The organism is Streptomyces brevispora, from assembly GCF_007829885.1.
GTDB lineage: Bacteria > Actinomycetota > Actinomycetes > Streptomycetales > Streptomycetaceae > Streptomyces > Streptomyces brevispora.
Map to the genome: position 1 here is coordinate 566162 of NZ_VIWW01000001.1, position 114702 is coordinate 680863.

General features: G+C 70.5%; 97 protein-coding genes, 3 rRNA genes and 9 pseudogenes (1 of these 109 running past the window's edge). 32 read left to right on the forward strand and 77 right to left on the reverse strand.

Features of this window, described 5'->3' with window-relative positions; all coding sequences use genetic code 11:
- Together FHX80_RS02655 and FHX80_RS02660 are read left to right on the forward strand one after the other, a co-directional pair.
- A protein-coding gene (locus FHX80_RS02655) for an ATP-binding cassette domain-containing protein (RefSeq protein ID WP_145762626.1) crosses the window boundary here: on the forward strand, positions 1-730 show its 3' portion. 248 nt of this gene lie to the left of the window's left edge; the window shows 730 of its 978 coding nt (coding positions 249-978); its start codon lies beyond the left edge, outside the window; the stop codon is at positions 728-730.
- Positions 727-1563, forward strand: coding sequence for an ABC transporter permease (locus FHX80_RS02660; protein WP_145762627.1), 837 nt, complete (start codon positions 727-729; stop codon positions 1561-1563). Before FHX80_RS02655 ends, FHX80_RS02660 begins: the two co-directional genes overlap by 4 nt.
- 15 nt (positions 1564-1578) lie before the next feature.
- Here FHX80_RS02660 and FHX80_RS02665 read toward each other — a convergent pair whose 3' ends face one another.
- From FHX80_RS02665 to FHX80_RS02675, 3 genes are all read right to left on the reverse strand, one after another.
- Positions 1579-2187: a TetR/AcrR family transcriptional regulator gene (locus tag FHX80_RS02665; protein ID WP_167523351.1), complete on the reverse strand. Its 609-nt coding sequence runs from the start codon at positions 2185-2187 to the stop codon at positions 1579-1581.
- Between the two features lie 176 nt (positions 2188-2363).
- Positions 2364-2627 (reverse strand): hypothetical protein, encoded by a 264-nt coding sequence (locus FHX80_RS02670; protein ID WP_145762628.1) that lies wholly within the window; start codon positions 2625-2627, stop codon positions 2364-2366.
- Between the two features lie 281 nt (positions 2628-2908).
- Entirely contained in the window at positions 2909-3718 is an 810-nt protein-coding gene (locus tag FHX80_RS02675; RefSeq protein WP_145762629.1) for an SGNH/GDSL hydrolase family protein, read from the reverse strand.
- A gap of 219 nt (positions 3719-3937) precedes the next feature.
- Between FHX80_RS02675 and FHX80_RS02680 the strand changes: the two genes are divergently transcribed.
- Positions 3938-5053 carry a DUF5925 domain-containing protein gene (locus tag FHX80_RS02680; RefSeq protein WP_145767035.1) on the forward strand — a complete coding sequence of 372 codons (1116 nt, stop codon included), beginning with the start codon at positions 3938-3940 and terminating at the stop codon, positions 5051-5053.
- Between the two features lie 92 nt (positions 5054-5145).
- Here FHX80_RS02680 and FHX80_RS02685 read toward each other — a convergent pair whose 3' ends face one another.
- Positions 5146-5520: a GntR family transcriptional regulator gene (locus tag FHX80_RS02685; protein ID WP_145762630.1), complete on the reverse strand. Its 375-nt coding sequence runs from the start codon at positions 5518-5520 to the stop codon at positions 5146-5148.
- Between the two features lie 69 nt (positions 5521-5589).
- On the opposite strand from FHX80_RS02685, the gene FHX80_RS02690 reads away from it, so the two are divergent.
- Positions 5590-6510 (forward strand): GNAT family N-acetyltransferase, encoded by a 921-nt coding sequence (locus FHX80_RS02690; RefSeq protein ID WP_145762631.1) that lies wholly within the window; start codon positions 5590-5592, stop codon positions 6508-6510.
- On the forward strand, positions 6491-6988 hold the full coding sequence (locus FHX80_RS02695; protein ID WP_145762632.1) for a ribonuclease FAU-1 family protein: 498 nt from the start codon (positions 6491-6493) through the stop codon (positions 6986-6988). Before FHX80_RS02690 ends, FHX80_RS02695 begins: the two co-directional genes overlap by 20 nt.
- 33 nt (positions 6989-7021) lie before the next feature.
- On the opposite strand, the gene FHX80_RS02700 is transcribed toward FHX80_RS02695, so the two are convergent.
- The 4 genes from FHX80_RS02700 to FHX80_RS02715 form a co-directional block, all read right to left on the reverse strand.
- On the reverse strand, positions 7022-8500 hold the full coding sequence (locus tag FHX80_RS02700; protein WP_145762633.1) for a trifunctional class I SAM-dependent methyltransferase/NUDIX hydrolase/VOC family protein: 1479 nt from the start codon (positions 8498-8500) through the stop codon (positions 7022-7024).
- Between the two features lie 87 nt (positions 8501-8587).
- Positions 8588-9481, reverse strand: coding sequence for an esterase/lipase family protein (locus FHX80_RS02705; protein ID WP_145762634.1), 894 nt, complete (start codon positions 9479-9481; stop codon positions 8588-8590).
- 188 nt (positions 9482-9669) lie between these two features.
- A complete protein-coding gene (locus tag FHX80_RS02710) occupies positions 9670-10668 on the reverse strand; it encodes a DNA polymerase Y family protein (RefSeq protein ID WP_145762635.1) in 999 nt (332 codons plus the stop codon).
- A gap of 185 nt (positions 10669-10853) precedes the next feature.
- On the reverse strand, positions 10854-14336 hold the full coding sequence (locus FHX80_RS02715) for a DNA polymerase III subunit alpha (RefSeq protein ID WP_145762636.1): 3483 nt from the start codon (positions 14334-14336) through the stop codon (positions 10854-10856).
- 199 nt (positions 14337-14535) lie between these two features.
- Here FHX80_RS02715 and FHX80_RS02720 point away from each other — a divergent pair, with 199 nt between their 5' ends.
- Positions 14536-15585, forward strand: a complete 1050-nt coding sequence (locus FHX80_RS02720; RefSeq protein ID WP_145762637.1) for a DUF3533 domain-containing protein — start codon at positions 14536-14538, stop codon at positions 15583-15585.
- A gap of 29 nt (positions 15586-15614) precedes the next feature.
- Here FHX80_RS02720 and FHX80_RS35390 read toward each other — a convergent pair whose 3' ends face one another.
- The 3 genes from FHX80_RS35390 to FHX80_RS02740 are packed head-to-tail and all read right to left on the reverse strand — an operon-like array spanning position 15615 to position 18167.
- Complete coding sequence (locus tag FHX80_RS35390; RefSeq protein WP_280118739.1) at positions 15615-16286, reverse strand: transposase family protein; 672 nt, start codon at positions 16284-16286, stop codon at positions 15615-15617.
- A 52-nt stretch (positions 16287-16338) separates the two neighbouring features.
- Complete coding sequence (locus FHX80_RS02735; RefSeq protein ID WP_145762638.1) at positions 16339-16989, reverse strand: response regulator transcription factor; 651 nt, start codon at positions 16987-16989, stop codon at positions 16339-16341.
- The gene (locus tag FHX80_RS02740; RefSeq protein WP_167523352.1) at positions 16986-18167 is read right to left on the reverse strand and encodes a sensor histidine kinase; all 1182 of its coding nucleotides are present in this window, start codon (positions 18165-18167) and stop codon (positions 16986-16988) included. Before FHX80_RS02740 ends, FHX80_RS02735 begins: the two co-directional genes overlap by 4 nt.
- A gap of 157 nt (positions 18168-18324) precedes the next feature.
- Between FHX80_RS02740 and FHX80_RS02745 the strand changes: the two genes are divergently transcribed.
- From FHX80_RS02745 to FHX80_RS02755, 3 genes and pseudogenes are all read left to right on the forward strand, one after another.
- The gene (locus FHX80_RS02745) at positions 18325-18960 is read left to right on the forward strand and encodes a VanZ family protein (protein WP_145762640.1); all 636 of its coding nucleotides are present in this window, start codon (positions 18325-18327) and stop codon (positions 18958-18960) included.
- 54 nt (positions 18961-19014) lie between these two features.
- Positions 19015-19320 (forward strand): hypothetical protein, encoded by a 306-nt coding sequence (locus FHX80_RS02750; protein ID WP_145762641.1) that lies wholly within the window; start codon positions 19015-19017, stop codon positions 19318-19320.
- Between the two features lie 275 nt (positions 19321-19595).
- Positions 19596-19994, forward strand: a pseudogene (locus FHX80_RS02755) (alpha/beta fold hydrolase); the annotation flags it as partial.
- A gap of 62 nt (positions 19995-20056) precedes the next feature.
- Here the strand turns inward: FHX80_RS02755 and fxsT are convergent.
- The 3 pseudogenes from fxsT to FHX80_RS35400 all read right to left on the reverse strand — a co-directional run.
- Positions 20057-22977: pseudogene (gene fxsT / locus FHX80_RS02760) on the reverse strand (FxSxx-COOH system tetratricopeptide repeat protein); the annotation flags it as partial.
- Between the two features lie 3 nt (positions 22978-22980).
- Positions 22981-23160 (reverse strand): annotated as a pseudogene (gene fsxC, locus FHX80_RS35395) (FxsC protein); the annotation flags it as partial.
- A gap of 263 nt (positions 23161-23423) precedes the next feature.
- Positions 23424-23933 (reverse strand): annotated as a pseudogene (locus tag FHX80_RS35400) (TIR-like protein FxsC); the annotation flags it as partial.
- Between the two features lie 98 nt (positions 23934-24031).
- On the opposite strand from FHX80_RS35400, the gene FHX80_RS02770 reads away from it, so the two are divergent.
- Positions 24032-24604 (forward strand): DUF4231 domain-containing protein, encoded by a 573-nt coding sequence (locus tag FHX80_RS02770; RefSeq protein ID WP_145762642.1) that lies wholly within the window; start codon positions 24032-24034, stop codon positions 24602-24604.
- A gap of 75 nt (positions 24605-24679) precedes the next feature.
- Here FHX80_RS02770 and FHX80_RS02775 read toward each other — a convergent pair whose 3' ends face one another.
- The 6 genes and pseudogenes from FHX80_RS02775 to FHX80_RS35405 form a co-directional block, all read right to left on the reverse strand.
- A complete protein-coding gene (locus FHX80_RS02775; RefSeq protein ID WP_145762643.1) occupies positions 24680-25579 on the reverse strand; it encodes a S1 family peptidase in 900 nt (299 codons plus the stop codon).
- A gap of 290 nt (positions 25580-25869) precedes the next feature.
- Positions 25870-26670, reverse strand: coding sequence for a DUF1684 domain-containing protein (locus tag FHX80_RS02780; protein ID WP_145762644.1), 801 nt, complete (start codon positions 26668-26670; stop codon positions 25870-25872).
- A 4-nt stretch (positions 26671-26674) separates the two neighbouring features.
- On the reverse strand, positions 26675-27955 hold the full coding sequence (locus FHX80_RS02785) for an NtaA/DmoA family FMN-dependent monooxygenase (RefSeq protein ID WP_375881936.1): 1281 nt from the start codon (positions 27953-27955) through the stop codon (positions 26675-26677).
- 17 nt (positions 27956-27972) lie between these two features.
- Positions 27973-29052, reverse strand: a complete 1080-nt coding sequence (locus tag FHX80_RS02790) for an LLM class flavin-dependent oxidoreductase (RefSeq protein WP_145762646.1) — start codon at positions 29050-29052, stop codon at positions 27973-27975.
- A 302-nt stretch (positions 29053-29354) separates the two neighbouring features.
- Positions 29355-30261, reverse strand: a pseudogene (locus tag FHX80_RS02800) (FAD/NAD(P)-binding protein); the annotation flags it as partial.
- Positions 30257-30637 (reverse strand): annotated as a pseudogene (locus tag FHX80_RS35405) (amino acid ABC transporter permease); the annotation flags it as partial. The pseudogenes FHX80_RS02800 and FHX80_RS35405, both read right to left, overlap by 5 nt.
- A gap of 532 nt (positions 30638-31169) precedes the next feature.
- Between FHX80_RS35405 and FHX80_RS02810 the strand changes: the two are divergent.
- Positions 31170-32110 (forward strand): annotated as a pseudogene (locus FHX80_RS02810) (ABC transporter substrate-binding protein).
- A gap of 7 nt (positions 32111-32117) precedes the next feature.
- On the opposite strand, the gene FHX80_RS02815 reads toward FHX80_RS02810, so the two are convergent.
- The gene (locus FHX80_RS02815; RefSeq protein WP_208764763.1) at positions 32118-33371 is read right to left on the reverse strand and encodes a DUF5685 family protein; all 1254 of its coding nucleotides are present in this window, start codon (positions 33369-33371) and stop codon (positions 32118-32120) included.
- Positions 33372-33678: 307 nt separating this feature from the next.
- Here FHX80_RS02815 and FHX80_RS02820 point away from each other — a divergent pair, with 307 nt between their 5' ends.
- The gene (locus tag FHX80_RS02820; RefSeq protein ID WP_145762647.1) at positions 33679-34122 is read left to right on the forward strand and encodes a cell division protein SepF; all 444 of its coding nucleotides are present in this window, start codon (positions 33679-33681) and stop codon (positions 34120-34122) included.
- A gap of 36 nt (positions 34123-34158) precedes the next feature.
- Here FHX80_RS02820 and FHX80_RS02825 read toward each other — a convergent pair whose 3' ends face one another.
- A complete protein-coding gene (locus FHX80_RS02825) occupies positions 34159-35370 on the reverse strand; it encodes an acyl-CoA dehydrogenase family protein (protein ID WP_145762648.1) in 1212 nt (403 codons plus the stop codon).
- 96 nt (positions 35371-35466) lie between these two features.
- Entirely contained in the window at positions 35467-37194 is a 1728-nt protein-coding gene (locus FHX80_RS02830) for an MFS transporter (RefSeq protein WP_145762649.1), read from the reverse strand.
- A gap of 581 nt (positions 37195-37775) precedes the next feature.
- Between FHX80_RS02830 and FHX80_RS02835 the strand changes: the two genes are divergently transcribed.
- On the forward strand, positions 37776-38813 hold the full coding sequence (locus FHX80_RS02835) for a phosphatase PAP2 family protein (RefSeq protein ID WP_145762650.1): 1038 nt from the start codon (positions 37776-37778) through the stop codon (positions 38811-38813).
- Between the two features lie 235 nt (positions 38814-39048).
- Here the strand turns inward: FHX80_RS02835 and FHX80_RS02840 are convergent, their stop codons facing one another.
- Positions 39049-39264, reverse strand: coding sequence for an I78 family peptidase inhibitor (locus FHX80_RS02840; protein WP_145762651.1), 216 nt, complete (start codon positions 39262-39264; stop codon positions 39049-39051).
- A 679-nt stretch (positions 39265-39943) separates the two neighbouring features.
- On the opposite strand from FHX80_RS02840, the gene FHX80_RS02845 reads away from it, so the two are divergent.
- Both FHX80_RS02845 and FHX80_RS02850 read left to right on the forward strand, forming a co-directional pair.
- The gene (locus FHX80_RS02845; RefSeq protein ID WP_145762652.1) at positions 39944-40726 is read left to right on the forward strand and encodes a hypothetical protein; all 783 of its coding nucleotides are present in this window, start codon (positions 39944-39946) and stop codon (positions 40724-40726) included.
- Between the two features lie 137 nt (positions 40727-40863).
- Positions 40864-41208, forward strand: a complete 345-nt coding sequence (locus FHX80_RS02850; RefSeq protein ID WP_145762653.1) for a hypothetical protein — start codon at positions 40864-40866, stop codon at positions 41206-41208.
- 123 nt (positions 41209-41331) lie between these two features.
- On the opposite strand, the gene der is transcribed toward FHX80_RS02850, so the two are convergent.
- The 7 genes from der to FHX80_RS02885 all read right to left on the reverse strand — a co-directional run bounded on the left by der (position 41332) and on the right by FHX80_RS02885 (position 46895).
- On the reverse strand, positions 41332-42801 hold the full coding sequence (gene der / locus FHX80_RS02855) for a ribosome biogenesis GTPase Der (RefSeq protein WP_145762654.1): 1470 nt from the start codon (positions 42799-42801) through the stop codon (positions 41332-41334).
- 64 nt (positions 42802-42865) lie between these two features.
- A complete protein-coding gene (locus FHX80_RS02860; RefSeq protein WP_145762655.1) occupies positions 42866-43528 on the reverse strand; it encodes a lysophospholipid acyltransferase family protein in 663 nt (220 codons plus the stop codon).
- Positions 43525-44241: a (d)CMP kinase gene (gene cmk, locus FHX80_RS02865; protein ID WP_145762656.1), complete on the reverse strand. Its 717-nt coding sequence runs from the start codon at positions 44239-44241 to the stop codon at positions 43525-43527. Before cmk ends, FHX80_RS02860 begins: the two co-directional genes overlap by 4 nt.
- Before the next feature lie 123 nt (positions 44242-44364).
- On the reverse strand, positions 44365-45450 hold the full coding sequence (locus FHX80_RS02870; protein ID WP_145762657.1) for a prephenate dehydrogenase: 1086 nt from the start codon (positions 45448-45450) through the stop codon (positions 44365-44367).
- A complete protein-coding gene (aroH, locus tag FHX80_RS02875) occupies positions 45447-45809 on the reverse strand; it encodes a chorismate mutase (RefSeq protein ID WP_145762658.1) in 363 nt (120 codons plus the stop codon). The genes FHX80_RS02870 and aroH overlap by 4 nt, the downstream gene beginning before the upstream one ends.
- A gap of 86 nt (positions 45810-45895) precedes the next feature.
- Positions 45896-46516, reverse strand: coding sequence for a TetR/AcrR family transcriptional regulator (locus FHX80_RS02880; protein WP_244318121.1), 621 nt, complete (start codon positions 46514-46516; stop codon positions 45896-45898).
- Positions 46517-46532: 16 nt separating this feature from the next.
- Positions 46533-46895 carry a DUF1304 domain-containing protein gene (locus FHX80_RS02885; RefSeq protein ID WP_145762660.1) on the reverse strand — a complete coding sequence of 121 codons (363 nt, stop codon included), beginning with the start codon at positions 46893-46895 and terminating at the stop codon, positions 46533-46535.
- A 102-nt stretch (positions 46896-46997) separates the two neighbouring features.
- Here FHX80_RS02885 and FHX80_RS02890 point away from each other — a divergent pair, with 102 nt between their 5' ends.
- A complete protein-coding gene (locus tag FHX80_RS02890; protein WP_145762661.1) occupies positions 46998-47720 on the forward strand; it encodes a nucleotidyltransferase domain-containing protein in 723 nt (240 codons plus the stop codon).
- Here the strand turns inward: FHX80_RS02890 and FHX80_RS02895 are convergent.
- The 14 genes from FHX80_RS02895 to FHX80_RS02960 form a co-directional block, all read right to left on the reverse strand.
- Positions 47709-48500: a nucleotidyltransferase domain-containing protein gene (locus FHX80_RS02895; protein WP_145762662.1), complete on the reverse strand. Its 792-nt coding sequence runs from the start codon at positions 48498-48500 to the stop codon at positions 47709-47711. The two genes, FHX80_RS02890 and FHX80_RS02895, sit on opposite strands and share 12 nt — an antisense overlap.
- A gap of 3 nt (positions 48501-48503) precedes the next feature.
- Complete coding sequence (locus tag FHX80_RS02900; RefSeq protein WP_145762663.1) at positions 48504-49526, reverse strand: ADP-ribosylglycohydrolase family protein; 1023 nt, start codon at positions 49524-49526, stop codon at positions 48504-48506.
- Complete coding sequence (locus tag FHX80_RS02905) at positions 49523-50257, reverse strand: NUDIX hydrolase (protein ID WP_145762664.1); 735 nt, start codon at positions 50255-50257, stop codon at positions 49523-49525. The genes FHX80_RS02900 and FHX80_RS02905 overlap by 4 nt, the downstream gene beginning before the upstream one ends.
- A complete protein-coding gene (locus FHX80_RS02910) occupies positions 50254-51333 on the reverse strand; it encodes an AAA family ATPase (RefSeq protein WP_145762665.1) in 1080 nt (359 codons plus the stop codon). The genes FHX80_RS02905 and FHX80_RS02910 overlap by 4 nt, the downstream gene beginning before the upstream one ends.
- Positions 51330-51983 carry a nicotinamide riboside transporter PnuC gene (gene pnuC / locus FHX80_RS02915; protein ID WP_145762666.1) on the reverse strand — a complete coding sequence of 218 codons (654 nt, stop codon included), beginning with the start codon at positions 51981-51983 and terminating at the stop codon, positions 51330-51332. The genes FHX80_RS02910 and pnuC overlap by 4 nt, the downstream gene beginning before the upstream one ends.
- 130 nt (positions 51984-52113) lie before the next feature.
- The gene (locus FHX80_RS02920) at positions 52114-53334 is read right to left on the reverse strand and encodes a pseudouridine synthase (RefSeq protein WP_145762667.1); all 1221 of its coding nucleotides are present in this window, start codon (positions 53332-53334) and stop codon (positions 52114-52116) included.
- Entirely contained in the window at positions 53334-53981 is a 648-nt protein-coding gene (gene scpB / locus FHX80_RS02925; RefSeq protein WP_145762668.1) for an SMC-Scp complex subunit ScpB, read from the reverse strand. The genes FHX80_RS02920 and scpB overlap by 1 nt, the downstream gene beginning before the upstream one ends.
- Complete coding sequence (locus FHX80_RS02930) at positions 53978-55021, reverse strand: segregation and condensation protein A (RefSeq protein ID WP_145762669.1); 1044 nt, start codon at positions 55019-55021, stop codon at positions 53978-53980. Before FHX80_RS02930 ends, scpB begins: the two co-directional genes overlap by 4 nt.
- Positions 55022-55098: 77 nt before the next feature.
- Positions 55099-55695: a hypothetical protein gene (locus tag FHX80_RS02935; RefSeq protein WP_145767037.1), complete on the reverse strand. Its 597-nt coding sequence runs from the start codon at positions 55693-55695 to the stop codon at positions 55099-55101.
- Complete coding sequence (locus FHX80_RS02940) at positions 55692-56810, reverse strand: ParA family protein (RefSeq protein ID WP_145762670.1); 1119 nt, start codon at positions 56808-56810, stop codon at positions 55692-55694. The genes FHX80_RS02935 and FHX80_RS02940 overlap by 4 nt, the downstream gene beginning before the upstream one ends.
- Positions 56811-57176: 366 nt before the next feature.
- Positions 57177-58292, reverse strand: a complete 1116-nt coding sequence (ald, locus tag FHX80_RS02945; RefSeq protein ID WP_145767038.1) for an alanine dehydrogenase — start codon at positions 58290-58292, stop codon at positions 57177-57179.
- A gap of 142 nt (positions 58293-58434) precedes the next feature.
- The gene (locus FHX80_RS02950; RefSeq protein ID WP_145762671.1) at positions 58435-60498 is read right to left on the reverse strand and encodes a tetratricopeptide repeat protein; all 2064 of its coding nucleotides are present in this window, start codon (positions 60496-60498) and stop codon (positions 58435-58437) included.
- 206 nt (positions 60499-60704) lie between these two features.
- The gene (locus FHX80_RS02955) at positions 60705-61331 is read right to left on the reverse strand and encodes an NUDIX domain-containing protein (RefSeq protein ID WP_124286460.1); all 627 of its coding nucleotides are present in this window, start codon (positions 61329-61331) and stop codon (positions 60705-60707) included.
- 89 nt (positions 61332-61420) lie between these two features.
- Positions 61421-63094: a CTP synthase gene (locus FHX80_RS02960; RefSeq protein WP_145762672.1), complete on the reverse strand. Its 1674-nt coding sequence runs from the start codon at positions 63092-63094 to the stop codon at positions 61421-61423.
- 419 nt (positions 63095-63513) lie between these two features.
- Between FHX80_RS02960 and FHX80_RS02965 the strand changes: the two genes are divergently transcribed.
- Positions 63514-65316, forward strand: coding sequence for a glycoside hydrolase family 15 protein (locus tag FHX80_RS02965; protein WP_145767039.1), 1803 nt, complete (start codon positions 63514-63516; stop codon positions 65314-65316).
- Between the two features lie 169 nt (positions 65317-65485).
- On the opposite strand, the gene FHX80_RS02970 is transcribed toward FHX80_RS02965, so the two are convergent.
- On the reverse strand, positions 65486-66331 hold the full coding sequence (locus FHX80_RS02970) for a sulfurtransferase (protein WP_145767040.1): 846 nt from the start codon (positions 66329-66331) through the stop codon (positions 65486-65488).
- Positions 66332-66631: 300 nt separating this feature from the next.
- Between FHX80_RS02970 and FHX80_RS02975 the strand changes: the two genes are divergently transcribed.
- Positions 66632-68257 carry a PucR family transcriptional regulator gene (locus FHX80_RS02975; RefSeq protein WP_145762673.1) on the forward strand — a complete coding sequence of 542 codons (1626 nt, stop codon included), beginning with the start codon at positions 66632-66634 and terminating at the stop codon, positions 68255-68257.
- 28 nt (positions 68258-68285) lie between these two features.
- Here the strand turns inward: FHX80_RS02975 and FHX80_RS02980 are convergent, their stop codons facing one another.
- From FHX80_RS02980 to FHX80_RS03000, 5 genes are all read right to left on the reverse strand, one after another.
- Positions 68286-69383 carry a glycosyltransferase family 4 protein gene (locus tag FHX80_RS02980; protein WP_145762674.1) on the reverse strand — a complete coding sequence of 366 codons (1098 nt, stop codon included), beginning with the start codon at positions 69381-69383 and terminating at the stop codon, positions 68286-68288.
- A 284-nt stretch (positions 69384-69667) separates the two neighbouring features.
- Positions 69668-71425, reverse strand: coding sequence for a DNA repair protein RecN (gene recN, locus FHX80_RS02985; protein WP_208764567.1), 1758 nt, complete (start codon positions 71423-71425; stop codon positions 69668-69670).
- 94 nt (positions 71426-71519) lie between these two features.
- On the reverse strand, positions 71520-72425 hold the full coding sequence (locus FHX80_RS02990; protein WP_145762676.1) for an NAD kinase: 906 nt from the start codon (positions 72423-72425) through the stop codon (positions 71520-71522).
- Positions 72422-73237 (reverse strand): TlyA family RNA methyltransferase, encoded by an 816-nt coding sequence (locus FHX80_RS02995; protein ID WP_145762677.1) that lies wholly within the window; start codon positions 73235-73237, stop codon positions 72422-72424. Before FHX80_RS02995 ends, FHX80_RS02990 begins: the two co-directional genes overlap by 4 nt.
- Positions 73238-73244: 7 nt before the next feature.
- Positions 73245-73574 carry a hypothetical protein gene (locus tag FHX80_RS03000; RefSeq protein ID WP_244318122.1) on the reverse strand — a complete coding sequence of 110 codons (330 nt, stop codon included), beginning with the start codon at positions 73572-73574 and terminating at the stop codon, positions 73245-73247.
- A gap of 43 nt (positions 73575-73617) precedes the next feature.
- Between FHX80_RS03000 and FHX80_RS03005 the strand changes: the two genes are divergently transcribed.
- Positions 73618-73965, forward strand: coding sequence for an SCP2 sterol-binding domain-containing protein (locus tag FHX80_RS03005; RefSeq protein ID WP_145762678.1), 348 nt, complete (start codon positions 73618-73620; stop codon positions 73963-73965).
- A gap of 112 nt (positions 73966-74077) precedes the next feature.
- Here FHX80_RS03005 and FHX80_RS03010 read toward each other — a convergent pair whose 3' ends face one another.
- From FHX80_RS03010 to FHX80_RS03025, 4 genes are all read right to left on the reverse strand, one after another.
- Positions 74078-74908 (reverse strand): ABC transporter ATP-binding protein, encoded by an 831-nt coding sequence (locus FHX80_RS03010; RefSeq protein WP_145762679.1) that lies wholly within the window; start codon positions 74906-74908, stop codon positions 74078-74080.
- A gap of 112 nt (positions 74909-75020) precedes the next feature.
- Positions 75021-76010 carry a FecCD family ABC transporter permease gene (locus FHX80_RS03015; protein WP_244318517.1) on the reverse strand — a complete coding sequence of 330 codons (990 nt, stop codon included), beginning with the start codon at positions 76008-76010 and terminating at the stop codon, positions 75021-75023.
- Between the two features lie 92 nt (positions 76011-76102).
- On the reverse strand, positions 76103-77164 hold the full coding sequence (locus FHX80_RS03020) for a FecCD family ABC transporter permease (RefSeq protein ID WP_145762680.1): 1062 nt from the start codon (positions 77162-77164) through the stop codon (positions 76103-76105).
- A gap of 120 nt (positions 77165-77284) precedes the next feature.
- Entirely contained in the window at positions 77285-78313 is a 1029-nt protein-coding gene (locus FHX80_RS03025; protein WP_145762681.1) for an HAD-IIA family hydrolase, read from the reverse strand.
- 71 nt (positions 78314-78384) lie between these two features.
- Between FHX80_RS03025 and FHX80_RS03030 the strand changes: the two genes are divergently transcribed.
- Positions 78385-79662: a DUF1015 family protein gene (locus FHX80_RS03030; RefSeq protein ID WP_145762682.1), complete on the forward strand. Its 1278-nt coding sequence runs from the start codon at positions 78385-78387 to the stop codon at positions 79660-79662.
- A 58-nt stretch (positions 79663-79720) separates the two neighbouring features.
- On the opposite strand, the gene FHX80_RS35065 is transcribed toward FHX80_RS03030, so the two are convergent.
- Entirely contained in the window at positions 79721-80476 is a 756-nt protein-coding gene (locus FHX80_RS35065) for a tetratricopeptide repeat protein (RefSeq protein ID WP_208764568.1), read from the reverse strand.
- 30 nt (positions 80477-80506) lie between these two features.
- Between FHX80_RS35065 and FHX80_RS36680 the strand changes: the two genes are divergently transcribed.
- Complete coding sequence (locus FHX80_RS36680) at positions 80507-82045, forward strand: hypothetical protein (RefSeq protein WP_208764569.1); 1539 nt, start codon at positions 80507-80509, stop codon at positions 82043-82045.
- 230 nt (positions 82046-82275) lie between these two features.
- Here the strand turns inward: FHX80_RS36680 and rrf are convergent.
- From rrf to FHX80_RS03060, 4 genes are all read right to left on the reverse strand, one after another.
- A 5S ribosomal RNA gene (gene rrf, locus FHX80_RS03040) occupies positions 82276-82392 on the reverse strand.
- 109 nt (positions 82393-82501) lie between these two features.
- Positions 82502-85626 (reverse strand): 23S ribosomal RNA (locus FHX80_RS03045).
- A gap of 308 nt (positions 85627-85934) precedes the next feature.
- A 16S ribosomal RNA gene (locus tag FHX80_RS03050) occupies positions 85935-87460 on the reverse strand.
- The 16S, 23S and 5S rRNA genes sit together here, the layout of an rRNA operon.
- Before the next feature lie 582 nt (positions 87461-88042).
- Positions 88043-88684 (reverse strand): DNA-3-methyladenine glycosylase, encoded by a 642-nt coding sequence (locus FHX80_RS03060; protein WP_145762684.1) that lies wholly within the window; start codon positions 88682-88684, stop codon positions 88043-88045.
- Positions 88685-88757: 73 nt separating this feature from the next.
- Here FHX80_RS03060 and FHX80_RS03065 point away from each other — a divergent pair.
- The 3 genes and pseudogenes from FHX80_RS03065 to FHX80_RS03075 all read left to right on the forward strand — a co-directional run bounded on the left by FHX80_RS03065 (position 88758) and on the right by FHX80_RS03075 (position 90784).
- Positions 88758-89539: pseudogene (locus tag FHX80_RS03065) on the forward strand (sporulation protein).
- 52 nt (positions 89540-89591) lie between these two features.
- Positions 89592-90140 (forward strand): YbhB/YbcL family Raf kinase inhibitor-like protein, encoded by a 549-nt coding sequence (locus FHX80_RS03070; RefSeq protein ID WP_145762685.1) that lies wholly within the window; start codon positions 89592-89594, stop codon positions 90138-90140.
- 137 nt (positions 90141-90277) lie between these two features.
- On the forward strand, positions 90278-90784 hold the full coding sequence (locus tag FHX80_RS03075) for an HNH endonuclease (RefSeq protein ID WP_145762686.1): 507 nt from the start codon (positions 90278-90280) through the stop codon (positions 90782-90784).
- A gap of 61 nt (positions 90785-90845) precedes the next feature.
- Here the strand turns inward: FHX80_RS03075 and FHX80_RS03080 are convergent, their stop codons facing one another.
- The 4 genes from FHX80_RS03080 to FHX80_RS03095 all read right to left on the reverse strand — a co-directional run bounded on the left by FHX80_RS03080 (position 90846) and on the right by FHX80_RS03095 (position 94075).
- Positions 90846-91613: a sulfite exporter TauE/SafE family protein gene (locus FHX80_RS03080; RefSeq protein ID WP_145762687.1), complete on the reverse strand. Its 768-nt coding sequence runs from the start codon at positions 91611-91613 to the stop codon at positions 90846-90848.
- Between the two features lie 63 nt (positions 91614-91676).
- On the reverse strand, positions 91677-92609 hold the full coding sequence (locus FHX80_RS03085) for an SPFH domain-containing protein (protein ID WP_145762688.1): 933 nt from the start codon (positions 92607-92609) through the stop codon (positions 91677-91679).
- A gap of 157 nt (positions 92610-92766) precedes the next feature.
- Entirely contained in the window at positions 92767-93198 is a 432-nt protein-coding gene (locus FHX80_RS03090) for an NfeD family protein (protein ID WP_145762689.1), read from the reverse strand.
- 79 nt (positions 93199-93277) lie between these two features.
- Entirely contained in the window at positions 93278-94075 is a 798-nt protein-coding gene (locus FHX80_RS03095; RefSeq protein ID WP_145762690.1) for an ABC transporter ATP-binding protein, read from the reverse strand.
- 200 nt (positions 94076-94275) lie between these two features.
- On the opposite strand from FHX80_RS03095, the gene FHX80_RS03100 reads away from it, so the two are divergent.
- On the forward strand, positions 94276-95055 hold the full coding sequence (locus tag FHX80_RS03100) for a hypothetical protein (protein WP_145762691.1): 780 nt from the start codon (positions 94276-94278) through the stop codon (positions 95053-95055).
- A 145-nt stretch (positions 95056-95200) separates the two neighbouring features.
- On the opposite strand, the gene FHX80_RS03105 is transcribed toward FHX80_RS03100, so the two are convergent.
- The 3 genes from FHX80_RS03105 to FHX80_RS03115 form a co-directional block, all read right to left on the reverse strand.
- The gene (locus FHX80_RS03105) at positions 95201-95452 is read right to left on the reverse strand and encodes a chaplin family protein (protein ID WP_145762692.1); all 252 of its coding nucleotides are present in this window, start codon (positions 95450-95452) and stop codon (positions 95201-95203) included.
- A gap of 141 nt (positions 95453-95593) precedes the next feature.
- The gene (locus FHX80_RS03110; RefSeq protein WP_123469011.1) at positions 95594-96238 is read right to left on the reverse strand and encodes a response regulator; all 645 of its coding nucleotides are present in this window, start codon (positions 96236-96238) and stop codon (positions 95594-95596) included.
- A complete protein-coding gene (locus FHX80_RS03115; RefSeq protein ID WP_145762693.1) occupies positions 96231-97379 on the reverse strand; it encodes a GAF domain-containing sensor histidine kinase in 1149 nt (382 codons plus the stop codon). Before FHX80_RS03115 ends, FHX80_RS03110 begins: the two co-directional genes overlap by 8 nt.
- A 514-nt stretch (positions 97380-97893) precedes the next feature.
- Here FHX80_RS03115 and FHX80_RS03120 point away from each other — a divergent pair.
- Positions 97894-98622 carry a transglycosylase SLT domain-containing protein gene (locus tag FHX80_RS03120; RefSeq protein ID WP_145762694.1) on the forward strand — a complete coding sequence of 243 codons (729 nt, stop codon included), beginning with the start codon at positions 97894-97896 and terminating at the stop codon, positions 98620-98622.
- Between the two features lie 95 nt (positions 98623-98717).
- Here FHX80_RS03120 and FHX80_RS03125 read toward each other — a convergent pair whose 3' ends face one another.
- Complete coding sequence (locus FHX80_RS03125; RefSeq protein ID WP_145767043.1) at positions 98718-101294, reverse strand: ABC transporter ATP-binding protein/permease; 2577 nt, start codon at positions 101292-101294, stop codon at positions 98718-98720.
- 288 nt (positions 101295-101582) lie between these two features.
- Here FHX80_RS03125 and serB point away from each other — a divergent pair, with 288 nt between their 5' ends.
- Entirely contained in the window at positions 101583-102839 is a 1257-nt protein-coding gene (gene serB / locus FHX80_RS03130) for a phosphoserine phosphatase SerB (RefSeq protein WP_145762695.1), read from the forward strand.
- 154 nt (positions 102840-102993) lie between these two features.
- On the opposite strand, the gene FHX80_RS03135 is transcribed toward serB, so the two are convergent.
- The 4 genes from FHX80_RS03135 to FHX80_RS03145 form a co-directional block, all read right to left on the reverse strand.
- Entirely contained in the window at positions 102994-103512 is a 519-nt protein-coding gene (locus tag FHX80_RS03135; RefSeq protein WP_145762696.1) for a SixA phosphatase family protein, read from the reverse strand.
- 74 nt (positions 103513-103586) lie between these two features.
- The gene (locus FHX80_RS03140) at positions 103587-103793 is read right to left on the reverse strand and encodes a hypothetical protein (RefSeq protein WP_145762697.1); all 207 of its coding nucleotides are present in this window, start codon (positions 103791-103793) and stop codon (positions 103587-103589) included.
- A 172-nt stretch (positions 103794-103965) separates the two neighbouring features.
- Positions 103966-104109: an SGM_5486 family transporter-associated protein gene (locus FHX80_RS36320; RefSeq protein ID WP_280118740.1), complete on the reverse strand. Its 144-nt coding sequence runs from the start codon at positions 104107-104109 to the stop codon at positions 103966-103968.
- Positions 104103-105389: a CynX/NimT family MFS transporter gene (locus tag FHX80_RS03145; RefSeq protein ID WP_145762698.1), complete on the reverse strand. Its 1287-nt coding sequence runs from the start codon at positions 105387-105389 to the stop codon at positions 104103-104105. Before FHX80_RS03145 ends, FHX80_RS36320 begins: the two co-directional genes overlap by 7 nt.
- Positions 105390-105527: 138 nt before the next feature.
- On the opposite strand from FHX80_RS03145, the gene FHX80_RS03150 reads away from it, so the two are divergent.
- Positions 105528-106202 (forward strand): FadR/GntR family transcriptional regulator, encoded by a 675-nt coding sequence (locus FHX80_RS03150; RefSeq protein WP_145762699.1) that lies wholly within the window; start codon positions 105528-105530, stop codon positions 106200-106202.
- 132 nt (positions 106203-106334) lie between these two features.
- Here the strand turns inward: FHX80_RS03150 and FHX80_RS03155 are convergent.
- The 4 genes and pseudogenes from FHX80_RS03155 to FHX80_RS03170 form a co-directional block, all read right to left on the reverse strand.
- Positions 106335-106697 (reverse strand): annotated as a pseudogene (locus FHX80_RS03155) (hypothetical protein); the annotation flags it as partial.
- 248 nt (positions 106698-106945) lie between these two features.
- On the reverse strand, positions 106946-107713 hold the full coding sequence (gene fabI, locus FHX80_RS03160; protein WP_145762701.1) for an enoyl-ACP reductase FabI: 768 nt from the start codon (positions 107711-107713) through the stop codon (positions 106946-106948).
- A gap of 5 nt (positions 107714-107718) precedes the next feature.
- Positions 107719-108438, reverse strand: a complete 720-nt coding sequence (gene fabG / locus FHX80_RS03165; RefSeq protein WP_145762702.1) for a 3-oxoacyl-[acyl-carrier-protein] reductase — start codon at positions 108436-108438, stop codon at positions 107719-107721.
- 186 nt (positions 108439-108624) lie between these two features.
- Positions 108625-108921, reverse strand: a complete 297-nt coding sequence (locus FHX80_RS03170; RefSeq protein WP_145762703.1) for a helix-turn-helix transcriptional regulator — start codon at positions 108919-108921, stop codon at positions 108625-108627.
- Between the two features lie 394 nt (positions 108922-109315).
- Between FHX80_RS03170 and FHX80_RS03175 the strand changes: the two genes are divergently transcribed.
- From FHX80_RS03175 to tyrS, 3 genes are all read left to right on the forward strand, one after another.
- Positions 109316-110839 (forward strand): TldD/PmbA family protein, encoded by a 1524-nt coding sequence (locus FHX80_RS03175; RefSeq protein WP_145762705.1) that lies wholly within the window; start codon positions 109316-109318, stop codon positions 110837-110839.
- Between the two features lie 82 nt (positions 110840-110921).
- Positions 110922-112316: a metallopeptidase TldD-related protein gene (locus FHX80_RS03180; RefSeq protein WP_145762709.1), complete on the forward strand. Its 1395-nt coding sequence runs from the start codon at positions 110922-110924 to the stop codon at positions 112314-112316.
- A 65-nt stretch (positions 112317-112381) separates the two neighbouring features.
- Positions 112382-113650, forward strand: coding sequence for a tyrosine--tRNA ligase (gene tyrS, locus FHX80_RS03185; RefSeq protein WP_145762710.1), 1269 nt, complete (start codon positions 112382-112384; stop codon positions 113648-113650).
- Between the two features lie 140 nt (positions 113651-113790).
- Here tyrS and FHX80_RS03190 read toward each other — a convergent pair whose 3' ends face one another.
- On the reverse strand, positions 113791-114069 hold the full coding sequence (locus FHX80_RS03190; protein ID WP_145762711.1) for a GlsB/YeaQ/YmgE family stress response membrane protein: 279 nt from the start codon (positions 114067-114069) through the stop codon (positions 113791-113793).
- Positions 114070-114307: 238 nt separating this feature from the next.
- On the opposite strand from FHX80_RS03190, the gene FHX80_RS03195 reads away from it, so the two are divergent.
- Entirely contained in the window at positions 114308-114682 is a 375-nt protein-coding gene (locus tag FHX80_RS03195; protein WP_145762712.1) for a DUF3099 domain-containing protein, read from the forward strand.
- Positions 114683-114702: the final 20 nt, after the last annotated feature.

Here is a 114702-nt window from a genome sequence, read left to right on the forward strand (position 1 = left end):
CACGGGACAGAGCGCCTCGGTCGACGGCGAGCTGTCCGGCCGGCAGAACCTGCGGCTCTTCGCGAAGCTGCTCGGATTCCGGGGCGCGGCCGTGCGCAGCCGGGCCGACGAGCTCCTCGAACGCTTCGAGCTGACCGACGCGGCCGACCGCCCGGCCCGCACCTACTCCGGCGGGATGCGGCGCCGGCTGGACCTCTCCGCAAGCCTGCTGGCCCGGCCGCGGGTGCTGTTCCTCGACGAGCCGACCACCGGGCTCGACCCGCACAGCCGCAATCAGATCTGGGCAGTGGTACGGGAGCTGACGGACGGCGGCACCACGGTCCTGCTCACCACGCAGTATCTGGAGGAGGCCGATCAGCTGGCCGACGACATCGTGCTCGTCGACAGGGGGCGGGCGGCCCACCACGGCACCCCCGCCGAGCTGAAGGCGGCGATCGGCAGCTACGCCGAGGTGGTCGTCGGCCATCCGTCCGCACTCGTGCCGGCCGCCGCCGTGCTGGACCGGCTGACAGGCACCGAACCGGTTCTCGACCACGAGCGCCGCACGGTGAGTGCCGTCGCCTCCGACCCCGCACTCACGCTGCTCCGGATCGTCCGCGAGCTGGACGCGGCGGGCGCGGCGGTGGTCGACGCGAGTCTGCGGCCGCCCACCCTCGACGAGGTCTTCCTCCGGCTGACCGGCCGCGACACCGGCCGTACCGTCCCACCGACGAAGGAGATGGCGGCATGAGCGGCGGCACACGCGTGGCGGAGCGGCCCGTCACGGGCGCCGGGAAGGCCGCGAGCACACCGGTCGCGGACGCGCTGGCCGTCCTGGGCCGTCATCTGCAAAGGGCCAAGGCGGCCCCGGGCGTTCTGATCATGACCCAGACCATGCCGATCACGATGCTGCTGTTCTTCGGGTACGTCTTCGGCAGCGCCCTGGCCGTGCCCGGTCAGGAGTACCGCGCCTTCCTGGTGCCGGGACTGCTGGCGGCGACCGCGGCGAACGGCATCATGACCGGGATGTTCCAGTCCGCGCAGGACTGCCACCGGGGCGTGATGGACAGGTTCCGCACGCTGCCGATGAGCCGGTCCGCCGTTCCGTTCGGGCAGACCGCGGCCGACCTGCTGACCACGACCGTCGGCATGATCCCGCTGATCCTGGTCGGGCTCGCGGCGGGCTGGCGGATCGAGGGCGGCCCGGCGGCCGCGCTGGGGGCGTTCGGACTGCTGCTGCTGTTCCGGTTCGCCACCGCGTGGGTGGGCTGCTGGCTGGGGCTGCTGATCCGGAACGAGGAGGCGGCCGGCCAGCTGGGCGCAGCCACGTTCATCCTGCCGCTGCTCTCCAGCGCGTACATCCCGACCGGCAATCTGCCGGACCGGCTGCGCCTCCTCACGGAGTGGAACCCGATCAGCGCCGCCGCCGCGATGGCTCGCGACCTCTTCGGCAACGCCGCGCCGGCCGCCGACGCCGCCTGGCCGGTCGCGCACCCGGTGGCCGGGACGCTGCTCTGGTCGGCGGTGCTGCTCGCGGTCGCCGTACCGCTGTCCGTACGCCGGTACGCGCGCGGCGGCGAGTGACGGGCCAAAAGACCCTCAGCCGGGCAGCACGGCCGGCCGGTCCAGCGCGCCGAGCAGACGGATGAAGCTCGACTCCAGAAAGGCGCCGAGTTCCGCGGGGGCGTCCGGTCCGTCGGGCGGCCAGTTGATGACGGCCTCCTCGGCGAAGGCCATCCAGGCCCGGGCGGCGGCGAGCAACCGGGGCGAATCCGGCATCCCGAGCCGCCGCTGGCCCTCCTCGGCCCGCCGGGCCAGGGTGGCGCGGGTGGACTCGACGATGTCCTCCACGGCGGGATGGCTGCCGGAGGCGCCGCGGACCAGGGCGAGATAGACCTTGCGGTGCTCCGTGACGTAGGCCGCGAATCCGGCGATGAACGCCCGCAGCCAGGGGACGGGCTCCAGCGAGGGGTCCGGTTCCGTGGCTGCGGCGAAGTCGTCGCATTCCTGCCGCACCACACAGCGGTAGAAGTCGCGCTTGGAGTCGAAGTAGTGGAAGAGCAGCCCCCGGGAGATACCCGCGCGGCGCGCCACATCATCGGTGGAGAGCTCGTCCAGCGAGCAATCGGCAAGCATGTCCACGCCAATCGCTACCAGTTGTGCCCTTCGCTCGTCGGGGCTCAGGCGCACTGGTCGCTTCTCGGGCATGCGGCCAGTCTAGAAGTGCTTCGACACCGAATTACCTCGGTACCCACTTCACCACGAATCGGCATGCGGTCGCAGCCACCACCGGGCCTCACGCGGACATGGCGACGCGCCACTGCCGACTCCGGGGATGACGGAAGAGCGGGCAGCAGCGCGATACCTGGACCGGGGCCGTCGGGTCAGCGGCGGCTGCCGAAGAGCGAGCGTCGCAGTCGTCGCAGCGGCGCGAAGAGCGAGACCCGCGCGCTCTTGCTCCGGTGCACGTGCGCGGCGTCGCGCGAGGTCAGCTCACGCATCAGCAGCGTCGCTTCCGCGGACTCGCGCTGCGGGACGACGGGGCCGCCCAGCACCGCGAGATGCCGGTCGAGGCGCGAACTCGTCGCACCGCTTCCGCAGGTGATAGCAGGCACTCGCGGCCTGCTGCGCACCGTTATCTGTTCCATGTCACTCCCCACCCGTACGAGGGCACCCGGTCCGGGCAGGTTAACCCTATCCTCCCGCGGCGACACTCACGCATCGCGGGCGCAGGATTGAGCACACACATACGGAGGTTGACCACCGTTCCGCGAATTCATCGCATTCCAGGGCGTGTTGGAAGGGTCGTGCGCAACCGGACACCCCGGACCCGGTCCGCGGACGACACCTGGAAGGAGGCCCCGGCCTGCGGGACCTCCTCCCCGGCGGACAGCCGAAGCGGACGACGGAAGGGCGTTGGGGCGGGAGGTCAGGCGACCGAGTTGAGGACGGGCAGGTAGCCACCGGACTGTCCGGCGGCGAAGGGGTGGTACGACTCGCCGATGTTGAGCCAGTTGAGGCTGTGCAGCCAGGCGCTTCCCGAGCAGATCTCGTGTCCGGTGAACTTCCCCGCGACATCGCCGAAGGTGAAGCCGTGGTCGGCCGCACGCTTGGCGGTGGCCGCGTTCAGGTAGTCGGACGCGCCGTTGATGGCGGCGCGCACCTTGTCACTCAGACCGACGACGCAGCTGCCGCCGACCTTGTAGAAGCGCGGGTAGCCGAGGACCACGACGTGGGCGGACGGAGCCTTGGCGCGGATCGCCGAGTACACCGAGTTGAGGTTGCCGGGCAGCGTGGAGTCCACATAGCTGCGGGCGGTGGCGATCCGGTTGAGGCAGGTGGCCTCCGACTGGAGGACACAGGTCGTCATGACATCGGAGAATCCGGCGTCGTTGCCGCCGATGGAGATGGAGACGAGGTCGGTCGAGGAGTTGAGCGGTCCGAGCTGATTGGCGGTCACATCGCCGGTACGGGCTCCCGAGCAGGCGGTGAAGGCGAACGAGGCGGGCGAGTGGGCGGCCGCCCAGAGCGAGGGGTACGCGAGGGTGCTGCGCTTGCAGTCCCCGCTGGAGCTGATGTAGCTGCCCGAACCGACACCCGAGGAGTACGAGTCACCGAGGGCGACATAGTCGACGCCCTGCACGGACGGAGCGGCGTTCGCGGTGGCCGCCCCGGTCAGGGCGATGACGGCACCGAGCAGAAGCGAGGACGAGAACGCCACGAGTCTGGACATTTTCATGGAATCTCCCTTGGACCGGCCGGCAGGATCTCTGCCACATACGTGGTAGCAGCAGGGATGGCCATTCCGGAAGTGTTCATGCCAAGTCCATCGCATGACGTTTTCCGGAAACCTCCTGAGGCCGCGTCACCACGACGTCCCGGCAGGCCGCGCCGGCGCCCGGCCGGAGCGGAGGAAGGTGACGAAACCTGGGTGCGCCGGGTACCCCTGTGCCGGATCATGGGCGCCATGTCCGCCAACCCCGAGTCAGTCCTGCCGATCCGGCTCAACATCGACGACAGCGACTCCCCGTCCGACGTCGTCGACGCACTGTTCCTCGGCCGCTTCGCGACGGGCGAGCAGCCGTACTCGCACAGCTCCTCCCTCGACCGGGTCAGAACCGGGGCGACGCTGCTGCCCCCGGCCGCGAAGGTGCTGCGCGCCACCCGTGACGACGACCGCAGCGCCGTGCTCGCCGAGGGCGAGGGCTGGACGCTGCTCGTGTCGCGGTGGAACCGCGGCGCCGACGTCACGGTCACCGCGACCACCCCGGAACTGGCCCTAAAGGTGCTCGGCGAGGCCACGGACGGCGCCCAGGACAAGCCCGATCCGCAGCCCGGGAACGTGACCATGGGCTTCTGGCACATGTCGCCGCGCCGCGGTCCGTCCCGCACCACCCGGCAGATCACGGCCGGCACCTGGGACGAGGTCGGCCCCAACTACACCGCGCCGGTGGCCGATGCCATGGGCCGGCTGATGAAGGTCACCCCGGACGACATCGCGGGCCGGCTGCTCCTGCTGCACGGCCCGCCGGGCACCGGCAAGACCTCCGCGCTGCGCACGTTGGCGCGGTCCTGGCGGGACTGGTGCCAGGTCGACTGCGTACTCGATCCCGAACGGCTCTTCAACGACGTCGGCTACCTGATGGACATCGCGATCGGCGAGGACGACGGTACGGAGAAGGGCCGTTGGCGGCTGCTGCTCCTGGAGGACTGCGACGAGCTGATCCGCGGCGAGGCCAAGCACACGGCCGGACAGGCGCTGTCCCGGCTGCTGAACCTCACGGACGGACTGCTGGGCCAGGGCCGCAACGTCCTCGTCGGGGTGACCACCAACGAGGACCTGGAGCGTCTGCACCCGGCGGTCGTCAGGCCCGGCCGCTGCCTGGCCCGGATCGAGGTGGGCCCGCTGACCCGCAAGGAGTCGGTGGCCTGGCTGGGCACGGACGAGGGCCTGGGCCGCGACGTGTCCCACGAGGGGACGACCCTGGCGGAGCTGTACGCACTGCGCCGCGGCACACGCCCCGCATCGGTGCCCAAACAGGACTCGGGCGCGGACGCGGGCCTGTACCTCTGAAACCCGTCCGGGCCGTCCGGGCGCGATCCGGGTCCGGACGGCGATCGAGGACGAAGCGGCCCGCCGGACGCCCCCGCACCCGGCACCCGTAGCTACCCCGCGTACACCGCCCGCACCGCGTCCTGGGCCAGCGCGAGCGCCCGCGCACGGGACACGCCCAACCGCCGGGCCTGCTCCGCGTACACCTGCGCCGCGGACGCCGCGTTGCGCTCGGCCGCGTCCCCCGCGGCGGCGACGAACGTGCCGTTGCGCCCACGCGTCTCGATCACCCCGTCCGCCTCCAGCGCCCGGTACGCCTTGGCGACCGTGTTGGCGGCGAGGCCCAGTTCCTCGGCGAAGCCGCGTACGGTCGGGAGTCTGTAGCCGACCGGCAGCGCGCCGGAGCGGGCCAGTTCGGAGATCTGCGTACGCAACTGCTCGTACGGGGCGGTGCCGGAATCCGGGTCAACGGAGATCTTCAGGGTCACGGCCCGATTCTCCCTCACCGCCGGAAAATTCAGGAGCGCCCGGACCGGCCTGCGGATAGCGTCCGGCCCATGACTGTCATCGTGCGCGACTTCCGGCCCGCAGACGCCGAGGACTGGGTACGGGTGCGCCGCGCGGCACTCCCGTTCATGGTGACCACACCGGAGGCGGTCGTCTTCGGCCTGGCGACCGCCCATCCCGACAAGCGGTACCGCCTGCTGGTCGCGGAGGAGGACGGCGAGATCATCGGAACGGCCGAGGCCGGTCTGGCCCATGAGAGCCCCAGGCCCGGTCAGGCGTCCTGCAATCCGCACGTCCATCCGGAGCGGACCGGCCGGGGTGCGGGCTCACTGCTGCTGCGCACGGCCGAGGAACACCTGGCCCTGGCCGGTGCGACCGAGATCTACTCCTGGGTGCTGGACACCCCCGGCGACCGGGCGTTCGCCGAGCGGCGCGGCTACGCCCCGAGCCGGCCGGCGCACTTCATGCATCTGGATCTGGCCGGCGGCACGCTGCCACCCCGTCAGGAACTCCCGGCCGGCGTCGAGCTGCGGACCGGCTCCGATTTCGACGACGACCCGCGACCGCTCTTCGAGGCGGACGCCGAGACCACCGCGGACGAGCCCAGTGACACGCCGGGCGGGCCGTCGGACTACGAGAAGTGGCTCGCCGAGACCTGGCGCAGCCCCGCGCTCGACCACCACCTCACCTCGGTGGCGGTGGTCGACGGCGAGGTCGCGGCGTTCAGCGCGGCGGAGTGCGACGGCGCGGGCCGCTACTGGTCGGGGATGACCGGCACCCGGCGGGCGTACCGCGGCCGCGGGCTGGCGAAGCTCGCCAAGAACGACTCGCTGCACCGGGCGCGCGCCGCCGGGTACACCGACGCTTACACCGGCAACGACGCCGAGAACGGACCGATGCTGGCGATCAACCGCTGGTTCGGCTACGAGATCTGTGCCACGGAGGTACGCCATGTCCGCAGGATCGGCTGAGGCCGGACTGACCGTCGTCCTGGTCAAGGCCGGAAGGACCAAGATCCGCTACCCGGCCGCCCTGCTCGCCGACAACGGCACCCGGGTGACGGTAAGGGCGCCCTGGGCCTCCCCGCGGGTGCGTGACTTCGGCTTCGTCCGGTTCGAGCCGGGTGATGTGCTGACCGAGCACTACTGGCGCGACACCTGGTTCGCGGTGAAGGAGGTCCGCACGGGCTCGGGCGAGCTCAAGGGCTGGTACTGCGATGTGACCCGCCCGGCCGTGCTGCGGGACGGTGAGCTGGTCGTCGAGGACCTGGACCTCGATCTGTGGGTGTCGGCGGACCGCTCCCTCGTACTGCGCCTGGACGAGGACGAGTTCGAGGAGAGCGGGCTGGCCGGACGCGATCCGGAGGCGGCGGGTGCCGCCGTCGGGGCACTGGACGAGCTGGAGCGCCTCGCCGGTACGCCGGAGGGTTTCGCCGGCCTGCTGGGCTGAGAGGGCCGGCCACGCCCGGCCGGCCGGGCCCCCTCAGCCGGCCACCAGCTCCACCTCGTACCCCGCCGCGTCCTCCAGGTACGCGGCCACGTGTTCGTCACCGCCCGCATGCGGATGACGGTCCGCGAAGAGCAGCCGCCAGCCGTGGTCCGGGGCGCGCGCCACCAGTGCGTCGAGGGCCGCCCGGTCCGTCAGGTGGAACGCCAGGTGGTTGAGGCCCGGACGGCACCGCTCGTGCGGTCCGGGTACCAGGTCGGGCGACTGCTCGATCACCACGTAGCTGTCGCCCCGCCGCCAGCTGCGCCCGTGCACCCACCGCTGGTACGGGACATGGCCCAGCTCGCCGAGGAGCCAGCCCCACGCCGCCTCGGCCGCCGCCAGATCGGGCACCCACAGCTCGATGTGGTGGACCTGCCCGGTGCGGACCCCGCCCGTCGGCAGCGGGACCGCACGGCGGGGTCCCTGCGGTTCGTACGCGACGGTGTCGCCGTCCTCGTGCCAGTGGATCAGGAAGCGCTCGCCCGCCAGGTAACCGTCGAGTCCGGCGCGGCAGTACGCGACCATGTCGTCCGGAAGGGCGTCCAGCGGGAACCACTCCAGCTCCGAGCACTTGTCCGGTTCGCGGTTGTACGGCGGCCGGGCCGGGTCGTACTCCGTCTCGAAGAACCAGCCGGTCCTGGGGCTGCCGCCGGGCCCGCGGTGCTGCATGACGAGGGCCACCCGCAACTCCTCCGGTTCGAGGGCGATCCCGATCTCCTCGGCCGCCTCGCGGATCATGCCCTCGCGGACGTCCTCGCCGTCCTCGACATGTCCCGACGGGGCGTGCAGCAGCCCGTCCGCGTACCCCGTGCCGGTGCGCCGGGCGAGCAGGACGTCGGAGCCGCGCCGGAGGATCAGATGCACGTCCACGACCTCGGTGTGCCGGCGCGGTGGTTCGGCACGCGCCACCAGGGCGTAGCGCTCGTCGTCGACGTCCTTGCCCCAGAGGGCACGGTCGCCGGAGAGCCGCTCGTGGTGGATGCGCTCGGTGAACGGGGCGAGCAGCGCGGTGAGCTGACGGGCGGACAGCCCGACCCCGTTCCACACGCCCTCGATCAGCACCAGTCTTCCGCCGGGCCGCAGCAGGCCGAACCAGTGCCGCAGGGCCGCCGCCGGGTCGGGCAGCAGCCACACCACGTGCCGGGCCAGGATCACGTCGAAGCGCTGCTTGCCGACCGGGGGCCGGTCCGCGTCCCCGACGAGCACTTCGGTCCCCGTACCGGCCAGCTTGGCGCGCGCCTGCTCCACCATGCGCGACGACCGGTCGACGCCGGTGACCCGGTGGCCCTGCCCGGCGACGAGCAGCGCCAGGCTTCCGGTGCCGCACCCCAGGTCGAGGATCTCGGAACGCTCCCGGGGCAGCCAGCTCTCCAGCCGCTGCGCCCAGGCGTGCCGGACCACGGGATCGAGCAGACCGTGGTCCGGCTCCTCGTCGAAGGAATCGGCGGCGGAGTCCCAGTCGATCGTCGTCATGGACCGATCTTGCCATCTGCCCTCCGCCGCTGAAAGCGGCAAAGGACGGTCCGGGACGGTGATCCGGCCAGGTCCGTACGACGGGCCCTACCCGACGACCGAGGCGCAGGTGGTCGGGGTGGCGTGCGCCGGGTCCAGGGCGTTCGCCACCTCGTGGTAGGCGACCCGGTCGATGGTCCCGATCGCCACGTGCTCGGACAGATCGACCGGGCACAGGTCCTGGAGCAGAACGTTGCGCACGTCGGGCCCGTTCAGGAACTGCGTCCGGTACGGGGTCACGACCTCGTCGTACTTGGTGGAGATGACGGTGTAGTGCACGCCCGGCACGGTGTCGCCGCCCGCGTTGAGCTTGGTGATGAAGGGCGATCCGGCCACCTGGTCGGCGAGTCCGGGCGTGCCGGCGTTGAGCAGGTACTCAGCACCGGGGAAGTACGGCAGCAGCTTCGTCAGGCCGAGGAGGGTGGTGCCGTGGTTGTCGGGCGCGAGCCCGATCATGGCGTTGACCTTGGCTCCCCCGCCGAGGAACTTCAGGTAGTAGTTCGGCATCATGCCGCCCTGGGAGTGCCCGACGATGTCCGCCTTGGACGCCCCCGTGGAGGCGAGCACCTTGTCGACGAAGACCGCGAGCTGCCCGGCCGACTTGTCGATCGGACCCAGGCCGTTGAAGAGCGGCACACCGGGGAGCTGCCCGTAGTCGAGCGAGTAGACGCAGTAGCCCCGGTTCACCAGGTAGGGGGCGAGGACGAGCCAGTTGTCGACCGAGTTCCCGAAGGTTCCGTGGACCAGGACGACGGGCCGGGGGTGGGCTGCGGAGGGTTTGCAGGAGTAGTCGTTCCAGCCACGTGAGGTGGCCGTGGCGGCGGTGGGGGTGGCTGCAGCGGCAGTGGCCGTGGGGGTGGCGACTGCGGCGACGGCGAGGAGTAGTGCGGCGAGGGTTCTGCGCGCTCGTGGGGTGCGCGGCGCACGGGTCCAGGGCAGCATCGTGTGTTCTCCTTGCGGCTCAAGGGAGTTGCGATGTCTGTGCACCCTGCGGCCCGGACCACAAGTTCCGACAAAGTTCTACGTGCTCATGCCAACTTACGCACGAGTAAGGTTGTCTGGGAAGTTACGCGTCGGTAAAAACTGACGCGGTGGCAACGTTGGCTCCAGGACAGCCCGCGGCCGGCAGATCAGGCCGCGAGTCGCCCCGGCATCACGGCCTGCGGTCCGAATCTGGCCCGCAGCCGGTCCGCCACCGCCTCGATCCGCCGCGCCCGTTCGTCCACCGGATCGAAGGTCAGCTGATGCGCGGCCCGCCCGGCGTCACCGAGCCCCTCGGCACGCAGGGCGATCCCCCGCACCCGGGCCCGCTGCAGGGCGAACGAGTCATGGATCCGGTACGCGAGCGCGGTGAGCTCCGCGGAGTGCGCAGTAGGCTCGCGGAGCGTACGGCTTCGGGTCAGCGTCGAGTAACCGGTCCGGTCGGCGTAGCGCACGGAGACCGCGAGTGAGCGGCACACCCGCCCCTCACCGCGCATCCTCGCTCCCAGCTCCTCGGTGAGCGACATGAGCGCGCGCCGCTGCCGCTCCCGGTCCAACTCGTCGCGCGGGAAGGTCCGTTCGGCTGCGACCGACCGGGCTGCGGCGTTCGGCACCACCGCCGTACGGTCGATGCCCTGCGCCCGCTCCCACAGTTCGCGCCCGGTCCGCACCCCGGTGATCCGCTGCAGGGTGCCGAGCGGGGCGGCCGCGATCCGGCCGACGGAGTCGAGCCCGTATCCGCACAGGGCGCGGGCCGTCGCCGCCCCGACGCCGTCCAGCGTGGCGGCCGGCCGATCCGCGAGGAAGGCGGCGGCCCCGCCGACGGGCACCACGAAGGTCGTCCCGGGCGCGGCCCGCCGCGCCGCCATGCGTGCCAGCATCGGGTTCTCGGCGGCCCCGATCGCGCAGTCCACGCCGTGCAGGGCCAGCGCGCGGACCCGGATCATCGCGGCCAGGCCGGCCGCGTCCCGCCCGAAGTAGCGCAGCGCGCCCCGCACATCGGCGAGCGCCCCGTCGGGCGGCGCCGCCTCCACGGCCGGGGTGAACGAACCGAGCAGGGCCAGCAGCCCCGCGTAGCCGGCGCCGTCCGGGGGGCCGCCGCCGATCCGGCGGAACCGCAGACAGAGGATTCCGGGCTGCTCGCCCATCCCACGGACTCCGGACTGATCGCCCGTCCCGCAGACTTCGGACTGCTCGCTCGTCCCGCAGGCTTCGGACTGCTCGCTCGTCCCACGGACTCCAGGCTGCCCGCCCAACCCACGGGCTACGGGCTGCTCGCTCGTCCCACGGACTCCGGGCTGCTCGCTCGTCCCACAGATCTCAGGCTGCTCGCTCATCCCGCGCTCCCCGGGCTCTGGTGCCACAGCTTCCTTCCGGTGGGCGTCCCCTCACCGGGCGGCCGGAGGTCCGCCCAGGGGTTCATCTCGTAACCCGTGGGCATCCGGATCCGGCGGCCGTCACCGTCGGCGGGCGCCTCCCCCGCCTCCGGGCCCGGCGCCTCCGGCGCAGGCTCCTGCGCCAGCCGGGCCGCGACCGCGTCGAGTCCGCCGGTGCGCCGCAGTTCGGCCAGCTCGGCCAGATTCCAGGCGGCGGCGCCGACCACGCTCAGGCTCCGCGGCCCGCGCCGCTGCACCACCCCGCGCACCAGCAGCAGCCAGGAGTGGAAGACGGTGTACGCGCAGGCGGCGTGGCTGTCGTCGAAGAACGCCAGGTCGACCAGGCCCGTACCGTCGTCCAGGGTGGTGAAGACGACCCGGCGCCCGGAACGGACCGGCGGGGTCTGGGTGGCCGCCTTGGCGCCCGCGACCAGCACGGTCTCCCCGTGCCGGGCCTCGCGCAGCCGTTTGGCGGAGACCGCTCCGAGCTCCGCCAGGAAGGCGTGGTGATCGCTCATCAGATGGCGTGAGACATCCATGCTCAGCACGCCCAGCTCGGCACTGAGCCGTTCCGCCTCGTTGAGGTCGGGCAGGCCGATGGAACCGGTCCGGTGCCCGCCGCCGAGCGGGAGCTGCGCGCCGCCGCCACCGGATCCCGCGCCCCGCCGGGCCCGGTGGAGCTCGGACAGATGCAGCAGCAGATCACGGCGGTTGGCGCCGAACTCGTCCAGCGCACCGACCTGGGACAGCCGTTCGGCGGCCGGCTTGCCCGGACGGGCCCGCTGCCAGAAGTCCAGCAGCGAGGTGTAGGGCTGTCCGGCCTCGATCCGGGCGACCTCGGCCGCGCTGATCCCGTGGACGTCCGAGAGCGCCAGCCGCAGACCCCACACTTCCTCTCCCTCTCCCGCATCGGACACCAGTTCAATCCGGTGGGCGGCCGCCGACCGGTTCACGTCCAGCGGCAGCACCGGCACCCCGCGCCGCCGCGCGTCGGCGAGCAGCAGCCGCTTCGGGTACATCCCGGGGTCATGGGTGAGCAGCCCGGCGTAGAAGGCCGCCGGGTGGTGCGCCTTCAGCCATGCCGACTGGTACGTCGGCACCGCGAAGGCGACCGCGTGCGCCTTGCAGAAGCCGTAGCTGCCGAACGCCTCGATGATCTCCCAGGTGCGGGCGATCACTTCGGCGTCGTACTTCCTCGCCGCGGCGTGCCGGGCGAACCAGATCCTGATCCGGCCCTGCGACTCGGGGTCGGAGAGCCCGCGCCGGACCCGGTCGGCCTCGTCCCGGCCGCAGCCGGTCATGATGTCGACGATCTCGGTGATCTGCTCGTGGAAGACCACCACTCCGTAGGTCTCGCGCAGCGGTCCCTCCAGGTCGGGGTGCGGATAGCGGACGGGCGCACGGCCGTGCCGGGCCTCGATGAACGGCCGCACCATGTCGGCGGCGACCGGACCGGGCCGGAAGAGCGATATGTCGACCACCAGATCGTGGAAGCCGGCCGGCTGGAGACGGCCGATCAGATCGCGCTGTCCGGGTGACTCGATCTGGAAACAGCCCAGCGTCTCGGCGGTCCTGATCAGCCGGTACGTCTCCGGGTCGCCCGGCGGTACGGCGTCCAGGTCCACCTCCCGCCCCGAGGCACGCTTCACCTCCGTGACCGCGTGCGCCATCGCCGACTGCATCCGTACGCCCAGCACGTCGAGCTTGAGCAGCCCGAGGTCCTCCACGTCCTCCTTGTCGAACTGCGCCATCGGGAAGCTCTCGCCGCTGGTGGGCATGACGGGGGTGCGGCGCAGCAGCGAGGCGTCCGAGAGGAGGACTCCGCACGGGTGCATGGCGATACCGCGCGGCAGCGCGTCCAGCGCCTCCACCAGTTCCCACAGTCGCCCGTACTTCTCCTTCGTCCTGGCCACTTCGCGCAGTTCGGGCAGTTCCTCCATGGCCGCGCGGGCGTCGCGGGCCCGGATGTGCGGGAAGGCCTTGGCGAGCCGGTCGGTCTCGGCCGGGTTCATCGAGAGCGCGGCTCCGACGTCCCGGATGGCATGGCGCACCCGGTAGGTCTCGGGCATGGCGACGGTGGCGACCCGTTCGGCGCCGAAGCGGCCGATGATCGTGCGGTAGACGTCGAGGCGGCGGGCCGACTCGACGTCGATGTCGATGTCGGGCAGCACGAAGCGTCGCTTGGACAGGAAGCGCTCCATCAGCAGCCCGTGCTCGACCGGGTCGGCGTGGGCGATGCCGAGGAGGTGGTTGACCAGGGAGCCCGCCCCGGAGCCGCGGGCGGCCACCCGTACCTTCATCTCCCTCACGTCGTCGACCACTTGGGCGACCGTCAGGAAGTACGAGGCGAAGCCGTGGTGGGCGATGATGTCCAGCTCGTGGTGCATCCGGTCCCAGTAACCGGGCCTGCGGTCGTAGCCGCGCAGCACCATGCCCGCGGCGGCGCGGGAGGTCAGCACCCGCTGGGCGGTGCGGTGGCCGGCGCCGACGAGGTGCGGTTCGGGGAAGTGGACGGAGCCGAGGCCGATATCGCCCTCGGGGTCGACGGCGCAGGCTTCGGCGGTGCGCCGGGTCTCCGCGAGCAGCCGGGCTCCGGCGCCGGGGCCGAGTCCGGCGGCGGAGGCGATCCGCTCGGCGGCCGCGGCCATCGCTTCGGCGTCCTTGAGCCAGCGCTCACCGCTGTCGAGCGGGGTGCGGCGCGGGTCGACGGGGACGAGCCTGCGGGCCGAGTCGAGCACATCGGCGACCGGCCCCTGCCCCGCGTCGGCGTACCGGACGGCGTTGGTCAGCACGGCCCGTATCCCCTGTTCGGCGGCGAAGCCGACGGTACGGGCGGCGAGCCGCAGCGAACCGGGTCCGGTGCCGTCCCGTCCGTGGTGGACGGCTTCGAGCCGCAGGTCGTCGCCGTGGATCTCCCGCCAGGGGGCGAGCAGGGCGGCGGCCCGGTCGGGACGGCCGGCGGCCAGCGCCCTGCCCACCTCGGAGGCGGGGCCGAGCAGCACGGTGAGCCCTTCGGCGGGCAGCGCGGACCGGTCGATCAGGGGCCGGCCTCCGTCGGGGACGGCGGCATGGGAGGCGGTGACGAGGCGGCACAGTTCCGCCCAGCCCCGCGCTCCGTCGCGTGCGAGGAAGGTGACCCGGGGGGCGGACTCATCGACAAAGGCGCCACCGCGGACCGGGGTGCGCAGCCGGGGCGTACGCCCGTCGCCCGCCGTACGTCCGGCGGGGGCGACCGCGAGCTCCACCCCGAAGAGCGGCCGTACACCGGCCCGCGCGCAGGCCTTGGCGAACCGGACCGTACCCGCGAGGGTGTCGCGGTCGGTCAGCGCGAGGGCATCCATCCCCCGCTCGGCGGCGCGCTCCGCCAGCCGTTCCGGGTGCGAGGCCCCGTACCGCAGGGAGAACCCGGAAACGGTATGCAGATGCGTGAACCCTGACACCCGCACCTCCTGGACCGATCCGTAACCACCCCCTCGCTCTCCACCATAGACCACGTTCGAACATCCGTGCGATATTCGAGACGCGGGCCACTCCGCCGCCCCTCCCCTCGCCCACCCCCTCCACCATCACCCGGCCCTCACTCAGCCATTCGGCCCGGCCCCGACTGCGTGGACGACGGGCACCCCGGACGGTGGGGGCATGACTTTCGCTGACGAGGTGAAGAACGCCGTCACTCCGCGGGCGGCGCTGCTCGTCATCGGCGTGCTGGCGCTGCAACTGCTGTTCATCGCGTCCTATATCGGAGCGCTGCACAAGCCGAAGCCGACGGACGTGCCCTTCGGGATCGTCGCGCCGCAGCAGATGTCCGCCCGGCTCCTCACCGAGCTGAAGGATCTCCCGGGCGGTCCGCTGGACCCCCGCACGGTCTCCGACGCGGCCACCGCCCGCCGGCAGATGCTCGACCGCGACATCGACGGCGCCCTGATCGTCAGCCCCCGGGGCACCACCGACACCGTGCTGGTCGCCTCCGGCGGGGGCACCGTGCTGGCCGACTCACTGACGAAGATCATCACGAAGGTCAACCTCACCCATCAGCGCACGGTCCACTCCGTGGACGTGGCCCCGGCCTCGGACGAGGACTTCGACGGACTCTCGTCCTTCTACCTGGTCGTGGGCTGGTGCGTCGGCGGATACCTCTGCGCCTCGATCCTGGCGATCAGCGCCGGCAGCCGCCCCGCCAACCGCCAGCGCGCCACGATCCGGACCGGAGTCATGGCGCTGTACTCGATCGCGGGCGGAATCGGCGGCGCGGTGATCATCGGGCCGATCCTCGGAGCGCTCCCCGGAAGCTCCTGGGGGCTGTCGGGCCTGGGCGCGCTCACCGTCTTCGCGGTCGGCATGATCACGCTCGCCCTGCAGGCGCTCACCGGCATCGTCGGCATCGGCCTGGCCGTCCTGCTCGTGGTGATCGCGGGCAACCCGAGCGCGGGCGGCGCCTTCCCCCTCCCGATGCTGCCGGACTTCTGGCGGGCGATCGGCCCCGCACTGCCGCCGGGGGCCGGGACCTGGGTGGCACGCTCGATCGCGTACTTCAACGGCAACGCGGTGACCGGACCGCTGCTGGTGCTGTCCGCGTGGGCGGTGGTGGGCACGGTCGTCACCCTGCTGCTGGCCATGCGCAGAAAGCCGGACGCGACGGACGGCGCCCCGCTCGCGGGGACGGCGGGCGGGGGCTCGACACTCGGTTAGGGGCTTGGCAGCCGCCCCCACCGTCCCACTCAGGTTTCCAGGCGCTGGAGCACCCCCCGACGCTGAAGTTCCACGATGTGCTCGGCAGCCCGCTGCGGAGCGTCTCCGCCGCGTATCAGGACGCCCGCCTCGATATTGCGCCGTGCGGCGGACTCCGTGAGATTCGCACTGCCCAGGAAGAGGACCTGCCGGTCGGCGACGGCGAGTTTGGCATGCTGACGGGCATAGGAATCGGTGGCCGGGTCGCGTACCCAGTGCCAGAGACGCAACTCGGGCACGGATGCGAAAGCACCGGCCGGCTCGCGCCCCGAGAGGAGACCACGCGCACCCGCCAGCGTCTCCACCACCACATGAGTGCGCACGCCTCGCGCCGCGGCAGCTCCACTTGCGGTTGTTCCGGAACCTCCCGAAGGACTGGCGTCCGTGTCGACTCTGGCCAGCAGTCGCCGGATCGTGGATTCCGCGGGCCAGGACCGTTTCGGGTACAGCGGATCTACGACGGTGCCGAGCCGTTCGAGCAGGGCCGGCGGCGCGTCGGCCACCCATTCACCTACCGCCAGCAGGGATCGCGCTCCGGCGAGGACCGCGCGGGCCGTCAGCGCGAGGACCGTCACGAGAGGGTGCCGCACTCCCCGCGGATCCCGCGGGTCCGGGACCTGCGCAAGGCGTTCCAACAACCCCGGAACCTCGCGCGCGGACACTTCAGGATGAGGTCTGAGCTGGTCAAAGACAGGGGGAGAGCAGAGAGTCCGGTCAGCGGGCGAGACCCGACTCCCAGGCCCAGGCCGCTATCTCGACACGGTTGCGGACACCAAGTTTGCTCTGGATGTTGGTGAGATGGGTCTTCACCGTGCCCGCGCTGATGTGCAGGGCGGCGGCGATCTCCATGTTGGTGTGCCCGCGGGAGAGGACGGCGGCGACCTCGGTCTCGCGCTGGGACAGGGGTGAGGGACGGGTCGGGGCGGCAGCGGCGGCGGGGCGGGCGAACTGCTGGAGCAGGCGGACGGTGATGGAGGGGCTGATGAGGGCCTCGCCGGAGGCGGCGGAACGGACGGCCTCGGCCAGCAGGCGAGGACCCGCATCCTTGAGGAGGAAGCCGCAGGCACCGTGGTGCAGGGCCTGGTGGACGTACTCGTCGTCGTCGAAGGTCGTCACCATGACGACCTTCGGGGTGTGCGCGGCCCCGGGGCGGTGCAGGTGCCGCAGCGCCTCGATGCCGTTCAGCCGCGGCATGCGGATGTCCATGAGGACGACGTCGGGGCGGTGCCGGTCGGCCTGCTGGATCGCGGCAACCCCGTCGGCGGCCTGAGCGACGACCTCGATGTCGTCCTCGACCGCCAGGATCATGGCCATGCCGGTGCGGACGATCGTCTGGTCGTCCGCGAGAAGGACACGGATGGTCATCGAAGCACCTGCCGTCGAGGGAGAGGGAGTTCGAGTTCGACGTGCCAGTCGGCCTCGGGGCCGGGTCCCGCGCTCAGTGTGCCCCCGGCGGCGTCGGTGACCTCGCGCAGGCCACGCAGTCCGTAGCCGGTGCCGCCGGAAGGGCGGTGGTGTCCGTCGTTGGTGATCCGCGCCGTCACCCGACGGCGGGAGACGTCCAGGTGCACCTGCGCGGTGGTGCAGTCGCGGGCGTGCTTGCGGATGTTCGTCAGTGCCTCCATGACCACGCGTTCCACGAGGTGGGCGGCGTCCGCGGGAAGGCTCCCGGCCGAGCCGGTCTCGGTGAAGTCGACCCGGGCCCCGGGCAGCCGGCAGTCGGCGACGATAGCGCGGACGGCGTCCGTTCCCGGTGCCCGTGTGCCCGGGACGGTGTCCTCGCGCAGGGCGCCGACCATCTTGCGCATGGCGGTCAGCGCCTCCGCTCCGGTGGTCTCGATCAGTTCGAGGGCGTCGCCCACTGCCTGGGGTTTCCTGACCACGACGGCACGGGCCCCCTGCGCCTGGACCACGATGCCCGATATGTGATGGGCGACGAAATCGTGCAGGTCGCGGGCGAAGCTGAGGCGCTGTTCGAGTCTGATCTGGTCCTCGCGCTGCCGGCGGGAGGCGACGACCAGACGGACCGTGAGGCCGGAAGCCAGGGCACCGCTGGCCACCAGCGTCAGGACGAGCGCGACGATGCTGCTGACCTCGTCCACCTCGATCACCAGCGGGCGCAGGATGAGGGCGGTCATGAGCAGCGGCAGGGCGACGGCGGTGCCGGCCGGAGAACCCCGCCGCGCCGTCACGTGCAGCAGCACCATCAGGGCGGTCGGCTCGAACAGAGTGTAGGTGTCGGAAGCCTGGTCCAGGCTCGAGCCGCTGCCCGCCGCCACGCGCAGCCCGACCGAGCAGGCCAGCGACACCAGGGCCACGCCGCACGCCGCCCACGCCAGCACCGCGGGGAGCAGCCTGATCCCCACAGCCGGAAAGGTGAGGGCCGCCGCCGCGGCCGTCGACAGGAACAGCAGGATCCCGATGCCCTGGCGCTCGAGGGCGCCGGTGTCGACGTCGATCAGCAGGGCCGCCCCGAGGAAGCAGAACAGCAGGGCGCCGCCGACGAGCCGGCCGACAGCCGCAGTGCGCGGTGATCTGAGCATGGTGAGCACCCTAGCCGCGCTCGCCGCCGGGTCCTCTCTGCCGAAAGTCGTAGCCATCCGCCGAGGAATGGATCTTTCGGGAGATCCGCCGGACCTGGTCCCGGAAGGAAGCTGAATGACGTCAGCGCCGCTCACCCCGACCGAAGGATCACCCCTCATGAACATCCAATTCCAGGTGGACTCCGCACCCGTTCTCGGCCCCCTGCTCGTCCTGTTCGCGACCGGCACCGTCGTCCAGGTGCGGCGCGGTGCGTGGGACAGGCGCCGCGCCCTGCTGCAGCTGGCCGCCGCCGTCTACGTCGCCGCCGTGCTGTCCCTGACGATCTTCCCGCTGAACATGGTGTGGGGAGATTACGCCAACCAGGCCTCCTGGATCAGCCAGATCAACTTCATCCCGCTGCTCACCGCGGACATCACCATGGTCCCCAACGTCATCATGATGGTGCCGGCCGGCTTCCTGCTGCCCCTGGTGTTCCGGCACGCCACCTCAGCGTCGCGGGCGACCCTGATGACGGCGGCGGCCAGCCTGGCCGTGGAAGCCGCCCAACTGCTGTCGTACCTCGTCCTGAACAACGGCCGTGCCGTGGACGTCAACGACCTTCTCGCCAACACGCTCGGTGGACTCATCGGCTACGCCCTGGTGGTCCTCGCCCTGCGCGCGCCGGCTCTGCGCCGGCCTCTCCTCGCGGCCTCGCTGCCCCGCTCCGCGGCGCGGCAGGACGACCGCCGACGGACCGTGACCGTCGACGGGCCCCGGCCGGCCCCGATCGCGGCCCCTGTCGTCCGTCCCTGACCCCGCCTGCTGCCGAACACCCGTAACCATCGATCGAGTAGGAAACCGCTCACGATGAACCGCCGTCTGCGCAACGCTCTCGTCGTCACCGCCGCCGTCACCGCCGGCTTCCTGACGACCGCCTGTGAGGAGGACACGACCGGAGCCTTTCCCTCGCCCAGCGGAGTCCAGGACAAGACCTCCACCGACAGCGGCGACGGCGGTTCGAAGCCGAACGTGAACTCGGACTCGGCCTCGGGCTCCGGCGCGGACTCCGGCTCCAGCCGAGCCACCGGCACCGACTCCGTTTCAGGCTCCTCCACGGAGGCCGGGGACAAGTCCGGCTACGGCCAGTCCTGCGGCACCAACGATCTGCTCTGAAACGCCAAGGAGATGACCCAGGCCGGCGGCCACTACCGGATCAGCGTCAAGGCCAAGCCGGGCATCACCTGCGTCCTGCCCGGCGGCCTGCCCGTCATCGCCTTCGGCTCGGGCGGCACGCAGGCCGGTCCCGCCGAGCAGTCGCCGGCGACGAGATCACCCTCTCCGGCGGCAAGACGGTGTACACCGGTGTCAGCCCGAAGAGCACCAGCGACGACGGCGGCACCGAGTACAGCACAGCGAGCGCCACCTGCTTGTACGGGGCTTGTACGGGCGTTGTACGGTCCGCGGTCATCAGGAAGAACCCGGTCCGGCTCATCGACGATCTGCGAAAGGAGCTGACCGACTCCGACCGGATGGTGGTCAACGACGTCGGTGTCCGCACCATGCTTCTTCGCAACTACCGTGAAGGGCTGCGCACTTCGGCATGGGGATGGATCGATGACGCGATCGCTTTCAGCAATCCGTGGGGATTCGAACCCGCGGAGATCACCGGTCCGGTCATGCTCTGGCACGGAGAGAAGGACGTCTTCTCCCCGGTGGGCCATTCACGCTGGCTGGCCGGCCGTATCCCGAACTCCACCGTTGTGGTGGACCCGGCCGCCGCGCACTTCGACGCGCTGCATGCCTTGCCTCGAGTTCTCAACTGGCTGCTCGAGTCGGCCTCCGGGTAGGACCGGGTGAGAGGTGATGAGAGGTGAGGGGGCGCCCGGCGACCGCTGGGCGCCCCCTCGTCTCATACCTGCATCGGCTCCAGTTCGCGCTCGAACCGAAGCTCGTCGCGGGCGATGCGCGTCATCGGGTGGCTGTCCCCCAGTTGCCGGGACAGCTCTTCCACCGTCTCCACCCGCAGCCGCATCGCCTCGTTCTTGCGGCCCATCGCGTCGAGCGTGACCGCGATGTTCGCCATCATGGCCAGGGTCTCGGGGTGCTGCGGCCCCAGCACCCGCCTCAGCTGCCCGGACACCTTCCGCTCGGTCTCCAGCACAATATCGAGATCACCCTGCTCCGCTGTCGCGTTGGCCAGGTTCATCACGCAGAAGAGGGTGTTGGGGTGCTCGGGCCCGTACACCTCCCGCATCAGCGCGACCACCCGCGTCAGCACCCGCACCGACTCCTCCGACGCACCGGCTCCCAACTGGTAGACGCCGAGGTTGTTCAGCGCTGCCAGGGTGTACGGGTGCTTCTCCCCCGGCACCTTCACATACTGGTCGACGACATCCTGGGCGGTGTCCCTGGTAGCGGCCGGCTCACCGGCCGCGTACAGGTCCGCCGCCAGGTTGAGATCACACGCCAGCGACTCCGGGTTGGCGGAGGTGTACTTCGCCCGGTAGCGGGCCCGGGTCGCCACCGTGAGCCTGCGGGCGTCCTCCAGTCTGCCCGCCCGGCGCAGCGAGACCGCCAGACTCTTCGCCGCGCTGAGCGTGCCGGGGAAGGTCCGACCGAGTGTGGCCTTGTAGCTGTCGTAGGTGCGGCTGAGAATGCCGACCGAGTCCTCGTACCGCCCGACGTCACGCAGGTCGCGGGCCAGGTTCATGGCCGAGGAGAGGCTGTACGGGTGTTCCTCGCCGAGCACCTCCCGGCGCCGGTCGAAGACGTCCTGGTCGATCTCGCGGGCCTTGGCGTACTGCCCGATGGACCGCAGGGTGAACGCCAGGTTGTTGGCCGCGGCCAGGGCCCTGGGGTGCGAGTCGTGGAAGATCTGGTTGAACCCGTCGGTGGCCTCGGTCGCCAGCTCGATCGCCCTGGTGTACTCGCCGAGCGTACCGAGGTCGGTCGCCAGGCTGCTGGTGCTCATGTACGTGTGCGGGTGCTCCGGGCCCAGCACTTCGCGCTGGGTCGCCAGGGTGATCTCGTCGAGTTCCATGGCCTCCACGTAACGGCCGCGCGAACGGTAGATGTTGGAGAGGTGGAAGCAGAGGTAGAGGTACTGGATGTCCCGCTCCCCCAGCGTCTCGCGCCAGATCTCGCGCAGCTCCTCGCAGAGCGTGGTGGCGGTCCTGAAGTCACCGCGCTTCCAGAGGTAGCGGACCCGGTCGATCAGCAGCCTGCGGGCCTCGGGCTCCTTGCAGTTACGCGCGTCGGACGGGCCGAGGTGCGGCCATATCGTCGCGAACTGGGGCCAGTTGGCCGGGTTGTCGATGGGCTCGTCGTCATCGGGCCTGGCGCCCGCCAGGATGCGGTGGACGGCGTGCCTGGCGTCCTTCTTCTCCTCCTCGCTGAGCTGTGCGCGGATGACGGCCTGGACGAGCCGGTGCACCTGGATGGAGTTGGAGACCTGGTCGACCTTGGCGAGGGCGTACCGGCCGATCTCCCGGATGACCCGGCCCAGCACCAGCTTCTCCTGGAGCGAGGCGTCGTACGGCTTCAGCGCCTCGATCATCTCCTTGCTGTACAGCAGGCTCCCCGAGATCGGCTCGGGGGCGAAGAAGGCGCAGAGCTGGAGCAGCCGCACCGCGGCGGGCGAGCGCTCCTTGAGGCGTTCGATGGAGATGTTCCAGGTCGCGGCGACCGGTTCGGGGTATCCGACCGGCTGGTTGAGCGCCAGGACATCCGGGGCCTGCTGGGCCAGCTGTTCCAGATAGGTGTCGATCGGGGTGGCGGTCTCCGCGATCCAGGCCGCGGCCTGCTCGACGGCGAGCGGCAGGTCCCCCACCGCGGTGGCCACCTGGGCGGCGTCCTCGTCGCTCAGCCCCGGCGCCCGGCGCTGGAGGTGTTCGATGGACTCCTCCCGCAGGAAGACGTCGACGGGCAGTGCGTCGCCGTGCTGGGACCAGGCCTGGTTGCGGGAGGTGACCAGGATGTGCCCGGAGCCGCCCTGCGGGAAGTAGCGCCGGAGCCGTTCCGGGTCGTCGGCGTTGTCGAAGACCAGCAGCCAGCGGTCCGACGGCACCCCGCGCCGCAGCAGGTCGACCGCCTCCTGTGAGGCGGCCGCCATGTCGTCGCCGCACTGGGCACCGAGCCGGACGGCGAGTTCGGCGAGACCGGCGACCACGTCGTCGGTCTGCTCGGACGATATCCACCACACCAGGTCGTAGTCGGCCATGAACCGGTGCACGTACTCCAGGGCGACCTGGGTCTTGCCGACGCCGCCGAGCCCGTACAGCGTCTGCGGCTGCGGCAGTACGACGGCCATGCCGCCGCCGAGCTGGTCACGCATCCGTTCCAGGACCAGCGAGCGGCCGGTGAATCCGGGGTTGCGCGGCGGTGCGTTCCAGATCCGCGGGACGGTTCCGGGGAAGCGCGGTCCGGGCGAGACCCCGTCGGTGATCTGTACGGGCCGGTCCAGCGCCCGTAACAGGGCGGCGGTGGCGTGCACCTCGTCGAGCCGGAAGAGGTCGACGGGGTTGCGGTCGATGTAGGCCGCCGACAGCCGTACGTCACCGACTCTGAGCGGCAGCAGATGGCGCCGCCCACCGCCCGGGTCCTCGGCGACGGCCCGGTCCCAGAGGCTCACCGCGCGCTGCGACTTGAGGTAGGCGCTGGAGAGCAGCACCACGGTCCGGGCCGCGTTCTCGGCGGTGACGGCCTCGGGTTCCTGGGGCCCCCGCTCGGCGGACACATCGCGCGGCACGACCCGGAAGCCGGCCCGGGTGAGCGCGGACTCGAGCGGTTCCACGGGACGACCATCGTCACCCAGGGGCGGTTCTCCGCGTCGAAGGCGGCGAGCCGGCGGCACCGCTCCTCGTCCTGGAGCGCCCAGCGGTCGACGAGCAGGATCTCGGGTGTGGTCGGGGGCTGTTTGCCTCCCGGATGGCCGGATTCCTCGTCGAAGGAGGCGACGGTGGCCTGGTAGTTGAGGGAGCGCACCAGGTCCTCGGCGATGTAGGCCAGGGGGCGTGCCGCCGCCGGGTGGTAGGGGTTCCAGTCCTGCGGCGTATCGCCGTAGTAGCCGACGTCCGCCCCTGAGGCAGGTCGTGGCGGGTGGGGGCCGCGATGGTGACCCGCATCGGGCGGGGGCCGCCCGTTCTACTGCCCGGCGTGCCGAAGGCGCTGGGCGCCAACCGGGAGTCGACAGCGCGGCCGGCGCCGATCCCGGCCGTGTCGGCGACGCTGACAATGCGTTTGGCGAGCTCGTACACCGCGCGTTCGTAGTCCTCGGCGAAGAGCCTGAGCTTGATCAGCCCGTAGAGCCCGTCGCTGACGTAGCGGTCCCCGAAGTCGCGGTGGTCGAACTGCAACCGCTCGGCCGGTCCGGGCAGCTGGCCGGGCGGGACCGGCACCCAGAGCGCCGGGACGATCGCCTCGCCCTGCTGTCCGGAACGGGCGCGTTGATGGATGGCCCGCTGGGCGAACGCGTACCACTCCTTGCCGCACGTCTCGTTGGCGAAGTAGCGCGGGGAGAACAGCGGGACGAACACGCGGCAGGTGGCGAGCGCCTCGCCCAGCCGCTCCGACCAGCCCTCGCCGGACCGTATCTCCCGGTCGATGGCCCCTGCGGGAGCGCCCGCCGGGAGGTCGGTCATCGCCATCACATGGCCGCACAGGTCCCGGAACAGCGGCTCGACCCACATGTCGGGGTCCGCGCCGCCACCGCCGTATGCCGGAGTGCGGGCATAGCTCAGGAAGAAGTACGGCCGACGGTCCGCTGCCCGCTGCCGCGTCGCGTACACACGCCCCCGTCCTGTGTGAGCTCCCGCACCCGAGAGGTAAAGAGTATGGCCCCCAACGAGGTTGACCGGGGCGGGGCTTCACCGATGTACTCCCCTGCATGCCGAGCACGCATGCCCATGAGTCGACCGATTCGCACCCTTTCCCGGCCAGCCCCGTGACCACGGTCCAGGACTACCTGGACGGCAGGCTGTCGCAGTATCAGACGTGGTACGACCGGAAGGCGGTCAAGACCAAGGCCATGCATCTGCGGATGCGGACACTGTCCGTCGTCGGAGGCGCCCTGGTCCCCGTTTTAGTCAATATCGATCTGCCGGCCTCGAAACTCATCGCCACGGTCCTGAGCCTGATCGTGGTCGGCTCCGTCTCGCTGGAGAGCGTGTACCGCTATCGCGAGCAGTGGAAGAACTACCGGTCCACCGAGCAGCTCCTCGGGCACGAGCGGATCTACTTCCAGACCAAGGTGGGGCCGTACTCCGGACTCCCGAAGGGTGAGGCGTTCACCATGCTGGTCGCCCGGGTCGAGCGCGCGATCGCCAACGAGAACTCGGCGACCCTGAATGTGATGACCCTGGGCGGTCAGGTGAACGCCGACGTCCAGACCCCGCAAATGCCGGAGTCGCGCCAGGAGTTGCGTACGGGGACCGCCGGAGAGACCTCGGCACCCGAGTGACCGTTCGCCCCGCACGACGACGCCGGCCCCCGGGACCTTGTTATCGGTCCCGGGGGCCGGCCTGGCACCTGTCGGTCAGTACACGCTGACGCCGTACGCGCTGAGCGCTTCGGTGACCGGCTGGAAGAACGTCGTACCACCGGAGGTGCAGTTGCCACTGCCGCCCGAGGTGAGACCGATCGCCTTGGAGCCCGAGTAGAGCGGACCACCGGAGTCACCGGGCTCCGCACACACGTTGGTCTGGATCATCCCGTACACGATCTCGCCGTTGCCGTAGTTGACCGTGGCGTTGAGCGCGGAGACCTTGCCGCTGTGGATGCCGGTGGTGGAGCCCCGGCGGGTGACGGACATCCCGACCGTGGCATTGGCCGCGCCGGTGATGTCGACACTGCCCACGGTGCCCTCGTGGGAGACCGCGGCGTTGTCGTAGCGCACCAGGCCGTAGTCGTTGGTCGGGAAGCTGGAACCGACCGTCCGGCCGATGCTCGTGGTGCCCGAGGAGTTGGTGTACCAGGGAGGGTTGCCGTCGGTGCAGTGACCGGCGGTCAGGAAGTAGTACGTACTGCCGCTGCGGACGTTGAATCCGAGGGAGCAGCGCCAGCCGGGTGCGTAGATGGCGTCACCGCCGGAGAGCAGCTTGCTGAACTTTCCGGGGGTGCGCTTGATTTGAAGGGCTCCCGCGTTGGCGCCCGCGGAGTCCTTGATCTGCTGGATCTCCGCCGCGGAGACCGAACTGTCGGCCGTGACCACGACCTTCTTGGTCGCGGGGTCGACGGTCCAGGCCGTGCCGGCCACGTCGGCGCCGAGAACGGCGTCGCTGGCGGCGGAGAGCTGGTTCGCGCTGTACGTTCCGGCGGAACTGGCCTGTGCGCTGGGGACGGCGAGCGCGGCGACCGCTACGAGACCTGCGGCAATGGCAACAGCCCTGCTTCGTCTCGCGGTACCGCTGAGGGGGGTGGTGCGCTTGATCCTCACTTGTCATTCCTCCGGAGGGGGGTTGGGGGTCCGCCCGTGGGGTGGCCGGACCCGTGAGGCGCAGTCAGTCGCACGGCAGCAAGCTGTCCGCATTGCGAACATGCCGTGCTCCTGACAAGCGCTGCTCGGGAGTATTCAAGGCGTCAACTTCTCGCGCAAGAGGGCCTTCACCCCTGAACTTCTCGCGCAGGGGGGTCTTCACCCCCTGAACTTCCCGCCGCACGCATGCGTCCGGCCCCGGCGGATGACGCATTTACCGGGGCCGGAAGTCGACGAGCGGAGGCGGTCGTTCAGCCGTCGATCCGGCTGCGCTCCCCCGCCTCGACGGCGACGGGGAGGGTGTTGCCGGGCGGGGGGAAGGGGCAGATGAAGTGGTCCGCGAAGGCGCAGGGCGGCAGCAGTGCACGGTTGAGGTCGACCGTCACCGTGCCGTCGGCGGCCGGGGCGGCGGGCCGCAGGAACCGGAAGCGGTAGCTGCTGTTCCCGCTGGTCGCGTCGGCGAAGACCGCCCAGAGCGAGCCGTCGTGCTCCACGGCGACCTGGAGCGTGTGCTCGACGCCGTCCAGCTCGAAGGCGATCTCCCCGCCGAGGCCGAGTCCGCGCTCGACACCGTCGGCGTTCTCGACCCGGACGGTGCGGGAGGTGTCGTACGGGCGGAAGGTGCCGGGCAGCGCCCAGCGCGGGTCGTACGGCGTGGCCTCGATCGTGCGGAAGGCCCGCCGCGCCGCGGAGTCCGGGTCGAAGTCCCTTACCGCCCAGAGACCTTCGCGGCTCAGCACGACCAGCCGCCGCTCGCCGTGGGCGACCCGGGACCCGCCGATCGGACCGCGGTCGGCGCCGAGCCGGACCTGTCCGGTGAACGGCTTCCCGTCGACGGTCAGCCCGTCCTCGGGGCCGGCGGTGAGCTCCAGCTCGTCGCCGTCCTCCCGCCAGTGCCCCACAACGGCCGGAATTCGCCCTTCCGGGTAGTCGGAGAGCCAGTGCGTGCCGGTGAGGGAGAGCGGCCCGTGCGGTGCCGAGACCGTGGCGACGCGCTCCTCGTGCCAGTGGTCCCACTCCCGCGCTGCCTGCTGCTGTGCGTCCGTGCTCATGGGGTCAACCTTTCCATACGGGCTCCGCGAGCCCGAGGTGCGACCGGAGTGTGGCTCCGGTGTAGGCGGAGCGGAAGACCCCGCGTTCCTGGAGGAGCGGGACGACACCGTCGACGAATTCGTCGAGGCCGCCCGGGGTGAGATGCGGTACGAGAATGAACCCGTCGGCGGCTCCGGTGGCGACGAATTCGGTCAGCTCCGCCGCGACGGTCCGCGGGCTGCCGACGAACGACTGCCGGCCGCTCGCCTCGATGACCGTCTGCCGGATGGAGAGCCCCTTCTCCCGGGACAGCGCACGCCAGCGGGCCGCGACCGCAAGCGGGTCACCGTGCCGGACCCGGCCCTGGACCAGCGCCGAATCGGGAACCGGGTCACTCTCCGGGAGCGGCCCGTCCGGATCGTACGAGGAGAGGTCCCGGCCCCAGACCTGCTCCAGGGCCAGCATCGCGTTCTGCGGCGAGATCTGCTGGAGACGGATCCCGGCCGCCTTCTCCCGCGCCTCGGCGTCGGTGTCGCCGAGCACGAAGCCGACACCGGGCATGATCTTCAGCTCGTCGGGCTCCCGGCCGTATCTCGCCAGCCGTGCCTTGACGTCGGCATAGAAGGTGCGGCCCGCCCCCGGGGTGCCGTGCCGGGTGAAGATGACGTCCGCGGCCGACGCGGCGAACTCGCGGCCCTCCGGTGAGTCCCCGGCCTGGATGACGACGGGATGGCCCTGCGGGGAGCGCGGGACGCCGAACTCGCCCTCGATCCGGAAGTGCTCGCCCCGGTGGGCAACGGGACGCGGAACGCCGTCAGCGGTCCAGGAGTCCCACAGCTCACGGGCGGTGGCGACGAACTCGGCGGCGCGGGTGTACCTGTCGGCCCGGTCCAGGTAGCCACCGCGGCGGAAGTTCTCACCGGTGAAGGCGTCCGACGAGGTGACGACGTTCCAGGCGGCCCGGCCGGCGCTGAGATGGTCGAGGGTGGCGAGCCTGCGGGCCAGTTCGTAGGGCTCGTTGAAGGTGGCGTTGACGGTGGCGGCGAGGCCGAGCCGGTCGGTGACGGCGGCCAGCGCGTTGAGCACGGTGAGGGACTCGGGGCGGCCGACCACGTCCAGGTCGTGGATCAGCCCGTTGTGCTCACGCAGGCGCAGCCCCTCGGCGAGGAAGAAGAAGTCGAACAGGCCGCGTTCGGCCGTGCGCGCCAGATGCTCGAAGGAGGAGAAGTCGATCTGGCTGCGGGACCGGGGGTCCGCCCAGACGGTGGTGTTGTTCACACCCGGGAAGTGTGCGGCGAGATGCATCTGCTTCGGGGCGGTCGTCATGCCCGTTCTCCTTCGGGGAAACGGTCCGGGGCGTACCGGTTGGCCGGGCGGGACAGGCCCAGGTGCTCGCGGAGCGTGCCGCCGGGGTGGAAGGTGCGGAAGAGACTGCGGTGCTGGAGCAGGGTCACCGTGCCGTTGACGATCCGTTCGAGATCGCGTTCGGGGGTGATCGGCGTGAGGTGGAAGCCGTCGACGGCCCCGGCGCGGTGCCACTGGGTGATCAGATCGGCGAGGTCGACCGGGCCGCCCCGGTAGTACGTGCCGTGCGCGGCGAGCGGCGGCCCGCTCGCCGGCCAGAGTTCCGGGGCGGTTTCCGCGCCACCGAGGTCGACGGTGAGCGCGGCGAGCACCCGGAGGGTGTCGGGGTCGCGCCCGTGGGCCACGGCGCGGCGACGCACATCGTCCCGGATCCCGGCGGTCCGCTCGGACGTGGTGGCCCGTACGAGCACGACGTCGGCATGGCGGGCGGCGGTCTCCCTGGCCGGGTCCGTCGTGCCGTCCACGACGACGACCGGGCGGCCCTGCGGGGGCCGGGGCACGATGGCCGGTCCGCGCACACTGAAAGTGGCGCCCTCGAAGTCGACGTAGTGCAGTTTGCCGCGGTCGATGAAGCGTCCGGTGGCGGTGTCGCGGATCTCGGCGTCGTCCTCCCAGCTGTCCCAGAGCCGCGCACCGGCGTCCGCCACCTCGCCGGCCTCGCGCCACAGCTCGGCGGCGGGTGCGGCCGGGCGGCGGCCGAACAGCCGGGCCTCGGCCCCGGTCGTCGACACATCCACCTGCCAGCCCGCCCGGCCACGGCTCACCCAGTCCAGGGTGGCCACGGCGGACGACACGTGGAACGGCTCGGTGTGCGTGGTGGTGACCGTCGGCACGAGCCCGATCCGGCGCGTGGCGGGCGCCGCCCGGGAGAGGACGGAGAGCGCGTCGGGCCCCGGCCGGGCGAACGAGTCGCCGAGGGTGACGAAGTCGAGGGCGCCGCGCTCGGCGAGTTGGGCCAGTCCGGTGTAGCGCGCGGCGTCGTAGTGGGGCGGGCCGCCGATCTCGGCGGCCAGGTGGAGGGGGCGGATCGGAGGCATGACGGGCCCTTTCGGGACGGTTCGGGCTCGGGTTCGGAAGTTCGGGATCGGGAGTTCGGGTTCGCGGTCGGGGGCGGGGTCGCGGTCGCGGTCGCGGTCGCGGTCGGGGGCGGGGTCGCGGTCGGGGGCGGGGTCGCGGTCGGGGTCGCGGTCGCGGTCGGGGTCGCGGTCGCGGTCGCGGTCGCGGTCGGGGTCGCGGTCGGGGTCGCGGTCGCGGTCGGGTTCGGGTCACGGGACCTTCCGGATCCGGGGGTACGGGACCCTCCGCATCCGGCGGGGATACGAGGCCCTCCGGGTTCGGGTCACGGGAGTCCTCGGTCGCGGGTCACAGGACCTTGGAGAGGAAGGAAGGTGAGGGCGGCGCGCGCGGTGGCGTCGTTCTGCCGGAAGGCCGGGCCGCCGGTGCGGGGCCGGGTGAAGGCGCCGCGCGCGGGCCGTGGTGCTCGGGCCGAGCGCGAAGCGGCGCGGGTGCGGGTGTCCTTCGCGGTCCAGGATCCGGCCGTCGCCGGGGTCGACCGTGAGCAGCCCGGTGGCGGTGGCGCCGGCTCCGTCCGCGTGCAGTGTCCGGAGCAGGGTGCTGCGGGTGCGTTCCGGTGAGGGGTCCGGCAGCCGGGCCTCGACGAGGGCGCGGGCCTCGATCCGTTCCCCGGGCACGGTGGCGCTGCGGGCCCGGAAGACGCCCTGCCGTTCGTCGGCCTCGACCGTCGTCCCGGCGCCGAGGAAACGGACGACGCCGGCCCGGAAGAGCACGAGCAGCAGCCGGGGACCCGGCGGGCCGGAGGCGAGGTAGCTGAAGACGCCGTGCCACCAGCGCCCGATGTCACCGAACCGGACCAACTGGCCGTAGGCGGAGAGCAGTCCGAGGAAGACGGCGAGGTCCTCGCTGTGCCCGGGATCGTGCCGGCGGTCGAGGTCGGCGGCGATGTAGTCGCGCGTCGCCTCCTGGAGGGCGTCGAACGAGGGGTGGCGCACCCCGTCCAGCGGGCGGTCGAGTGCCTCGATGTCCAGCCGGTCGGCGGGGTCGGGGACGGCTGCGGCGATCCGGGCACGCGGATCGGCACTGCCCGGCTCGGCGGCCGCGTACTTCTCCTCGAAGGCGGTCCGGTCGGCGGTGGTGCGTTCGGGGTGGGCGGTGAAGAGCCGGCGGTAGTGGGCATACCCGAGCTCTTTGTCGACATGTGGCCAGATGTCGCGGCGGAAGTCGTGTGGATCTGAAGAGCCAGACGTACCCCCAGCCGACCGCCTGGAGGACGCGGTTCGCGGAGAGTCCCAGGACGGCGAGCAGCGTCCCGAGCGCGAAGCCGAGCACCATGACGAGCGCGGTGAGCCAGAGGGTGAGCCAGAGGGTGAGCCAGAGGCCGCGCGGCACCGCCGTGGTCATGAAGTAGTCGCCGGCGACGTCCCACTGGAAGGCGTCGTTGCGGATGACGGAGTTCAGCGCGAGGGCCGACAGGGGCAGTACGGCGACGGCCGCTGTCCACTGGCCGGTGCGGCGTACCGGGACGATGCGCGGCCGGTCGGCGTCGTTGTCGTTGAGGGGCGGGGCCGGAAACGCCGGCGGGCGGGTGTCTGTCTGGGTGGACATGCGAGGGCTCCGTGGATGCGACGATCGAACACGGGGCGTGCCCTCGGCACGAACACGACAGCTTGGAACACGACAGCTCGGAGTGCGAGGCGGACCGGGCCCCTCAGCTCGGTCCGCCTCCGAGGTAAGCGCTGTTCGCAACGGGATGTCAAGCCTGTCCACACTGTGAGCCGTACGCACAGGGCCAGTTGACGGACCACCGGATGCCTGTTCCACTTGAGCCATGCATTCGCAGAAGTGGCTGGTCAAGCGCTCCCACATCGACTTCGGTCGCGTGTGGTCCTGTTCCTGTTGAGCTGACCCCCTGCGTCTCCCGCACTTCCTCCTCGCTCTTTTCTCCTCGCGCTCTCCTCGCGCCGTGACCGGCGCCTGAGCGTTTCTCCCTGCGTGCCCTCGCGTACGCGACAGCGCATCACCCTCCCCTCACGCTGAGCCCTCCGACGTCGCAGCGCGCCTTCCTCCGCCCCGGCCGTGGGCTGCCCGGCGCTGCCCAGCGCCCGTCCACGGCCGCCGAAACCGGAGAACCTCTCTGATGACCCGTACCCGGCACACCGCTGCCTTCGCGCTGATCACCGCGGCCGCGCTGACTCTCACCGCGTGCGGTTCCGGCGATCCGGCGGTCACCCCGCCGGCGCGGCCGGTCCCGTGGCCAAGGGCGCGGTCCCCACGGCCGACGTCGTGTCAGGGGTGAAGCGGAACAGGGCCGCGGCCGACCTGCTGCCCGCCGCCGTCCGCTCCTCCGGAACCCTGGACATCGCCGCCGCCGTCGGCAGCCCGCCCAGCGCCACCTGTCTGGCGGACGGTACGACCCTGGCCGGTACCGACATCGACTTCGCGGACGCCGTGGCCGGGGTGCTCGGCCTGAAGCCGAGGCGGGAGGTCGCCGCGTTCGAAGCGATCCTGCCCGCGCTCGGCAGCGGGAAGTACGACGTGGGCACCGGCAACTTCGGGGTCACCGACGAGCGCCGCCGCGCGATCGACTTCGTCACCTACCTCAACGACGGGCAGGACTTCGCGGTCCGTGACGACAGCGAGCTGAGGAAGGTCACCGATCTGACCCAGCTCTGCGGGCTGACGCTGGGCACCGCCGCGGGCACCACGTTCGAGGTGACACCGGAGGACGACAGGCACCGGTGCTCCGATGCCGGCAAGAAGCCGTACGAGGTGAAGACGTACTCCGACCTGGCCGCGATCTGGAGCTCGCTCCAGCAGGGCCGGACCGACGTGGTGATGTCGACCATCAATGGGCTGCGGTACGCCGTGAAGCAGCAGGAGGGCGTGCGCTTCCTCAACGAGTTCAAGCGGCTCGACGTCGGCTTCGCGTTCAAGAAGGGCACTCCGCTGGCGCCCGCCTTCAGGGCCGCCGTCAACAGCCTCATGGCGGACGGCACCTACGACCGGATCCTGAAGAAGTGGGGCATCGACGCCTCCGCGGTCACGACCTCGCAGATCTCGCCGCCCGAAATCAGGTGACGCGAACTCAGCAGCCGCAGTCGCATCCACAGTCGCAGCAGTCACAGCCGTCACAACAATCGCCACAGTTGGAGCAGCCATCGCAGCAGTCACCGCAGTCGCACTGGCTGCACAGCCCCTCACGGCGCTGACGGCTCCACGGATCGTCGAAGGTGCCGCAGCACATCTGGCAGGTGCAGGCCAGACCCGCCCACACCAGGCACCCCGCTATGAGCCCGCGCCGGTCGCGCGGGGGCTCCGGCGGCGGCTGCGGCGGACCGAAGGGGGCCCCCGGCCCCGAGGGGGCGTACGGGTTGCCCGGCGGCGGCCCGAACGTCCTCGTGTGCCGCCCTCCTGACGGATGGTCGGCTGTTCCTGGACTCGTCAGTCCCTCGGCCATCAGGCCCCCCGACTGATGGGAACAGACGTCCGTGGCGAAGGCGCGGTCGACCGAGCGCCGCAGTTCGTGCGCCAGCAGCACATGTGCCAGTTTGCCGTCGGCGAACTCCGCGTCGCGCAGCGCCAGCCGTACGCCGCGCAGCGCGTCGTCGCACAGCCGCCTGGCCTCGGTGCGCGAGGTGCCGGTCGCGGTGAGCGGGTTCCAGGCACCCGACGCCGCGTCAGCTTCCTGGTCCTCCACGGCATCCAGCAGATGCGCGAGGCGCCCGAAGAGCCGGCCGGCCTCGGCCAGCGGCGCGGCGTTCCGCGGCTTGCCCGCGAGTACGGCGGTGTGCGCGAAGGCCGCGGCGGTGGCCGTCTCGGTGGGCTCGGTGACCGTCAGCAGCGGGGTACCCGGTCCCGCGAGCAGCTCGATGCCGGTCTGCCGGTCCACGGCGTCGACGAGCAGCGCCGTGTCGAAGCCGAGCTGTGCGCCGGTACGCGCCCCGGCACGGTCCCAGCCCGCCGCCACCCTGCGGGCCGCGGCGGCCACCGGGCGCCGCTTCAACAGGCCGTCCCGGTCGGCGACGTGGTCCCGCACCTTCGCCGAGGCCAGCACCAGGGAGACGGCTGCCGCCAGCCTGGCGCCCTCGCCCCGCGCGACCGGCGCGGTCCGCATGGCGCGCAGCGGGCACGGGCCCGCCGTGCGGCGCTGTGCGGGGGTGCGCTCGGTCTGAGCCTCCGTCAGGACGGAGACGATCAGGCCGTCATAGTTCGTGACGATCCGGGCGAACTGCCCGTGGTCGGACCGGAGTGCCAGACAGAGCCCGCACAGATGGGCCATCCACTCGGCCTTGAGCCCCTCCGAGAGCCGGTGGGTGCAGGGCCTGACGATTCCGAACACGACGATCCCCCAGGAGTCGTTCAGCTGTGCGCCACAGTCGGACGAGTGCGCGGTGCGCATCGTACCGAGCGTCCCGTTCACCCGTACGTCCCCCATGTCACCCGTACGGACTGGACGGTCATATTTTCTTTCTTCAGGGCCCTTTTGCGGGAGGAACCCTGACGAATCGCCACATCCTCTGCACCAGTACCGTCACGAATGCCCTGCGCGCCGCCTATCCCCTTGGCGCACGATCCGCATCATGGACGACCATAGGGATACGAAAGAGATGCGGAACGCCAAGGAACCGCGGTGAGAGGAGGCGTCCATGGGATCGGTGCGCAAGGCGAGTGCCTGGCTGGGCCTCGTAGAGGACAACGACGAGCGGTACTACGACGACGACGAGTACTCCGAGGGTGTACGGACCGGGACCGGACAGGCCTGGGTGACCGATCCGCGGGTGCAGGTGGCGTCCGAGACGGCCAAGGAGACGGGCCACCGGATCGCCACTGTGACCCCGGACAGCTTCCGGGACGCCCGGAGCATCGGTGAGCTCTTCCGGGACGGCGTCCCGGTGATCATGAACCTCACCGCCATGGACTCCGCCGACGCCAAGCGCGTGGTGGACTTCGCCGCAGGGCTGATCTTCGGACTGCGCGGGTCGATCGACCGCGTGGCCACCCGGGTCTTCCTGCTGACCCCCGCCGACACCCAGGTGGTCAGCGGCGAAGCCGCCGGCCGGCCGGCCGACGGCTTCTTCAACCAGAGCTGAGCGGGGTGCTCACCGGATCGGTCCGGTGGCCATCCTTCACCGGAACGCGTCCAGACCGGTGAGCGCCTTGCCCAGCACCAGCTGGTGCATCTCCACGGTTCCCTCGTAGGTGAGCACCGACTCCAGATTCGTCGCATGCCGCATCACCGGGTACTCCAGCGAGATCCCGTTGGCGCCGAGGATCGTGCGCGAGGTGCGGCAGATCTCGATGGCCTCCCGCACGTTGTTCAGCTTTCCGAAGCTGACCTGCTCCGGGCGGAGCCTGCCGGCGTCCATCCGGCGGCCCAGGTGATGGGCGAGCAGGATGCCCTTGTGGAGTTCGACCGCCATGTCGGCGAGCTTGGCCTGGGTGAGCTGGAAGCCGCCGATCGGCTTACCGAACTGCTCACGGGTCCGCGCGTAGTCCACGGCCGCCTCGAAGCTGGCCCGTGCCGCACCCATGGCTCCCCAGACGATGCCGTAACGGGCATGGCTGAGACAGCCGAGCGGCCCACGCAGGCCGGTGACGCCGGGCAGCACGGCATCGGCCGGCAGCCGCACGTCGTCGAGGATCAGCTCGCTGGTGACCGAGGCGCGCAGGGACCACTTGTGCCTGATCTCGGGTGCGGCGAACCCCGGCGCGTCGGTCGGCACGACGAAGCCGCGGATGCCGGCGCCCGCGCCGTCCTCGCCGGTCTGCGCCCACACCACGGCGACCCCGGCGACCGAGCCGTTGGTGATCCACATCTTGCGGCCGCTGAGCACCCAGTCCTCGCCGTCGCGCCTGGCGTGGGTCCGCATCCCTGCCGGGTCGGAGCCGTGGTCGGGTTCGGTGAGGCCGAAGCAGCCGATGATCTCGCCGGCCGCCATGCCGGGCAGCCACCGCTGCTTCTGCTCCTCGGAGCCGAAACGGTGGATGGCGTACATGGCGAGGGAGCCCTGCACGGAGACGAGCGAGCGGATCCCGGAGTCGGCCGCTTCGAGCTCCAGGCAGGCCAGCCCGTACTGGACGGCGGTGGCGCCCGCGCAGCCGTAGCCCTCCAGGGACATGCCCAGGGCCCCGAGCGAACCGAGTTCGCGGGCCAGGTCGCGGATACCGGGCAGCTCGCCGTTCTCGTACCACTCGGCGATGTGCGGCAGGACCCGGTCGGCGGCCCAGGCCCGTACGGTGTCGCGGATCGCGAGATCCTCGGCGCTCAGGAGGTCGTCGATGCCGATCGGGTCGCGGGGGTCGAAGGGCGGGACTTTCGAGGACGGAGCGGTGGACATGAGGAGGTGCCTCCGGCGGCTCGCACGGTACTGAGGGCGGTACGGGAACGCCGAAAACTAGCAGTGTTAGTCACGGCGACGTGCTGACGTTACGGCTCAGTGTGCCGTGCGTCCAGAGCCGGTCGCCTCGGCAGGCCGCCGCGCGACGGGGAGCGGAAGCAGCACCTTGGGCCGCTCCGCGACCGGCGCTTCGTGGCCCCGGTACCCGCGGGGATCCTCGCTCTCCCGGGCGTCGGCCGCCCGGCGGCCCTCCATGGATGCGCGGGGTTCGCAGAGCGGCGGCGGGCACTCCATCAGCCGCGGCAGCCGCAGCGCGGCGAGTGCGCCGAGCAGCAGCAGGGCGGCGCTGACCAGCAGCGTGATGTGCAGCCCGTCGACGAAGGCGTGCCGGGCCGTGGAGCGCAGCACCTGGCCGAGCGGGCCGCCCAGTTGCGAGGCGACCTGGTACGCCTCGCCGAGCGAGTGGGAGGCGGCGGCGCCGGCCGAGGTGGGGACGCCCGCTTCGGGGAGCCGCGCGAGGCCCGGGGCGTACGCGGCGTTCATGACACTACCGAGCAGCGCGATCCCCATGCCGGCGCCCAGCTGGTACGAGGTCTCGCCTATCGCGGCCGCCCCGCCGGCCCGGTCCGCGGGGGCCTCGCTGAGCATCGACTCGTAGGCACCGAAGAGCGTGGACTGCAGGCCGAAGCCGAGCACGACGAAGGACACCGTCAGCAGGCCGGGCCGGTCGTGCTGCCCCATCGCGGTCAGCATCAGCACCGCCGCGGCCGTCAGGACGAAACCCCAGCCGACCATCCGGCGCGGCCCGATACGGCGCAGGGTGTACGAGCCGGTGGCGCCCGCGGCCATCGCGGCGAAGGTGAGCGGCAGCAGCCGCAGGCCCGTCTCCAGCGGGCTGAGGCCCAGGACGAGCTGGAGGTACTGGACGGCGATCAGCTCCAGGCCGACCAGGGCGAGCATCGCGAGGACGATGCAGCCCACCGCGGTGGTGAAGGCGGGTCTGGCGAACATCCCCATGTCGATCAGCGGGTGCGTCCGCCGTTTCTGGCGGCGGACGAACGCGACGAGCAGTGCGGCCCCGATCAGCAGGGGCGCGAGCGTGGCCGGCCCGAGGAGACCCTCGCCGGTGCCCGCCCGCTTCACGCCCAGGACCACTCCGAGGACACCGGCCGCCGCCATCAGCGCACCGAACACGTCCCAGGGGCCGTCGTCGCTGCCGCGGGACTCCGGGAGCAGCAGCCGGCCGACCGGGAGGATCAGGGCCATCAGCGGAATGTTGATCAGGAAGACCGAGCCCCACCAGAAGTGCTCGACGAGAAAGCCGCCGACGACCGGTCCGGTGGCGGCGCCGACCGCGGCGACCGCGGACCACACCCCGATCGCCACGGCCCGCTCACGCCGGTCCGGAAAGACCTGGCGGAGGATGGACAGGGTGGCGGGCATGATCATCGCGCCGCCGACACCGAGCAGGGCCCGTGCCGCTATGAGCACGCCCGCGCTGTCGGCCATGGCGGCGACGGCGGAGGCGACCCCGAAGAGCGCGTAGCCGAGCAGCAGGATGCGCCGCCGCCCGACCCGGTCACCGAGAGTGCCGAAGAGGATCAGCAGCGACGCGCAGACCAGCGGATACGCGTCGACGATCCACAGGAGCCCGACGGCGCTGGGCCGCAGGTCCTCGGTGACGGCGGGGACGGCGACATGCAGCACCGTCGCATCGAGCGCCACGAGCAGCAGGCTGAGGCAGAGGACGACCAGGACGACCCATCGATTGGCACCGTCGGCGGCTGCGCGCAGGCGGATTCGGGCTGTGGTCGTCCCGGACATGCATCTACCTCCCAAAAGGTCCCTCGCGCTCGGCAGGCCCCCTGGGGATTCAGCGTCCGCTGTCCCTCCGGTCCCGGCATCGACGGGCGAGTAATCCGTCAGCGTACGCGAGTTCGACAGGGCGACACGTGTCCCATCTCATACCCGGAACGGCCGCCGGGTGTGCTGTACGCCACTGCGCCCACCCGTCCCCGGCCGCCCGGAACCCTCTCGCGACCTGCGACGACCGACCGTTCCGCGGTGTGCGCGACGGCCTCCGGGCGGCGTCGCGGACTACCCGGCGAACGACGTCGCGGACTGCCCGGTGAACGGCGGACACAGGCCCCGAGTAACCGGACCGATACCGTCCGTTCCGCTCCCCCGGGGCTCCTGACAAATGCACTTCGACATCCCGTGCACTTTTCCGTCAATATCCGAAAACCCCTCCGGAGTGAACGCCGGAGAAATAGAACAGATGGAATCCAGGATTCCCCGGAGGCCCGGGAAATCAGGCTGTCCTGAGACATTGTCCACATCACATCGTCATCACAAAGCAGCCGGATCGACCAGGTCACCCACTCACTCGCTGTAACGTCGATTGGGTGCGTACCGACATCTTCGCCCGCCTGGACCGGGAGCCGGAACCGCCGAAGATAGAGACACCGCGGATGAGCCGTCACCGCATCGCTCTCTTCGGCGGGACGTTGGCGTTCTATCTCGCCATCGTCATTGCCGTGCTCATGTCGTCCTGGCTGGTGACCCTGGACTGGAAGGTCATGCTCTTCCGGCCGTACCAGCAGTGGCCCGGAATCCATGCGTTCCTCGACTACTACGTCGTACTCGGCCAGCGCGGACCCACGGCCGTCATGGTCGCCTGCTGGCTCGGCTGGCGCTCCTGGCGGCAGCACACGCTGCGGCCGCTGCTGACGCTGGGCGCCTCACTGCTGCTGCTCAACGCGACGGTCGGGGCGGTCAAGTACGGCCTCGGCCGGCTCGGCCCGCACTACGCGACCCAGGTCGGCTCGGCCGAACTCTTCGCCGGCGGCGATATATTTCCCTCCGGGCACACCGCCAACGCGGTCGTGACCTGGGGAATCCTTGCCTACCTGGCCGCCACCCCGCGGGCCAGGCGCTATCTGTCGGCGATGTCCGCAGTCGTGTCCCTCGGGGTCGGCCTGACGACGGTCTACCTCGGTACGCACTGGCTCAGCGACGTGGTGCTGGGCTGGGCTGCGGGTCTGCTGATCCTGCTCGGCCTGCCGTGGGTCGAGCCGCTGATCACCCGGGCGGAGAACTGGATCTTCGCCGCCCGCGAGCGGCTGAGTGCCCACAGCAGGCTCGTGCCGTCCCCGCCGGTGGCAGCGGGCGGCCCCAGGCCGGTTCCGGCCGGACCGCCGGCCGTGGGCGATGCCGCCGCGCAGAACCCGGTCCGCGAACCGGTGGCCGCGGGTGGACGCCAGGCGGCGGTGATCACGGCCGCGGGCCGCCCGCGCGCCCACCCGGCCCCTCCCGCGCACCAGAGTCACGCGGTGCGCTCCGAGCGCACGCCGGTCACCCCGGCCGGCAGCCGCCGCCCGCCGCACGCGGACCGCACACCGCGCGGCGGTACGGCTCCGGCCCGGCCGGTGACGGGCGGCTGACGCGACGGGCCGCGGGAACGATACGCACAGCCCCGCACCCGTATGAGTGAAGGCCCCGACCACTGGATTTCCAGCGGTCGGGGCCTTCACTCATACGGTCGGGGCGCGTCCGCACCAGTCCCCTGGGTACGGGGGCAAACCCCCAGGGCCACCCCGGACCGCCCCGGGACTACCCCGGACTACCCCGGACTGCCCAGGACCGTCCCGGGCAGTCGCCATGGGCCGTGCGCGGCGCTCAGCCGATCCAGCAGCGCTTCACGACGCCGCCGTCGACCTCGAAGTTGATCCGGCCGCGCTGGAACTCCATGGTGATGACGGTGCCCGGCGGCAGGGCTCTGACCGTGTCCCAGCCACGCTCCCGGGCCCGCCGTTCGGCGGTTTCGGAGGTGAGGCCGACATACGCGCCGGGCGTGTCGTCGGGCTGGGCGGAAGGAGTCGGTATGGGTGCCATGCCTCTCACCGTAGGCGGCCCCGGACGACGGCGGAAGCCGGGCGCCGACCGGCCGCACGGCATCCTCACGTCCCCCACCGGTCACGCTTGTGTCACAGGATCACCACATGCGTTCCTGTCGACCCCGCTCACTCGAACGCGTGATTCGCAAATGGACGCACAGTAATCACACTGGCCCGGGAGTGAACGACCGGGAGCGCCGGAAAAACCGGTCGGATATTCATTGCCGGGCCATATCGATTTCCCTCCGGATTACCCTCCGCGAACGAGAGATCCGCCGGAAATTCACCCTTCCTTATCGCACCCTTATCTCATGCTCACAGTATCCACACCATCGGACCGGCCGGGCCGCACGGTTCCGCCCGTATAGCGGACGCCCCGAATCACCCGTCTTCCGGGATCGGAGCAGCCGCTCCGGGCGCCGCCGCCGGGGGTGGGCACGAGCACGCCCCCGTCCGTACGAGCACGCTCCCCGTCGGCGCAGGACCGGCCCACCGACAGGGCGCCGGCCTCGCGCCACGACCTGCCATCTTCTGACATATCGCCTCATTTCCTCGTCGACCTGCTCCCCGGTTCGATTCCGTTCGCTTTCTCGCGTGACCCCGGCAGCAGCTCACCCGTTGTCTTCTTCATGAGCCGGGAACCGCCCGGCGCACGTACCGAGTTCGAGGAGCCACCCGTGCCGCGCATGCTCGACGTCAGCGAGGACGTACGCGCCGAGATCGGCGACGCCGAAGCCGACCGGCTGCTCGTCGGCGACAACGCCCCCGGCAGTTACGACTGCACCTCCTGCCGCACCCCCGGCGACTCGGAGCAGGAACGCACCAGCACGGTGCTGTTCGTCGGCGACGAGACCGCAGTCCTCGCCTTCGCGCACGCGACCTGCATCCCCTCCCAGGTCGTCCAGGTCGCCGAGGAGCAGCTGCAGGGGGCGGTGCGCAGCATCACCGGGAGCGAGCAGGACGCGCAGGACCGGCTGAACCCCGAGCAGGCCGTGCTGGGGATCACCAGCGGCCTCGTCCTGATCGACGACGAACTCCACCCGGCCCTGGTCGTCGAACCGACCGGGGCGATCGCCCGGCCCGGCACGGACGGCAGCGGTGGCGACGAGTTCCTGCAACTGCTGCTGGAGCAGGGCTTCCACCCGGTCCAGCGGATGGATCAGGTCCCCGAAGTGCTGCACGGCTGGTCGATCCTGCTCGCCATGGGGCAGCTGCACGCGGTGCTCCAGCCGGGCACGGGCGGGGGCGCACCGGTGGCCTGGTGGCAGGCGCACGCGCCCCTCCAGGTGACCGAGGGCTGGCGGACCGCCGCGAACAAGTCGCAGACCGTGCTCGTCTATGCCGCCCCGGCCGGTGCGATCGGCCAGCAGCCGCGCGAGGATCTGCTGCGCGACGCGCTGGAGAAGGCTTCGGCCGGCGGGATCCTGGTCGCCGCGGCGATGCCGCTGGCCGGTACCTGATCGTGTCCGTGCGCCCCGAGCCCTCTGGTCGAACAGCTAATTCTCCGGCGGGCCCGCATCCGACGGGCGGTGGGGTCGTTGGCACGTACGTGCACTCATACGACCCCTCCCACCAGCGTCCGAGCCCGATCCCGGCCATGCGTCCCGCGCAGGACCCATCGGGTGGCCCGTCCCGCACCCCGATCTACGACGCGCTGTACTCCGAGTACCGCCGCTCGTTCAGGGCGTTGCCGGGTGACCGGAGCGGGGAGGAGAGTCTGGGACTTCCGAGTTTCGGCAGCGCTTTCTTCGGCTCCCGCGCCCCGCTGAGCAGCCACTCGGGCCACGGTGCGGCGGGTGCGTCCGGCGGAACGGGCGGAGCCGCGGGGCACAGCGGCAGCGCCCCCGGCACGCACACCGGAAGCCTCGGCTCCTGGCAGCGGGTGGGGCGGCACGCGGGGCGGGTGCAGGCCGCGCTGCCGCCGGGTTCGCGAGGAGCCTGACCGCACGACGGAGCCCCGGACCGCTCGTTCTCCGAGCGGTCCGGGGCTCCGTCGTGTCCGGGGCTCTGTGAAGCCCGGAACGCGGTCCGGGCACGCACGTGCCGGGACCGCGTCACCTGCTGCCTACTTGTTGCGGCCGCGCTTCTCGCGGACCCGCACCGAGATGTGGATCGGGGTGCCCTCGAAGCCGAACTCCTCGCGCAGCCGGCGCTCGACGAAGCGCCGGTAGCCATGCTCCAGGAAGCCGGAGGCGAAGAGCACGAAGCGCGGCGGCTTGGTGCCCGCCTGAGTGCCGAAGAGGATCCGGGGCTGCTTGCCGCCGCGGATCGGGTGCGGGTGGGAAGCGACGATCTCGCCGAGGAAGGCGTTCAGCCGGCCCGTCGGAACACGGGTCTCCCAGCCTTCCAGCGCGGTCTCGATCGCCGGGACCAGCTTCTCCATGTGGCGGCCGGTGAGGGCGGAGACATTGACCCGCGGGGCCCACGCGACCTGCGCGAGCTCCGTCTCGATCTCGCGCTCCAGGTAGTAGCGGCGCTCCTCGTCGAGGGTGTCCCACTTGTTGAAGGCGACGACGATCGCGCGTCCGGCCTCGACGGCCATGGTGATGATGCGCTGGTCCTGGACGCTGATCGACTCGCTGGAGTCGATCAGGATGACGGCGACCTCGGCCTTCTCCACGGCAGCCGCGGTACGCAGCGAGGCGTAGTAGTCCGCGCCCTCCTGGAGGTGGACCCGGCGCCGGATGCCCGCCGTGTCGATGAACTTCCAGGTGATGCCGCCGAGCGTGATCAGCTCGTCGACCGGGTCACGGGTGGTTCCGGCCTGTTCGTTGACGACGACACGGTCCTCGTTGGCCACCTTGTTCAGCAGCGAGGACTTGCCGACGTTGGGGCGGCCGATCAGCGCGATGCGGCGCGGCCCGCCGAGCGCGGTGCCGAACGACTGGGCCGGCGCCTCGGGGAGTGCTTCCAGGACGGCGTCGAGCATGTCGCCGGTGCCGCGGCCGTGCAGCGAGGAGACCGGGTGCGGCTGGCCGAGGCCGAGCGACCAGAGCGCGGTGGCGTCCGCCTCACCGCTCTGTCCGTCCACCTTGTTGGCGCAGAGCACGACGGGCTTGCCGGACCGGCGCAGCAGCTTGACGACGGCCTCGTCGGTGTCGGTGGCGCCGACGGTGGAGTCGACCACGAAGACGACCGCGTCGGCCGTCTCGATGGCGTACTCGGCCTGGGCCGCGACGGAGGCGTCCAGCCCGAGCACGTCCTGCTCCCAGCCGCCGGTGTCGACGACCTTGAAGCGGCGGCCCGCCCATTCGGCCTCGTAGCTGACGCGGTCACGGGTGACGCCGGGCTTGTCCTGGACGACGGCCTCACGACGGCCGATGATCCGGTTCACCAGGGTCGACTTGCCGACGTTGGGGCGGCCGACGATGGCGAGAGCGGGAAGCGGTCCGTGACCGGCCTCACCGATCGCGCCCTCGACGTCCTCGGGGTCGAACCCCTCCTGCGCGGCGAGCTCCATGAACTCCGCGTACTCGGCATCGCCAAGCGCTCCGTGCTCGTGGTCCGAGCCGCCGGAGTGAATCTGGTCGTTCATGAAGTCCGTTCCTCTTTGCATCATCATCGGTGGACCACGCAGCACGCGGTCCACTACTCACGTCTTACTCAGCACGCCCGGTGAGGCGCCTGGCCTGCTCCAGGTGGCCGGTCAGCCGTCCCTGGATCCGCAACGTCGCCTCGTCCAGCGCCTTGCGCGTCCGCCTGCCGCTGCGGTCACCGGCTTCGAAGGCGTCCCCGAAGACGACATCGACGCGGCTGCGCAGCGGCGGCAGTGCCGATATCAACCGTCCGCGCCGCTCGGTGCTTCCCAGGACGGCCACGGGCACGATCGGCGCCCCGCTGCGTACCGCGAAGTACGCGAGCCCGGCGCGCAGCGAGGCGAAGTCTCCTTCGCCCCTGGTGCCCTCGGGGAAGATCCCGAGCACCCCGCCGTCCTCCAGTACGCCGAGGGCGTGGGTGATGGCGGTGCGGTCGGCGGTCGTACGGTCCACCTTCAGCTGACCTATTCCGCGCAGGAACGGGTCCAGGGGGCCGACGAACGCCTCTTTCTTGATCAGGAAGTGGACGGGCCGGGGCGCGGTGCCCATCAGCATCGGACCGTCGACGTTGTGCGAGTGGTTCACCGCGAGTATGACGGGTCCCGAGGCAGGGACCCGCCACGCGCCGAGCACACGGGGCTTGAACAGCCCGTACATCAGCCCGATGCCGATGCCCCGCCCGACCGCCGCTCCGCGCAGTGTGGGTGCGCCCGTGGCTGGGCTCACTTCGCGGCCTGCTTCTCCCCGACGAGGGTGACGACGCACTCGATGACCTGCTGAAGCGTCAGCTCGGTGGTGTCCACCTCCACGGCGTCGTCCGCCTTGGCGAGCGGCGAGGTCTTGCGGCCGGAGTCCGCGGCGTCGCGCTTGATCAGCGCCTCCTTGGTGGCGGCGAGATCGGATCCCTTCACCTCTCCGCTGCGGCGGGCGGCCCGCGCCTCCGGCGAAGCGGTCAGGAAGATCTTGATGTCGGCGTCGGGCAGCACGGTGGTGCCGATGTCACGGCCCTCCACCACGATGCCCCTCTCCGCACCGGCGGCGATGGTGCGCTGCAGCTCGGTGATCCGGGTGCGCACCTCGGGGACGGCGCTGACGGCGCTGACCTTGGAAGTGACCTCCTGCGTACGGATCGGGCCGGAGGCGTCCTCGCCGTCGACGGTGATCGTCGGGCGGGTGGGGTCGGTGCCGGAGACGATGACGGGCTTGGCGGCCGCGGTGGCCACCTCCATCGCGTCGTGCACGTCGATGTTGTTGTTCAGCATCCACCAGGTGATCGCCCGGTACTGGGCACCGGTGTCCAGGTAGCTCAGGCCGAGCTGGGTGGCGACGGCCTTGGACGTGCTGGACTTGCCGGTGCCGGAGGGCCCGTCGATGGCGACGATCACTGCGGCCGGGGCCGTCCGGGCGGCGGCGCTTGCGGTTTCCACGGTGGTGGACACCTTCCTGGTACACGGGGTGGGCGGGACGGGACGCGTGAACCCGCCCCGCACAAGGTTACCGAGTGCCGGGGCGGTCCCGACCACCCCTGTGGAAAAGTGCCTCCCGGCCAGGTGCGGCAAGGGCTACGGCCGGATCGACCAGCCGCGCTCGCGCAGGGCGGCGCTGAGGCCCGGGGCGGCGCTCGGTTCGACCATCAGCTGGACGAGGCCGGCCTGCTGGCCGGTGGCGTGCTCGATCCGTACGTCCTCGACGTTGACCCCGGCCCGGCCGGCGTCCGCGAAGATCCCGGCCAGCTCGCCCGGCCGGTCGCTGATGAGGACGGCCACGATCTCGTACGAGGCGGGGGCCGCCCCGTGCTTGCCCGGCACCCTGACCCGGCCGGCGTTGCCGCGGCGCAGGACGTCCTGGATGCCTTCGGTGCCCGCGCGCCGCTTGTCCTCGTCGGCGGACTGCAGCCCGCGCAGCGCCCGTACGGTCTCCTCCAGATCGGTGGCGACCCCGGCGAGGACGTCGGCGACGGGTCCGGGGTTGGCGGAGAGGATCTCCACCCACATCCGGGGATCGGAGGCGGCGATCCGGGTGACGTCCCTGATGCCCTGCCCGCAGAGGCGTACCGCGGTCTCGTCGGCCTCCTCCAGCCGGGCGGCGACCATCGACGAGATCAGCTGCGGGGTGTGGGAGACGAGGGCGACGGCCCTGTCGTGGGCGTCGGCGCCCATGACGACCGGGACGGCACGGCACAGCGCGACCAGTTCCAGGGCGAGGTTGAGCACCTCGGTGTCGGTGTCCCGGGTCGGCGTGAGGACCCAGGGGCGGCCCTCGAAGAGGTCCGCGGTGGCGGCGAGCGGACCGGAGCGCTCCTTGCCGGCCATGGGATGCGTACCGACGTACGGGGTGAGGTCGACGCCGAGCGCTTCGAGTTCGCGGCGCGGGCCGCCCTTGACGCTGGCCACGTCGAGGTAGCCGCGGGCGACGCCGCTGCGCATCGCGGTGGCGAGCACGGACGCGGTGTGGGCCGGCGGTACGGCGACGATCGCCAGATCGACCCGCCCCTCGGGCGCCTCGTCGGTGCCCGCGCCGAGCGCGGCAGCCGTCCGGGCCGACTCCGGGTCGTGGTCGACGAGGTGGACCTTGATGCCGCGCCCGGCGAGGGCGAGGGCCGCGGAGGTGCCGACGAGGCCCGTTCCGATGACAACGGCGGTTCTCACTGGGCGATGTCCTTGCGAAGGGCGGCGGTGGCGCCGAGGTAGACATGGGCGATCTCGGACTTGGGGAGATACGTCTCGATGTGGGCGAGGATCCGGACCACCCGGGGCATCGCCCCCTCGATGTCCAGCTCCTGGGCGCAGATCAGCGGTACGTCGACGATACCGATCCCGCGCGCGGCGGCCGCCGGGAAGTCGCTGTGCAGGTCGGGGGTAGCCGTGAACCAGATGCTGATCAGGTCGTCCGCGACGAGGCTGTTGCGCTCCAGAACGGCGGTGAGAAGGGCGCTGACCTGCTCGTCCATGTGTCCGGCCTCGTCCCGCTCCAGTTGGACGGCTCCGCGGACCGCTCGTACCGCCACGTCGTGCTCCTTGCTTGTCCGTACGCTTCGTGCGCCTGTCCGCACCACTTCGTGCGCTCGTCCGTACCGCTTCGTGCGCCTGGGTTTCAGCGTAGAGGGGTGAAGGGGCCGGCCGTCGGGGTGCCCTGTCCGTGAGACGCGGCCGTGGCGTGCACGGCGACCAGCATCCGCCAGACCTTTCCGGCGAGCTGTGCGGGGGTGGCGTCGATGCGCTCGTGCACCCAGTCGGCGAGGACCCCGGCGAACAGGCCCGCCACGGCACTGGCGATCACGTCGGCTCCGGTCCCGGCAGGGCGGCGGCGACCGAGTTCGGCGAGGCTGCGCGCCCTGAGCTCCTCGTGCAGCAGCGCGCCGAGCGGTCCGCCGCCGCCCGTGCCCAGCAGGCTCCGGTAGACCTCGGCGCGGTCCCTGACGGCGCCCAGCAGGCCGGTCAGCTCCGCGGGCGGTGCGTCGGGCCCCGGCGGCGCCCCGTCCCAGGCGTGCAGGGCGTCCACGGCCTGCCGGACGATCTCGGCGCAGGCGTCCACGGCGAGGGCGCGCAGGTCGTCGTAGTGCAGGTAGAAGGTGGCCCGGCCCACTCCGGCCCGGCGGACGGTCTCGGAGACGCTGACCCGGTCGAGCGGCTGCTCCTCGCACGCCGCGAGGAGCGCCTCACGCAGCCTGCCGCGGGTCCGGGCGGTACGCGGGTCGCCGCTGCCCGCGGTCACTGCCGGCGCCACCGGTTCAGCCCGCCGTCACTACGAGCACGAGGGCCGCGGCGGCGGGTAGCGCCTGCACGAGGAGGATCTTCCGGCTGACGGTGGCCGCGCCGTACACCCCGGCCACGACCAGGCAGCAGAGGAAGAAGATCTGCGCCGGGCGGGCGACGGGGTCACCGGCGATCAGGCTCCAGACGAGCCCGGCGGCCATGAAGCCGTTGTAGAGCCCCTGGTTCGCGGCCATCGGCGCGCTCTGCCTGGAGAACTCCGGCGTCGTGGCGAAGACCTTGCGGCCGCGCGGGGTGTCCCAGAGGAACATTTCGAGGACCAGGAAATACATGTGGATCAGCGCGACGAGCGCGACGAGCACCTGGGCTGCTGTCTGCATGGTGTCGACCTGACGACCTTCCGCATCGACCCGGCACCGGTTCGGCACCGGCGCAACTTCCTGGACAACTGTACAGGAAGTCGTTTCGCGTAACCTCCCCGCATGATCACTCCCTCCGACGAGGCGCTCGTGCGCGACCACACGGTCTACTCCTGCGTGATGGGCTCGCGCGCCTTCGGGCTCGCCACGGACGGCAGCGACACCGACCGGCGGGGGGTCTACCTCGCGCCGACCCCGTTGTTCTGGCGGTTCGACAAGCCTCCGGCCCATGTCGAGGGGCCGGCCGACGAGCAGTTCTCCTGGGAGCTGGAGCGCTTTTGCGAACTGGCGCTGCGGGCCAACCCCAATGTGCTGGAGTGCCTGCACTCGCCCCTGGTGGAACAGGCCGACGCGACCGGCCGTGAACTCCTCTCGCTGCGCGGGGCGTTCCTGTCCCGGCAGGCCCACGGAACCTTCGTCCGCTACGCGCTGGGCCAGCGCAGGAAACTGGACGCGGACGTACGGCAGTACGGGGCGCCGCGCTGGAAGCACGCCATGCATCTGCTGCGGCTGCTGGCGAGCAGCCGGGATCTGCTGCGCACGGGAGCGCTCACGATCGACGTGGGCGCGGCCCGCGACGAACTGCTGGCCGTCAAACGGGGCGAGGTCGCCTGGCCGGAGGTGCAGCGGCGCATGTCCGCGCTGGCCGAGGAGAACGACGAGGCCGCCGCCTCCTCCCCGCTGCCCGCGGAGCCGGACCGGGCACGGATCGAGGACTTCCTGATCCGCGCCCGCCGGGCGTCCGCGCTGGCCGCCCCGCCGGCCGGGGAAGGTTCAGCCGGCTGACGCCGGGGTGAGGCGGGCCCGCACCACCAGCTCGTGCAGCGCGTCGAACCCGCTCGGCCCGTCCGGGAGCCCCGAGCCGGCCTGCGCCTCGTCCAGCACCCGGTGCAGCGACTCGACGCCCCGGGACACCGCCGCCCCGTCCACGCCCTTCGCCTCCCCGTGCTCGGCCTCTTCCTTGGCCGCGATCAGACCGGGGAGCCAGGCGGGCGCCGGCACCCGGTCGAGGAGGGTCGGCAGGTGTGCCAGCACCTCACCGCTGCGCATCAGATGGATACCGGTGAGCAGCGCCCGGAAGGTGTAGAGAAGCGGCTTCAGCTCCCCGGTCCGCTCGAAGAGCCGCCACTGGGTGTTCGCGAACCCCCGGTAGTGGTGGGCGTGGTTGCGGGTGAGGACGGTCGGGGCGAGGGCCACCAGCTCCGTGTGCAGCGGGGTCGTGTGCACGACCAGCGGAGAGAGCAACTGCTCCAGCACGTAGCCGTTCGGCTTCAGCATCAGCCGGACGAACTTACGGAGGTCATGCGTCACGAGGTCCATCTCCACGCCGTCCCGGTCCCATGTCCGCGCGTGCGTCTCCTCCGTCTCGCGCAGCCCGACGAGATCCTCGGCGGGCAGGAGGTGGACCCCCCGCAGGTCCACATCCGAGTCGCGGGAGGGAAACCCGTACAGGTGCGCCCCGGAGACCGTGGCGAACAGCAGCGGGTGTCGCTCCCCGGCGATGACCGGGCCGAGGTCGGTGACCGGCAGCCCGGCGTTCCGGAGGTGCGTCGTGTCCGTAGGCACGGCTCAAGAGTCCCAGAGCGCCCCCAGTGACAGCAGGTCGCTGCGGTACTCGATCCGCTCCGACCACTCCTTGGGCCAGGCCCCCGAGCCCAGATGCGCCCCCGCGAGCGCGCCGGTCAGACAGCCGAGCGAGTCGGAGTCGCCCCGGGTACAGGCGGCACGGCGCAGGGCGGTGACCGGTTCGTCGGGGAAGAGCAGGAAGCAGTGCAGGGCCGTGGCCAGGGCCTCCTCGGCGATCCAGCCGTCGCCGGTCGCCTCGCAGGGATCGGTCTCCGGGGACGGGTTGCGCAGCGCGTCCTGAACGCGTGCCAGCGCGGTGAGGCATTCCTCCCAGCCCCGCTGGATGTAGAGCTCAGGCGAGGAGTCGCCCGCGTACCGCCAGAGATCGCCGAGCCAGCGCGTGAGGTAGTTGCCGCTGTTCTCGTACGCGTAGCTGCGCAGCTGCCCGATCAGCCCCACCGGTTCGGCGCCCTGCGCCAGCAGGTACACCGCGCGGGCCATCAGGTCGGACGCGGCGAGTGCGGTCGGGTGTCCGTGGGTGAGGGCCGCCTGCAACTGGGCGGCTCCGGCGCGCTGTTCGTCGCTCAGTCCGGGAACGAGTCCGACGGGAGCGACACGCATGTTGGCGCCGCAGCCCTTGGAGCCGGTCTGACTGGCCTCCTGCCAGATCCGGTCGCTGTCGAGCATCCGGCAGGCGGTCATGCAGCTGCGTCCCGGGGCGCGGTTGTTGTCGGGTGAGTGGTACCAGTCGACGAACTCGTCGCGCACCGGGCGCACCAGCCGGAGCGGGGTGAGCAGCCCGCGGTCCATGGCGGACCGGATGCCGCGCCCCAGGGCGAGCGTCATCTGGGTGTCGTCGGTGACGAAGGCCGGATTCGGCAGCCTCATCTGGCGCCACGGCCCGCACTTGGCGAGGATCGACGGCACGTTGTTGAACTCGGTCGGGAAGCCCAGCGCATCGCCGAGCGCGAGCCCGGTCAGCGCGCCGGTGGCGGCCTGTTTGGTGATGGTCCTGGTCACGATCACGTGCTTCTTCCTTCCGGTCGCAGCAGTGGGGGGTGCAGGGCGGTGGCGGCACCCGCCCGGTGGAGGGCGGCCGGTTTCCCGCGTCCGCCGGTGCGGCGCGGTGGTCCTTCCACGGCCTGGACGAAGCCGGGCGTGGTGAGGACCTTGCGCCGGAAGTTGGGCCGGTCCAGCTCGACGCCCCAGACCGTCTCGTACACCTGCTGGAGTTCTCCCAGGGTGAATTCGGGCGGGCAGAACGCGGTGGCCAGGCAGGTGTACTCGAGTTTGGCGCCGATCCTCGTCCGTGCGTCGGCGAGGATGCGGTCGTGGTCGAAGGCGAGCGCGCCCAGTGTTCCGGCGTCCCACCAGCGGGCGCTGGCGGCATCGCCGCCGCCGCGCGGTTCGGGCAGATCGGGTACGAGTGCGGTGTAGGCGACGGAGACGACGCGCATCCTCGGGTCGCGGTCCGGGTCGCTGTAGGTCCGCAGCTGCTCCAGGTGGAGGGCTGCGACGGTGTCCTGGCTCAGCCCGGTCTCCTCGGCCAGCTCCCGGCGGGCCGCGTTCCCGGCGGACTCGCGGGGCAGGACGAAGCCGCCGGGCAGCGCCCAGTGGCCCTTGTAGGGGTCCTCGCCCCGCTCGACGAGCAGGACGTGCAGCCGGGTGTCGCGGACCGTGAAGACGGCCAGGTCGACGGTGACCGCGAACGGTTCGAAGGCGTACGGGTCGTAGCCCTCGGGGGCGGCGGCGCTCATCGCCGTTCCGGGAGGGGTGCGGCGAAGTCCCAGCCCTTGGCGAGCAGGGCGTCGACCGCCTCGACGGCGGTAGCCAGGCGCTCCTGGCGGCTTCCGGTGATTTCGATGAAGTTCCTTCCGGTACGGGTGAGTTCGGCGCGGAAGCGGTCGGTCATCCAGGGACGCAGCTCCTCGCCGTCGCGCAGCCCGTCGTCCTCGAAGGCGACGCCCTCGTGGCCGGTCAGCAGCCACAGGTGATGGCCGGCCCGGTCGGCCGTGCGCTCGACGAGCGGGTTGCGTCCGCCGACGTACCGCTCGTGCCACACCGTGGTGGCGAAGGAGTCGGTGTCGCAGATGAGCACCGGGGATCCGGTGCGGGCGGCCGCCTCCTCCCGGGCGTTCTGGACCTCGGCGATCAATGGGAAGTCGTCGGTGGTGAAGGCGACGTCCTCCCACTGGGCCCGGGGCCGCCGGGCGCGCAGCGCGGCCAGCTTCTGTTCGCTGAACTCGCGCCCGTACTCGGCGACGTAGCCGGTGAGCGCCCAGATGCCGCCGCGTCGGCGGTAGTGGGCGGCGAGGGCGCGGGCCAGGGTGGTGGTGCCGGTGGACTCGGCACCCAGGACGACGACGCGGCGGGTGAGCGCGGCCCGTACCGGCGGTTCGAGGAAGTCCCAGCAGCCCGCCGGGTCCTCGCGCACGGCGGTACCGGAGACCGGGAAGACCGTGCGGCCAGGGTCGACGCAGACGGACTCGGCGCCGAAGCGGCGGGCGAGTTCGTCCCCGTACGACTCCGAGCTGAAGACGGCGTCCACCGGCTCGGGCACCGCCCCGGTGAAGACCGCCATGTGGGCGTCCCAGATCGCCGGGTCGTGGAGATCCATCCGGGTGTCGTCGACGGCGCCCACCACCGTCACGTCCGGGTGCGCCTCGCGCATCCAGGCGACCCGGTCGGCGAGCGGGACGGACTCCACCGAGGCGGCGCAGACCAGCACGGTGAGCCGCTCGCAGCGGTCCTGGGCGGTGCGGACGAGGTGGTGGTGACCGGCGTGCGGCGGGTAGAACTTGCCGAGTACCAGCCCGTGCGCGAAACGCTTCATGCCACGACCTCCGCGGGCCCGCGTTGCCGGCGGGTGAGATCACGCCTCCAGTTGCGCAGGCCGATCAGGCACAGCATCAGGAAGCCGGCGTACAGGAGTGAGGTGAGGTAGAGCTCCTTGTACGCGTAGAGCGGGATGTACACCACGTCGGCGGCGATCCACAGCCACCACGACTCGACGAGTTTCCGGCACTGCCCGTACGTCGCCGCCAGCGACAGTGCGGTGGTCAGGGCATCCCAGAAGGGCACCGTCGAGTCGGTGGCCCGGTCCAGCAGCACGGTCAGCGCGAGGGTCCCCACCACCCCTGCCGCGAACAGCAGGGCCCACTCGGCGCGGGTGGTACTCCGCACCGGCAGGCCGTCCGCCCCTGGTCCACCCCCGTGGGTCCAGGTCCACCAGCCGTACGCGGCAAGGGCGATGAAGACGATCTGGAGCCCGGCGTCGGCGTACAGGCCGGACTGGGCGAACAGCAGGATGAAGAAGAGGTTGTTGGCGATTCCGATCGGCCAGTTGGCGAGGTGCTGGCGGGCCACGAGCCGGACACACAGCGCCCCGCTGCCGAATCCCAGCACCTCGGTCCAGCTGACCGGGGTGTCCAGGACGGTGACCAGGGGCTGCTGCAGGGGATCGAGGACGTCCGCGAGACTCACACCCGCCTCCTTAATAGTCATTCTGACTATAAAGGTCGAACGCGGGTAGCAAAAGACCCGCGGCCGGTTCCTGTCCGAAAATCGAAATCCAGGAACCGGCCACGGGCCGTGAGCGGTGGGTGCGGGCGGTCTACAGACCGACCTCACGCATCAGCATGCCCACTTCGGTGTTGGTGAGCCGGCGCAGCCAGCCCGACTTCTGGTCGCCCAGCGGGATCGGTCCGAACCCGGTCCGGACGAGCCGCTCGACCGGGAAACCGGCCTCGGCCAGCATCCGGCGGACGATGTGCTTGCGGCCCTCGTGGAGGGTCACCTCGACCAGGTAGTTCTTGCCGGTGTTCTCGACGACGCGGAAGTGGTCGGCGCGGGCGTACCCGTCCTCCAGCTGGATGCCGTCCTTGAGCCGCTTGCCCAGATCGCGCGGGAGCGGTCCCTGGATGGCTGCCAGGTAGGTCTTCTTCACGCCGTACCGGGGGTGGGTGAGACGGTGGGCCAGCTCGCCGTGGTTGGTGAGCATGATGAGGCCCTCGGTCTCGGTGTCCAGCCGGCCGACGTGGAAGAGACGCGTCTCACGGTTGGTGACGTAGTCGCCGAGGCACTGGCGGCCGTCCGGGTCCTCCATGGAGGAGACGACGCCGGCCGGCTTGTTCAGCGCGAAGAAGAGGTACGACTGGGTGGCCACGGTCAGGCCGTCGACCTTGATCTCGTCCCTGTTCACGTCGACGCGCATGCCCTGCTCGACGACGATCTCGCCGTTCACCTCGACGCGGGACTGGTCGATCAGCTCCTCGCACGAGCGGCGCGAGCCCATTCCGGCGCGGGCCAGCACCTTCTGCAGGCGCTCGCCCTCCTCCTCGGCGCCCGGGTTGGTCCTGGGCGTCTTGATCTCGGGCTTGTCCGCATACCGGTCGCGGTTGCGCTGCTCGATCTTGGCGTCGAGCTCGCGCGGGCGTGCCGGGGCGCCGTACGGGGCACGACGGCCGCCGCTCTTGGCGCCGCCCGTCGCCGCCTTCGGGCCGCCCTTGGCGCCGCCGCGGGCCGCCGCGCCGCGGCCCTTGCGGGTGCCGCCGTCGCCGCCCGGCTTGTCGTTGCCGACGTCGTAGCGGCGCTCCTCGGGCCTGGGCCGACGGGCGCGCTGCTCCTGCTTGTCATCACGCTCGGAGCCGGAAACCCGGGGGTTCGGGTTGCTGTTCCTGCCGGTGCCGATGTTGTTCCTGCCGCCGCTCCTGGCTCCGCCGCCGCTGCTGCCGCTCCTGCCGCCGCTGCTGCTGCCGCCGCTCCTGCCGCCGGTACCGCCGCCGCTCCTGCCGCCGCCGCTGCCGCTTCCGCTGTTCCTGCCACTGCTTCGCATCAAAATTCCGTCTTGTCGTCTGCGTGAGTATCCGGGGTGTCCGGTGCGTCCGGATCGAACGACGGCACACCCTCTAGCGTCTCAGCCTCGATCGCGTCCGCCTCGGGGAGGAAGGGCGCGAGCTCCGGGAGCTCGTCCAGGCCACGCAGGCCCATTCGCTCCAGAAAGTAGTTCGTCGTCCTGTACAGGATCGCACCTGTTTCGGGTTCCGCGCCCGCCTCCTCCACCAGCCCCCTCTGCAGCAGGGTCCGCATGACCCCGTCGCAGTTCACGCCGCGCACCGCGGAGACCCGTGAACGGCTCACCGGCTGCCGGTACGCGACCACCGCGAGAGTCTCCAGCGCCGCCTGGGTGAGACGGGCGTGCTGGCCGTCCAGGACGAAGCCCTCGACCGCCGCCGCGTACTCCGGGCGGGTATAGAACCGCCAGCCGCCCGCGACCAGCCTGAGGTCGAAGCCGCGGCGCTGGACGGTGTACTCGTCGGCCAGCTCGCGCAGGGCGTCGGCGACGGCCCGTCTGGGCCGCTCCAGCACCTTGGCCAGGTGCTCCTCGGTGGCCGGTTCGTCGACGACCATGAGGACGGCCTCCAGGGCGGGCCTGAGATCGAGGCCCGCGACGGTGGAGCCGGTGACGTCCTGCTCGCTCATGCCTTCACATCCCGCTGTTCGTCCTGCACGTCCGGTGCCTCCTGGTCGAACTCGTCCGTCACGAGGGGTTCGGCCCCCGCTCCCCCGGCCCAGCGCACCATGAGCTCCCCCAGCGCCTCGTCCTGGTCCAGGGCGACGGCCTTCTCCCGGTAGAGCTCCAGCAGCGCGAGGAAGCGGGCGACGACGGTGAGGGTGTCCGCGGCGTCCTCGGCCAGCTCCCTGAAACTCATCTCCCCCGCCTCCCGCAGCCGCGCCATCACGATCCGGGCCTGCTCGCGCACGCTGACCAGCGGGGCGTGGATGTGGTCGATGTAGACCTGCGGCCGGGGCCTGGGCTGCATCGCCTTCACGGCCAGCGCGGCGAAGCCCTCGGCCCCGATGCTGATCACGACGTCGGGCAGCAGCTCCGCGTGGTGCGGCTCCAGCCCGACGGTACGGGGGAAGCGGCGGCCCTCCGATTCGAGGCGGTCGCTGAAGATCTCGGCGATGCGTTTGTACGCGCGGTACTGCAGCAGCCGCGCGAAGAGCAGGTCCCTGGCTTCGAGCAGCGCCAGGTCCCCCTCGTCCTCCACCTCGGCGGCGGGCAGCAGCCGGGCGGCCTTGAGGTCCAGGAGGGTGGCCGCGACGACGAGGAACTCGGTGGTCTGGTCCAGGTCCCAGTCCGGGCCCATGGCCCGGATATGGACCATGAACTCATCGGTGACCTTGGACAGGGCGACCTCGGTCACATCCAGCTTGTGCTTGGAGATGAGCTGGAGCAGCAGATCGAACGGCCCCTCGAAGTTCGCCAGCCGAACGGTGAACCGGCCGTCGTCGGCCGCGGGGGTGGCAGCGGTGACCGCGAGGTCCGGGGACTCCGGCGCGACCGGGGGATCCTCCGCGACCGGGGCCGCCTCGCCTGTTTCGGGAGGAAGGGCCGGGGCCGACGCGACCGCCCCCGCCCCGTGTCCGGCCCCCGCCGGCCCGGACACGGGCCCGCCCCCCGGCCCGCGGCCCAGCGGGCGGCGGAAGGTGCGGGCGGGCTCGTCGGGTGATGGCATGGGCATCCAGGGTGCGGCGGGACACGGGCGGCGGGCGGCGGCCCGCCCTTCGGGGCAGGCTACCGGCGCCGTGCCCGTCAGCGGCCGCGCAGCCGCCGTACGAGGATGCTCGCGTCGCCCCGCGACTCCAGGTCGGCGAGGACGACGGCGACCGCCTCACGGACGATCCGTCCGCGGTCGATGGCCAGCCCGTGCTCGCCGCGCAGCACCAGCCGCGCGTGTTCGAGGTCCATCAGCTCCTCGGCGGAGACGTAGACCGTGATCTTCTCGTCGTGGCGCTCCCGGCCGCTGGGCCGCCGGTTCGCGCCGCGTCCGCCACCGCGTCTGCGCTGCTGCTGGACGACAGGTGCGGGAACCGGCTCCTGCGAGGACGGCGGCTGCGGCCGGCGCCCGGCCTGCGCGGCCACCGCGACCCGGTCGCTCTCGCCGCCGCGGCTGCGTGAATCGCCCGCGTCGGCCTTGGCCGGGGAGTGCTCCTCCGGTGCGGCAGGGGCCGTTCCCGCGGGGGCCTCGGAGCCCGTCCCCGGGGCGTCGGCCCCGGAACCGCTCTCGCCGGCCGGTGCCTGCACCCGGGCCTCGCCGTTCGCCTTGCGCCGCCGTTCCGCGGGGGACGAGGACTGCAGCCCCATCCCCCCGGTGGTACGGAACAGTTCGTCGGCCCCGGGCAGACTCACTCGGCGTGACACCGGGCGAGCACCTCCCTGGCGAGCTGGCGATAGGCGGCGGCACCGACCGAGTTGGAGGCGTACGTGGTGATGGGCTCGCCGGCGACCGTGGTCTCCGGGAAGCGGACCGTGCGCCCGATGACCGTGTGGTACACGTGATCATCGAAGGCCTCGACGACGCGCGCGAGGACCTCACGGCTGTGCACCGTACGGGAGTCGTACATGGTGGCGAGGATGCCGTCGAGCTCCAGTTCCGGGTTGAGCCGTTCCTGGACCTTCTCGATGGTCTCGGTGAGCAACGCCACACCGCGCAGGGCGAAGAACTCGCACTCCAGCGGCACGATCACCTTGTGCGCGGCCGTCAGGGCGTTCACGGTGAGCAGGCCGAGCGAGGGCTGGCAGTCGATCACGATGTAGTCGTAGTCGGCCATCAGCGGCTTCAGGGCGCGCTGCAGGGTGGACTCCCGGGCGACCTCGCTGACCAGCTGGACCTCGGCGGCCGACAGGTCGATGTTGCTCGGCAGCAGGTCCATGTTGGGCACGGCGGTCTTCAGGAGGACCTCGTCGGCCGCCATGCCCCGCTCCATGAGCAGGTTGTAGACGGTGAGGTCGAGCTCCATCGGGTTGACGCCGAGACCGACCGACAGGGCTCCCTGCGGGTCGAAGTCGACGAGCAGGACACGTCGTCCGTACTCCGCGAGCGCGGCGCCCAGGTTGATGGTCGACGTGGTCTTGCCGACGCCGCCCTTCTGGTTGCACATCGCGATGATCTTCGCGGGACCGTGGTCGGTCAGCGGGCCCGGGATCGGGAAGTAGGGCAGGGGGCGGCCGGTCGGGCCGATCCGCTCGCGGCGCTGCCGGGCGGCGTCGGGCGCGAGCGTGGCCGCGTACTCCGGATCGGGCTCGTACTCGGCGTCGGGGTCGTAGAAGTGCCCTTGGGGCGCCTCGTCGAAGTCGGCGAAGTGGGCGGTGTCCCGGCCACTCTCGTTGCCGGCCGTGGCGTTCACGTGTAGGCCGTCCATCATCTGGGGGGCTGTCGTCATGTGCTGGTGGGTGGCGAAGGTGCGGACAGCGACGGAGCCGACAGCCTCCAGCCCGTGCGGGCTCTGGCCCCGTGCAGGCATCCCTGGTTGAACACCCCCGGGAGTAAATGTCGACTCATTCACAAGTCGTCTTACCTCCTTGGACGTAACCAGGAAACTTATCGATAGGTCAGCGTGGCACCATGCCGACGATTGGCGACTCTATGGCGTGTCACCGGTTCGCAGCAACACAATCCGCCGGACCCGGCCCGATGTGTCGGCAATCGAACACCCCTCTGTCAAGGGTGCACAGCCTCCGGGGCACTCTGTTCACGGGTGCACGAATCGGTTAAAGGGTTATGTTCGAGGCGAGTTGCACGGGCCCTCGAAGGCCGGGCATGCGTCCGGCCGGACCTTGTCTGACAAGGTCCGGCCGGACGCATGAGGTTGACGGGAGGCGTTGACCCGTCAGCCGAGAAGCGTGCTCAGTTCGACGTGGTCGAGGCCGTGCGCCTCCGCCACCTCGCGGTAAACGACCTGTCCGTCATGGGTGTTGAGGCCCTTGGCGAGTGCGGCGTCACGGCGCAGCGCCTCGGCCCAGCCACGGTTGGCGAGCTCCACGATGTAGGGCAGCGTGGCGTTGGTGAGGGCGTACGTGGAGGTGTTCGGCACCGCGCCCGGCATGTTGGCGACGCAGTAGAAGACCGAGTCGTGAACCATGAAGGTCGGCTCGGCGTGCGTCGTCGGGTGGGAGTCCTCGAAGCAGCCGCCCTGATCAATTGCAATGTCGACAAGTACACTTCCGGGCTTCATCCTGGCGACGAGCTCGTTGGTGACCAGCTTCGGGGCCTTCGCGCCGGGGATCAGCACGGCGCCGACGACCAGGTCGGCCTCGACGACGGCCTTCTCCAGCTCGAAGGCGTTGGAGACGACCGTCTGCACCTTGGTGCCGAAGATCCGGTCGGCCTCGCGGAGCTTGTTGATGTCCTTGTCGAGCAGCGTGACGTGGAAGCCGAGACCGACGGCGATCTGCGTGGCGTTCCAGCCCGAGACACCGCCGCCGATGACGACGGCCCGACCGGCCGCCGTACCCGGGACGCCGCCCGGCAGCACGCCGCGGCCGCCGGCCGAGCGCATCAGGTGGTACGCGCCGACCTGCGGGGCCAGCCGGCCCGCGACCTCGGACATCGGGGCGAGCAGCGGCAGCGCGCGGTTCGCGGTCTCGACGGTCTCGTAGGCGATGGCGGTGGTACCGGACTCGAGCAGCGCGTCCGTGCAGGCGCGGGAGGCGGCGAGGTGCAGGTACGTGAAGAGGGTCTGGCCCTTGCGGAGGCGGTGGTACTCCTCGGCGACCGGCTCCTTGACCTTCAGCAGCAGGTCGGCGGCGGCCCAGACCTCGTCGGCGGTAGGCAGGATCTGCGCCCCGGCAGCGACGTACTCCTCGTCCGTGATGGAGGAGCCGGCCCCGGCGCTCTCCTCGACGACGACCTGGTGGCCGTGACGGACGAGCTCGTGCACACCGGCAGGCGTGATCGCCACGCGGAACTCGTTGTTCTTGACTTCGCGGGGGATGCCGACCTTCACGTCGATCACGGTCCTTGGCTCAGAGGGTATCCGGGCACAGCAATACATACCCGGATGTACACAGCGTAAATGGAGACACCGCGAACACCCGCGGTAGAGCCAGTTTAATGAAGGACTTCTCGCTGTCTAGCCTTACAAAGCATTAATTTTCCGTCGTCGCACTACGGATTTCGTAGGCTGAGCTCTCCTCGCCCAGCAATCTGTCGGCCGTACCCCTGTGCAGCCCCGCGGCGGCGGGGTCGCCGAGCCGGTCCAGCGTGTCGGCCAGCCGCAGCTCCAGTGCGGCCTGCAGCCGTACGTCCTTGGCCTTCCGCGCCCACTCCACGGCCTCCCGGCAGGTCTGCAGCGAATCCTGCGGACGGCCCGCGTACTCCTGGACCCGGGCGACCTCGCTGAGCGCCCGCGCCTGGGCGGGCAGGTCGCCGAGCCTGCGGTAGCCGGCCGCCGAGGCCCGCCAGTTCCGCAGCGCCTCGCCGTACCGCCCGGCGTAGGTGTGGACGGTGCCCAGCCGCCCGTACAGCCGCGCCTCATCGGCCCTCTCGCCCTGGGTGAGCCGCTGGGCGAGCGCCCGGCCGTACCAGTCGGAGGCCCGGTGGAAGTCGCCCAGCTCCGCATAGGCGCCACCTACGGATTCCATCGCGCGTCCGGTGGCGTACGGGTCCTTCGCGGCCCGTCCGGCATCCAGCGCGGCCCGGTAGCGGGTCAGCGCCTCCCGGGTCCGGCCGGTCCCGGCGTCCAGGTCGGCGAGGTTGAGCAGGGCCGCCGCGCGTTCGCGCGGCAGTTCGCGCCGCTCGGCGACCGCCAGCACCAGACCGTGCAGTCCGTACAGGTCGGGCGCGGCCGCCTCGGTCCCCTCGTGCACCGCCAGTGCCCGCACCAGTGCGGCCACCAACCGCCTTGCCAGTGTGTCGAGTTCGCCGTCCTCCACAGCGATCCGGGCGGAGGCGAGGAGCGCGGGCCGGCGGTTTCTCAGCCACCGCGCGGCGTCCTCGGGGCCGGGGAAGCGCAGGGAGCGCGGCAGCCCGGCGAGTCTGCGCCGGGCCGGGGAGCCCTCGGGTTCGGTGACCGCCCGGCAGGACTGGAGCCGGCGCACGGTCCGCTCCAGCATCCTCGCCTGCGCCAGCTGGATCTCGGCCGGGCGGTCCAGGTCCTCGAGCGACGACCGCAGCAGGGGTGCGAGGCAGCCGGGCACCTCGTACTGCGGCTGCTCGGCCCCGTCGCCACGCAGCACCCCCAGCCGCACGAAGTCGTCGAGCATGGTCTGGGCGGCCGAGACCGAGCAGCCGGCCAGTGCGGAGGCGGTGTGGGCGTCGGCGAGTCCGGCGGGGGCGAGGGAGAGCAGTCGCAGTATCCGGGCGGCGGTCGGCGGCAGTGAGTCGTGGATCAGCCGGAAGGCGCGGGCCAGCGGACGGGCGCCGGTGGACTGCTCGGTGTCGTCCGGCAGTTCCCGCAGCTGCTTGGTGACGTCGGCGACCGACGCCGTCGGGTGCGCGGCCAGCCAGCCCCCGACCATGACGAGTGCGGCGGGCTGCCCGCCGCACTCCTCGGACAGCGTCTCGGCGGTCCGCGGGTCGACGGTGATGCGGACCTGCCCGATGGTGCGGGCCAGCAGCTGGACCGCCGGTCCCGCCTCCAGTCCCCCGATGGTGCAGGGCCGGACGCCGGGGATACCGGTCAGCGGGCCCTGCGCGGTGGCGACGACCAGGCAGTCCGGGTTGTCCGGGAGCAGCGGGTCGACCTGCTCGGCGTCCGGCGCGTCATCGATCAGGAGCAGCGCCCGGCGTGCGGCGAGGGCCTCGCGCACCATCTGGGAGAGTTCGTCCTCGTCCGCGCCGGGCGGTCCCACCATGTCCAGCTGGCCGAGGAGATCCCGGGCGGCGCGTTCGGTGGGGACCCGGGTGCCGCCGGGTTCGGTGAGCCGGACGCGGAACAGGCCGTCGGGGTAGTCGCCGGTGCCGAGCAGCCGGCGGGTGAGTTCGCCGGCCAGTGCGGTGCGGCCGGAGCCGGGGCGTCCGGCGATCAGCAGGACCCGGGCCCGGCCGCTCTTGCGACCGGCCATGGTGTCCAGTCCGGCCCGTTCGATGTCGGCCCGGAGCTCCTTCAACTCGCGCTCACGGCCGAAGAATTGGGATGGCTCGACGGCAGCCGGCTCCTCGGTCCCCGCTGCCTCGGCCGGGCCGCTGGTGTCCACCGCCTGATCCGTCACGGGCCACGCTCCACTTCGCTGCACGCGTCGCCCTCCGGGACTCCGGCCAGGGCATTCCGAGCGTAGTTCAGGCGGATGGGCGAATCCGGTGGAGCACGGCGGGCAGGTCCCCCGATCGGATCAGCATTTCTTCAGATCGGTGGGTGGTGCAGGGTGATCCGGGGAACGGCCGAGCGGCGGCGGCTCCCCGGATCCCCGACGGTCCGTCAGGCCTCGAACGGCCGGGCGGGCCAGGGCGCCTCCGCGGGCCGCAGCGATTCGACTCCGTCCCCCGCGAGCACCGCCGCGAGCGACAGCACACCCACCACCAGGCAGTTGTTGTGCAGGTCTCCGGCGAGCACGCCCCGTACGAGGTCCTGGAGCGGCACCCGGGCCAGCTCCATGTCGGCCTCCTCCTCGGAGACCTCGAAGCGTTCGCCGTCCGCCTCGGAGATGTTCCGGGCGAGGAAGATCCGTACGGCCTCGTCGCAGCCGCCGGGCGTGGTGTAGACGTCGGTCAGCACCCGCCAGTCCTCGGCCTTGACGTACGCCTCCTCGTAGAGCTCGCGCTGCGCCGCGTGCAGCGGGTTCTCGCCGGGGATGTCGAGCAGTCCGGCCGGGATCTCCCACAGCTTGTGGCGCACCGGGTGGCGGTACTGGCGCAGCACCAGGACGCGGCCCTCGTCGTCGAGTGCGAGCACGGCGACCGACCCCGGGTGGACCTGGTAGTCGCGGCGCACGACCGTACCGTCCGGCATCGCCACGTCATCGGTGCGGACGCTGGTCTTGTTGCCCCGGAAAGGAGTCTCGGTCGCGGTGACCGGCCATTCCTCGGGCGTGTCCTGGAAACCCATCTACGTCCTCCCACAAAAAACAGTGACCGGGGTACCCGTCCTCGAAAGGACGCGTACCCCGGTCAACCGTAATGCCTGCGCAGGTGCCGCTACTTGCCCGGCTTGCCCTCGGCCGCGGCGCCGGTCCTGCGCGCGACGGCCGCCTTCACCAGGCCCGCGAAGAGCGGGTGCGGGCGAGTCGGGCGGGAGCGCAGCTCCGGGTGCGCCTGGGTGGCGACCAGGTAGGGGTGGACCTCACGCGGGTACTCGACGTACTCGACGAGCTTGTTGTCCGGGGAGGTGCCGGAGAAGACCAGACCGGCCTTCTTCTCCAGCTCGGAGCGGTAGGTGTTGTTGACCTCGTAGCGGTGGCGGTGGCGCTCCTCCACATACGGCTGGCCGTCGTACGCCTCACGGACCAGCGAGCCCTCGGCGAGCTTCGCCGGGTAGAGGCCGAGCCGCATGGTGCCGCCCAGGTCGCCCGCGCCCTCGACGTACGCGAGCTGCTCCTCCATCGTCGAGATGACGGGGTGGGCGGTGGCGGCGTCGAACTCGGTGGAGTTGGCGTCGGGGATCTCGGCGAGGTTGCGCGCCGCCTCGATCACGATGCACTGGAGACCGAGGCAGAGGCCGAGCAGCGGCACCTTGTTCTCACGGGCGTACTGGATGGCGCCGACCTTGCCGATCACGCCGCGCTCGCCGAAGCCGCCCGGGATGCAGATGGCGTCGACGTCGCCGAGCTGCTTCTTGGCGCCCGCCGGGGTCTTGCAGTCGTCGGACGCGACCCACTTGACCTTGACGCGGGCCTTGTTGGCGAAGCCGCCGGCCCGGATCGCCTCGGTGACCGAGAGGTAGGCGTCGGGCAGGTCGATGTACTTGCCGACCAGGGCGACGGTGACCTCGTGGTCGGGGTTGTGGACGCGGTCCAGCAGATCCCCCCAGGTCGTCCAGTCGACATCGCGGAACGGCAGGTCGAGCTTGCGCACGACGTAGGCGTCCAGGCCCTCGGAGTGCAGCACCTTCGGGATGTCGTAGATCGACTTGGCGTCGGGGCAGGCCACCACGGCGGCCTCGTCGACGTCGCACATCAACGAGATCTTGCGCTTGATCGCGGTCGGCACCTCGCGGTCGGCGCGCAGCACGATCGCGTCCGGCTGAATACCGATGTTGCGCAGCGCCGCCACCGAGTGCTGGGTCGGCTTGGTCTTGAGCTCACCGGACGGGCCGATGTAGGGCAGCAGCGAGATGTGCACGACGAAGACGTTGTCCCGGCCCACCTCGTGGCGGACCTGGCGGACGGTCTCCAGGAACGGCAGCGACTCGATGTCGCCGACCGTGCCGCCGACCTCGGTGATGACGACGTCGACGTCATCGGTGGCCATGCGGCGGATGCGGTGCTTGATCTCGTTGGTGATGTGCGGGATGACCTGCACGGTGTCGCCCAGGTACTCGCCGCGCCGCTCCTTGGCGATGACCTGCGAGTACACCTGGCCGGTGGTGACGTTCGCGGAACCGTCGAGGTCCACGTCGAGGAAGCGCTCGTAGTGGCCGATGTCCAGGTCGGTCTCGGCGCCGTCGTTGGTGACGAACACCTCACCGTGCTGGAAGGGGTTCATCGTGCCCGGGTCGACGTTCAGATAAGGGTCGAGCTTCTGCATGGTGACCCGAAGGCCGCGCGCCTTGAGCAGGGCACCCAGGCTGGAGGCAGTCAGACCCTTGCCGAGGGAAGAGGCGACACCCCCGGTGACGAAGATGTGCTTGGTCGTCGTGGATGTGGGCTGCATAGCCAAAGGGGGCTCCCGTGGTCGCGATCGTGAGGTGCGTACCGGCGTTGCCGTCCGGAGAATTCCGGAGGTGCCGTCGCTGCGGTTCGGGGGCCTCGTCTGCTGTCGCAGACGACCACCGGTCCACGGGCTACCAGGGTATCAGCGACGAGGGGAGCCTGCTTCCGGCCACACCCGACACAGTCAGCACACATGATCGCCGCACGCCTCTCACACCCCACCCGTTCAGCTCATCTCTCTTGCCAAGACCGGCGCGCAGACCCCCCAGGTGCGTCGTATCCTGCTCGGACACTCGCCCCGGCACTCGCCCCGGGCGAGGGATCAGCTCGCAGATTCCCCCACATCAACACCTAGCAACGACCTCTTGACCCGCAGTAAGCGCCCCGAGGGGCGACATGGCCGTTCGACTGGAGATGCACGTGGCCGGGCGCATCGAGGATTACGCACTCATCGGAGACATGCAGACCGCCGCCCTGGTCTGCCGGGACGGCACAGCCGACTGGCTGTGCCTGCCCCGCTTCGATTCACACGCCGTCTTCGCGGGACTGCTGGGCACCGAGGAGCATGGCTTCTGGCGCCTCGGGCCGGCCCGCGCCGAGGGCGCACAACCGCCGTCCGCGGACCGCCGCCGCTACCGCGGGGACTCGCTGATCCTGGAATCGGAGTGGGACACACCGCGCGGCACGGTCAGGGTGACCGACTTCATGCCGCCGCGTGACGGCGCTCCGCAGCTGATCCGCATCGTGGAGGGAGTCAGCGGCCGGGTGCCGATGCGCTCCGAGCTGCGGATGCGGTTCAGCTACGGGCGGGTCACGCCCTGGGTGCACAAGGTGGACGGCCGTACGGTCGCCGTCGCGGGACCCGACTCGGTCTGGCTGGACACCGCGGCCGAGACCTTCGGCGAGAACCTGACGACGTACTCCGACTTCACCGTCGCCCCGGGGGACCGGATCGCGTTCACCATCAGCTGGCAGCCCTCGCACCACGAACCGCCCGCGCTCCCGGACCCGGAGGGTTCACTGGAGGCGACCGCGGACTTCTGGCGCGAGTGGGTCGACCAGTGCACGTACCACGGGCCCTACCGTGAGGCCGTGGTCCGCTCGCTGATCACGCTGAAGGCCCTGACGTACGCGCCGACCGGTGGCATCGTCGCCGCACCGACCACCTCCCTGCCGGAGGACATCGGCGGCTCCCGCAACTGGGACTACCGCTACACCTGGCTGCGCGACGCCGCGATCACCCTGTCCTCGCTGCTGCGCACCGGCTACCGCGAGGAGGCCCGGGCCTGGCGCGAGTGGCTGCTGCGGGCGGTCGCGGGCGACCCCGAGAACCTGCAGATCATGTACGGCATCGCGGGCGAGCGGGAACTGGGCGAGGCCGAGCTGGAGTGGCTGCCCGGTTACGAGAACTCCGGCCCGGTCCGGGTCGGCAACGGCGCCGCGGGCCAGCTCCAGCTGGACGTGTACGGCGAGGTCACCGAGGCGCTGCACCTGGCGCACATGACCGGCCTGACCCGCAACGACTACGCCACCGGCCTCCAGCTCAAGCTGATCGAGTACCTGGAGAAGCACTGGGAGGAGCCGGACGAGGGCATCTGGGAGGTGCGCGGGCCGCGCCGGCACTTCGTGCACTCCAAGGTGATGGCCTGGGTCGCCGTCGACCGGACCATCAAGCTGATCGAGTCCGGCGACACGGACGGGCCGCTGGAGCGGTGGCGCGAACTGCGCGACGACATCCACCGCGCCGTCTGCGAACAGGGCTACGACAAGGAGCGCAACACCTTCACCCAGTCCTACGGGTCGAAGGAGCTGGACGCCTCCCTCCTGCTGATCCCCCAGATGGGCTTCCTGCCACCCGACGACAAGCGGGTCATCGGCACCATCGAGGCGATCCAGCGGGAGCTGTCCACCGAGGACGGCTTCCTGCTCCGCTACCCCACCTCGGGCGAGAACGCCGGCGTGGACGGCCTGGAGGGCGACGAGGGCGCGTTCCTGGCGTGCTCGTTCTGGCTGGCGGACGACCTGGCGATGATCGGCCGGGTCGACGAGGCCCGCCAGCTCTTCGAACGGCTGCTGTCCCTGCGCAACGATCTGGGCCTGCTGGCCGAGGAGTGGGACGCGCGGCTGCAGCGCCAGGTGGGGAACTTCCCGCAGGCGTTCAGCCATGTGCCGCTGATCGACACGGCCCTGCGGCTGACGGCGAGCGGGGCGTACGTGGGGTGACGGCAAGGCTGCGGGGTGCCGGAAGGCTCACCGCAGCGGGTCCGGGGGCGCCGATGAGGCGCACCCCGGACCGGGGCCGGTCACTCACCGGTCGTCAGGCGCTGTCCGGACCCTTCACGACGGGCGCGCTTTCGCAACGCGGCGTCCCGTCGCAGCGGGCGTCCCGACACTACAGGCGTTCCTTCACGAGGGGGGGTCCCGTCACGACGGGGCGCTGCTCCGAGGGCAGCCCCCACTCGCTCCAGGAGCCGTCGTACACCGCGAGTTCGCGGTATCCGGCCAGCTCGGCCCCCAGCGCCAGGACGCACGCGGTGACACCCGATCCGCAGCTGAAGTACAGCCGCCTCCGGTCACCCGTCAGGGCGGCGAACACGCCACGCAGTTCGGCCGCCGGGCGCATCAGGCCCTCGCGCTGGATCTCGCCGAACGGCAGACTGACCGCCCCCGGCATATGGCCGCCGCGCAGCCCGGCACGCGGTTCGGGGGCCGTACCGAGAAACCGTTCCCGGGTCCTGGCGTCGAACACGGCGGACGCCGGGTCGGTCAGCGCGTGAGCCACCTCGTCGGCGCCGACGACCAGCCCCGCGCGCGGCGCGGCCGTGAAATCACCGCGCTCCGCGGCGGGCGTGGGCGCGCCGCTCTCCAGCGGCAGTCCGGCGGCGACCCAGCCGGGCAGGCCGCCGTCGAGCACGGCCACCCGGTCGAAGCCCATCGCGCGGAGCATCCACCAGGCGCGGGCGCTGGAGTAGTTGCCTGCCCCGTCGTAGACGACGACGGTGTCGCCGGTGCGCAAACCCAGGGAGCGCAGCTCCTCGGTGAACCCGGCGGGGCCCGGCATCGCATGGGGCAGCGGGACCGAGTGATCGGAGAGCGCGCCGTCGATGTCGAACGGCCGCGCCCCCGGAATCCGCTGCCCGGCGTCCCGGTGCTCGCCGACCGAGGCGTCGAACACCAGCAGCCCCGGCGCACCCAGCCGCTCGGCGAGCCAGCCGCTACCGACCAGCGGGCCGGGCAGGCCCGTCCCGGGCGCCTCCCGGCCGGCTGCTGCGGCATCGTGCCGATCCGGCCGCTGCGCGCGGGGCCGTGCGTCGTCGTCCACTGTTCCCCCTGGTTCCCGAGGTGCGGCCGAAGTGCCCGCACGCACAGAATTTTCAAGATCTCAGCGGACCCTGCCCGTGTCAACAGCGCCTCGTCCCGCCGGCACGGTGGCCGGAGGCCGCACGGCCCCGACGCCGCCGACATCGCCCGATACCGGTACCTTCCTGAACAGGGCGACCGCCCGATCCGACCCGACCGAAGCGCGAGGCCAGAGCCAGTGGAGACCGAAGGCGGCATCACCGTGCAGCGGGCCCTCGACCTGCCGGGACTGCGCGGCGGACTCCCCGAAGTGGTGTCCGGCGCCGACCGGCTCAGCCGTACGGTGCGCTGGGTGCACGCGGGCGAGGTCCCCAACATCGCCTCGCTGCTCAAGGGCGGCGAGCTGCTCCTCACCACCGGTCTGGGCCTGGGCACCCGCCCCGCCGAGCAGCGTGCCTTCGTCCGCAGGCTCGCCGACCGCGGCATCGCCGCCCTGGTGGTGGAGCTCGGTCCGCGTTTCAGCAGGCTCCCCGCATCAATCGTGGACGCCGCGCGCGCCGCCGGGCTGCCGCTGGTCCAGCTACACCGCGAGGTGCCGTTCGTGACGGTGACCGAGGAGATCCACACCGAGATCGTCAACGGTCACTACGCACTCCTCCAGCAGGCCGAGGAGGTCCACCGGCGCTGTACGCAGGCGCTGCTCGGCGGAGGCGGGGTGCCCCAGGTACTGGGCATCCTGGCGGACTTCACGGCCAATCCGGTGTTCCTGGAGACGGCCGACGGCCAGCTGCTGTACGCGGCGGGCCCCGGGTCCGGGCCGGTCTCCGCCGATCCGCTCCAGGTCTGGGACGGGATGCGCGGCGGCCGAGCGGCCCGCGAGTCGCCGCCCGTCGGCGCGGTACTGGTGGATGTGCCGGGTGGCGGCCCGGGGGCCGGTTCGGTACGGGCCAGGCTGGTCCTGCTGGCCGTGGACGGGCCGCTGGTGACGGTGCACCGGATGGCGGCGGAGCGGGCGGCGGGCATTCTCGCCGTGGTGCTGATGCAGGCCCGCCAGGAGGAGGAACTCGCGGCGCGCGGCCGCGGTGACTTCCTGACGGATCTCGCGGAGAACCGGATCGCCCCCGACGACGCACCGGCACAGGCCCGGGTGCTGGGCTTCAAACCGGGCGAGCTGCCCCTGCTGCCCGTGGTGATGCGGCTGGCCCCCGAGCTGTCCCCGTCCGGCAACTGGGCGCTGCTGGCACGCGCGGTCCTGGAGGAGCTGTCCTCGGTGGGCGTGCCGGTGCTGCTCGGGGTGCGGCCGGTGGAGGGCCGGGTGCCACTGCTGCTGGCGCTGCGGGCCGAGACGGAACGTACGGCGGTGGCGGACCGGGTCGCCGCGGCGCTGCGGGCCGGTGTGGAGCGGGCCGGTCTGGAACGGGCCGGCTCTCATCCCCCGGTCGTCGTGGTCGGGGTGGCGGGCAGCTGGGCGACGGCCGGTGCCGGGCTCCGGCATGCGGCGGAGACGGCCACGGCGGCGCAGGGGCTCAGCGACCGGCCCTGGTACGACGCCCGGCGCCTCGACATCGATCTGCTGCTCTGGCGGCTGCGGGAGCATCCGGATCTGGCGGCGTTCGTCGAGCGGGCGATCGGCCCGCTGCGCGATCACGACCGCACCTCGCGCCCGCCGCTGCTGCCCACGCTGGAGTCGTATCTCGCACATGCGGGCCGCAAGGCGGAGACGGCGCGCGAGCTGCATCTGAACCGTCAGACGCTGTACAACCGGCTCGCCCGGATCGGTGAACTGCTCGGCACCGATCTGGACGACCCGCAGGCCGTACTGGCCCTGAGCCTGGCGCTGCGCGCCCGCCGCCACGCGTCGTAGCGGCCGGCCGCGGTCCCCCACCCCCGCCTCAGCGGCTCCGCTCCACCGCCGGCGGCTGCGCCAACTCGTCGTACACACTCAGTACTTGGGCGACGGTGTCGTCCTCGGTCGGCCAACTCGCCGCCTGCGCGAGTCCCGCAGCGGCCATCCGGTCCCGTTCCGCCGGATCGCCGAGCAGCCGGGCCACACTGCGGGCGAGCGCCTCCGCGTTCCCGTACGGCACGAGCTCCGCGGCGTCACCCACGAGTTCGGGCACCCCGCCGACCGCGGTGGCGACCAGCGGCACGCCGATCCGCAGCGCGTCCTGGGCCAGCAGCGAGCGCGCCTCCCAGCGGCTGGGCAGTACGACCAGATCGGCGGCGGCCAGCAGTTCGGTGACGTCGGGCCGGCTGCCGATCAGGACGACGGGCAGGTCCTCGGCCTTGATCCGGCGCTGCAGGGCCGCCCGTTCGCGCCCCTCTCCCGCGATGGCCAGCAGGGGTACGCGGTCGAGCCGGCGCCACGCGCGTGCCGCGTCGAGCAGCGCGCCGAAGCCGTGCTGCGGCACCAGGTTGCCGACCGCCATGATCAACGGCCGCTCCACCGCGCCGAGTTCGGCCCGCACCTTGCCGTCGGGCAGCGCGGCGTGAACCCGCGGTGCCGGAGTGGCGACGGCCGCGAGCCGGGCGTCACGCGCCCCCCGCCGCCGGGCCCGGTCGACCAGGTCCGAGGAGGCGCCGAGCACAACGGCCGCCGACCGGGCGGCCCTTCGCTCCAGCAGGTGCAGCAGCCGGCGGCGGGCGCCCTCGGCGTGGGACCGGGTGTGCCAGGTGACGACCAGCGGGACGCGGCGTCCACCGAGCGCCAGAGCGGCCCGCACCGCGGCGTGCGGTCCGTGCGCGTGCACGACGTCGGCGCCCGTGCAGGCACCGCGCAGCGCGGCGACGGCCGCAGGATCACTGCGCCTGGGTACGGGCGCGAAACGCGCCCCCGTCGCGGAGAAATCGTAGGTGCGGTCCAGTTCGGCGGGCGCGCAGACCGTGACCTGCACGCCTCTCGCGACCAGTCCGGAGGCCAGCGAGCCGACATGGGCGCTGCTTCCCGCACTGCCTCCGCCCAGTACTTGGACCGTACGCAGCTGTGACACGTTGAATGGCTCCCGGGGCTGCCGAGTCGGCGGTGTGTACACGGCCAAGGATGCCAGTCCGCACGCACGTTCCGGCACGACCGGACCGTAACTCCGGTGCGCACCGCGACAAACCGGGCGTGGCGCACCACTCGCACGGGTGAAAAATCCGGGCGGTCACGGCGCCCGCTGAGCACTCTTGCCCGCTGAGTACTCCGACGAGCAGTGCGGCCGGGGCACGCCGCGCCCCGGCCGTCCGCACGAGTTCCCGGGTGTGCCGGACACCACGGGGCAGCCGGGATCCCCTAGAACCCGCCCCGGCCGTCCGCCCGTGCCGTGGCCAGCAGTTCCTCCGCGTGGGCGCGGGCCGTCTCGGAGTCCTCCTGGCCCGCGAGCATCCGGGACAGTTCCCGTACCCGCTCCTCGCCCTCCAGGACGGTGACACCGCTCCTGGTCACCGAGCCGTCCACGGTCTTCTCGACCAGCAGCTGACGGTCGGCGAACGCGGCCACCTGGGGCAGGTGGGTGACGACAACGACCTGGGCGGACTGCGCGAGCTTCGCCAGCCGCCGCCCGACCTCGACGGCGGCCTTGCCGCCGACCCCCGCGTCGACCTCGTCGAAGAGGTAGGTGGGTACGGGGTCGGAACCGGCGAAGACCACCTCCACGGCGAGCATCACCCGGGACAGCTCACCGCCCGAGGCGCCCTTGGCGATCGGGCGGGGCTGGGCACCGGGGTGCGGGGCCAGCAGCAGTTCGACCTCGTCGGCGCCGGACGGCCCGTAGACCACGCTGCGTCCGCCGATGTCGATGCCGGACGCCTCGTCGGCCGCCTCGGTCTGCCGGATGTCGAAGGAGACCCGGGCGTGCGGCATGGCGAGGGAGGCGAGTTCCGCGGTGACCGCCTCGGCGAAGAGCGCCGCCGCCGACGTGCGGGCGTCGGTCAGCGCCTGTCCGAGGCCGGAGAGTTCGGCGCGCAGCGCGTCCCGCTCCGCGGTCAGTTCGCCGATCCGGTCGTCGTCGCCCTCCAGCTCCGTGAGGCGCGCGGCCCCGTCCTCGGCCCAGGCCAGCACCGCGGCGATGTCCTCGCCGTACTTGCGGGTGAGTCCGGTGAGCGCGGCGCGCCGATCCTCGACCGCGGCGAGCCGCAGCGGATCGGAGTCCAGCTGGTCGGCGTACCCCGCGAGTTCGCCCGCGACGTCGGAGAGCAGGATGGAGATCTCGCCGACCCGGTCCGCCAGCGCGGCGAGCGCCGGGTCGTGGGCCCGCACGCCTTCCAGCGCATGCCCGGCCGCAGCCACGACGGTCGTCGCGTCGACCGCCTCCTGGTCCTCGGGGTTGCCGGCCAGCGCGGTGTGCGCGAGGGCGGCGGCGGAGGCGAGGGCGTCCGCGTGGCCGAGCCGTTGGGCCTCGGCGGCGAGCTCGGTGTCCTCACCGGGCAGCGGTTCGACCGCGGCGACCTCGTTCAGCCCGAAGCGCAGCAGGTCGGCTTCCTGGGCGCGCTCGCGGGCACGCGTCGTCAGCTCGTCGAGTTCACCGGCGACAGCGCGCAGCCGCCGGTAGGCCGCCGCGTACGTGGCGTGCGGTCCGGCGACGCCGTCGCCCGCGTACCGGTCGAGTGCCTGCCGCTGCCGGGCGGGCTTGAGCAGCCCCTGTTGGTCGGTCTGGCCGTGCACGGCGACGAGCTCGTCGGCGAGCTCGGCCAGTACGCCCACCGGCACGGATCTGCCGCCCAGATGCGCCCGGGAGCGGCCCTCCGCGGAAACGGTACGGCTGATCAGCAGCGCACCGTCCTCGATCTCCGCCCCGGCCTCCTCGGCCCGCAGCGCCACCGCGTCGCCCTCGGACACCGTGATCCGGCCCTCGACGACCGCGGCCTTCGCACCGATCCGCACGAGGGCGGGGTCGGCACGTCCGCCGAGCAGCAGCCCCAGGCTGGTGACGACCATGGTCTTGCCCGCGCCGGTCTCACCGGTCACCGCGGTGAAACCGGGTGACAGCTCCACCACCGCGTCGTCGATGACTCCGAGCGACCGTATCCGCATCTCCTCCAACACGGACATGACCATACGAGGTTTCGTGGCCCGCGCGCACACGGGCTGCGGCCGGGGCACCGGATCGGGTGGTACGGCGGACTCCCCGGTGCCCTGACCGCGGTCAGTGCGGCGCGCCCCGCCACCCCGACACCGGCAGGGCGAACTTGGCCACCAGCCGGTCCGTGAAGGACGCCTGGTGCAGCCGGGCCAGCCGTACGGGCACCGCGCCGCGCCGCACCTCGACCCGCGCTCCGGCGGGCAGCGCCACGGTCCTGCGCCCGTCGCACCACAGCACCCCGTGCGGGGTGTGCGGCTGGACCTCGACGGCGAGCACCGACGTGGGCGAGGTCACCAACGGCTTGGCGAACAGCGCGTGGGCGCTGATCGGGACCATCAGCAGCGCCTCGACCTCGGGCCAGACGACGGGTCCGCCGGCCGAGAACGCGTACGCGGTCGAGCCGGTGGGCGTCGCGCAGACGATGCCGTCGCAGCCGAACCCGGTCACCGGCCGGCCGTCGATCTCCAGCACGACCTCCAGCATCCGCTCGGGCGACACCTTCTGCACGGCCGCCTCGTTGAGGGCCCAGTCGGTATGGACGACGGTGCCGTTGCTGTGCACGACGACGTCGATCGTCATGCGTTCCTCAACGGTGTACGCCCGGGTGACGACCCGGTCGACGACCTTGTCGAGGTCGTCGCGCTCCGCCTCGGCGAGGAAGCCGACCCGGCCGAGGTTGACGCCGAGCATCGGCACCCCGGAGGCGCGTGCGAGCTCCGCGCCGCGCAGCAGTGTCCCGTCCCCGCCGAGCACGACCAGCAGCTCGCAGCCGTTCACCGCCTCAGGGGTGGCATCCGTGACCGTCGCGACGGTCGGTGGCAGCGGCAGGTCGGCCGCCTCGGTCGCCAGCACCCGTACGCCCAGACCGCTGCGCAGCAGCCCCTGGACCACGAGCTCGGCGCTGCGGATCGCGGCCGGCCGGCCGGTGTGCGCCAAAAGAAAGACTGTTCGTGCCGCATTCGTCGTCAACGAGGCCCCTCCGCCACTGCACGGTCGACATCCGCGGGATCCAGCTCCGGTGCTCCGGCCCGCAGCCACAGAAAGTACTCGACATTTCCCGAGGGCCCGGGCAGCGGGCTGGCCGTCACGCCCCGGACCCCCAGGCCCAGTGCCCAGGCCCGGCGTGCCACCTCCCGTACTGCTTCGGCCCGCAGCTCCGGGCTGCGCACCACACCGCCGCTGCCGAGCCGCTCCTTGCCCACCTCGAACTGCGGCTTGACCATCAGGACCAGATCCGCGTCGGAGGCGGCGCAGCGCGCCAGGGCGGGCAGTACGAGCCCGAGCGGGATGAACGACAGGTCGCCCACCACCAGGTCGACCGCTTCACCGTCGATGGCCTCCAGGGTCAGTTCCCGGACGTTGGTGCGGTCCTTGACGACGACGCGGTCGTCGGACTGGAGCGACCAGGCGAGCTGCCCGTAGCCGACGTCCACGGCGACGACACGTGCCGCTCCGGCGCGCAGCAGCACATCGGTGAATCCGCCGGTCGACGCCCCGGCGTCCAGCGCCCGGCGCCCCTCCACCTTCAGTCCCAGGGGTACGAAGGCGGCGAGGGCACCCGCCAGCTTGTGGCCGCCCCGCGACACGTACTCGGGGTCGCTGTCGTCCTTGGTGACGACGACCGCGGCACTCGTCTCGACCTGGGTGGCCGGTTTGGTCGCGGTGTTGCCGCCGACGGTCACCCGCCCTGCGGCGATCAGCTGGCTGGCATGCTCGCGTGAGCGGGCGAGCTTTCGACGTACCAGCTCGGCGTCGAGGCGGCGACGGGCCACTCCTGCCACGTTCGGTTCAGCTCCTGTTGTCGTACGGGGGCATCGGTGCGGGTACCGGTGCGGGTGCGGGCCTGGCGTCCAGCGCGGTCAGCGCGTCGCGCAGTCCACGGTGTACATCCTCGTACACCTCGATGTGTCCGCCCGCCGTGAGGTGGTCGGCGTCGGCCAGACGCTTCAGTTGCGCGTCCACCTCGGCATCGCCCGTGGGCGTGCGTACGACGCCGAGGGGGGCGGGGGCCGCCGGGTCGTGCGGGGCCGCCCGGGGCGGCTCCTGCGGCGCGTCCTGCGGGATCTCCCCGGGCGCGGTTCCGGTGGCCGTCCCCGGCCCCGGCGTCGAGTCGCTCATGCGGGAAACGCTACCCCGAAGGGCTGCGGTACCGTCGATCATGATGGCGACCATGGCGGAGTGCCGCAGCGCACTCGACAAACTTTCGGACAACCTCGCGGGGGCCGAGGGCGACGTGCGCAGCGCGGCGTCCCTCGACCGTTCGCTGAGCTGTCACATCAAGGACCTCGACATCACGTTCACCGGTCGGCTGACCGGCGGCCGGATCCAGGTCCTGGACACGGTCGAGGGACCGCCTCCGCAGAAGGCGGAGATCCGTCTCGCGATGACCGGGGACGATCTGGTGGCCCTGGTGAACGGCGAGCTGAACTTCGCCAAGGCCTGGGGCTCGGGGCGGGTCCGCCTGGAGGCAGGATTCCGCGACCTCCTGAAGCTCAGGTCCCTTCTGTGACCGGATCGCGCCCGTCCGGCGGCGCTTCTCCTCACACGTCGGCCGGATCAGGCCCGTCCGGCGACTGAGGACGAAGCGGGGCCGAAGATCACGCGACGCGCCCCGCCGGCCCCTACGCCCCCGCACCGCGCCCCACAGCCACCCCACCGCTCCGCGCTCCCCGCACCCGTGCGGCCGGCACCACCAGCGGCGTCCCCGTCTCCGGGTCGGAGATCACCTGGCAGCGCAGCCCGAACACCCGCTCCACCAGCTCCGCGGTGACGATCTCCCCGGGTGCCCCCTCCGCGACGATCTCGCCCTCCCGCATCGCGATGAGATGCGTGGCGTACCGCGCGGCGTGATTCAGATCGTGCAGCACGGCCACCAGCGTGCGCCCCCGCGTCTCGTGCAACTCCGCACACAGGTCGAGCACATCGATCTGGTGCTGGATGTCCAGGTACGTCGTCGGCTCGTCCAGCAGCAGCAGCGGCGTCCGTTGCGCGAGCGCCATCGCGATCCAGACCCGCTGACGCTGTCCGCCGGACAATTCGTCGACATAGCGATCGCCGAGTTCACCGACACCGGTCGAAGCCATCGATTCCTCGACAATGCGTTCGTCCTCGGGCGACCACTGCCGCAGCAGACCCTGGTGCGGATAACGTCCCCTGGCCACAAGATCCGCCACGGTGATGCCGTCGGGTGCGATCGAGGACTGGGGCAGCAGCCCCAGCGTCCTGGCGACCTGCTTCGCGGGCATCCGGTGAATCGCCTGACCGTCCAGCAGCACCCGGCCCCTGCTCGGCTTGAGCATCCGGGAGAGCGCCCGCAACAATGTCGACTTGCCGCAGGCGTTGGGGCCGACGATCACGGTGAACGACTGGTCGGGAATGTCGACCGAGAGATTCTCCGCGATGACCCGCTGGTCGTAGCCGAGGGTCACCGAGTCCGCGGTGAGGCGTTGCATGGTCGTACTCCATGGGTCGGTCGGGGTGCTGGGGGACTGAGTGGCGGGCGAGGACTTCACGCGGCCGGTGCCGTTCTTCATGTGCGATCCGCCTCGTGCTCCGACGTCGTCCTCATATGCGACCCGCCTTGCGTTCGGACACCAGCAGCCACAGCAGATAGCAGCCGCCGAGCACGCCGGTCACCACCCCGACGGGCAACTGCCGGTCGCCGAAGGCGTCGAGCGCGACCCAGTCGGCGACGAGCAGCAGGGCGGCGCCCATGAAGGTCGCGGCCGCCAGATTGGGGCCGGTCGAGCGGGTCAGCCGGCGGGCCAGCTGCGGGGCGCTGAGCGAGACGAACGCGATCGGCCCGGCGGCGGCCGTTGCGACGGCGACGAGCAGTACGGCGGCGCCCATCAGGACGAGCCGGGTGCGTTCGACCCGTACACCGAGGGCGTACGCGGCGTCGTCGCCCATCTCCATCACCCGCAGGGCCGGCCCGTGTGCGAACACCAGCGGCAGCAGAACACCGCAGACCACGAGCAGCGGCCAGACCTGCGCCCAGTCCCGCCCGTCGAGCGAGCCGGTCATCCAGACGACGGCCCGGGTCGCGTCCACCAGATCGGCCTTGGTGATCAGGTACTGGGTCACGGCGGTCAGCACGGCGGCAGCACCGATCCCGACCAGAACGAGCCGGAAGCCGTGCACCCCGCGCTTCCACGCCAGCAGATAGACGGCGACCCCGGTCAGCAGACCGCCGGCCACCGCACCGCCCGCGACCGCCGTCGCCCCGCCCTGGAACAGGACGATCACGGTCAGCGCACCCACCGTCGCACCCTGGCCGAAGCCCAGCACATCGGGGCTGCCGAGCGGATTGCGCGAGACGGTCTGGAAGACGGCACCGCCGGCGCCGAGCGCCGCGCCCACGAGGAGCCCGACCAGTACCCGCGGCAGCCGCAGGTCCATGACGATGAACTCCTGCTGGAAGGTGCCGTGTCCGAAGAGGGTCGTGACGACCTCGCCCGGGGTCATGGTGAAGTCGCCGCTGCCGACGAGGACGACGCCGGCCCCAGCCACCACGGCGGCGAGCAGCAGAATCACCAGCGACGCCCGGACGTTCATCCGGAACGAGTACCCGCCGGCCGTCCGCACGGCCCTCACCGACCGGGCCGTCCCCGTCACTCGCGTCGGCCCCTCCGTCTCCTTCACGGCCTTCACAGCTGGGACATCCTCTTGCGTCGTACGAGATGGATGAAGACCGGCCCGCCGATCAGCGCGGTGACGATACCGACCTGGAGTTCGGACGGACGGGCGATGACCCGGCCCACCACGTCCGCACCGAGCAGCAGCACCGGGGAGAGCACGGCCGCGTACGGCAGGATCCACCGCATGTCGGGACCGGTGATCACCCGCACCAGGTGCGGGATCATCAGCCCGATGAAGACGATCGGTCCGCACGCGGCGGTCGCCGCCCCGCACAGCAGGGTGACGGCGAGCATGGCCAGGACCCGTGTCCTGACCAGATGGGCGCCGAGTGCCCGTGCCGTGTCGTCGCCCATCTCCAGGGCGTTGAGCGGACGGGCGATGAGCAGGGTCAGGACGACACCGATCGCGATGAACGGCCACACCTTGCCGACCGTCTCCGTGTTCGCGGAGGCCAGCGACCCGACCGTCCAGAACCGCAGCCGGTCCAGCGCCGCCGAGTCCAGCAGCTGTACGGCGTTGACGTACCCGTACAGCGCCGCGGTGACCGCCGTCCCGGCGAGCGCGAGCCGTACCGGAGTGGCGGACCGGCTGCCCCCGAGCAGGTACACGGCCACCGACACGATCGCGGCACCGGCGAAGGCGAACCAGACGTACCCGGTCAGCGAGGTGACGCCGAAGAAGCTGATCGCGGAGACGACCGCCGCGGACGCTCCCGCGTTGACGCCCAGCAATCCGGGCTCGGCCAGCGGGTTACGGGTCAGCGCCTGCATCACCGCCCCGGCGAGGCCGAGTGCGCTGCCCACGATCAGCCCGAGCACGGTCCGGGGTATCCGCACCTTCCGTACGAGGACGTCGTCGCCGCTCCCGGCGTAGTGGAACAGCCCGTGCCAGACATCGGAGAGGGGCAGTGCCTTGGCACCGATCCCGACACTCGCCAGGCACACCAGCACCAGCAGGGCCAGGGCCGCCAGGAGCCCTGCGGCTCGTGCCACCTGGCGCCCGGGGGGCGCGGCTCTGCCCGGCGCGGCGATCTGGCCTGCACTCGGTTCCGGGGGACTCTCAACCAACACGCGAGTTAGGTTAGCCTACCCTTGCACCGACTCGATCCGGCCTCCCGAACCGGTGCTCCGGCCTCCGTACTTGCGTCCGCCTCCCCTGTCGCAGCTCGGCCTTCCGCCGGTTCCCCGCCGCTACAGCCCGAGCCTGGCCACCGCCTTCCCCGCGTCCAGCCCGCACGAACCCTCCCCGGCCTGCGACCACGCCGCCCCGCACAGCGCCCGCAGACCGTCGATCGCCTCCCCTTCGCCCTCCAGCACGAGCTGCTCGCCCCGGACGGACGCCGTCCAGCCGCCGCAGCCGAAGCCCTGCCCCTCCCGCGTCACCTCGGGCTGCCCCGTCAGCAGTCCCCGCAGATCGGTGTCCACGTACGTCGGCCGGTGCTCCGGCTTCGCGGCCACCAGCTGCGCCGCGTCCGCGATCCCGGTCAGTACCAGCAGCGAGTCCACACCGCCGTTGAACGCCCCCTCGATGTCCGTGTCGAGCCGGTCCCCGACCACCAACGGCCTTTCCGCACCGGTCCGCAGCACCGTCTCCCTGTGCATCGGCGGCAGCGGCTTTCCGGCCACCTGCGGCTCGGCGCCGGTCGCGATCCGTACGACCTCCACGGCCGCCCCGTTGCCCGGCGCGATCCCCCGGGCGCTCGGGATCGTCAGATCCGTGTTGGACGCGAACCACGGCAACCCGCGATTGACCGCGTAGGCGGCCTCGGCGAGGCGGCCCCACGCCATGTCGGGCCCGCCGTATCCCTGCGCCACGGCCACCGGCTCGTCGTCAGCCGACTCCACCGGCCGCAGCCCGCGTTCGCGCAGCGCCTCCCGCAGCCCCTCGCCCCCGACCACCAGCACCCTGGCCCCGGACGGCAGTTGATCGGCGATCAGCCGGGCCACGGCCTGCGCCGAAGTGATCACGTCGGCGGCCTCGGCCGGCACCCCGAGTTCGGTCAGATGCTCCGCCACCGCGGCCGGCGTCCGCAACGCGTTGTTCGTCACGTACGCCAGATGCATTCCGCCGTCCCGCGCCGCGCCGAGCGCCTCGACCGCATGGTCGATCGCCTGCCCGCCCGCGTACACCACCCCGTCGAGATCGAGCAGAGCCGTGTCGTACGCCTCGCCCAACGCGGTGCTGATACCGCTCGGCCTGGTCCTGCTCGCCTGGCTCATATCGTGCGCTCCTCAATTCCTGCGTCTCCCCCGATCATCGCGCATCCCCGGACCGCACATACGATGCAGTAATGAACACACGAGGCCCCGCGGACCAGGGACTGCACCTGATTCCGTTCCGTGGACTGCGATACGTCCCCGAGCTGGTCGGCAGCCTCGCCGCGGTGACCTCGCCGCCGTACGACGTCGTCGTGCGGCCCGACGGGCTGCTCCACCTGGAATCGGCGGATCCGCACAACATCGTCCGGCTGATCCTGCCGCAGGCCGACACCGCGCCCGCCCGCCACGAACAGGCCGCCGCGACCCTGAACCGCTGGCTCACCAAGGGGATCCTCGCCCCCGACCCCGAGCCCGCGCTCTACGTGTACGAGCAACGCAACGACGAGATCCTCCAGCGCGGCATCATCGGCGCGCTGGCCCTCTCCGAACCCGCCGAAGGCATCGTGCTCCCGCACGAGGACGTGATGGCCGATGTCGTCGAGGACCGCGCCGACCTGATGCGGACCACCGAGGCCCATCTCGAACCGCTGCTGCTGACCTACCGCAGCGACGGCAACGCCACCGGGGCGACCGCCGTCATCGAGCGGACGATCCAGCGCCCGCCGCTGCTCGCCACCACCACCGAGGACGGCTTCAGCCACCGGCTCTGGGCAGTCACCGACGCCGCCGAACAGTCGGTGGCCGAGGCCGATCTGGCCCGTCACCAGGCCCTGATCGCCGACGGCCACCACCGCTGGGCCACCTATCTCAGGCTTCAGCGGGAACACGCCCTCCCCGGCCCCTGGAACTTCGGCCTGGTCCTCCTCGTCGACACGGCCCGGTATCCGCTCCGGGTCCGGTCCATCCACCGGCTGTTGCACGACCTGCCCGTCGCCGACGCGCTCTCCGCACTGACCGGCCTCTTCCGGATCCGCGACATCGAGGGGCCACTCCCCCAGGCACTGGACGCCCTGGCCGGAGCGGCCGCCGAGGGCAACGCCTTCCTGCTCGCGGGCGACGGCGGTTTCCATCTGGCCGACCGCCCCGACGAGGCCCTGCTGACCCGCACCGTTCCGGCCGACCGGCCGGCCGCCTGGCGCACCCTCGACGCGACGGTCCTGCACTCGGCACTGCTCGACCACGTCTGGCAGATCCCCGACGACCCGGCGCACATCGCTTACATCCACGACACCGCGGCCGCCGTCGAACAGGCCGAGCGCCACAACGCCACGGCGGTGCTGATGCATCCGGTACGCGAAGAAGTCGTCCGGGACCTGGCCCGGCAGGGCATCACCATGCCACGCAAGTCGACGTCCTTCGGCCCCAAGCCGGCGACAGGTCTGGTCCTGCGCAGCCTGCCCCTCGGCTGACCCCGGACATACAGAAGAGGGCGGCACCCCGCCTGGGGTGCCGCCCTCTTCTTCTGCGTTACGCCTTGACCGGACCGTCCTCGTCCTCGTCGTCGCCGTCCGCGTCCTCGTCGTCCGTGGCGGCTGCCACCGGCGCCTCGGCATCGTCGGCCGTGTCCGCGGGGGCGGGAGCGGGGGCACCGTCTTCGTCATCGTCGCCGAGAGCATCGACGAACTCGACACCGTCCAGCTCGGCAAGGCGGTCCGACGCGTCGGTGGAGCCGTCCTTGTCGGCCTCCAGGGCCTTCCCGAACCACTCACGCGCCTCGTCCTCGCGCCCTGCGGCCAGCAGCGCGTCCGCGTACGCATAGCGCAGTCGCGGCGTCCACGGGTGGACGGCGCTGGAGGCCAGCTCGGAACTCTGCAGAGTCACGATGGCGGCATCGATCTGCCCCATGTCACGGCGGGCTCCGGCAGCGACCAGACGCATCTCGACCTGTCCGGCCTTGTCCAGCTTCTGCACCTCGGGCTCACCGGCCATGGCCATCGCCCGCTCCGGCCGACCGAGTCCACGCTCGCAGTCGGCCATGACCGGCCACAGCTCCACGGAACCGGTCATCCGACGGGACGCCCGGAACTCCGCCAGCGCCTCCGCGTACTTCTGCGTCGCGTAGGCTGCGAAGCCCGCTGCCTCACGCACAGCCGCGACCCGCGAGGCCAGTCGCAGGGCGATACGCGAGTACTCGTATGCCTGATCGGGGTCCTCGTCGAGCAGCCGGGCCACCATGACCAGGTTCCTGGCGACATCCTCGGCCAGGGTCTTGGGCAGGCTCATCAGCTCCTGCCGGACGTCCTTGTCGATCTCGTGGCCGGTGACCTCGTCGGGGATGGGAAGCCGCTTGATCGGCTCACGCTCCCGATCGTCCCGACGCTCGTACCCACCACGGTCACCGCGGTCGTCGCGGCCGCGGTAGCCACCCCTGTCGCCGTCATCCCGCCGACCACGGAATCCGCCGGAGGCGCCGCCACGGTTGTCGTCGCGCCGGAATCCACCACCGGACGAACCGCCACGGTTGTCGTCCCGACGGAACCCACCACCGGACGAACCGCCACGGTTGTCGTCACGACGGAAACCGCCGCCGCCACTGCTGGGCCGGCTGTCATCCCGACGGAAGCCACCACCGGTGCTGCCGCCGCGGTTGTCGTCGTCGCGACGGGGCCCACGCGGCCGGTCTTCACGCCGCTCGAACCCACCACCGGAACGCCCACCACGGTCATCATCACGACGCGGAGCCCGGTCATCACGACGGAAACCACCACCGGCAGAACCGGAACCACCACGGTTGTCATCACGCCGGAAGCCACCACCGGACGAACCGGAACCGCCCCGGTCGTCACGGCGGAACCCACCACCGCTGGAACCACCACGGCTGTCGTCCCGACGGAATCCACCACCGGACGAACCGCCACGGTTGTCGTCACGACGGAAACCGCCGCCGCCGCTGCTGGGCCGGCTGTCATCCCGACGGAAGCCACCACCGGTGCTGCCGCCGCGGTTGTCGTCGTCGCGACGGGGCCCACGCGGCCGGTCATCACGCCGCTCGAACCCACCACCGGAACGCCCACCACGGTCATCATCACGACGCGGAGCCCGGTCATCACGACGGAAACCACCACCGGCAGAACCGGAACCACCACGGTTGTCATCACGCCGGAAGCCACCACCGGACGAACCGGAACCGCCCCGGTCGTCACGGCGGAACCCACCACCGCTGGAACCACCACGGCTGTCGTCACGGCGGAACCCACCACCGGACGAACCGCCACGGTTGTCGTCACGACGGAAGCCGCCGCCGCCACTGCTGGGCCGGCTGTCATCCCGACGGAAGCCACCACCGGTGCTGCCGCCGCGGTTGTCGTCGTCGCGACGGGGCCCACGCGGCCGGTCTTCACGCCGCTCGAACCCACCACCGGAACGCCCACCACGGTCATCATCACGACGCGGAGCCCGGTCATCACGACGGAAACCACCACCGGCAGAACCGGAACCGCCCCGGTCGTCACGGCGGAACCCACCACTGCTGGAACCACCACGGTTGTCGTCCCGCCGGAATCCACCACCGGACGAACCGCCACGGTTGTCGTCGCGACGGAAGCCGCCGCCGCCACTGCTGGGCCGGCTGTCATCCCGACGGAAACCGCCGCCGGAGGAGCCGGAACCGCCCCGGTGGTCGTCGCGCCGCGGCGCGCGATCCCGGTCGCCGCGGTTGTCGTCACGGCGGAAGCCGCCGCCGCCACTGCTGGGTCGACTGTCGTCACGGCGGAAGCCGCCGCCGCTGTTGGTGGGCCGGCTGTCGTCGCGTCGGTTTCCGCCGCGGTCATTGTCCCGACGCTGGCCGCCTGACCGGTCGTCACGACCACCGCTGACGCCGCCCCGGTCACCGCCGTCACGGCGACGCGGCTCGCGCTCCGAACGATCGTCGGGAGAGTTGGTGGACATCGGTGGTGCTCCTGTCATCGGGTACTACATACAGACATTCTTGCGCAGCCGGACACCCGACGCGCTTCGGCAAAACAAAAAAAGGACCCTTGGTCCCAGCGTTGAACGCTGGGACCAAGGGTCCTTCAAAGATTGTTCGGCGGCGTCCTACTCTCCCACAGGGTCCCCCCTGCAGTACCATCGGCGCTGAAAGGCTTAGCTTCCGGGTTCGGAATGTAACCGGGCGTTTCCCTAACGCAATGACCACCGAAACCCTAATTGGGTTCTAGCGAACAAGCACACTTTTCAATTAAGTAGTGAAGCTGTTCAACCGGTGCGACTGTTCGCAACCCGGGAACAACACAGTGGACGCGAGCAACTGAGGACAAGCCCTCGGCCTATTAGTACCAGTCAGCTCCACCCGTTACCGGGCTTCCACATCTGGCCTATCAACCCAGTCGTCTACTGGGAGCCTTAACCCTTCAAGAGGGTGGGAATACTCATCTCGAAGCAGGCTTCCCGCTTAGATGCTTTCAGCGGTTATCCTTTCCGAACGTAGCCAACCAGCCATGCCCTTGGCAGGACAACTGGCACACCAGAGGTTCGTCCGTCCCGGTCCTCTCGTACTAGGGACAGCCCTTCTCAATATTCCTACGCGCACAGCGGATAGGGACCGAACTGTCTCACGACGTTCTAAACCCAGCTCGCGTACCGCTTTAATGGGCGAACAGCCCAACCCTTGGGACCGACTCCAGCCCCAGGATGCGACGAGCCGACATCGAGGTGCCAAACCATCCCGTCGATATGGACTCTTGGGGAAGATCAGCCTGTTATCCCCGGGGTACCTTTTATCCGTTGAGCGACAGCGCTTCCACAAGCCACTGCCGGATCACTAGTCCCGACTTTCGTCCCTGCTCGACCCGTCGGTCTCACAGTCAAGCTCCCTTGTGCACTTACACTCAACACCTGATTGCCAACCAGGCTGAGGGAACCTTTGGGCGCCTCCGTTACTCTTTAGGAGGCAACCGCCCCAGTTAAACTACCCATCAGACACTGTCCCTGATCCGGATCACGGACCCAGGTTAGACATCCAGCACGACCAGAGTGGTATTTCAACGACGACTCCACAACCACTGGCGTGGCCGCTTCAAAGTCTCCCACCTATCCTACACAAGCCGAACCGAACACCAATATCAAACTATAGTAAAGGTCCCGGGGTCTTTCCGTCCTGCTGCGCGAAACGAGCATCTTTACTCGTAGTGCAATTTCACCGGGCCTATGGTTGAGACAGTCGAGAAGTCGTTACGCCATTCGTGCAGGTCGGAACTTACCCGACAAGGAATTTCGCTACCTTAGGATGGTTATAGTTACCACCGCCGTTTACTGGCGCTTAAGTTCTCAGCTTCGCCGACCCGAAAGTCAGCTAACCGGTCCCCTTAACGTTCCAGCACCGGGCAGGCGTCAGTCCGTATACATCGCCTTACGGCTTCGCACGGACCTGTGTTTTTAGTAAACAGTCGCTTCTCGCTGGTCTCTGCGGCCACCCCCAGCTCACCGAGTAAATCGGATCACCAGTGATGGCCCCCCTTCTCCCGAAGTTACGGGGGCATTTTGCCGAGTTCCTTAACCATAGTTCACCCGAACGCCTCGGTATTCTCTACCTGACCACCTGAGTCGGTTTAGGGTACGGGCCGCCATGAAACTCGCTAGAGGCTTTTCTCGACAGCATAGGATCATCCACTTCACCACAATCGGCTCGGCATCAGGTCTCAGCCTTAATGTGTGACGGATTTACCTACCACACGGCCTACACCCTTACCCCGGGACTACCACCGCCCGGGCTGGACTACCTTCCTGCGTCACCCCATCGCTTACCTAATACAAGTCTGGTTCGTCGGCTCCACCACTACCCTCAACTCCGAAGAGATCGGGCCGGCTTCACGGACTTAGCATCGCCTGATTCAGTATTGGGCGTTTCAAAGCGGGTACCGGAATATCAACCGGTTGTCCATCGACTACGCCTGTCGGCCTCGCCTTAGGTCCCGACTTACCCTGGGCAGATCAGCTTGACCCAGGAACCCTTAGTCAATCGGCGCACACGTTTCTCACGTGTGTATCGCTACTCATGCCTGCATTCTCACTCGTGAACCGTCCACAACTCGCTTCCGCGGCTGCTTCACCCGGCACACGACGCTCCCCTACCCATCCACACAGGCGTTGGCCCTATATGTGTGAATGACACGACTTCGGCGGTACGCTTGAGCCCCGCTACATTGTCGGCGCGGAATCACTTGACCAGTGAGCTATTACGCACTCTTTCAAGGGTGGCTGCTTCTAAGCCAACCTCCTGGTTGTCTCTGCGACTCCACATCCTTTCCCACTTAGCGTACGCTTAGGGGCCTTAGTCGATGCTCTGGGCTGTTTCCCTCTCGACCATGGAGCTTATCCCCCACAGTCTCACTGCCGTGCTCTCACTTACCGGCATTCGGAGTTTGGCTAAGGTCAGTAACCCGGTAGGGCCCATCGCCTATCCAGTGCTCTACCTCCGGCAAGAAACACACGACGCTGCACCTAAATGCATTTCGGGGAGAACCAGCTATCACGGAGTTTGATTGGCCTTTCACCCCTAACCACAGGTCATCCCCCAGGTTTTCAACCCTGGTGGGTTCGGTCCTCCACGAAGTCTTACCTCCGCTTCAACCTGCCCATGGCTAGATCACTCCGCTTCGGGTCTTGAGCGCGCTACTAAATCGCCCTATTCGGACTCGCTTTCGCTACGGCTTCCCCACACGGGTTAACCTCGCAACACACCGCAAACTCGCAGGCTCATTCTTCAAAAGGCACGCAGTCACGACGCACCGAGCAAGCTCGATGCGCGACGCTCCCACGGCTTGTAGGCACACGGTTTCAGGTACTATTTCACTCCGCTCCCGCGGTACTTTTCACCATTCCCTCACGGTACTATCCGCTATCGGTCACCAGGGAATATTTAGGCTTAACGGGTGGTCCCGCCAGATTCACACGGGATTTCTCGGGCCCCGTGCTACTTGGGTGTCTCTTAAACGAGCCGTTGATGTTTCAGCTACGGGGGTCTTACCCTCTACGCCGGACCTTTCGCATGTCCTTCGCCTACATCAACGGTTTCTGACTCGTCTCACGGCCGGCAGACCGTGAAAAAGAGATCCCACAACCCCGCATGCGCAACCCCTGCCGGGTATCACACGCATACGGTTTGGCCTGATCCAGTTTCGCTCGCCACTACTCCCGGAATCACGGTTGTTTTCTCTTCCTGAGGGTACTGAGATGTTTCACTTCCCCTCGTTCCCTCCACACTGCCTATGTGTTCAGCAGTGGGTGACAGCCCATGACGACTGCCGGGTTTCCCCATTCGGACACCCCCGGATCAAAGCTTGGTTGACAGCTCCCCGGGGCCTATCGTGGCCTCCCACGTCCTTCATCGGTTCCTGGTGCCAAGGCATCCACCGTGCGCCCTTAAAAACTTGGCCACAGATGCTCGCGTCCACTGTGCAGTTCTCAAGCAACGACCAGCCACCCACCACCCCACCCTTACCGGGTGAGTTCACTGGGGCCGGTGTTTGAAGGCGACCTTGCGGCCATACCTTCAGACACCCAACAGCGTGCCCAGTACCTGCAATTCACCCGGTTCGTTTTCCACGCCCCGAAGAGCAGTACTTACGACCCGGTTGAACCACCAGGGACTGAATAGTCAACGTTCCACCCATGAGCTGACCACCGTCGATCATTTGCCGACGTAGTGGCTCTGGATTCCTTGCGGAATCTAGATGCTCCTTAGAAAGGAGGTGATCCAGCCGCACCTTCCGGTACGGCTACCTTGTTACGACTTCGTCCCAATCGCCAGTCCCACCTTCGACAGCTCCCTCCCACAAGGGGTTGGGCCACCGGCTTCGGGTGTTACCGACTTTCGTGACGTGACGGGCGGTGTGTACAAGGCCCGGGAACGTATTCACCGCAGCAATGCTGATCTGCGATTACTAGCAACTCCGACTTCATGGGGTCGAGTTGCAGACCCCAATCCGAACTGAGACCGGCTTTTTGAGATTCGCTCCGCCTCGCGGCATCGCAGCTCATTGTACCGGCCATTGTAGCACGTGTGCAGCCCAAGACATAAGGGGCATGATGACTTGACGTCGTCCCCACCTTCCTCCGAGTTGACCCCGGCAGTCTCCTGTGAGTCCCCATCACCCCGAAGGGCATGCTGGCAACACAGAACAAGGGTTGCGCTCGTTGCGGGACTTAACCCAACATCTCACGACACGAGCTGACGACAGCCATGCACCACCTGTATACCGACCACAAGGGGGGCACCATCTCTGATGCTTTCCGGTATATGTCAAGCCTTGGTAAGGTTCTTCGCGTTGCGTCGAATTAAGCCACATGCTCCGCTGCTTGTGCGGGCCCCCGTCAATTCCTTTGAGTTTTAGCCTTGCGGCCGTACTCCCCAGGCGGGGAACTTAATGCGTTAGCTGCGGCACCGACGACGTGGAATGTCGCCAACACCTAGTTCCCAACGTTTACGGCGTGGACTACCAGGGTATCTAATCCTGTTCGCTCCCCACGCTTTCGCTCCTCAGCGTCAGTAATGGCCCAGAGATCCGCCTTCGCCACCGGTGTTCCTCCTGATATCTGCGCATTTCACCGCTACACCAGGAATTCCGATCTCCCCTACCACACTCTAGCCTGCCCGTATCGACTGCAGACCCGGGGTTAAGCCCCGGGCTTTCACAACCGACGCAACAAGCCGCCTACGAGCTCTTTACGCCCAATAATTCCGGACAACGCTTGCGCCCTACGTATTACCGCGGCTGCTGGCACGTAGTTAGCCGGCGCTTCTTCTGCAGGTACCGTCACTTTCGCTTCTTCCCTGCTGAAAGAGGTTTACAACCCGAAGGCCGTCATCCCTCACGCGGCGTCGCTGCATCAGGCTTTCGCCCATTGTGCAATATTCCCCACTGCTGCCTCCCGTAGGAGTCTGGGCCGTGTCTCAGTCCCAGTGTGGCCGGTCGCCCTCTCAGGCCGGCTACCCGTCGTCGCCTTGGTAGGCCATTACCCCACCAACTAGCTGATAGGCCGCGGGCTCATCCTTCACCGCCGGAGCTTTTAACCTTCCCCCATGAGAGGGAAAGTGTTATCCGGTATTAGACCCCGTTTCCAGGGCTTGTCCCAGAGTGAAGGGCAGATTGCCCACGTGTTACTCACCCGTTCGCCACTAATCCACCCCGAAGGGCTTCATCGTTCGACTTGCATGTGTTAAGCACGCCGCCAGCGTTCGTCCTGAGCCAGGATCAAACTCTCCGTGAATGTTTTCCCGTAATCGGGATGACACCACGAGAGCGGAACAATCAAGTCGGAATATGACCGATCGTCCACTGTGTCCTCGCTATGTGCATTGCCTGCCAGACCCGTAAGGAATCTGCCAGGACTTTCAAAGGAACCTCGAACCTGCCGAAGCAGGTCGGGGTATCAACATATCTGGCGTTGACTTTTGGCACGCTGTTGAGTTCTCAAGGAACGGACGCTTCCTTTGTACTCACCGCAGAACATTTTCTGCGGCTTTCCTCCGGGCGCTTCCCTTCGGTCTTGCGTTTCCGACTCTATCAGACTCTTTCGTGTCCGATTCCCGGTCGAAGCGGGATTGCTTTCGAGGAATTCGCTTTCGCGCTTTCCCTTTCGGCGTGTTCACTACTTTAGCGGATTTCCCCGGTGACTCATAATCGAGTCAATGGCTTGGATTTCGGCATGCCGAAATCCGCACCCTCTGGGGTGATTCGTAGGTAGTGGTTGGCCGCTTCGAGTTGCCCGGCATGAGGCCCGATGGACCGAACCGTTGGCTGTACCCGTGTCAAGCGGCTCGGACTACATTAGGCGTCCCGCATGGGCGAGTCAAGTTGACCTGCGGCGTGGCGCGTGGGCCCGGTACGGGCTCACCGTGGGGTCTCCTTCGACCCAGAAGCGCCACGGGTGGGTGGCTCCGTCACCGCCCACTCCGGTGCGCGGACCGTTGCGTACCTGGTCGCGGGGTGGCGGGGTGCCGTGCAGTACCACGAGGACGGCACCGGGGTGGGCGATGGCATCGGTGCCATCGAGTGCGCGGTCGATGTCGAGCGCCGTCGCAAGCCGGGCCGGTCCTTTGGCCAGTTCTCGGTCGTTTCGGGCCGAGATTCGACGTTTACGGGTGAGCTCGGCGCCCGTGAGGATGTCGCCGGCCCTGAGCAGCACACCGCTCGCCATGCCTTCCGGGCCGCACACCAGGTTGAGGCAGTGCCACATGCCATAGGTGAAGTAGACGTACGCATGGCCGGGCGGTCCGTACATCACGCTGTTGCGTGCGGTTCTGCCGCGAAAGGCGTGTGACCCGGGGTCGATCTCCCCCGCGTACGCCTCCACCTCCGTGAGACGCAGCTCGATGGGGCCGTCCGGCGTACTGCGGACCAGTGTCCGGCCCAGCAGGTCCGGTGCCACATCCAGTACGGGGCGGTCGAAGAAGTCCCGCGTCAGCGGCGTACGGTCCTGGCCCTCGATCATGAAGTCCGAGGCTACCGGGAACCGTCTACGGTCATGGCGCGTATGTAGGGGTCAGGACCTAGGAGGAGAAGACATGGGCTTCAAGCGGCTGCTCGCGAGCATGGGTGCCGGCGGTGCCTCGGTGGAGACGGAGCTGACCGAGCTCAACGTCGTACCGGGCGGCGTCGTCCAGGGCGAGGTGCGGGTCCAGGGCGGTTCCGTGGACCAGCAGATCGAGGGGCTCTCCGTCGGACTGCAGGCCCGGGTCGAGGTCGAGGGCCAGGAGCAGGAGACCAAGCAGGACATCGAGTTCACCAAGCTGCGGCTCGGCGGCGCCTTCGAGGTGCGGGCGGGTGCGGTGCACGTCGTGCCGTTCGGGCTGGAGATCCCCTGGGAAACGCCGATCACCATGTTCGCGGGCCAGCACCTGCACGGCATGAACATCGGGGTGACCACGGAGCTGGAGATCGCACGGGCGCTGGACTCCGGAGACCTGGACCCCGTCAATGTGCACCCGCTGCCGGCGCAGCAGGCCATCCTGGACGCCTTCGGGCAGCTGGGCTTCGGCTTCCGCAGTGCTGACATGGAGCGCGGTCAATTCGCGGTACGCGTCAGCGGCTGCCCTTCTACCAGGAGATCGAGTTCTTCCCGCCGTCGCAGTACCGCGGGCTGAACCAGGTCGAGCTGACGTTCGTCGCGGACGACCGCGAGATGGACGTCGTGCTGGAGATGGACAAGAAGTCGGGTCTCTTCAGTGAGGGCAGCGACTCGTACCGCTCGTTCCAGGTGGGTCTGAACGACTTCCAGGGGACCGACTGGGCCGCCTATCTGAACCAGTGGCTCGCTCAGGTCGGCGGTCAGCGCAACTGGCTCTAGGGTCGGTGGGAAGACCTGCTGACACAGGAACCGCCAAAGGAGAGGTGCTGACGTGACCGAGCCGAAGAGGGCACCGTTGCCACACGACTTCCATCCCGAGGTCCCCTCGTTCACCGTGGTGAGCGAGGACCTCGCGCCGGGAGCCGTGCTTGCGGACGCACAGGTGCTGGCGGCGGGGAACACCTCGCCGCAGCTGCGGTGGGAGGGGTTCCCGGCGGGGACGAAGAGTTTCGCCGTGACGTGCTTCGACCCGGATGCTCCCACCGGCAGCGGGTTCTGGCACTGGGTGGTCTTCGACATCCCGGCGTCGGTCACGGAGCTGCCGGCGGGTGCGGGCAGCGGGAAGTTCGAGGGGCTGCCCCCGGGCGCCGTGCACGTCCGTAACGACTACGGGTCGAAGGACTTCGGCGGTGCCGCGCCGCCGGCCGGTGAGAACCACCGGTATGTGTTCACCGTGTACGCGGTGGACAGCGAGAAGCTCGGGCCCGACGGCGATGTGTCGCCCGCGGTGGTCGGCTTCAACCTGCGGTTCCACACGCTGGCCCGTGCCCAGCTGATCGGTGAGTACGCGGAGCCTGCCGAAAGCACGACAAGTCGCTAGTTCCACCCTGTTTGCCCTGCCCTGGTCCTGGAGAGATCAGGGCAGGGCGTTTTTTATTGCGTTGTCCATCCCGGCCTGCCCGGCCAGAGTTGATCCGAGCCTGCCGGGCGGCAGGCGGCACACGGGAGGTGGGCGGGATGCGGGACACGCTGGTGCTGAATGCGAGCTTCGAGCCGCTGTCGACGGTGACGCTGAATCGTGCGGTGGTGCTGATTCTGCAGGACAAGGCCGTTGTCGAGCAGTCGCATCCCGGCCTCCGTATGCGCGGTGCCGCCGTGGACATTCCGGTGCCCCGGGTGATCAGGCTCTGCCGGTACGTACGGGTGCCGTTCCGAAGACATGCCCCGTGGTCCAGACGGGGTGTGCTGATACGGGACCAGCACCGGTGCGGGTACTGCGGGCGGCGGGCGAGCACCGTCGACCACGTGGTGCCGCGTGCCCAGGGGGGTCAGGACACCTGGCTGAACACCGTGGCCTCGTGCGCCGAGGACAACCACCGCAAAGCGGCCCGTACGCCGGAGCAGGCGGGGATGCCGCTGCTGCGTCAGCCGTTCGTACCGTCTCCGGCGGACGCGATGCTGCTCGCGCTGGGGGCCGGTGACCGGTCGGCGCTGCCGGAGTGGCTGGCGCAGTCCGCCGCGTAGCCGCCGTACGCCCGGTGCCGTAGCCGAGTCCCGTCTCCGTCCGGAGACGGGTCTCCGTGTGTCAGCGGAGCAGCAGTTGGACGATGGCGGCCGTGCCGACCGTGACGATGAGCGCGCGCAGCAAGGCGGGGCTCAGCCGGCGGCCGACCTTGGCGCCGATCTGGCCGCCGAGTGCGGAGCCGACCGCGATCAGTACGACGGCGGTCCAGTCGAAGTCCGCGACGAAGAGGAAGAAGAGCGCGGCGACGCTGTTGACGACGGCGGCCAGGACGTTCTTCACGGCGTTGAGGCGCTGCATGGTGTCGTCGAGCAGCATGCCCATCAGGGAGAGGTAGATGATCCCCTGGGCGGCGGTGAAGTATCCGCCGTAGACGCTGGCGAGCATGAGGCCGACGAAGAGCAGCGGGCCGCCGTCGGGACGGGCCGGGACGCCGGTGTGTTCGCGTCGGCGTTGGACCGCTTTGCTGATGCGCGGTTGCAGGATGACCAGGACGAGGGCCAGGGCCACCAGGACCGGCACGATGGTCTCGAAGGCCGTGGAGGGCAGCGCCAGGAGCAGGGTGGCGCCGGTCAGTCCGCCGATGAGGGCGCCGACGGCGAGTTTGAGGACGCGTGGGCGCTGTCCTTGGAGTTCCTTGCGGTAGCCGATCGCGCCGCTGATGGAGCCGGGGATCAGGCCGAGTGCGTTGGAGACGGTGGCGGTGACCGGGGGCAGTCCGGTGGCGAGCAGCACCGGGAAGGTGATCAGTGTTCCCGAGCCGACGATCGTGTTGATCGTGCCCGCGCTGATGCCCGCGGCGAAGACGGCGAGCATCTCCCACATAGTCATCCCGGATCCCCCCGTGCATGATCGGTGCTTGGTGCACTGATCATGCCCCAGGGGGTGTACACGTCAGTCGATCGGGGGGTCCTCGCGACGTTCCTTGTTGCCGGTGTCGAAGCCGGGCATGCCGGTACCGAGGTTGCCGAAGGCGCCGCTGAGGCCCTTGAGTGCGTCGCCGATCTCGCTGGGCACGATCCAGAGCTTGTTGGCGTCGCCCTCGGCGATCTTCGGCAGCATCTGGAGGTACTGGTACGAGAGGAGCTTCTGGTCCGGGTCGCCGGCGTGGATGGACTCGAAGACCGTACGGATCGCCTGGGCCTCGCCCTCCGCGCGCAGGGCGGCGGCCTTGGACTCACCCTCGGCGCGCAGGATCGCGGACTGCTTCTCGCCCTCGGCGGTGAGGATCGCGGACTGGCGCGTTCCTTCGGCCTGGAGGATCGCGGCGCGCTTGTCGCGGTCGGCGCGCATCTGCTTCTCCATCGAGTCCTGGATGGAGGTGGGCGGCTCGATCGCCTTCAGCTCGACGCGGTTGACGCGGATGCCCCACTTGCCGGTCGCCTCGTCGAGGACTCCGCGCAGGGCGGCGTTGATCTCCTCGCGGGAGGTCAGGGTCCGCTCCAGGTCCATGCCGCCGATGATGTTGCGGAGCGTGGTGACGGTGAGCTGCTCGATGGCCTGGATGTAGCTGGCCACTTCGTACGTCGCGGCCCGGGCATCGGTCACCTGGTAGTAGATGACCGTGTCGATGTTGACGACCAGGTTGTCCTGGGTGATCACCGGCTGCGGCGGGAAGGGCACGACCTGTTCACGGAGGTCGATCCGGTTTCGGATGGAGTCGATGAACGGAACGACGATGTTCAGGCCTGCGTTGAGGGTGCGGGTGTATCGGCCGAAACGTTCCACGATGGCGGCGCTGGCCTGTGGGATGACCTGGATCGTCTTGATCAGAGCGATGAAGACGAGCACCACCAGAATGATCAGGACGATGATGATCGGTTGCATCGTTTCCTCGTGCCCTTCGGTTGCCGACGGATCGCGATGATCGAGGTCGAGATCGTATGAGGGTCCTTTGGGTCAGGTCGGTTGTCCTGCCGGTCCGGTTCTCATGATGATCGACATCGAGTCTGACAGAACGGGCTCTGTTGTGTGGGCTGTTCGGTCACATGACGACTGCCGTGGCCCCGTCGATGTCGACGACATCGACCTGTTGTCCCGGTTCGTAGCTGAATTCCGCGTCGAGGGCGCGCGCCGACCAGATCTCTCCGGCCAGCTTGATCCGCCCGCCGTCGCCGGTGACCCTTTCCAGGACGACGGCCTGGCGGCCTTTCAGTGCGTCGATGCCGGTGGCCAGGTGGGGCCGGTCCGAGCGATGCCGGTTGGCGATCGGACGGACCACTGCGATCAACGCCACCGAGACGACGACGAAGACCAGGACCTGGGCCACGATTCCGCCGCCGAGAGCCGCGACGACCGCCGCGGCAACAGCGCCGACGGCGAACATGCCGAACTCGGGCATCGCGGTCAGGACGAGAGGGATGCCCAGTCCCACCGCGCCGATCAGCCACCACACCCACGCATCGATGATGTCCACACGGTCATCGTATGACCGCGAGCACCTCCGCCGACAGGGCGCGGATGGACGGGCGATGCCCCGATGCTGCCGACTGGCCTCAGCCGAGCGGCAGTCCGTGGGCCGTGTAGCGGCCGCCGACGTGCTCGACGACGAGCGGCAGACCGAAGCAGAGGGAGAGGTTGCGGGAGCTGAGCTCGGTCTCCATGGGGCCCGCGGCGAGCACCTTGCCCTGCCGGATCATCAGGACGTGGGTGAACCCGGGGGCGATCTCCTCGACATGGTGGGTGACCATGATCATGGAGGGGGCGTACGGGTCACGGGCCAGCCGGCCGAGGCGACGGACCAGGTCCTCGCGTCCGCCGAGGTCGAGACCGGCGGCGGGCTCGTCGAGGAGCAGGAGTTCGGGGTCGGTCATCATGGCGCGGGCAATCAGGGTGCGCTTGCGCTCGCCCTCGGAGAGGGTGCCGAACTTCCGGTCCAGGTAGTCGGTCATGCCGAGCCGGTCGAGGAAGGCGCGGGCCCGGTCCTCGTCGACGGCGTCGTAGTTCTCGTTCCAGGTGGCGGTCATGCCGTAGGCGGCGGTGAGCACCGTCTGCAGGACCGTCTGGCGCTTGGGAAGCTTGTCCGCCATCGCGACGCCCGCGATCCCGATGCGGGGGCGCAGGTCGAACACGTCGGTGCCGACGCCGCCGAGCCGCTCGCCCAGGACCGTGGCGCTGCCCTTGGTCGGGAAGACGTAGCTGGACGCGACGTTGAGGAGGGTGGTCTTGCCGGCGCCGTTGGGGCCGAGGATGACCCAGCGCTCCCCCTCCTTGACCGACCAGGAGACGTCTTCCACCAGAGCGCGTCCGTCGCGGACCACGGATACGTCCACCAGCTCCAGTACATCGCTCATGAGCGCGTTGTCTCCCCATGCAGTTTCGTGATCGTCGCGTGCCTGTGGGCACAGCTCCCAGGGAAAACCTACGCCACCGCACGAGGGCTCCCGGCGCTGGGCCCGTCGTCGCACCGGTTGCCGTGAGGTCCCCCACTCGTCCGGAGCCCGGTCCGGGCGGGGTGACGACACGGGCCGGGTCCGTTCCCTAGGCTGTTGCCATGCTTTCGGAACCACGCTCAGGGCTACTGGCCGCTTGGGGCAACGCGCTGCTGGCCGGACTCGTCTCGCCGGACGACGCGGCGCTCGCCATTGTCGGGGAGGACGCGGTGCACCGCGTCGAGGGGCTGCCGGGCGAGGCGGGGCCGGTGGGTCTCACTCTCGCGCTGGGGCGGCTGCGGAGGCTCGGGGTGACCGGTTTCCGGGTCGCGCTGCCGGTCCCCGGGCATCCGCTGGGGCTCAGCGGTCCCGCGGAGTTCAACGCCAGGGCGCTGGAGGCCGAGGAGGCCGTGGTGACCTGCGGGGCGCCGTTCGGCCTGGTGCCCGAGGTGCGCGAGGCGGGGCCGGCCGGGGATGTGCACGTCGCCGTGGCGTGGCACTGCCTGGCGGTGCGGGAGGCGCCGCCGGCCGATGTGCCGTCGCTGGGCGAGGCGGAGCGGGAGCTCGCCGAGGCGTTGCGGGATGCGACGGCGGCGCTGTCGCGGCTCGACGTGGCCGGGTCCGGGCCGGTGGCCGAGGCGGCGGTGGACGCGTACCGGGCGCGGGCCGAGCGGGGGCGTGAGGTGCTTGCCCCGGGGTATCCGCCGCGGGCGGTGCGGGTGCTGGAGCTGGCGCAGCGGGTGGGGCTGCTGGTCTCGGTGGCGTACGAGAACGGGCACGGCGGGGCGGTGAGCGCGTCGGAGATGGCGGCGCGGGGGGAGGCGTTGCGGCCGGTGGAGCGAGTGGCCCGGCGGGCGCAGGTCGCCGCGTACAACGCGTATGTGGAGGAGCGGGCGCGGTAGGGGTGCGGGGCGGCTGCCGGGGCGCGGTGCGTCGCCGGTCCGGCGGAGCACGGGCGTGAACGCTCTGTCCGCGAACGCCGGGCGGCCTCGGTGAGGTCCGCCCGGCGGCGTCGCAGGGGTGTGCGTCGCAGGGGTGTGCGTCGCGTCAGCCGTTCAGGCCGAAGTTGCCGAAGGCCGGGTTGAGCAGGCCGATCACGTTGACGGTGTTGCCGACCACGTTCACCGGGACGTGGACCGGGACCTGGACGACGTTGCCGCTGACCACGCCCGGGGAGTGGGCCGCGGCACCGTGGGCGCCCGCACCGCTGTGCCCGGTGGCGGAGGCCGCGCCGGCACCGGCGGCGATGATGCCACCGGCGATCATGGTGACGGCGGCAGCCTTCTTCAGGTTCTTCACTTCAGGATCCTCCTAGCGTCGCTGCGGCCGGCCGCCGCAGCACGCCATGAAGAACGCCCCGGCGTCGGAGAGGATGCGCCGTTCGGGTGACATACACCCGACAGTATGAATCTCAGCCTGGAAGCGGCTGGTCCGCCCCGGTCAGCCCGCCGCCCCGTGCCGGACCGCCCAGAGCGCGGCCTGGGTGCGGTCCGACAGGTCCAGCTTCATCAGGATGTTCGAGACGTGCGTCTTGACGGTCTTCTCGGAGAGGACCAGCGCCCGCGCGATCTCCCGGTTGGAGCGGCCGTCGGCGATCAGGCCCAGCACTTCCCGCTCCCGTTCCGTGAGGGTGCTCCCCCGGCCCGTGCCGCTGCCCGGGTCGTCCTGGGCGAGCAGCGCTCCCGCCACCTCCGGCTGGAGCAGGACGTGACCCGCGTACACCGAGCGGATGGCGCCGGCCAGCGCGTCCGGGTCGACGTCCTTGTACACATAGCCCGAGGCGCCGGCGCGCAGTGCGGGGACGACGGTGCGCTGCTCGGTGAAGCTGGTGACGATCAGCACCTTGGCCGGGTTCTCCAGCTCCCGGAGCCTGCGCAGGGCCTCTATGCCGTCGGTGCCCGGCATCTTGATGTCCATCAGCACCACGTCGGGACGCAGCTCCTCGGTCCTGGCCACCCCTTCGGCTCCGTCGGAGGCCTCTCCGACGACTTCTATGTCGTCCTGGATCTCCAGGAACGTACGCAGACCGCGGCGGACCACCTGGTGGTCGTCGACCAGCAGCACCCTGATGATCCTGTCAGCCACCGGGTACCTCCATCTCGATCGTGGTGCCCTTGCCGGGCGCCGATTCAACGGTGAGATTCCCGCCGACACCGCTGGCGCGGTCCCGCATCGAGACCAGGCCCAGATGCCGCCCGGCCCGACGGGTGGCGGCCGGTTCGAAACCGTGGCCGTCGTCGGTGATCCGCAGCACCGTGCCGGTGCCGCGGCGGACGAGGGTGACGTCCACGTGACCGGCCCCCGAGTGGCGCAGCGCGTTGTGCAGGGCCTCCTGGGAGACCCGGAGCAGCGCTTCCTCCTGGGCGGCGGGCAGCGCCCTCACGCCCAGGCTCTCGAAGGTGACCCGGGCCGTGTGGGCGCGGTCCAGTACCTGGATCTGGGTGCGGAGGGTGGCGATCAGGCCGTCCTCGTCGAGCGCGGCGGGGCGCAGTTCGACGACGGCGGCCCGCAGCTCGTCGACCGCCTCCGCCGCCAGGGCGACGACCTGCTGGAGCTCGCCCTTGGCACGGGCCGGATCGCGGTCGACCAGGGTGGCGGCGGCCTGGGCGGTGAGCCGCAGGGAGAACAGTTTCTGGCTGACCGCGTCGTGCAGTTCGTGGGCGAGGCGGGAGCGTTCCTCGGCGATGGTGAGCTCGCGGCTGCGCTCGTACAGCCGGGCGTTGGTGAGGGCGATCGCCGCGTGCTGGGCGAGGATCGCCAGCAGTTCCTCGTCCTCGGCGGTGAATCCGCAGCTGCCCTCGGGCTTCGGGCAGCGCTTGTTGGCGAGGAAGAGGGCACCGATGGTCTCGTCGCCGTCCCTGATGGGCAGGCCGAGGAAGTCGGACATGTCGGGGTGGGCGGCGGGCCAGCCCTCGAAGCGCGGGTCCTTGCGGACGTCGGCCAGCCGCTCGGGCTTCGCCTCGTGCAGCATCGCGGCGAGGATGCCGTGCTGCCGGGGAAGCGGGCCGATGGCCTTCCACTGTTCGTCGCTGACGCCGTCGACGACGAACTGGGCGAAGCCGCCGTGGTCGTCGGGGACCCCGAGCGCCGCGTACTCGGCGTCGAGCAGTTCGCGGGCCGAGGCGACGATCGTCTTCAGGACGTCGCGCATTTCCAGGTGCCGGCTCATGGCGAGCAGCGCGGCACTCACCGCTGCGAGGCCGCCCGACGGTGGGCGATGGGTCATGACCTCACCGTACCGGCGGGCCGTCGGCCCGGTATCGGCCTGTGGGCGGCCACGGGTTAGGGCGCAGGGACTAGGTCGAAGTGTGGTGCCGGAGTGCGGCCCGAGGCCGAGGCGCGGTGCGATGCCGTGCGGTGCCGTGCGGGCGGGCGCTCCTGGGCACGAGGTTGTCCCGGGCCGGGGATGCGGCGAGACACCGAGCGTTCCGGAACCTCACATTCCGCATTGCTGTAGCAACGTTTGGTGAGATTGTTGCGCGGCCGATGTGAGGCCGCGCATAGGACCCACGTCACCTACGAAGTTTCCTAGTGGACAAATATAGGCGACAGGGGCAGGCATGAGCGCGGGCCGCCACGTCGCACCGGGGCCCCGGCCCACTATCCGGCTTCGTACATCACACCTTTGCCACATGATTTCGCGGTCGCTAAGAATTGAACTCGTCCCCGACGGAGATGCGCATCCGCATCCCGCATTCCTCCTCCGTGAGGACTTCCGCGATTCGAAGAGGTATGCCTGCATGTCCGCGTCCAGCATTCCCGGCCGTATCCGCCGCCTGAACAAGAACCAGAAGCTCTCCGCCGCTGGCATCTCCACCGTCGCCGCCGCTGCGCTCTCCTTGTCGCTGGTGCCCGGTAGCGCCCAGGCCGAGAGTGAGTCGCAGGCCATCTCCGGCGCACCCGTCGTCTTCGCGTCCGCCGCCGGAGCCCCGCAGGCCAAGACCATCCAGTCCAGCCTCATCGAGCAGCACTCCACCGCCGAGCAGCTGGTGAAGGCCGCCGACGCCGCGAAGGCCGAGAAGGCCGCCGCCGTGAAGGCGAAGGCCGAGGCCGCCTCGAAGGTGAAGGCCCAGGCCGAGGCGGAGAAGGCCGCGGCCGAGCGCGGCACGCAGGCGGCCAGCCGTTCCGAGGCCCGTACCCCGGTCTTCGCGAACAACCTGCACGGCTGGATCAGCGAGTCCCTGGCCATCATGAAGGCCAAGGGCATCCCCGGCTCCTATGACGGTCTGCACCGCAACATCATGCGTGAGTCCAGCGGCAACCCGAACGCCATGAACGGCTGGGACATCAACGCGATCAACGGTGTCCCGTCGATCGGTCTGCTGCAGGTCATCAAGCCGACCTTCGACGCGTACCACGTCAGCGGTACCCCCCACAGCCAGTACGACCCGGTCGCCAACATCACTGCCGCGGCCAACTACGCCGCCGACAAGTACGGCTCGATCGACAACGTCAACAGCGCGTACTGAGTCCACTCCGGTACGCCGCAGCACAGAGCCGAAGGGCGGCACCCCGTGCGGGGGTGCCGCCCTTCGGCGTCGTACGGTGCGCAGCCGCGTCGCGGTTACTTGCGCATCACCTCGGGCTCGTGGCGGCGCAGCAGCCGCGCGACCGCGAACCCGCAGATGACGCCGAGGAACAGCAGCACCGCGAGGTTCATCCCCCACTGGCCTGCCGTGTGCTCCCACAGCGGGTCCAGGTCCGTGGGGTTGTTCCGGTCCCACGGCGGCATGAGGTGGGCGAGGTCGAGGGTCGACCCCGCGCCCGCGATGGCCCAGCGGGACGGCATCAGCCAGGCGAACTGCTCCAGGCCGGGCGATCCGTAGACCTGGAAGAGGATGCCGGTGAAGACGACCTGGACGATCGCGAACATGACCAGCAGCGGCATGGTCTTCTCGGATGTCTTCACCAGCGAGGAGATCACCAGGCCGAACATCATCGAGGTGAAGCCGAGCGCGATGACCGTCACGCAGAGCTCGACGGCCGGCGGCATGATCAGGCCCTCCGCCGGCAGGTCCCGGGTGGCGAAGCCGATGCCGCAGATGATGACGCCCTGGAGTGCCGTGATCAGGCCGAGAACGATCACCTTGGACATCAGATAGGCGGAGCGGGACAGGCCGGTGGCCCGTTCCCGTTCGTAGATCACCCGTTCCTTGATCAGTTCTCGTACGGAGTTGGCCGCGCCGGAGAAGGTCATCCCGATCACGAGGATCAGCATGATCGTCCCGGCGTCACTGTTGAACCGGGACGGCGGCTTGGGCGGGCCCAGGCCGAAGTCGGCCGGAATGACCACGCTGACGACACCGAGCACCGCGGGCAGGATCACCATCAGGCCCATGAAGCCCTTGTCGGACGCGATCACCGACAGATAGCGGCGCATCAGCGTCCACAGCTGCGTCCCCCAGCCCTGCGGCTTCGGCGGACGCATCCGCTGCGGCGGCGGCATGTGTACGGACTGTGCGGCGACGGAGTCGATGTCCGCGGCGTACATCTGGTAGTGCTGCGAACCGCGCCAGCGGCCCGCCCAGTCGTAGTCGCGGTAGTTCTCGAACGCGGAGAAGACGTCGGCCCAGGTGCTGTAGCCGAAGAAGTTGAGCGCTTCCTCCGGCGGACCGAAGTAGGCGACGGCACCGCCGGGCGCCATCACCAGGAGCTTGTCGCAGATCGCCAGCTCGGCGACCGAGTGCGTGACGACGAGGACCGTACGGCCGTCGTCGGCCAGACCGCGCAGCAGCTGCATGACATCGCGGTCCATGCCCGGGTCGAGGCCGGAGGTCGGCTCGTCCAGGAAGATCAGCGACGGCTTGGTGAGCAGCTCCAGGGCCACCGAGACCCGCTTGCGCTGGCCGCCGGAGAGCGAGGTGACCTTCTTGTCCTTGTGGATGTCGAGCTTGAGCTCGGTGAGGACCTCGTGGATCCGGGACTGGCGCTCGGCCTCGGTGGTGTCCGCGGGGAAGCGGAGCTTGGCCGCGTACTTGAGGGCCTTGGTGACCGTGAGTTCCTTGTGCAGGATGTCGTCCTGCGGAACCAGGCCTATGCGCTGGCGCAGCTCGGCGAACTGCTTGTAGAGGTTCCGGTTGTCGTAGAGGACCTCGCCATGATTGGCGGGCCGGTAGCCGGTGAGCGCCTTGAGCAGGGTGGACTTTCCGGAACCGGACGGGCCGATGACGCCGATCAGCGACTTCTCCGGGACGCCGAACGAGACGTCCTTGAGGATCTGCTTGCCGCCGTCGACCGTGACCGTGAGGTGCCGGGCGGCGAAGGAGACCTCGCCCGTGTCGACGAATTCCTCGAGCCGGTCGCCGACCAGCCGGAACGTCGAGTGACCGACACCGACGATGTCGTCCGGGCCGATGAGCGCGGTGCCGGACTTCGAGAGCGGCTGACCGTTGACGTACGTGCCGTTGTGGGATCCGAGGTCACGGATCTCGAAGCGGCCGTCGGGCGTCGCGCTGAACTCGGCGTGGTTGCGCGAGACCTGGAGGTCGGAGACGACCAGCTCGTTCTCCAGCGCACGGCCGATGCGCATCACACGGCCGAGAGCCACCTGGTGGAACGTGGTCGGGCTGCGGTCGCTGTAGACCGGTGGCGCCCCCGCCGCGCCGCCGGCCCCGCCGCTCCCGGGTGTGTTCCCCATGCCCTGCTGCGGGACATGGGGCTGTTGCTGGACCTGGGGTTGTTGCTGCCAGGCCTGCGGCTGCTGGGCGGCATTCTGCTGCTGCCCCTGCCGGCCGGGGGTCCCCTGCTGCGGCTGCTGCGGCGGGACCTGTTGCGGCGGCCGGGCGGGGGTCTGGGCCGCCGCGGCTGCCTGCCCGCTGTACACATCGGCGCCGGCCGCGGCACCGCTGAGGCTCAGCCGGGGCCCGTCCGTGGCATTGCCCAGGTTCACCGTGGCGCCGGGCCCGATCTCCAGCTGGTGGATTCGCTGACCCTGTACATACGTGCCGTTGGTGCTGCCGTGGTCCTCGATGAACCAGCCTTGGCCGCTCCAGCTGATCGTGGCGTGCCGCCACGACACCCTGGCGTCGTCGATCGTCATGTCGCCCTGCGGATCACGTCCGAGGGTGTACGACCTGGACGGGTCGAGCGTCCAGGTCCTTCCATTCAATTCCAGTACGAGTTCCGGCACTCCGCGCCCCACTAGTTGGCCCCCGATCACCCCCGTCGCAGGGAGTCCAGGGATACTGAACATCGTGGGGAACTATTCCAGGAGCAGTCCCTGATACGAAAGCGGGGCGGAGGTTTGACCCTGCCGAGACCTGCATCGTTGCAACCATGACTCCGATGAAACGGTCAACTACCGCCACAACTGAGCATCAATGGCTGTGGATCGTGCTGAATCATGAGGTTGGGGGGTATCGGGGCGGGCTGTCCGGCACTCGGGACGAGCCGTCGGGGGCGCGTCCTGGACCGATACGGTGGGGACACCATGAGCGCATCTCAGCCACCTCAGTCCTTGACGTCTCCTGAGCCCCCTGAGTCACGTCAGGGCATCGACGCACCGACCCTTCTCGTGAAGATCTTCGGGAAGGACCGTCCCGGTATCACCGCCGGACTGTTCGACACCCTCGCCGCCTACTCGGTCGACGTCGTCGACATCGAGCAGGTCGTCACCCGCGGCCGCATCGTCCTGTGCGCGCTGGTGACCGCCCCGACCGCGGGCGGGACGACCGAGGGCGACCTGCGCGCCACCGTGCACAGCTGGGCCGAGTCGCTGAAGCTGCAGGCCGAGATCATCTCCGGCACGGGCGACAACCGGCCCCGTGGCGACGGCCGCTCCCATGTGACGGTGCTCGGGCACCCGCTGACCGCGGAGTCGACCGCCGCCATAGCGGCCACGATCACCTCGACCGGCGGGAACATCGACCGGATCTTCCGGCTGGCCAAGTATCCGGTCACCGCCGTCGAGTTCGCGGTTTCCGGCACCGGGACCGAGGTGCTGCGGACCGCGCTGGCCACCGAGGCCGCCGGGATCGGCGTCGACGTGGCCGTGGTCTCGGCCGGGCTGAGTCGCCGCGCACAGCGGCTCGTCGTGATGGACGTCGACTCGACGCTCATCCAGGACGAGGTGATCGAGCTCTTCGCCGCCCATGCGGGCTGCGAGGCCGATGTCGCCGCGGTCACCGAGCAGGCGATGCGCGGCGAACTCGACTTCGAGCAGTCGCTGCACGCGCGGGTGGCGCTGCTCGCGGGTCTCGACGTGTCGGTGGTGGACAAGGTGCGCGCCGAGGTACGGCTGACGCCGGGCGCCCGCACCCTGATCCGTACGCTGAAACGGCTCGGCTACCAAGTGGGCGTCGTCTCCGGCGGGTTCACCCAGGTGACGGACGACCTCAAGGAGCGGCTGGGGCTCGACTTCGCCTCTGCCAACACTCTGGAGGTCGTCGACGGAAAGCTCACCGGCCGGGTGACCGGGGACATCGTCGACCGGGCCGGCAAGGCCCGGCTGCTGCGCAGCTTCGCCGCGGAGGCCGGGGTGCCGCTGGCGCAGACCGTGGCGATCGGTGACGGGGCGAACGACCTGGACATGCTGAACACCGCGGGCCTCGGCGTCGCCTTCAACGCCAAGCCGGTGGTCCGCAGGGCCGCGCACACGGCGGTGAACGTGCCGTTCCTGGACACCGTGCTCTATCTGCTCGGCATCACCCGCGAGGAGGTCGAGGCCGCCGACGGTCTCGTCGAGTAGGACGCCGGAGCTGTCGCCCCGGGCTCCGGACCGTCACCCGGGCCGGGTCCGGAAACACGGAGGGCCCCGGTGCGCAAGCCGAAGCGTGCGCACCGGGGCCCTCTTCATGAGTCGGTGGGGCCGGTCGTTCCATGGGCCGGTGGGCCGGTCGTCGTCAGTCGTTGGGAGTCCAGTACTCGGCGAGCTTGCCGATGCCGTGCTCGACGCCCTTCCAGGTACCGGAGAACTCGACCACGGCGAAAGCCGCGGTCGGGAAGCCGCCGCGGGTCATCCGGGCCAGGGCATCGCCCTCCGCCGCGTCCGAGAGGGCGTCGGCGAGCGCGTGCATGCCCGGGTTGTGGCCGATCACCAACAGGTTGCGGACCTCGTCGGGGGTCTCGTTGACCAGGGCGATCAGCTCGCCGAGCGAGGCCTCGTACAGCCGCTCCTCGTACACGGTCCTGGGGCGCTCCGGCATCTCGTGCACGGCCAGCTTCCACGTCTCGCGCGTCCTGGCGGCGGTGGAACAGAGAGCCAGATCGAAGACGATCCCGGAATCGACGAGTTTGCGGCCTGCCACGGGGGCGTCCTTGCGGCCGCGCTCCGCGAGCGGCCGCTCATGGTCGGAGTCCTGCGACCATTCCGCCTTTGCATGCCTGAGAAGGACGATTCTGCGAGGTGTGTCGACGCTCATACATCTCAGCTTCGCACGAAATGTGCCACCTGGCGCAGGGTGTTGGAGGGCTTCCCCGCCACCGGCGGCGGCCGTCAGTGGATCAGCAGGTCCACGATTCGCTGGAGCAACTGGCCCACCGCGGAATCGCCCGTGGCGGCATGCGCCTGCCCCGGTCCGGTGATCAGCAGCAGCAGCGCGCCGAAGGCGACGGCGGGCAGCGCCACGGCCCACCACGGCAGCCGGATCTCCACTCCGCCCGCATCCGGGCGGGTGGACCGGGTGTGCGTACGGGCCGACATGTCCGCCTCCGTGGGTCATCGGGTCTGATACCTGAAACCTACGGATCCAGGGACGTCCGGCCCATCCGGCGACCCACCCACTGCACCCTGACCCTTACCCCCTAGGGGATGGTGGGGCTATCCCCACCATGAGCCGCACGACCGCCCCGGTGACCCCCGCGGGCCCGAGCGGTCACGGGGAGGCGAGGGTGGCGATGACGGCGATGACGACCGAGATCAGCAGCATCGCCCCGAGGACGAGCAGGAGCTTCTTCTGGCCGTTCTGGGGATTCGGGTCGAGCACAGGTGACATGGGCCCAGTCTCGCATCTCAGCATTCGTCCTCGATCGTCCGGGCCCGGCCGGCCAGGATGCCCGCCGCCATCTGCGGCACCATCAGGGCCGCCATCAGGGCGATCGGCAGGCCCCAGCCACCGCTGTGCTGGTAGAGCACGCCGACGAGGAGGGGTCCGGGGATCGAGATCAGATAGCCGGTGGACTGGGCGAACGCGGACAGCCGGACCACTCCGGCGCCGCTGCGGGAGCGCATGCCGATCATCGTGAGGGCCAGCGGGAAGGCGCAGTTCGAGATGCCCAGGAGCAGCGCCCAGGCCCAGGCCCCGCCGGACGGTGCGAGGTAGAGGCCCGCGTAGCCGATGAAGCCGCAGGCACCGAGGACGACGACGATCGGGCCCTGGTTCCTCATCCGGGCGGCGACCCGGGGGATGACGAAGGCGAGCGGGACGCCCATCGCCATGGTGACGGCGAGCAGGACTCCCGCCGTACCGGCCGAGACCCCGGCGTCGCGGAAGATCTGCGGCATCCATCCCATGGTGATGTACGCGGCGGTGGCCTGGAGGCCGAAGAAGCAGGCGAGGGCCCAGGCGGTACGGCTGCGGGCGATCCTGAGCGCCGGGGCCTGCGTCCGGTGGGCGGCGGGCTGTCCGGGGGCGCTGCTCCGGTCCCGTACCAGCGGGATCCAGGGCAGGATCGCGGCGGCGGCGAGCACGGCCCAGATGCCGAGGCCGGCCTTCCAACTGCCGCCCATCGCCTCGGTCATGGGCACGGTCACGGCGGCGGCCAGTGAGGTGCCGAGGGCCAGGGCCATGGAGTAGAGGCCGGTCATGGAGCCGACCCGGTCCGGGAACCAGCGCTTGACGATCACCGGCATCAGGACGTTGCTCACGGCGATGCCCATCAGGGCGAGCGCGCTCGCGGCGAGGAAGCCGGCCGTGCCGCCGATGAGGGGCCTGATCGCCAGCCCCGCGGTGATGGCGACCATGCCCGCGCAGACGACCGCGCCGGCACCGAAGCGGCGGGCCAGGCGCGGCGCCATGATGCCGAAGACCGCGAAGCAGAGCGGTGGTACGGAGGTGAGTACCCCCGCGACGCTGCCGCTCATGTGCAGCCCGTCGCGTACCTCTTCGAGGAGGGCGCCGAGGCTGGTGATGGCGGGGCGGAGGTTGAGTGCGGCGAGGACGAGCCCGATGACGACCAGGCGGAGCAGCCACGGTGCGGGGCCGGCCGGCGAGGCGGGTATGTCGGTCCGGGGGGCCGCCGGGGTGGCGGGACTCAGCGTCCTGGTCGGGGGCTGGGGAGTGGTCTCGTCGTCACGCATGGGCCCATCATAGAATCATGGGATGATTAGTTGTCCAATCCCCTGAGAGCATGCGGACACCTCTCCTCTGACAGCATGCGGACACCCCGAGAACGGCGGAACGGTCCCCCGCCTCCGGACACCCGAGCAAGGAGCACCATGACGCTGACGTCTCCGCGGCGTTCGGCACTCGCCGACCAGGTGATCGCCCAGCTGAGGAACCAGATCACCTCCGGCGAGTGGCCCGTGGGTTCGCGCATCCCCACCGAACCCGAGCTGGTCGAGCAGCTGGGGGTGGCCCGTAACACCGTCCGCGAGGCGGTGCGCGCGCTGGCGCACAACGGTCTGCTCGACATCCGGCAGGGCTCGGGCACCTATGTGGCCGCCACCAGTGAGCTGGCCGGGGTGATGCACCGCCGGTTCGCGTCCGCCGACCCGCGCCACATCGCCGAGCTGCGCTCGACGCTGGAGTCGTCGGCGGCGCGCCTGGCCGCCGCCCGGCGCACCGACCGGGACCTCGGGCAACTGGACGCGCTCATGCGGCGCCGGGAGGAGACCTGGGCGGCGGGGGACGCCGAGGCCTTCGTGGCGGCGGACGCGACACTGCATCTGGCGGTGGTGGCCGCCTCCCACAACGACGTGCTGACCGGGCTCTACGCCGATCTGGGTGATCTGCTGCGGGACTACCTCCGGGTCGACGTCGGTCATGAGCTGCGGCCGGAGAACCACATGGACCACGGGCGGCTGGTCGAGGCGATCCGCGCCGGTGACGCGGAGACGGCGGCGGCCGAGGCCGCGAGCCACGCGCTCAGCTGCCTGGTGGACCGGGTCTAGGAAGCGCGGAGCACCGGGTCAGGACGCCGCGCCGGTCTCGTCGGCGCCGGTCTCGTCGGCGCTGGTCTGGTCAGCGCCGGTCTCGTCAGCGCTCGTCTCGTTGACGTCGGTCTCGTCGGCGTTGGTCTCGTCGGCGTGGGTGACCCAGGCGGAGCCGACCTCTTTCCAGCAACGGCCGTCCAGCCGTACGGTCCGCCCCGGGCCGACGTCGACCGGCGTCGAGTCCGCGTCGACGTCCCACCAGCGGGCGCAGTCGGTGTGCAGTTGCACGCGGTCGGTGGACGGGTAGGGGTTGTGGCAGTAGGCGACGACCCGGGAGCCCTGGAGCGACGTACGGCATTCGGCGCCGGAGGGTTCGGGGTCCGGTGCGGGTGGTGCGCCCGAACCGGCGGCCCCGACGTGCCCCGCTGCGTACAGGGCGCCGGGGACGAGCAGTCCGGCGACGGCGGTGGAGGCCGCCAGCAGGGACCGGGTTCGGTGACGTGTGCCACGCACAGCGCTCTCCTCCCCTAGAGCACCTCGTTCGGGTCGTGCCGGACCCGCGGGGCCCGGCACGACCCGAACGAAGGACTCTAGACCTGACCAGAAGTCGGGTTTCTCCACATTCTGCGGTGGATCGACCAGATTTTCGACCTGAGCGCCGGGAGGCCGGGACGGACACGGAGAACGGCCGCGCACCACCTCCGGGGAAGTGGTGCGCGGCCGTTTCGGAACGCTGTCGTACGAACGCTGCCGTACGAGGGTCAGGCGCCGATCATGTGCACGCCGCTGTCGACGTGGATGATCTCGCCCGTCGTCCTCGGGAAGAAGTCGGAGAGCAGCGCGACGATGCCGCGGCCGGCCGGCTCCGGGTCCGACATGTCCCAGGCCAGCGGTGCGCGGGTGTTCCACACCTCGGCGAGCTCACCGAAGCCCGGGATGGACTTGGCGGCCATGGAGCCGAGCGGTCCGGCCGAGACCAGGTTGCAGCGGATGCCGTCCTTGCCCAGGTCCCGGGCGAGGTAGCGGGAGGTGGCCTCCAGCGCGGCCTTCGTCGGGCCCATCCAGTCGTACTGCGGCCAGGCGAACTGCGCGTCGAAGGTGAGGCCGACGATCGAACCGCCCTCGCTCATCAGCGGCTTGCACGCCATGGCGAGCGACTTCAGCGAGAACGCCGAGACGTGCATCGCCGTGGCGACCGACTCGAACGGGGTGTTGAGGAAGTTGCCGCCGAGCGCGTCCTGCGGCGCGAAGCCGATGGAGTGGACGACGCCGTCGAGCGTGCCGAGCTCGTCGCGCACCAGACCGGCGAGCCGGTCCAGGTGCTCGGCGTTGGTCACGTCCAGCTCGATGACCTTGGCCGGCTTGGGCAGCTTCCGGGCGATGCGCTCGGTCAGCGTGGGCCGCGGGAAGGCGGTCAGGATGATTTCGGCGCCCTGCTCCTGAGCCACCTTGGCGGCGTGGAACGCGATGGACGACTCCATCAGCACCCCGGTGATGAGGATGCGCTTGCCGTCGAGAATTCCGCTCATGGTGATCAGTGACCCATGCCCAATCCGCCGTCAACGGGGATGACGGCTCCAGTGATGTACGACGCGTCGTCGGAGGCGAGGAAGCGCACCGCGGCGGCGATCTCCTCGGGCTGCGCGTAGCGCGCGAGCGGCACCTGGGCGACGATGCCCTTGCGCTGCTCCTCCGTGAGCACCTGAGTCATGTCGGTGTCGACAAAGCCCGGCGCGACGACGTTGAAGGTGATGTTCCGCGAGCCGAGCTCGCGGGCCAGCGACCGGGCGAAGCCGACCAGGCCGGCCTTGGACGCGGCGTAGTTGGCCTGTCCGGCGGAGCCGAGGAGCCCGACGACGGAGGAGATGAAAACGACTCGGCCCTTCTTGGCGCGCAGCATGCCGCGGTTGGCACGCTTGACGACCCGGAAGGTACCGGTGAGGTTGGTGTCGAGTACGGACGTGAAGTCCTCCTCGGACATCCGCATCAGCAACTGGTCTTTGGTGATACCGGCGTTCGCGACCAGCACCTCCACGTTGCCGTGCTTCTCCTCAATCTCCTTGTAGGCCTGCTCCACCTGCTCGGCGTCGGTGATGTCGCAACGGACCGCGAGAACACCGGCCTCGGTGAGCGCCTTAGGCGGCTCGCCGGAACGGTAGGTGATCGCGACCTTGTCGCCGTTGTCGGCGAAAGCGCGGGCGATGGCGAGGCCGATGCCCCGGTTTCCTCCGGTGACGAGAACCGAGCGGCTCAACGGATCACCCTTTCAAATAGCGGTCTGGTACCTCGAAAACCTATCGGTACCGTCCGCTCTGCGGGGAATCGGCCCCTGACAGCGCCTTCGGCCGGGCACTGTGGGGTTCCTACAGTCCGGCGCGCGCCCCGCCGTCAATCCGGCATTCCCGGCGCATGCGCGGAGAGTCCTTCCTCCCGCGCGGCCTCAGGCATGCGTGTGCCGTACGTGATCAAGGAGCACGCCCTCGGCCAGTGTCTGCTGCCAGCGGGGCAGCATGAAGTCGATGTGCAAGGCGTCCTCCCGGATTGCTCCGGGATCGCCGACCTGCTCGCCGATCCGTGCCAGCCAGGCGTTGACCTCGGCCCAGCGCCACACCAGTGAGCGCCCGGCCGTTCCCTCCGGATCCGGGAACGCCCCGGCGTCCGTACGCCGCTCGCCGTTCACCCACTGGAGTACGTTCTGCCTGCTGCGGCCCGTCCGCTCGGCGACGTCCGACCGCACGTCAATACGACAATTGAGAGTGTGTTCGATCAGCTGGCACCGCGTCGGACCAGCCAGCCGACCTGCTTCCCGACGGGCGTCGGCGTGACGGCCCAGCCCGGCGCGAGCAGATCCATGAGCGGGACACCACGATTGGACTCGGCTGCAGGGTCGTCCAGTTACACCCCTCGCCGACGCGGGAAGCCCTGCGGCGCCGAGGAGCTCGCCTCGGTGAAACCGCGGGTGGCGCGGAGACTGCGGGGGATGCGGACACGTGGAGCGAGAAGCCGGTGGGGGTGAAGGGAGGTTGTCGTTGTGCGGGGACGGGCGTGGCCACCACCCGGAAACCCGTAGCCAACGGCGGCGGTCCACTCCATGATTCACTGCGGAGACCATCAGAGGAGGGGAGCCCTTCGTGGCCCATGAGGTAGATCAGTCGTTCCTGGCCCTTCCGCTGAGGCCGTTGGCCGACGCGGCGCTCGCCCGTGCGCGGGCGCTCGGGGCCGTGCATGCCGACTTCCGCTTCGAGCGGGTGCGCAGCGCCACCTGGCGGCTGCGGGACGCCCGGCCGGCCGGGGCGTCGGACAGTACCGATCTCGGGTACGCGGTGCGGGTGGTGCACGGCGGGGCGTGGGGGTTCGCCTCCGGGGTGGATCTGACGATGGACGCCGCGGCGAAGGTGGCCTCGCAGGCCGTCGCCATGGCGAAGCTGTCGGCGAAGGTCATCGCGGCGGCGGGTTCCGACGAGCGGGTGGAGCTGGCGGACGAGCCGGTGCACGGGGAGCGGAGCTGGGTGTCGGCGTACGAGGTCGACCCCTTCGACGTACCGGCCGAGGAGAAGGCGGGACTGCTCGCCGAGTGGAGCGGCCGGCTCCTGGGGGCGCAGGGCGTCGCGCATGTGGACGCCTCGCTGATGACCGTCCATGAGAACAAGTTCTACGCGGACACGGCGGGCACGGTCACCACACAGCAGCGGGTGCGGCTGCATCCGCAGTTCACCGCGGTGGCGGTGGACGCGACGACCGGCGAGTTCGACTCGATGCGCACGATCGCGCCGCCGGTGGGGCGCGGCTGGGAGTACCTGACCGGGACCGGCTGGGACTGGGACGCGGAGCTGGAGAGCATTCCCGGGCTGCTGGCCGAGAAGATGCGCGCCCCGAGTGTCGAGGCGGGGACGTACGACCTGGTCGTCGACCCGTCCAATCTGTGGCTGACCATCCACGAGTCGATCGGCCACGCCACCGAGCTGGACCGGGCGCTGGGCTACGAGGCGGCGTACGCCGGGACCTCGTTCGCCACCTTCGACAAGCTGGGGAAGCTGGCGTACGGCTCCCCGGTGATGAATGTGACGGGCGACCGCACGGCCGAGCACGGGCTCGCGACGATCGGTTACGACGACGAGGGCGTCGAGGCCCAGTCGTGGGACCTGGTGAAGGACGGCACGCTGGTGGGCTACCAGCTGGACCGCCGCATCGCGAAGCTGACGGGTCTGGGCCGGTCCAACGGGTGCGCGTACGCGGACTCGCCGGGCCATGTCCCGGTGCAGCGGATGGCGAACGTGTCGCTGGCGCCGGATCCCGGCGGTCTCTCCACCGAGGACCTGATCGGCGGGGTGGAGCGCGGGATCTATGTGGTCGGCGACCGGTCCTGGTCGATCGACATGCAGCGCTACAACTTCCAGTTCACCGGTCAGCGGTTCTTCCGGATCGAGAACGGAAGGCTCGCCGGGCAGCTGCGCGATGTCGCCTACCAGGCGACGACGACGGACTTCTGGGGCTCGATGGAGAAGGTCGGCGGTCCCCAGACGTACGTCCTGGGCGGCGCCTTCAACTGCGGCAAGGCCCAGCCGGGCCAGGTCGCGGCCGTCTCGCACGGCTGTCCCTCCGCCCTCTTCAGAGGCGTGAACATCCTCAACACGACGCAGGAGGCCGGACGATGAGCCGCAACCACGAAGCCGGCCGGGGGTCCGGGGGTCGCCCCCCGGGGCAGCACAGTCTCAACACGACGCAGGAGGCCGGACGATGAGCCGCGTCAGCAAGCCGTACGAGATCGTGGAGCGGGCGCTCGAGCTGTCCACCGCGGACGGCTGTGTCGTCATCGCCGACGAGCAGTCGTCGGCCAACCTGCGCTGGGCGGGCAACGCGCTCACCACGAACGGCGTGACCCGCGGCCGCACGCTCACCGTCATCGCCACGGTCGACGGGGCCGAGGGCACCGCGTCCGGCGTGGTGTCCAGGTCCGCCGTCACCGCGGCGGACCTGGAGCCGCTGGTGCGGGCCGCCGAGGCCGCCGCGCGCGGGGCCGGTCCGGCCGAGGACGCGCAGCCGCTGGTCACCGGGGTGCCCGCCTCCCCCGACTTCACGGACGCGCCCCGGGAGACGGACTCCGATGTGTTCGCGGCGTTCGCCCCCGCGCTCGGCGACGCCTTCGCGCGGGCCCGCTCCGGCGGCCGTGAGCTGTACGGCTTCGCCAACCACGAGATGACCTCGACCTACCTCGGTACGTCGACGGGGCTGCGGCTGCGCCATGACCAGCCGAACGGGACGCTGGAGCTGAACGCCAAGTCGCCCGACCGGTCGCGGTCGGCCTGGGCGGGCCGGGCGACCCGCGACTTCAAGGATGTCGACCCGGCCGAGATGGACGCCGAGCTGTCCCGGCGGCTGAGCTGGGCGGAGCGCCGTATCGAGCTGCCGGCCGGACGGTACGAGACGCTGCTGCCGCCGACCGCCGTCGCCGATCTGCTGATCTACCAGCTGTGGTCCTCGACCGCCCGGGACGCCACGGAGGGCCGGACGGTGTTCTCCAGGCCCGGTGGCGGCACCCGGCTCGGCGAGACCCTGTCCCGGCTGCCGCTGACGCTGTGCAGCGACCCGCACGCGCCGGGGCTCGAGTCGGCGCCGTTCGTCGTCGCCCATTCCTCCGGGGACGACGTTTCGGTCTTTGACAACGGGCTGCCGCTGGCCCGCACCGACTGGATCAGGGACGGCCGGCTGGAGCAGCTGACGACCACCCGGCACACGGCGGGCCTGACGGGTCTGCCGCTCGCCCCGGCGATCGACAACCTGATCCTGGAGGGCGGCGGTGAGCGGTCGTTGGAGGAGATGGTGGCCGCGACGACCGGCCGCGGGCTGCTGCTGACCTGTATGTGGTACATCCGCGAGGTCGATCCGGCGACGCTGTTGCTGACCGGGCTGACCCGCGACGGGGTGTATCTGGTGGAGGGCGGCGAGGTGGTCGGCGAGGTGAACAACTTCCGCTTCAACGAGTCCCCGGTGGACCTGCTGTCGCGGGCCACCGAGGCGGGGCGCACGGAGAAGACGCTGCCGCGCGAGTGGGGCGACTGGTTCACCCGGGCGGCGATGCCCGCGCTGCGCATCCCCGACTTCAACATGAGCTCGGTCAGCCCGGGGGTGTGACCCGCCTAGACTGGCTGTTGCCTTTCCATACATACGGAATCACGTAGCTGAGGAGACACGGAACCGTGACGGACATCGTCGACGAGCTGAAGTGGCGCGGGCTGTTCGCCCAGTCCACTGACGAGGACGCACTGCGCAAGGCTCTCGCGGACGGTCCCGTCACGTTCTATTGCGGCTTCGACCCGACGGCGGCCAGTCTGCACGTGGGCCACCTGGTGCAGGTGCTCACCATGCGCCGGCTCCAGCGGGCGGGGCTGCGGCCGCTCGCCCTGGTGGGCGGGGCCACGGGACAGATCGGTGACCCGCGCCCGACCGCCGAGCGCACGCTCAACGACCCGGGGACGGTCGCGCTCTGGGTGGCGCGGCTGCGGTCCCAGATCGAGCCGTTCCTGTCCTTCGAGGGCGAGAACGCCGCGGTCATGGTCAACAACCTGGACTGGACCGCGGGCATGTCCGCAATCGAGTTCCTGCGTGACATCGGCAAGCACTTCCGGGTCAACAAGATGCTCACCAAGGACTCCATCGCCCGGCGGCTGGAGTCCGACGAGGGCATCAGTTACACCGAGTTCAGCTACCAGCTGCTCCAGAGCATGGACTTCCTGGAGCTGTACCGGCGCCACGGCTGCACCCTCCAGCAGGGCGGCAGCGACCAGTGGGGCAACCTCACCGCGGGCCTGGACCTGATCCACCGGCTGGAGCCGGGTGCCGAGGTGCACGCGCTGGCGACCCCGCTGATGACGAAGGCGGACGGGACCAAGTTCGGCAAGTCCGAGAGCGGTGCCGTCTGGCTCGACCCGGAGATGACGACGCCGTACGCGTTCTACCAGTTCTGGCTGAACGTGGACGACCGGGACATCTCCCGCTACATGCGCATCCTCAGCTTCCTGAGCCCCGCCGAGCTGGAGGAGCTGGAGAAGGTCACGGAGGAGCGGCCGCAGGCGCGGTCGGCGCAGCGCGCGCTGGCCGAGGAGCTGACGACGCTGGTGCACGGCGCGGACCAGTGCGCCGCGGTCATCGCCGCGTCGAAGGCGCTGTTCGGCCAGGGTGAGCTGGCCGATCTGGACGAGGCGACGCTGGGCGCGGCGCTCTCCGAGGTGCCGCACGCGCGGGTCACCGAGCTGGGTCCGCTGGTGGACCTGCTGGTGGAGGTCGGTCTGGCGCCGAGCAAGTCGGGCGCGCGCCGCACGGTCAAGGAGGGCGGCGCGTACGTGAACAACGTCAAGGTCGCCGACGGCGAGGTGGCGCCGGCCCGCGAGGAGCTGTTGCACGGGCGCTGGCTGGTGCTGCGCCGGGGCAAGAAGAACCTCGCGGCCATCGAGGTCACGGCCGGCTGAGCAGTCAAGGCAGAGCAGTCGCAGGCAGCACCGCGGCCGGGTACGCGTCACGCGTGCCCGGCCGCAGCCGTCGGCGCTACGGCGTCCGCCGCGCAGCTCTGCTGTTCCTCAGGTCTTCTGCCGCGCGGCTGTTCCGCCGCTCAGGTCTTCTGCCGGTTCCTGCCGCGGATCGATGCCCACAGCATGTCGCCGAGGCCGACCACCACCACGGCACCGATCAGCTGGAGCAGGTGGCGCGTCCAGTCGATGCCCTTGGTGTCGTTGACACCGAGCCCGGTGGCGACAGCATTGCCGAGGACACTTCCGATGATGCCGAAAATGGTCGTCAGCCAGAGTGGGATCTGCTGCTTCCCCGGGAGGATCGCCTTCGCGATCAGACCGAGAACCAGACCCACGATGATTGCCCACAACCAGCTCATGCCGCCTCCTCGTGCGACGTGGTGTCGCGATGTCCGATCAGTCTCGACGCTGAGCGTGTACCCCGCATGTCGGACAGGTCCGTATGTGCGGTGGGAGCGGGTGCACGGCGCGCCCCGGTCTCGGACGCGCCGGATACCGGGCGTACCGTTGGGAGCGGTCCGGTCCGGGGAGCGTCCGGCACAGGAACGGGGTCTCCCCCGGTTCGTCATGAGTTCGGGGACGATGAGTGGAGACGGGATGCGGAAGCAGAGCGGTGCGGAGGTCTTCCGGATCACGGGCGCCCGGCAGGGTCTCGCGGACGATGTGCGTGGCAGGCAGCGGCGCTATGTGATCTCGATGTCCGTGCGCACGCTGTCGGTGGTCGCTGCGGCGGTCCTGTGGAACGTGGAGCGTTATGTGGCGATCGTGGGGCTGGCGCTGGGCGTTCTGCTCCCGTACGTCGCCGTCGTGATCGCCAACGCGGGCCGCGAGAACACCCCTTCGCTGCCGCCGACCTTCGTTCCGGCACCGACCCTGCCGGAGCTCGGGGCCGCATCGTTGGCAGACCCGGCGGAGCCTGGTCCGGAGGCCGGTCAGGACTTCCGCTCCCCGGATCCGAACGCCGGTTCCTGAGCCCGTACGACCGGTTCCGC

Coding starts and splice junctions, on each gene's coding strand:
- FHX80_RS02660 (WP_145762627.1), top strand. CDS start 727: ATGAGCGGCGGCACACGCGTGGCGGAGCGGCCCGTCACGGGCGCCGGG.
- FHX80_RS02665 (WP_167523351.1), bottom strand. CDS start 2,187: ATGCCCGAGAAGCGACCAGTGCGCCTGAGCCCCGACGAGCGAAGGGCA.
- FHX80_RS02670 (WP_145762628.1), bottom strand. CDS start 2,627: ATGGAACAGATAACGGTGCGCAGCAGGCCGCGAGTGCCTGCTATCACC.
- FHX80_RS02675 (WP_145762629.1), bottom strand. CDS start 3,718: ATGAAAATGTCCAGACTCGTGGCGTTCTCGTCCTCGCTTCTGCTCGGT.
- FHX80_RS02680 (WP_145767035.1), top strand. CDS start 3,938: ATGGGCGCCATGTCCGCCAACCCCGAGTCAGTCCTGCCGATCCGGCTC.
- FHX80_RS02690 (WP_145762631.1), top strand. CDS start 5,590: ATGACTGTCATCGTGCGCGACTTCCGGCCCGCAGACGCCGAGGACTGG.
- FHX80_RS02695 (WP_145762632.1), top strand. CDS start 6,491: ATGTCCGCAGGATCGGCTGAGGCCGGACTGACCGTCGTCCTGGTCAAG.
- FHX80_RS02700 (WP_145762633.1), bottom strand. CDS start 8,500: ATGACGACGATCGACTGGGACTCCGCCGCCGATTCCTTCGACGAGGAG.
- FHX80_RS02705 (WP_145762634.1), bottom strand. CDS start 9,481: ATGCTGCCCTGGACCCGTGCGCCGCGCACCCCACGAGCGCGCAGAACC.
- FHX80_RS02710 (WP_145762635.1), bottom strand. CDS start 10,668: ATGGGCGAGCAGCCCGGAATCCTCTGTCTGCGGTTCCGCCGGATCGGC.
- FHX80_RS02720 (WP_145762637.1), top strand. CDS start 14,536: ATGACTTTCGCTGACGAGGTGAAGAACGCCGTCACTCCGCGGGCGGCG.
- FHX80_RS02735 (WP_145762638.1), bottom strand. CDS start 16,989: ATGACCATCCGTGTCCTTCTCGCGGACGACCAGACGATCGTCCGCACC.
- FHX80_RS02740 (WP_167523352.1), bottom strand. CDS start 18,167: ATGCTCAGATCACCGCGCACTGCGGCTGTCGGCCGGCTCGTCGGCGGC.
- FHX80_RS02745 (WP_145762640.1), top strand. CDS start 18,325: ATGAACATCCAATTCCAGGTGGACTCCGCACCCGTTCTCGGCCCCCTG.
- FHX80_RS02750 (WP_145762641.1), top strand. CDS start 19,015: ATGAACCGCCGTCTGCGCAACGCTCTCGTCGTCACCGCCGCCGTCACC.
- FHX80_RS02770 (WP_145762642.1), top strand. CDS start 24,032: ATGCCGAGCACGCATGCCCATGAGTCGACCGATTCGCACCCTTTCCCG.
- FHX80_RS02780 (WP_145762644.1), bottom strand. CDS start 26,670: ATGAGCACGGACGCACAGCAGCAGGCAGCGCGGGAGTGGGACCACTGG.
- FHX80_RS02785 (WP_375881936.1), bottom strand. CDS start 27,955: ATGCATCTCGCCGCACACTTCCCGGGTGTGAACAACACCACCGTCTGG.
- FHX80_RS02790 (WP_145762646.1), bottom strand. CDS start 29,052: ATGCCTCCGATCCGCCCCCTCCACCTGGCCGCCGAGATCGGCGGCCCG.
- FHX80_RS02820 (WP_145762647.1), top strand. CDS start 33,679: ATGGGATCGGTGCGCAAGGCGAGTGCCTGGCTGGGCCTCGTAGAGGAC.
- FHX80_RS02825 (WP_145762648.1), bottom strand. CDS start 35,370: ATGTCCACCGCTCCGTCCTCGAAAGTCCCGCCCTTCGACCCCCGCGAC.
- FHX80_RS02830 (WP_145762649.1), bottom strand. CDS start 37,194: ATGTCCGGGACGACCACAGCCCGAATCCGCCTGCGCGCAGCCGCCGAC.
- FHX80_RS02840 (WP_145762651.1), bottom strand. CDS start 39,264: ATGGCACCCATACCGACTCCTTCCGCCCAGCCCGACGACACGCCCGGC.
- FHX80_RS02850 (WP_145762653.1), top strand. CDS start 40,864: ATGCGTCCCGCGCAGGACCCATCGGGTGGCCCGTCCCGCACCCCGATC.
- der (WP_145762654.1), bottom strand. CDS start 42,801: ATGAACGACCAGATTCACTCCGGCGGCTCGGACCACGAGCACGGAGCG.
- FHX80_RS02885 (WP_145762660.1), bottom strand. CDS start 46,895: ATGCAGACAGCAGCCCAGGTGCTCGTCGCGCTCGTCGCGCTGATCCAC.
- FHX80_RS02890 (WP_145762661.1), top strand. CDS start 46,998: ATGATCACTCCCTCCGACGAGGCGCTCGTGCGCGACCACACGGTCTAC.
- FHX80_RS02905 (WP_145762664.1), bottom strand. CDS start 50,257: ATGAGCGCCGCCGCCCCCGAGGGCTACGACCCGTACGCCTTCGAACCG.
- FHX80_RS02910 (WP_145762665.1), bottom strand. CDS start 51,333: ATGAAGCGTTTCGCGCACGGGCTGGTACTCGGCAAGTTCTACCCGCCG.
- FHX80_RS02920 (WP_145762667.1), bottom strand. CDS start 53,334: ATGCGAAGCAGTGGCAGGAACAGCGGAAGCGGCAGCGGCGGCGGCAGG.
- scpB (WP_145762668.1), bottom strand. CDS start 53,981: ATGAGCGAGCAGGACGTCACCGGCTCCACCGTCGCGGGCCTCGATCTC.
- FHX80_RS02930 (WP_145762669.1), bottom strand. CDS start 55,021: ATGCCATCACCCGACGAGCCCGCCCGCACCTTCCGCCGCCCGCTGGGC.
- FHX80_RS02940 (WP_145762670.1), bottom strand. CDS start 56,810: ATGCCTGCACGGGGCCAGAGCCCGCACGGGCTGGAGGCTGTCGGCTCC.
- FHX80_RS02955 (WP_124286460.1), bottom strand. CDS start 61,331: ATGGGTTTCCAGGACACGCCCGAGGAATGGCCGGTCACCGCGACCGAG.
- FHX80_RS02960 (WP_145762672.1), bottom strand. CDS start 63,094: ATGCAGCCCACATCCACGACGACCAAGCACATCTTCGTCACCGGGGGT.
- recN (WP_208764567.1), bottom strand. CDS start 71,425: ATGTCCGTGTTGGAGGAGATGCGGATACGGTCGCTCGGAGTCATCGAC.
- FHX80_RS03000 (WP_244318122.1), bottom strand. CDS start 73,574: ATGAGCGACTCGACGCCGGGGCCGGGGACGGCCACCGGAACCGCGCCC.
- FHX80_RS03005 (WP_145762678.1), top strand. CDS start 73,618: ATGGCGACCATGGCGGAGTGCCGCAGCGCACTCGACAAACTTTCGGAC.
- FHX80_RS03010 (WP_145762679.1), bottom strand. CDS start 74,908: ATGCAACGCCTCACCGCGGACTCGGTGACCCTCGGCTACGACCAGCGG.
- FHX80_RS03015 (WP_244318517.1), bottom strand. CDS start 76,010: ATGAACGTCCGGGCGTCGCTGGTGATTCTGCTGCTCGCCGCCGTGGTG.
- FHX80_RS03025 (WP_145762681.1), bottom strand. CDS start 78,313: ATGAGCCAGGCGAGCAGGACCAGGCCGAGCGGTATCAGCACCGCGTTG.
- FHX80_RS03030 (WP_145762682.1), top strand. CDS start 78,385: ATGAACACACGAGGCCCCGCGGACCAGGGACTGCACCTGATTCCGTTC.
- FHX80_RS35065 (WP_208764568.1), bottom strand. CDS start 80,476: ATGAGCCTGCCCAAGACCCTGGCCGAGGATGTCGCCAGGAACCTGGTC.
- FHX80_RS03060 (WP_145762684.1), bottom strand. CDS start 88,684: ATGATCGAGGGCCAGGACCGTACGCCGCTGACGCGGGACTTCTTCGAC.
- FHX80_RS03075 (WP_145762686.1), top strand. CDS start 90,278: ATGCGGGACACGCTGGTGCTGAATGCGAGCTTCGAGCCGCTGTCGACG.
- FHX80_RS03080 (WP_145762687.1), bottom strand. CDS start 91,613: ATGACTATGTGGGAGATGCTCGCCGTCTTCGCCGCGGGCATCAGCGCG.
- FHX80_RS03085 (WP_145762688.1), bottom strand. CDS start 92,609: ATGCAACCGATCATCATCGTCCTGATCATTCTGGTGGTGCTCGTCTTC.
- FHX80_RS03095 (WP_145762690.1), bottom strand. CDS start 94,075: ATGAGCGATGTACTGGAGCTGGTGGACGTATCCGTGGTCCGCGACGGA.
- FHX80_RS03100 (WP_145762691.1), top strand. CDS start 94,276: ATGCTTTCGGAACCACGCTCAGGGCTACTGGCCGCTTGGGGCAACGCG.
- FHX80_RS03115 (WP_145762693.1), bottom strand. CDS start 97,379: ATGACCCATCGCCCACCGTCGGGCGGCCTCGCAGCGGTGAGTGCCGCG.
- FHX80_RS03120 (WP_145762694.1), top strand. CDS start 97,894: ATGTCCGCGTCCAGCATTCCCGGCCGTATCCGCCGCCTGAACAAGAAC.
- serB (WP_145762695.1), top strand. CDS start 101,583: ATGAGCGCATCTCAGCCACCTCAGTCCTTGACGTCTCCTGAGCCCCCT.
- FHX80_RS03135 (WP_145762696.1), bottom strand. CDS start 103,512: ATGAGCGTCGACACACCTCGCAGAATCGTCCTTCTCAGGCATGCAAAG.
- FHX80_RS03140 (WP_145762697.1), bottom strand. CDS start 103,793: ATGTCGGCCCGTACGCACACCCGGTCCACCCGCCCGGATGCGGGCGGA.
- FHX80_RS36320 (WP_280118740.1), bottom strand. CDS start 104,109: ATGCTGAGATGCGAGACTGGGCCCATGTCACCTGTGCTCGACCCGAAT.
- FHX80_RS03145 (WP_145762698.1), bottom strand. CDS start 105,389: ATGCGTGACGACGAGACCACTCCCCAGCCCCCGACCAGGACGCTGAGT.
- FHX80_RS03150 (WP_145762699.1), top strand. CDS start 105,528: ATGACGCTGACGTCTCCGCGGCGTTCGGCACTCGCCGACCAGGTGATC.
- fabI (WP_145762701.1), bottom strand. CDS start 107,713: ATGAGCGGAATTCTCGACGGCAAGCGCATCCTCATCACCGGGGTGCTG.
- FHX80_RS03180 (WP_145762709.1), top strand. CDS start 110,922: ATGAGCCGCGTCAGCAAGCCGTACGAGATCGTGGAGCGGGCGCTCGAG.
- FHX80_RS03190 (WP_145762711.1), bottom strand. CDS start 114,069: ATGAGCTGGTTGTGGGCAATCATCGTGGGTCTGGTTCTCGGTCTGATC.
- FHX80_RS03195 (WP_145762712.1), top strand. CDS start 114,308: ATGCGGAAGCAGAGCGGTGCGGAGGTCTTCCGGATCACGGGCGCCCGG.